Below are 112878 nucleotides of genomic sequence, written 5' to 3'. Positions count from 1 at the left end.
CCATTCGCCTGGCATTGCAAGAGGGCTTGTTCAGGTCAATTACCGATAACAGTCGTGCGGACCCAGCTCTGCGCGCTCGGGTCGATCACGTCATGCGGCGTTCCATACCGATCCTGACAAAGGTTGTGGTCGATGCGATCAGGGCTAGCATGCGCATATCGTCGGCCTGGAGGGATTACCGGGACGACAGCGGCAAGGAGCTCGCGCGCATCTCGGTGTCGTTGGCAGCAGCTGGGATTGCAGCAGGCATCGCTCCGCCAACAGCTGGTGTGTCGATTGGTCTGCTGATCGTCGCACTTGGGCGCGGGGTCGCCGATCTTTCTAAGAAGTTCTCTGAGTCCTATAGAACCGCGGACGAGAGCCGTCTCCGCGTTATCGCCGAAATCGAACGGCTTGCCCAAGCCTATGATCGCGGGAAAGCGGTCGGCCGACTATCGCAGATCGCTGGTGCGGCGGCGCATGCGTTGACGGTGGGTAAGATTGCCACGGTGGTAGGGAGCGACCCATTCCCCGGTTTCACCCGAATCAAGAGTGAGCTCAACGCCTACAAGGGCAAGCTCGGGCACTTGAACAGCCATGCCGAACGATTGGGATCACAGCTCTACCAGCTGCTCCAGGCGATCGAGGCGTACCGTGCGGACCATGGTATCACAGGGACCAACCAATCCGACCAGTCCGAGATCGGGAAGCTGGAGCGCAGCGTCGTTACGCTGCTCGGCGGCGAGATCGACGGCAAGTGGAAGGAGACGTCCGGGAGACGGCACGGCTTTCGCGGCACGACCACTATTTCTGGCGCCTGGAAGCGCTCTAGGGATGGCCTGAACCAGTTGCGTGACGTCGAGATAAGATTGGCGGCACTCAGGACACAGGAGGACAGGTCGGATTCGGTGCTGATCGCCGATCGCAGCATCACTCTGCTCCTAAATCTTGGCGTGGCGTTGGCCGGCTATAATGGCGCATTCTCGGTAGCTGGCGGGTCGCAGTCACAGGTCCAGACCGCTTTGCGCGTCAATCCTGCCGGACCGGCATGGCAAGGCGGCGCCGGTGCGCTCGCCCTCGCCTTCTTCCGGCAATTTCTGAGCGTTTTCAAGGACACGCATGCACTGGCCAAGGAATTGAACATCATCACCAAGAGGCCCGATGGATCCGAGGCCCTGCTCGATCATGTGAGTGTCCAGTTCGCGGGTGTGACTGCGACGCCAAGGCTTTCCGTACAAGGTCTCGATCTCATAAAGACGCTGGAAGCAGGTTTGAAACGTCCGACGCTGTCGTCCCCTGCGCTGATGCCGTCTCCGTTGCGACCTCCCAGGCCAACACGGGCTTTGCCGCCGCCGCCAAAGCCTACGCGTCCCGTGCCGCCGATCCCGTCTGGATGATGACAATAGTAACGGACCGAGCCCCCGCTTGAAATCAGGGCGAAGCGCGACAGCGGCTTATTGGGGGGGAAGGCATTCCGGCGGCTTTCGACAGCAAGGATGCAACATGACCCTTGAGGCGCGACGTCAGCATATGACGGCAGACACCCAGCAAGACTTAGGCGATATCGCCGGGACGATCGAGATCCTACGAAATCGGCTGCGCGCCGTTCCGGGCGACCAGCGTGCACGCATGTTCCTGTTTCAGATCCTGTGCGTCGAGGGCGCATGGGAGAAGGCGCGTGCTCAGCTCAAGATGCTCGCCGAGCTGTCGCCGGACGCCCGGATGCTTAGCCTTGCGTACAACCAGGCGATCGATGGCGAGGTCGCGCGCCGTGACGCATGCGGCGGCGGGGCATCTGCGCCGCTGTTGCGTGCGTCACCCGGTTGGGTGAGCGACCTAGCCGATGCGTTTGCCGCTGATGCGCACAGCGCGGCGGCAATGCGGGCACGCGCCTTCGATGCATCACCAGATGCGCCAGGCGACGTCGACGGCCGGCCGTTCGATTACATGTTCGACGGCGATGGCCGCTTTGGTCCGGCATTCGAGGCGATCATCGCGGGTCGTTGGGGACTGATGCCTTTCTGCGTGGTCGAGCAGATCAAGAGCGAGGGCCCCGTCGACCTGCGTGATACCGTGTGGCTGCCGGTCGAGATCAGGTTGCGGGACGGGGGGGCAGTCGCGGCGCTGCTGCCTGCACGCTATCCCGACACCGAGTTGCAGGACGACCTCGCTCTCCGTCTAGGGCGACGGACCGACTGGCATGGGACGGACCCCGTTCGCGGCCTCGGTCAACGCGTCTGGACGACCAGTACGGGGGAGGACATCGGCATCTTGTCCTTCCGCACCATTCGTTTCACGTCGCTTTCGTGAAGTCGCGGATCGGTCCGACAGTGTTCGACAAACTGGTCGCGGAAAACGGGCTGAGTGGATGGTCGGACGGCGACGCAGGTCGTGCCGCCGTGATCGGGGGCAGGCCGTCACGCGCGGTACCAAAGGCTGCGCGGCTTAACGAAGCGTCCTTGCGGACCACGCTGTTGCGCGAGCTTACCGCGCTTCTCAACACGACCAACCTTCACGCGGTGCAGGACCTGTCCAGCGTACCCGAAGTGATGACGTCGACATTGAATTACGGTCTCGGGGATCTGAGCGGAACGTTGCTGACCAGGAACGGGGTGCAGACCCGCGCGCGCGATATGCGTGAGGCGATCACCCGGTTCGAGCCGCGTATCGAGCGTGGCACGCTCGAAGTAGAGCCTGCCGAGGAGGCTTCTCGACCGAACAGCATCAGCTTCATCATCCGCGGTGACGTAGCCGCCGCGGTGCAGGCCATGCCGGTTGAAATCCGTACCGATGTCGACGTCGATACCGGCGCTGCGTTCTTCGAGGGCCAGTGATGGATCCCCGTCTGCTGCAAGCCTACAATGACGAACTCGTCCACTTGCGTGAAACGGCGCGTCAGTTCGGCGAGGAGCATCCGACCGTGGCAGGGCGCCTGGGCGTAGGCGCGCCGACGGATGTGGATCCGCACGTGGAACGCCTACTGGAAGGGGTCGCCTTCCTTGGCGCGCGGGTACAGCTTAAGCTCCACGATCAGTTTCCCGACTTTACGCAGCATCTGCTGAGTGCAATCCAGCCGCACTATCTCGCGCCGACGCCCTCCTTCTGCATCGTTGGCTTCGAGCCCAGGGATGGTGACAGCGGACTTGCCGCCGGCGTAGAAGTCCCGCGTGAGACGCGGTTGCACGCCGTTGCCGGCGACCGCGATACCACCTCGGTCGTGTTCCGTACCGGCCATCCCGTCACTCTCTGGCCGATCCGGGTCGACGAGGTCGAATATCTTCGTTCGCGGACTGCAGTGGCACCTTATGTGCAAAGTGCGCCCGCCGGGGAGACGGTCGAAGCCGGTTTACGTATCCGGCTCCGCACGACCGGCGGTGCGGGACTGGACGGCATCTCGATCGATTCCCTTCCTGTTTATCTCGACGGCGCTGGCGCCGTACCGGGCGAGCTCTACCGTCAGCTGATCGGCGATGCGGTCGCGGTCATGGCCGTTGCGCCGGGTGCGGCGGCCGCAAGTGGCGGCGTTCGGCTTCCGCTACCACAGCAGCACGGGTTCGCGGACGATTGCGCGCTGCTTCCCGCCGATCTCCGCTCTCATCGCGGCTATCGCATATTGGCCGAGTATTTTGCCTGCGCCGAACGCTTCCAGTTCATCAGGCTAGACGGACTCAAACGCGCGTTTGCCGGGTTGGACGCTGCGGACGCATGCGACATCATTATCCTGTTTCGCCGCGCCGTGCCTGCGCTTGCGGGCGCCGTGTCCTCCACAAACCTGCGCTTATTCGCCACCCCGGCCGTCAATCTGTTCGAAAAGCAGCTTGATCGGGTGCAGATCAGCACCTTCGACCACGAACGGCAGGTGATCGCCGATCGCGCACGGCCGCTGGACTTCGAAGTCTACCGGCTGCTCGACGTAAAGGCGCACGGCCGCCAGGTAAACGATGTCCGGCAGGTCGGTCCGCTCTACGACTATGCCGGGCAGTTTTACGATTGGAGCCAGGCGCTGTTCTTCGTTACCCGCATACGTCACCGGCGGATGTCGACCCGCGAACAGCGGATACGCCGTCGCAACGACTATATCGGCTCGGAGACGTGGATCAGCCTCACCTCGCCGGGGCAACCAGAGGAGCTGGAAGAAGTCTCCGAACTGTCGGTACGGGCGCTCGTCACGAACCGCGAACTCGCCGCGACGGTACGGACGGACGGTGCACCATTGGTTGCCGACGGTATCCCGGTAAGGGCGATCTCCCTGTTGCGCGCGCCTACCAGGCCACGACCGCCGCTTGGAATTGGTGATGCGGCATGGCGGGTGATCGCACATCTGACGCCTAACTATACTGGCTTTGCAAACGATCCGAACGGAAGTCCGGACGTCTTGCGCAATCATCTGGCACTGTACGGCCAGACCGACGATGCGGAACTGCAGCGGCAGGTTGACGGGATTCGTGCGATCCATTCGTCGACTGTTTCGCGGCGCGTCCCCGACCGCAGCCGACCGGCCTTCGTGCGGGGCACCCATCTGCGGATCGCGTTGGACGAAGCCAATTACGACAATGGCCGCATGTATCTCTTCAGCGCGGTCGTGGAGCGTTTCCTCTCGGAGTTCGCCGGGATCAACAGCTTCACCGAGACCAGCTTCGAAAGCCTCCAACAAGGGATCTTCGCCTCATGGCCTCCGCGCCTCGGCCAGCGTCCCACCATCTGAGTTACCTCCGGCGCGCGGCCGTAGCTGTCTCCAGCATCTCGCCGTTAGCGTTGCTGCGCGGTGCGGAGGCGCGTGCGCCGGAGCTGCCGCGGATCGGTAATGCGAAGCGACCGGACGATGATATCGCCGCGCTGGTTCACACCCCTTCGTTGGCCTTCCCCGCCGCAACGCTGAACGCAATCTCCATAGGCGATGCGCAGGCGACCATTGCGGGAAACTGGTTCGGGCTGACTGGGCCTATGGGACCGCTGCCGCTCCACCTCACCGAATATGCCTCTTCTGAGCAGAGGTATGGCCATCAGCAGCCGTTCGGGCGGTTCCTGGATGTGTTGTCAGCTCGGATGCTGCAACTCTTCTACCGGGCGTGGGCGAGCAGCGTGCCCGCCGCCAGTGCTGACAGGCCGGACGATGATGACTTTGGCGAGAAGGTCGCGGCGCTTACCGGCGCTCTGGACGGTGCCGCCATCGAGAATGCCTTTCGCGTCAAGGCCCGGCTTCGCTACGCAGCGTTGTTCGCCTCGCCGCGCAGTCCCAGCGGGATCGCCGACGCCCTGTCCGATCTGATACGGTCACCGGTCCGGATCGTCGAGCATGTGGAGCGGTGGCGCGACGTGGCGCCTCCCGACCGTAGTTGGCTAGGCACGCGTTTCGCCGGACTCGGTCGAGAGGCGCTCGCCGGCGGGCGTATCTGCACCGCAGATGAGGCGTTTAAGGTCGTGGTCTACGTCACCAGCGCGCGGGAGCTCGAGGAGCTTCTCCCCGGCGGTGCCCGCTACGTGCTGTTGGCCGAAGCTATCAACGCCTTCGCGCCGCCCCATCTTGAATGGGAAATCGAGCTTGCCGTCGCAGGTGCAGCGATTCGTCCCGCGCGACTTGGCGGATCTGCTCGGCTTGGTTGGACAAGCTGGAACGGACCCGTCGAACAAGAACGCATCCGATCAGACGTACGGCTCGGCGGGAATGCTCGCCGGCTTGCGCACAACATCATAACGGAGAGTGCAGCATGACCGATATCAGCCGGCCGGCCCTGTTTGGCCGCCTCAACCCGACCGCAATGAAGGCGATCGAGACCGCAACCGGCTTCTGCCGGATGCGCGGTAACCCTTATGTCGAGCTGGCGCACTGGCTTCATGTCCTGGTCCAGGATGCGGGCAACGACGTTGCCGCAATCCGTAGCGCCTTCAGCCTTAATGATGCGACCCTCGCGTTGGATCTGGTCGCGGCGCTCGATCGCCTGCCGCGGGGCGCAAGCGCGGTCAGCGATTTCTCGCCACAGATCGAGGAAGCGATCGAACGCGGTTGGATATACACATCGCTGTTGTTCGGCGCTGCGCGTGTTCGGTCAGGCCATCTGCTGTTCGCGATGCTCAAGACCCCTACGTTACGTGGCCTGCTTCTCCAGATTTCGGGGGAGTGGAGCAAGGTGTCCATCGACCGACTGGGCGCGGAGTTTTCCGCGATCACCGGAGCTTCCAACGAGAATACGGCGGATGCTGGTGTCGTAGCGTCGGAGCCGGAGGTTGGCGGTGCTGCACCTATGGTGACGAACGGCGATGCGCTTGCTCGTTATGCGATCGATCTCACGGCGCGCGCGCGCGCAGGCGAGATCGATCAGATCGTCGGCCGAGACGCCGAGATCCGGCAGGTAATAGATATCCTGCTGAGGCGGCGGCAGAACAATCCGATCCTGACCGGCGAAGCCGGCGTAGGCAAGACCGCCATCGTCGAGGGGCTTGCACGCAGGATCGCCGATGGTGACGTCCCGCCATCGCTTGCTGACGTCAGCATCCACGCGCTTGATATCGGCTTGCTACAGGCTGGCGCCGGTGTGCGGGGCGAGTTTGAGAAGCGGCTTCGACAGATCATCGACGAGGTCGAAAGCTCAACGCGCCCGATCATTCTTTTCATCGACGAGGCGCACACGCTGATCGGGGCGGGCGGTCAGGCCGGAACCGGTGACGCCGCCAACCTGCTCAAACCTGCTCTGGCACGTGGACGCGTCCGTACGATCGCAGCAACCACCTGGACAGAGTATCGCCAGTATTTCGAAAGGGATCCGGCGCTGACCCGGCGGTTCCAGCCGATCGCAGTCGAGGAACCTGACCTAGACCGCGCGACTGCCATGCTGCGCTCGCTCAAGGCCGCAGTGGAGAAGCATCACGATGTCGTCATTCTGGATGAAGCCGTGCAGGCAGCGGTGCGGCTGTCTCAGCGCTACATCCCGGCCCGCCAGCTACCCGACAAGGCGGTAAGCCTGCTGGATACTGCTGCTGCCCGTGTGTCCGTGTCCCAGCACGCGGCCCCGGCCGCGGTAGAGGATGCACGGCGCCGGATCGAGCTGCTTGAGGTGGAGCGTGAGGTCGCTGGGCGTGAGGCGGAGGGGCGCTATGCCACTTGGGGGCGGATCGCGCCGCTCGACGCGGCGCTTGCAGACGCAGCGGAGAAGCTGACGGCACTGGAGGCGAAATGGCATGCGGAACGCGACGCGGTGGCCGTGGTCGCGGCGATCCGTGGTACAAATGACGCCCCCGACGACGATCTGGATCGAGCCATCGCCGCGGCAACGCATGCGAGGGGCGAGACGCCGATGGTGTTCGGCGAAGTCGACGCCGATACCGTTGCTGCGGTGGTCGGGGACTGGACCGGGATCCCGGTTGGCCGGATGGTGAAGGACGAACTTGGGGCGGCGCTGGTGATACAGGACCGGCTCAAGCAGCGGGTGGTAGGTCAGGACCATGCCATGGACGCTATCGCCAAGCGGATCCGCACGTCGCGCGCCAAGCTCGACAATCCATCCAAGCCCGTCGGCGTCTTCCTGCTCTGCGGCCCTTCGGGCGTCGGCAAGACCGAGACCGCACATGCGCTGGCGGAGCTTCTCTATTCGGGTGAGGACAGCCTCATTACGATCAACATGAGCGAGTTCCAGGAGGCGCACACCGTCTCAACGCTCAAGGGCGCGCCGGCCGGCTATATCGGGTTCGGCCAAGGCGGCGTGTTGACCGAGGCGGTGAGACGGCGCCCATATTCGGTCGTGCTGCTGGACGAGGTCGAGAAGGCGCATCCCGACGTGCACGAGATGTTTTTCCAGGTATTCGACAAGGGATATATGGAGGATGCGGAAGGGCGCTACATCGACTTCCGCAATACCCTGATCCTGCTGACGTCAAACGTCGGGACCGATCTTATCACGGCCCTATGTGAGGACGACGAAGCAGTTTCCGCGGATGGTTTGGCCAGCGCGCTCCGCACGCCCTTGCTGGAGGTATTCCCGCCGGCGTTGCTTGGACGCCTCGTAGTGTTGCCATATCGGCCTTTGTCGCTGCCCGTGTTGCGTGACATCGTCGAGCTGCAACTGGGCCGGGTCGTGCGTCGCGTCTCCGAGAACTACGATGCAGTGCTTCGCTACGACGCCGCTGCCGTCGACCTGATCGTCGCTCGGTGCCAGGAGGTCGCTTCGGGTGGCCGAATGATCGACGCGATCCTGACCAATTCGATGTTGCCCGATTTGTCCGTTGCCCTGATCGAACGCCAGATCAGCGGCAGGCCGGTAGTGGCGATCCAGGTAAGCGCCGCGGCGGCGAGTTTTACCTATGCGTTCACCGAGCGTCCGTCCGAGGCCTGGGCCAACGTCGCGGTCCTGCCGGTCGTCGAGGCGGCAGCATCATGAGACTGCTTGCACGTCGGAATCTGCGGTGAGTGGTCCGGTGGAGCCTACCGGGATCGCCGACGGTGCGGGTCTGAACGCGGGCCGGCGCATGGGCCGCGACGCAAGCCTCGTGCCGGGCGATCTGCTCAACGGGATCTACAGGGTCGAGCGGTTCATCGCCCGTGGCGGCATGGGCGAAGTCTTCGAGGGTGTAAACGTCGAGACGGACGAGCGTGTCGCCATAAAGGCAATCCGCAACCATCTGGCCAGCGATCCGAAGGTGATCTCGCTGTTCCGCAAGGAGGCGCGCACGCTTACTCAGTTCGCGCATCCTGCGATCGTTCAGTATCGTGTATTCGCGCGGGACCCGTTGCTTGATCTCCATTATATCGTGACCGACTTCATCGATGGCGTGCCGATCGCCGCGCATCTCGAAGGTGCGCCTCACAGCATCCGCGATGTGGTGATCCTCGCGCGTCGTCTGGCTGCGGGGCTCGAGACCGCACATGACCATGGCGCGATCCACCGTGATATGTCGCCCGACAACGTGCTGTTGCCCGGCGGCAATCTTGATCGCGCGAAGATCATCGATTTCGGCATCGCAAAGAGCCTCGACGTCACGGTCGAAACGGTAGTGGGCGATGGTTTCGCTGGGAAACTGGGTTACGTCGCGCCGGAGCAATTCGGGGATTATGGGCGCCAGGTCGGGCCGTGGACCGACGTCTACAGCACCGGCCTGGTCCTGCTTGCCTACGCGCGGGGCAAGGCGCCAGCGATGGGAACTACGTTGTCCGAAGCGGTCGAGCGACGACGCACAGGTGCTGACGTCGTCGATCTGCCGCTGCCGCTGGCGCCGCTGATCGAGCGCATGCTCATACCCGATCCCGCACATCGCATCCGTTCCATGCATGAGGTACTGGCTGCACTCGAGACTATCCGGCTGCCGGACGTCTCGCCTGTCGTCTTGCAGGGCATCGGCAATCCGCCCTCAGTGCGGAAGCGGAAGGAGGGAGGGGGTCAGGCAGCGCCGGAGCCGGCCATCGAACAGGTGACGACGTTCCTGCCCGCAGTGGAGCCGCTTGCCGTGACGGGCGGCTCGCCAGCGGCGGCCGCCGCGCCGGTCCCGGTCCGTCCGAACGTGGGGCGCCGTGAGCAGTTTCGGGATCGTTGGACAAGCAAGAGCTGGCTCGTGATCGGGGTGCCGGCTACGGCCGCAGCGCTGCTGGCGGCCGTTCTGGTACCCGGGCAGAAGCCCAAACCGGCATTGCTCACACCCGTGAGCACTGGGCCTTCGGCTGCTGAAGCAGACGAACCAGTCTCCCGGCCGCAGTTGCCAAGCGCGGACAGATCTCGTCAGGTCTCGTCGCTGCTGACCCAGATGCCCTGCGCTTGGATCACCGCCCGCTCGACGACTGAGAACGGCACGGTCGTGCTCTCCGGCGGTAGTGGCGATCTCGGTGCGCTCGGTCGGCGGCTTGCCGGTGCGGCCGGTGCGCTTGGATCGGCGGACGTCAGCGACGTACACCCAGTAAACGTCACTCATTGCGGTGTTATCGACGCTTTGCGTCCATATCGTGCGGCAGGGACGGACCATGGTTCGGGATCGCTGCTTGTGTCATCGGATAAGGTTACGCTGGGGCAGGGCAATCCGACCTGTCGTGGTGGCGGCAGTCTTGACGTCACCACCGCAATTTACGGTGCTCGGCGCGACTTTGCACTGATCTCGCTTGAGCCGGATGGTCGGTTGCAACAGATCGCAGGGACGCGGCGCGAGCTTGAAAATCTCGGGGCACGCAATCCCGAGCGTTTCAGCATCGGTTCGGACGGTACTTACCATGTATCGGTCTGCTATAACGCTACGGGAACGGCGGCGCTCATCCTGATCGACAGCAACGCGTCAATCGATCTCGGCCTCAGCACCGGTCGAGCAGTCTATCCACCTGCCGACTTTGTCGACCGGCTTGCCGACCAAGAGGCACGACACGATCTGAACATCTCCGTAGAATGGGTGCGGATTGATCCGGTGGATCCTTCGTCCGCTATTCCCGCGCCGAAGCCGGTGGTTGTTAAATCCGCTTCATCTGCGACAGTGTCACTGCCGCGGTCTGCCTCGCTAGCCGTGGCCGGGCAGACCTATGCCGAGTCCGCGGTCGAGACCGCGGCTGCCAATCGGCAGCAGCTCGACAAGATCATGTCCGCAAAGTCCGCAGCGGCGGTAGGGCATTCTGCAAATTGCCAAGCGTTCGATACTCGTTGGAAGGCGATCGGGCATTTAGAACGCAACGAGTGCATAGCGCGGATCTTCAACGGACAATGCTCGATTAGTTTCGGCATGCACAAGAACCGACTGTATCGCCGACAGGGCGGCTATATCCAGAAACAGCAAGGAGCACGCTGGCAGAACCTCATTCGTGACCAAGGATGCTAATCGAAGCGTTCTTGACGCTAGAGCCGTCTCTGAGGATAGAACGAAGTAGGTATGCGGACCTCCGCAAGGTCTCGCGCGGGCAGTTCCAAGAGACGCCTGTGAGGTCCGCTGGATTAACGTCTTAACTGGTCGGTATGCGGTTGGCCGGATGTCACAACCACTTATAGGAAGATATTCCTTGAATGCAGATTGCGCCTACGGCTTGCGCATGAACTGCGTGACCTCTTCGAAGAATCGAGCAGGTGCTTCAATCCATGGAAAATGTCCCTTATTGGCGTAAAGGCTGAGCTGAGATCCCGTTATGGCGGCATTCAGCCGCTGCGCGACGGGATAGGGGCAGATCCAGTCGGCCGTGCCGTTGATGATCAGCGTCCGAGCGCGGATGTTCGGCAGGTCTTTGACCTGATCACGTGCGGCCTTGGCTTCGGCGTCGCCTTCGGCCTTGGCGGCGTAGGATGACAACTTCGCACCCTTCAACGATGCCGAAAGCGCTGCCACGTCGCGCGCCGGATCACCAATATAGAGCGGCACCATCCTCTCGACCGACCGTGCGAAGGCGTCGTCATCTGGAATGGTCGACCAGTCCTGTTCCCGCACTTCGCGGACCGCCGCGCTATATTGAGGATCGTTAGCCCATAATCTCAGCGTTGCCTCCGTCATCGATCGCTCACGATCGCCCTGCACGGCCGGTTCGATCAGGATCATTCGACGGACATGGGCGGGATGACGCTCGGCATATTCGATGGCGATGGTGCCGCCATCCGAATGGCCCAGCAAGTCTATCGTATTGATGCGGAGCAACTTTCGCAGGTCCTCAATATCATCCGCCATATCGGATTGCGACATGTTTGCGCGATCGGCAGGGCGGGAGGAGCCGCCGCTGCCGCGCATGTCGATATAGACGAGGGTGAATGTCGATTCCAGCGACTGGAGCCCCTTCTGAAGATAGTGGGAGCCTGGCCCCCAACCCGGTGAGGCGACGAGCAGAAGCGGTCCCGCTCCGCGCACGACATAGTGTAGTTTCACAGCGCCCAAATCCGCATAATGCGCGCCAGCCGACAGGAGCGGGGGGGCGGCACGTGCCACGGGTGAAACGCATGCCAGCGAAAAGCCAGAGAGAACCGTAAACCACTTACCGATCCGCATCGACGCGTCTCCCGCCTTGAATTCTGTTCCGGCTGTCCTGCGAAAGCTCAGAACTCCTGTTCGAGCGGCATGAAGATCATGGCGAGAGAAATCCAAGCGATTTGACCCAATATTACGGCTGCAACGCGATTGGGCAATATGACGGCTTGGCGGTATGACCTATCTAGTTATGGGGTTGGTTAGGTTTGTGTTTAAGTCGGTGTCAGAGATTGATTATGCCCGTAGCACAGCTGATTGACCTCGACCGGCGTGCGCAGATGGCCACCATCTTCGCATCGGCGTTCCAGGACGAGCCGGCACTGAGCTACATTATTCCAGACCCAACGGAGCGTGCGGTACGCCTCCCCAGTCTCTTTCACTTGCTGATTGAGAGCGACGATAAGTCCGGACTGCAGTATATGACCGAGGACGGTGCGGCGGCGGCACTGTGGCGTCGGCCGGGTCAAGCGCGGCTCGGATGGAAGGAGATGCTTTCGCAGGCTCGACCAATGGTGTCGGCTCTGGGGCCGCACTTGGTGCGGGCATTGCGCGTTTCGCACGCTATGGAGCAGCGCTTTCCAACGACGCCCTTCTGGTATCTTCATTATGTCGGATGCGAGCGAAGCCGGCAGCGGAGCGGACTAGGCGCGGAAGTAGTTCGGGCGGGCCTCGCCCACGTCGATGGATATCCGATTTATCTCGAGACTGCCGACCCGGACAATATTCCGTTCTACGAGCAACTCGGATTTTCGATCACGTCGCATTGGCGGACATTCCCAGGCGGCCCATCATTCTGGTCGTTGCTGTCGAATGATGCAGTAGGTCGCTTGTGACGCAGGGTCATCGTAATCTGACCTGTTTTGCCTAATTATTATACGTGATCCTCGTGCTATCCGGTTCCAAATCTAGCTTGGCATCTCGGCTTTCAGGGAGATGATAGTCAACCGTTGCAGCGCTGGCCCATCCAAGTGAAGCATCTGACCCTTTAGAGACGATCTGTTTGCCGGGCGAGGCAGGGATTGACGTTATGTCAGCGACAGGGCGCGGTCCCGGCGCAGCGTTGATGTGCTGAAACTGCATTATTGCACGCATTGGGACGGGATCCGACCGGGCTATCGTGGTCTCGTCGATGATATTCCGCTCAAGTTCCAGATTGGATTTCACCTACCCCCCCCGCTACGGGAGGGGGCGCTCGATCTTTGGTCCGTGATCGACGCCTACACGGGCAATAGGAACGCTCAGTTGTAGTGATCGGTAGTTCTACTACTGAGCTGATCGCGTGAGGGATTGCGTTTTGGCAAGGTGCTTCTACGGATGCTTGCCTTACTGTATCAGGAACTGCATATGACAAGGCCCGACACCGACCTGCTCGTCATCACCGCCGACATCGTCTCCGCTCATGTCGGAAACAATTCCGTGGGGACGGGGGAGGTCGCCAACCTCATCAAGTCTGTTTACGAAGCTCTCGGTAACCTCGGCGCGCCCGAGCCAGTCGAGACGGAAAATTATGAGCCTGCGACGACGGCTCGGAAATCACTTTCCAACCCAAATCACATCGTCTCAATGATCGACGGCAAGGCCTACACGATGCTGAAACGCCATCTGGCCCAGAACGGGCTGACGCCAGCCGCGTATCGTGAAAGATATAATTTGCCCGCAGACTACCCAATGACGGCGCAGGCCTACAGCGAGCGGCGTCGCGAACTCGCGCATTCGTTTGGACTTGGTCGCAAGAAGACTGAGGCTGCGGCAGAGCCCGTCACGGAAAAGAAGACCCGCAAGCCGCGTAAATCGGCTGTGGATCGTCTTCGTGATGCAAAGGCGGCAAGCCCGATGACGGAGACTAACAAGTCTGGCGACGCCTGAAACCTGACATTTCGGTGTCAAGTTGCGTTTCGGTTCGCCCCGGCAGGCGATTTTACGGGGTCGGATGTTTCTTAGAAAATTCGCATCGCTCGTGGAGGAAAACTCTGACGAGGGCCGAACCGGTCGCGCAAGTTGCAGTGAGGAAGCACAAGCTGGCAGGCTTCTTTGGGAGCATCGTTCTAGGCGAGGACAACATGAAATGGGGCCGCCGTATCGAGCCGTGACTTTCGAGTAAGGTCGAAAAATTGAAAAGCACGATGGTACGGTGGCACTCGTGCGATTCTCTATACCCTTTCCACAAATCTGATCGAGGGGTCTCTCTCGATCAGGCAAAAGGTGTCACCGTTAGCTGTAAGTTGAGCGCCATCGCGAAGCGTCGCGGGCTGGCGTGCATGGCGGTCATTGACAACGGCACCGAGGTCACCAGTATCGCCGTCCCCGCCTGGTGCCAGAATACTGGCGTCGAGTGGCCCTAGATCGCCCGGGCAAGTCGCAGCAGAATGAGTTTATGGAATGGTTCAATTGTCGCTCGCGCGGCGCGTGTTTGAACGAGCACCCATTCCCCTGGCTGTCTGCGGCAAACGGATTATCAAGGCTTGGCGGACGGACTACAACGCTGTGCATCCCCACAGAAGCGTAGACTGTTTGGCACTCGCCGAGTTTGCGAACCGCCCTCATCAGCGGCTCGAACAGCGAAGCTGAGTTGTCAGTGCCGGAAAGATGAAAAGCAGGTCACCGGATCGCCGCGCGAGACACGACCCCCTGGGGCAAATTGCGATGATTCCGAGAGCGTGAGTGCTGCTTCGGGCGCCAACGTCAATCGGATCATTGACGCTCATTTCGACCATCACGCACCGCTGTGTCAAAAAGCTTTGTAGCAATGAGCACTCTTACAACAATTATGGCTTCAGGATCAGCAGGCGATCGCTCGCTTTCCATTGGGCTATGAACCCGCAGAAAGTGTCTGTTACGTCAGTCAACCGCGATATCAGCGCGCTTGCTTCTCTCAATGAGGAGATAGCGAGTGTTCTGCGTTCGAACGACTGAACCATTGGCGATCCGGGACTTTGTAGTGCGGACAACCGAGGTTATCACACGCCGACCATCCGGGAATTTGCCACGCCGGTCCCCATGTATCAGCCCTACTAACCGGACTTCCACCCGGGTCGGATCGAATGCGGCGACCGACGTGATCAGCAACCAATCGGTCAGCGTCGCATCAAACCGCTGCCCACCATGCGGTGACTGATCGTTCTTCATCGTGGCTAAGCGAATTGAGTCGGAATTTGGACGACCGTTTGTCCCACACTCAAACGAGAGCCCGGCGGCAACTCAATCCTCGCGGAACTTTCGTGGAAGGTAACAAGCTCTTCGGCGTTGAGCCTTACGGTGATCATGTCACCGCTCTCATCGGAGACATGCTTCCTAACGCCATCCCCCCACGCGAAGAAGCTCAGCTGGATATCGCTGATCGTATGGATGCCGTGGCTAAGAAGGAAGTCCCTCAAAAGCGCGATGATTTTCTCGAAATCTTGAGGCCGAATACGGCCGAGGAGTTCAAAAATCATAAAATGGTCCTCCAACACATATTGGTTGGGGCGGACCGGCTCGAGCCGGGTGTTCGTAACCAGAGCTCTCGCCTCGGCGCCGTCACCTTTAGGCCAAGGCCTTGGACATGCGCGACGGCCACCCGGCCACAGTGATGTGACCGGCTGAGAGTTTTCGAGGTTACGACGCCCCACCACCGGGACATACCGCTGGCGTCGTTGACTTTGCAGATGCCGCGCGCTCGCGCAAGACGTCGTGCAAGGTGTCGGAGCAGCAAGTCGTTTTTTTATTATGTGCGCGTCGTCCGCTTCCTCGACGTCGCCTTCGTCATCGAGATCTGCTCGGCGGATGGGAGGTTGGCGGTCCAGCAGGACTGCCCATGCCAGCTTCGTCTCGAGTGCCTAAGAACACGGCTCCACCATCGCCGTCCGACCCATCATAGCGACCGTGGGTCGCGACACAGGTCGATTTAGAACACCAGGCGCATTGCCGCGGCCGGGATCGAACCGTCGGTCGGCAGTGTCAGAGGCAGCTACGGCAACGCTTTGGCCGAGCCGATCAACGGCATCGAGAAAGCCGAGGCTATCCACCGCTGCAGATCTTGGCGTAGCGTCAAGGCAATCGAGTACGCGGCGCTAGAGTGTTTGGAGTGGTTCAAACGTCGTCGGCTGCTGAAGCCCATCAGCGCAATCCCGCCGGTCGAGGCCGACGATCACATTATGCTGCCGCTACCGACAGCGATATGGCAGCATGACTCTTAAGTCCAAGGCTTCCCTAAGGTTCGGGGCGGTCAGACAAGTCCTAACAAGACCAAAGCTGAAGGTGCACATTGCTTGTGCTAAGAGAGGGTCCGCCTGCGGCGGTTGCGCACCAGTGGGTTTCACAAATCCATAGTGAACTCGCTTCGGCGCTCAGACGCGAGCTGAACGATAGGGATCGGTGGTGGGACAATAGAATGGAACCAACCCGCCGTGGACCAACCGTAGGTTTGGCTATTCCGCCCTCGTTTCTGAGAGTTGCGCGACTCGAAATCACATCGACCTTTAAGTGGATCGGGGAATGATACGAATACTGATAGCATGGCCGTGAACCTCCGGGACGATCCCGAGTGGCTTCAGATTCCGCTTGCTAAGCGGGAGGTCGCCCTCATGCGTTACAAGATATTACGGGCTTATGATCTGAAAAAGGAACCGACGACCGCGGATGCAACTGCCGCTGCGGCCGAACTCGGCATCCACCTACGCAGTTTTTACTTTATACTGCGCAGCTGGCGCAACGAAGAGCGGTCGATTTTCGCGCTGATACCGTATCGCACGAATAACAAGACACCTCGGCCCTCGAGACTCGACACAGCTGTCGCTGATCATTTGCGCGAAAGCGTCCGAGCTCTACTTGTGGAAGATCAATCGATTGCCCCTGCGAAGGCTGTGCGTTTTATCGAAGAGGCGTGGCCGGATAGGCTCCTACGGCCTAGCGGCATCACCATCAGGGTCTTCATGAACCGGATGATGGGGGTGATCCCGGCTGTGCCAGGTTCTCGCCGTCTTCGTTTTTCCTCGTCGGCGGGCGATGAAGTGCAGACGGCTTCTCGCTTTGGCGAAGTGATCATCATCGACCATACGGCACCTGCTCGCCTCCTGCTCGACGGCGAGCCCGCCACAACGCCGACGGTGACTCTCGTGATCGACCTCTTCACTGGAGTGCCGATCGGAGCGGCGGTCAGCAGAAAGGAGCCGGGTCCCGAAGCGGTACTCGACGCGCTTGCCGATGCGTCGGAACGCTTGGAGGAACTCGGCGGGGAGGGCGTCGTGCAGCCACGAATTATCTACGCCAGTGCGACGTCGCCTGAATGGACTTCGCTTCGCGAAGGTTTGAGGGCGGGCGGCTTGGACCTCGTTGAGCAGCGCGGCCACCGCTTGAGTTATGGGGCGGCGACGAAGCGTTTCATCGGAAACAAGCTTAGCAGCGTCATGCTGCAGGCGTCGAAGGCTGGGCAATCTGCTTCTGATCCCGTTGATACAAAGGAGAATGCCCTACTCACGGGAAAGCAAATGAAGTTCGTTATCGACAGCGCAATCAATCGCTTGATGAAGGATCGGCTGTCGGAACTTAATGGTGGTCACGGCGTAAAACTACTGCTTCCGGAATGGCTGTCTTCGCGAGGGGGGCTCAGATCCCGGACTAGGCCGCTGGTCGATCTGACGTGCAAGCGGCGAGAGCAGAGTCAGGAGAAGCCACCCGCCTCAACGGCACCGTCGCGGACAGGACTCAAACATGCGAGCCAATCCGTCGATCGGGAGTTCAGGCGCACCCTCTATAATGTTGTTGACGACGTTGTGGGGGGGCTGCTCGACCACGCAGAGGTGCATGAGCCAGCAACGATCTTACCGGGATGGCTGGTGCAGGTGGTGATAACGGACACCCGCTTCATCCCTGAGATTTGGCTGGGCTTGGCTCGCAAGGCGATCGAAATCGCCGAGATGCAGGGAAAGCGGGTGCGATTCGAGGTCAATGTCACTAGTAAGGGCTGAGGCGTCAGCCTGGTCGTGGAAGTGGTGCACCTGTCCGGCCGATTACGATGTTACGGCACTAAGGCTGGTTAGGGTTGTTAATGCGGCGGATCGCTAGAGAGTCATTTCTGATTGATATTCAACCAGACGAACTGGTGTACTCGGTTGTTGCGCGCCTATGCGAGGCTCGTCAGATTCAACCCACACAGTTCAACGAAAAGTATCTTGGCTCTCGAGTTACTAGCGTTAGCCACGACGTTCCTCCTCGAATCGCACAACTTGCAGCGCTAGTGCCAAACGCCGACGCCCGGTCGCTGATCGAAAACCACACCCTCCTGCCGTTCTTGGCTGCAACGATGCATCAGCAGCGCCGCCGCCAGGTTGTGGATGACATAGCCGAAGGCAAAGCATACTTTTTTTTCATGTCATTCTCGCGCACCACGCCGCGCGCAACACTACTCCGATACTGCCTGACCTGCGATTTTGAGAATCGCGAGCGTTACGGCTTTGCCTATTGGGACCGTCGCCACCAGTTGCCCACCAGCTTGGTATGTGGCCGACACCGTACGCCCCTGCTTATCAGTCCTATTTCTACAGGAACTAGACGCAAGGCAGGATATATGACGGCCGGCAACTGGGGAGGAGAACGGCCAACGCTTGTTCCTGACTGGCAAGGACCCAGATTGGACCGGTGCGTTCGTCTCGCTCAACTTGGCTATAAGATGCTGAATGCCACGTATGATGAGCCGCGGACAGTTGGAGCACTGCGAGAAATCGCGGTCCGCGCCGGCTATGGCATAGCTACTCGCAACACCATCGCCATGTCTCGACTTACCGAGGACCTAGAAAAGCGCGACGCCTTCCTCCACCGGCTATGGCCAAACCTCGGTCCGACGATGAGGATGCCCTTCAGCTGGGTCGCTCCACACCTGACGTCGTCCAGAGAACTGCATCACAAACCCGCTTTCACGTGGGCCGTGCTAAAAACCTTCTTTGAGACAAATCAGCAACGGGATCATTCCGATGTTGACGTCGAGGTGCCCTGGGATGGCGTAATGCTCGAGGAAGCCAATTTACACCTCGACGCTCGCCTGTCGGAGGACGACTTAGTCGCCAGGACCACTGAAGCCGCGGCAGCGATCAGGGAGAGAAGACCGGAGCAGCGTGTCACGCGCTCAGAAATTTATCGCCAAGCGCCAATTATCGGAAAGCGGCGGAGTCTTCCTGGCGTGGCCAACGCAATCGAGACAAGTAGCGAAACGGCGGAACAGTTTGAACGTAGGCGGATACAACGTGGCATCCAACAGCTGCTGCGCGAGGGCGGTAACCTGACAGTAAACGGCGTGCGAGTGATTACCAAGGCCTACAAAAAGGATCTGATCCGCCAGGAGATCGATGCCGTACTTCAGAACGGGCACGAACATCCTCAGGGTTAGCCAGAGACCGAAGCATCAAGGGCTACCGGGTGTCAGCACTTTCTAGCCTTCAGGCTCCTGGAGTGTCAGCACTTTCCGCTTCGCGGACACGATGCCATACTCAGTTGCGGCAGGAGATGACCGTGTCACTACACATTAAAGGATTACCACGGCGGCGGCGATCCGCCGACAGGATGGCCTTCAGGATCGCCTCCGAGCGTCGTTGTCCGTAGCCGCGGCCATAGGCGCTCGACGTGATCGCAACGACCATGTGGCGGCCCGGGACGACATAGATCTTGTTGCCGCCGTTGCCCGATGCGAACGAGACCGGGACCGGCGCGCCCGCGATCTGCAGCACTTTCGAATACCAGAAATAGCCGTAGCCGTCGGCATAAGGGTCGCTGTCGGAGATGGTGACCTTGGGCGCGAGGGCGTCCCGTATCCATCCCGCGCTCACGATCCGGCGCCCGCGGTACAGGCCGCCTCCCCGCACCAGCTCGCCGATCGTCGCGAAATCGCGGGTCGTCAGCGAGAGATTGCCCTGGCCCTTGGTATAGCCGGCGGCATCCGATGCCCAGGCCCAGCCGCGGATACCGAGCGGATCGAACAGCGACGTGCGGGCGAAATCGGCCATCGACCGCCCGGTCGCCTTCGCAACGACGACACCGGCGGCGTAGGCCGTCGCGGAGTTGTAGCGATATCGCGATCCCGGCGGGTCGTCGCGCGGGATCGAACGGAGGAATGCGAGTGGATCTGGCGCGGCATCGAGCTTGTCCTCGTTCCCCGGTGATGCGGCACCCTCATCGAACGCGGCGAGGCCGGATCGCATCGTCAGGACATCCCGGATGGCAACGTCGCCGATCGCGCTGCCCTTCGCCTCGGGCCAATAGGTCGCGACCGCGTCGGTCACGTTGTATATCGTACCGCGGTCGATCGCGATGCCGACGAGCAGTGCGGTGACGCTCTTTCCGGCGGAGCGGACGTCATGGAGGTTGCCGGCCGCTTCGCCGTTATAATAGCGTTCCGCGACGACCCGGCCATCGCGAAGCACGACGACCCCACGCAGATCGGGATGTTCGTCACGATCGAACGCAGCAAGAGCCCTGTCGAGAGCGGGATCGGCCGGCGGCGCGGGCGCCGCGGCGGACAATGCGACGGCGCAGAGCGCGATGATGACGGCTTTGACTGAGACCATTGGCCGGGTTCCTAGAAGGGTTCGGCGGGTCCCTGCCGCACATCCGCGCCCGCGTCTTGTATCCGCGCAACATGCCGCGATCGACGCCACTGGGCGGGCGTGATGTCGAGCCGCGAGCGGAACGCTCGGGTCAGGTGCGCTTGATCGGCAAAGCCGGCCGAATGGGCGACGTCGGCGAGCGAGGCGACACCCCGTCCGAGCATCGCGGCGGCCCGTTCCAGGCGCCGCCCGCGGAGATAGTCGCCGGGGGCGCAGCCGAGGAAGCGGCGGAACACGCGGGCCAGATGGACCGGATGCACGCCGACCTCGGCGGCGACCGACCCGACGGAGAGTTCGGGGAGGTCGCAGGTGAAGATCATCTCGACGGCGCGGGAGAGCCAGGCCGGCGGGTGCGCTGTCGTCCGCGCTTCGTCGGACGACAGCGGCAACGCGATGCCGTGGAGTTGCAGGGCGCGGGCCTCCAGCCCGAACGCTGTGGCCGCATCGATCCGGTCCGCGATGTCGCAGGCGAGGCGATAGGCGTATGGATCGCGCATGCAGCGCGCCGCGGCCTCGGCACCTGTCCCGCCGGAGATGGCCAGGAAACGACCCCTGCCGGCGTGGAACCGGTCCCGATGCGTCGTGCCGGGGGGATTGTAGATCAAGACGGGCGTATCGGACACCAGCGGCGCACCCGACGCGGAGGACATATAGCCCCCGGCGAGCACCAGGACGAAATGCGCCTCGTCATGCGTGTGTCGCCGGACTTCGTCCTCGGGGGCGTTCGCGGTGAGCACATGGAAGCTGAAGCCACCTGCCTGCCGGCCGTTCGGGCCGCTGCCCCAGAAATCCGTTCTTGCCCGTTTCAGAACCATGGCGCGCCCTTGCACCAACCGCGGTCGTCGCGCCATCCGGGGTTGGATTTGCACGAGCGGCCTCGCCTCGTCAGCCTTCGATGATATGGATCGACGTCGATCGGAAGGGCTGGAGCAGTGCGTCGGGCAGGCTGGATTCGGTCACGAGCGTCGTGATCTCCGCGAGCGGCAGGATGCGGTACGGGGAGGCGGCGCCGAGTTTCTCACGCGTCGCCAGGACGATCGTCTCGGCCGATTGGCGGGCGATCAGCCGCTTGACGGCGGCGTCCTCGCCATCGCCGGTGGTCGCGCCCGTTTCGGGATGGAGCCCCGTTACGCCCAGATAAAAGGCATCGATGCGGATCCGCGAGATCGCCTCCGCCGCCGCCGCGCCGACCGCGACCACCGAATGCTTGAACAGGTGCCCGCCGATCAACTCGACCGCGACCCGCGGGTGCCGCGCCAGTTCGACCGCGATGCTCGGGCTATGGGTGACAACGGTCGCGGTGAGGTCGTCGGGGAGCTGGCGGGCGAGCTGCACGTTCGTCGTGCCGCCGTCGAGGAAGATGATCTGCCCCGGCCGGATCAGGCGGGCCGCGGTGCGGGCGAGCGCGGCCTTGGCCGCCGATGCCGCCCCCTGGCGCACCGTGAAATCCGCTACGGCGGGGGACGCGGGCAGCGCCCCGCCGTGAACGCGTTGCAGGACGCCCTCGGCCGCAAGCTCGCGCAGGTCGCGGCGGATCGTGTCTTCCGACACGCCCATTTCCACGCTGAAGGCCTTGGCGACCAGCCGGCCATCGCGGCGGAGCACCTCCCGTATGCGGGCCTTGCGTTCGGTGGTCAGCATCGATGCGCCCTCATCTGCACGTTATTTCTTGACTCTGCACGGTATTGCACGAATTAAGCCGCACATTCGAGCGCGGCGTCGTCGTCGCTCATCGCCGCACGAGGTTCGACCATGGGTATCGCCCACCGCATCCGCGTAGAGGACGTCACGGTCCTTTCCAACGACTGGTACGTCCTGAAGAAGACGACCTTTTCGTTCCAGCGCAGCGACGGGAGCTGGCAACGGCAATCGCGTGAAACCTACGACCGGGGAAACGGTGCGACCATCCTGCTGTACGATCCGGACCGCCGCACGGTCATCCTGACCCGCCAGTTCCGCTATCCGACCTTCGTCAACGGGCATGACGACCTGCTGATCGAGGCGCCTGCAGGGTTGCTCGACCGGGCGGACCCCGAGACGCGCATTCGGGCGGAGACGGAGGAGGAGACCGGTTTCCGGCTGCACGACGTGCGCACGATCTTCGATGCGTTCATGAGCCCGGGGTCGGTCACCGAGCGGCTGCACTTCTTCGTCGCCGCGTATCGGCCCGACGACCGGATCTCCGCGGGTGGCGGGAACGCGGCCGAGGGCGAAGATATCGCGGTGCTCGAACTGGGCATCGACGAGGCGCTGGCGATGATCGCGTCCGGCGGGATCCGCGACGGCAAGACGATCATGCTGCTGCACTATGCGGCGCTGAACCTGTTCCCGGTGGCGCGCGCCGGCGACAATCCCGATCCGGTCGGGGATCAAGACCTGCAGAAACACAATCAGGAGCATCCATGACGTCTTCGAAAATCGCCGCCTTCCTGATCTGCGCAGCGAGCCTCTGTGTCGGCGGATGTGACGGGATCGCCCCGACCCGCGGTAACGGGCAGGGTAGCGCCACGTCCAGCGTCGCCGGCGATGCGGACCAGCTCGACGCCTATATCGGGGCGCATAACCGGCTGGTCGGGCCGTTCGGCTTCTACGAGCGGGCCAATTATTACCGCGAGGCCGATGTCGCGCATGCATCCACCGACAACCAGTTCATCGTCGGTGACGGTTCGATCGAGCGGGGCATCGAGCAGCTGACGGAGGCCCGCGCGATGTCCGGCGCACCCGCCGATCTCAACGCGGCCGCCGATGCGCTGATCAAGTCGATGACCAGGGTGCGGGCGCACTTGGCGGAACTCGAATCCTATTACACCAGCAAGGCGTATCTGGACGACAAGCTGGCCCGCGGGCGCAAGGAAGACCCGCAGATGCTCGCCGAGATCGAAGCGGCGGACGCGGATCTGACGCGGTTCAGCGACCTGATCGATCGCAACATGGACAAGCGTGAGGCGGCGATGCTCGAGACGCTGAAGGCCAAGGGGGCGTTGCTTGAGTATAACAGCCGGCTCGCGATGTCCCACGGCAGGGCGCTGATGACGTTGTTCAAGGGATCGGAGGGGCGTGACGCGTCGCTGTTCCCGCGTGCCGATGCGGAAGTCGCGATCATCCAGAAAGCGATCGCCGCCGCACATGCCGAGGCGGCCAAGGCGGGCGAAAAGGACCCGGCCGAACTGGACTCCCTCTCGTCGATGCTGGGCAGCTATCGGTCCTTCAAGCAGAACGGCCGGCCCGCCGACGCGCGGCAGATGCTGGAGAGTTACAACAACGCGGTGCAGAGCGCGAACCGCTGACCTGGCGCCGAGCGGGGGGCGTCCCGGCAGGGTGATCCCTGTGACGCATGTCGATTGGCGGCTCCCCCTTATGCCTTGCTTCCTGTAATGCCGGGCGACATGAGCGCGGTCCTGGCAGTTCTGGCAATCCTGGCGCTGGCGTGGTTCCTACAATCGCGGTCGAAGCGGCGGCGCAGGCGCGACGTCGATGGCGACGGCGGCGGTTGGGACTGGTGGTCCGGCGACGGGTCCGATGACGGATCGGGTGGTTCGGACGGGGGCGGGGACTGAGCCGCGCGTTGCGGTGGTGCTTGAAGTTGGGGACATGCGGATGTTGGTCGAGGGTGGGTGCCATTGCGGGCTGGTGCGGTTCGAGGCGTCGGTGCCGGACGCGGTCGAGGTGCTCGACTGCAACTGCTCGATCTGCGCGATGACCGGGTATCTCCACCTGATCGTGCCGGAGAGCAAGTTCCGGCTGGTCGACGGGCAGCGCGATACGACGACGTACCGGTTCGGATCGGGCAAGGCGCGGCACATCTTCTGCACGCAATGCGGGATCAAGAGCTTCTACCGCCCGCGGTCGCATCCGGACGCGATCAGCGTGAACCTGCGCTGCCTGGACGAGGACCATGGACTGTCCGTGACGACGGTGCCGTTCGACGGGCGCGATTGGGACAAGGCGCGGGCGAAGCTCGGATAACGATCGGTCCGGATGTTGCGGGCGTGATCGGGGCCACTGCCAAATCGGGATGGGCACGGACCACCGCGCGATGCAGACCGGCGCGGACGCCGGGAGGGTCGCGCCGTGATGACCATGCCTGGATTGCGACAGGGCGGCACGACCGCCGAGCGTGAGGCGCCCGCCACTCATTTCCCGGCGGTGCAGGCGATCCGTGGTCTCGCCGCGGTGATGGTGGTGCTGCACCACATGTTTGCGGGCGGGCATCTGAGTGCGCTTGGCGGGCAGTTACCGGCGTTCGTGCGGGTCGCGATCGGTTATGGCTGGGCCGGGGTACCGGTGTTTTTCGCGTTGAGCGGTTTCGTCATCGCGCATTCGCTGGAGGGCAAGCGGATCGACCTGCGGTTCGTCGGCACGTTCGTGTTGCGCCGGTCGATCCGGCTCGATCCGCCCTACTGGGCGTCGATCGCCCTGCTGTTGGCGCTCGGGGTCGTCGCCGCGCTGGCGACCGGGGGGGAGCCCGATCCGGTGTCGTGGTGGCAGCTGGTCACCCACCTGACCTACACGCAGCTGTTCGCGGGCGTGCCGCACCTGGGCGGGGTCTACTGGACGCTGACCTACGAGGTGCAGTTCTATCTGGTGCTCGTGCTGGCGATGCTGGGCATCCAGGCGCTGGCGCAGCGGCTGGGGGCGGGGGCCGCGACGGGGATCGGTTATGGGGTGATGTTGGGGGTGGCGCTCGTTTGGGGGGTCGAGGCGTTCGCGCCGCGCCTGCACCCGGCGCTGTTCACGACGTTCTGGGCGTCGTTCTTCGTGGGTGTGCTGAGCTGTCAGGCGCGCACGCGGGGCTGGGCGCGCGCGGCGCTGGCGGTTCTGGTCGTCGTGCTGCTGATCGGCGGATCGGCCCATGCGCGGTTCAGCGCGGTGACGGCGTTGCTGTTGCTCGCGGTGACGACGGGGGCGGGCGGGACGTGGCTTGCGCTGTCCGCGCTGCAACGGCTCGGTGCGGTGTCGTACAGCCTGTACCTGACGCACAATCCCGTGTCGGGGGCCGCGTTCTTCCTGTTGCGCAGGGCGATGCCGGGCGGGGCGGCGGTCGAGGCGGTGCATCTGATGATCGCGAGCCTCGCATGCCTGGCGGTGGCATGGCTGTTCTGGCGGTTGATCGAGGTGCCGGCGCAGGCCGTTGCGCGTGCGGTGCAAAGCCGGCCGTCGGCGGCGGCGACGCGGGCGCGCGACCGTCCACGGGCACCGGAACCGATCGCGGACGGCTGACGACCCGCTCCGGCGCGGCCGTTCAAAGCGCTTGCCCATCCGCACCTCCCGCCGCTATCAGCGGCGGGAATGAGCGTGCGGGCAATCGGTGTGGCGGGGATCGCCTTCTTCGCTTCGGTCGGACGGCTGGTGATGGCGTTGTTCGCGGGTGTCGGCCGCGTGGCGCGGTTCGGGTTCGAAACGATCGTCCGCGGGCTGACCCCGCCATATTATCCCGGCCGGCTGCTGGAGCAGATGCTGCACCTCGGCTGGTTCTCGCTGCCGGTGGTCGGGCTGACCGCGATCTTCACCGGCGCCGCGCTGGCGCAGCAGATCTATACCGCCGGTTCGCGGTTCAGCGCGCAGTCGACCGTGCCGGCCGTCGTGGTGATCGGCATGGTGCGCGAACTGGGTCCCGTGCTGGTCGGCCTGATGGTTGCGGGCCGCGTGTCCTCGTCGATGGCGGCCGAACTCGGCACGATGCGCGTGACCGAGCAGATGGACGCGATGACGACGCTGCGGACCGATCCGTACCGCTATCTGCTTGCCCCGCGGTTGTTCGCAGCAGTGATCACGATGCCGCTGCTGGTGCTGGTCGCCAACGCGATCGGGATCATGGGCGGCTATCTGCTGGCGGTCCACAAGCTGGGGTTCAACGCGGCGAACTACCTCACGATGACGCGCAAGTTCATCAGCGCGGACGATTTCCAGATGGCGCTGGCCAAGGCGGCGGTGTTCGGTTTCTTCATTGCATTGATGGGTTGTTACCATGGGTTCCGGACCGAGGGCGGGGCGGCCGGCGTGGGGCGCGCGACGACCGATGCGGTTGTGTCCGCGTTCATCCTGATCCTGTCGTCCAACCTGATCATCACCGTGATGGCATTCGGATGAGCGCCGGCCCGAAGATCGTCCTGGACCGCGTGACCAAGCGGTTCGGTGAGCGCGCCATCCTGAACGGTGTCGACCTGTCGATCGAGGCGGGCGAGTCGCTGGCGATCATCGGCCAGTCGGGCAGCGGCAAATCGGTGACGCTGAAGTGCATCCTGGGGCTGATCCAGCCCGATGCCGGATCGATCCTGGTCGACGGTGAGTCCGTGATCGGCCTGCGCGGCAAGGATCAGGAGCGGGTGCGCGCCAAGTTCGGCATGCTGTTCCAGGGATCGGCGCTGTTCGATTCACTACCGGTGTGGCGCAACGTGACGTTCGGGCTGACGCAGGGCCGGTCGCGCGACACGGCGCACATGAAGAAGGTGGCCGAGGAGAATCTCGAACGCGTCGGGCTGGACGGGAAGATCCTGAACCTGCGGCCGAACGAGTTGTCGGGCGGCATGCAGAAGCGCGTCGCGCTGGCCCGCGCGATCGCGCCGCGGCCGGAGATCATCTTCTTCGACGAACCGACGACGGGGCTCGACCCGATCCGCGCCGACGTGATCAACGACCTGATCGTCAGCCTGGTTGAGGATCTGGGCGTAACGGCGCTGACCATCACGCACGACATGGCGTCCGCGCGCAAGATCGCGCACCGCGTGGCGATGCTGTACGACGGGCGGATCATCTGGGAGGGGCCACAGGATCGGTTGTACGATTCCGGCAACCCCTATGTGGACCAGTTCGTGCAGGGCAGGGCGGACGGCCCGATCCGGTAACAACGGCGACCGGTTTCGCGTTGATCCAAGTGAATCGACGGAACATGCGCGCCGTTCAACCGCTCATCGTCCATATTCGACCGATTGGATGATGAAGATGGCCTCCAGACCACTGGTGGACGGCGGTGCGCGTGCGTCCCAATTCCTGACCGATAGTTTCCAGCGTGGGCTCGCGCACTGGAACCGAGAGCGACTCGAGCCTGCAATGCCGTCTGCCGACTGGCAGGAGACGCTCGACCGCGACACGCGCATGTTGCGCCTCGAAGGCGGGTTTATCGAGGAACTGCGCGCCGAGGTTGCGGCGGAAGCGGCGGCGGTGCCGACCGACGTCGAGGGCTTCATCGCGTGGTTCGAGGGTCTCGAGGCGACCGGTCCGGGGCAACATGATCCGCTGTTCGACTGGCTGGCCGAGACGGCGACGCGCGATGAACTGCGCTGGTTTTTCGAGCAGGAAGCGGCGGGTGAGGCCGGGTTCGACGATCTCGTTGCCTATACGCAGGTGAAGCTGCCCGCGCGGGCAAAGCTGGAACTGGCGCGGAACTACTGGGACGAGATGGGCCGCGGCAACCTGAAGGGCATGCATGGCCCAATGCTGGATGCGCTGGTCGAGACGCTGGCGGTCAACCCGGTGATCGAGACGACGATCTGGGAAAGCCTAGCGCTGGCCAACGCGATGACCGCTATGGCGACGACGCGGCGTTACGCCTGGCACAGCGTCGGCGCGCTGGGGGTGATCGAACTGACCGCACCGGCGCGGTCGGGTTTGACCGCCAAGGGTCTGCGCCGGATCGGATTGAACGACCGCGAGCGGCGGTATTTCGACCTGCATGCGGTGCTCGACATCAAGCACAGCGCGGACTGGAACCGCGAGGCGGTGCGTCCGCTGGTCAGCGAAGACCCGCGTCGTGCGACGGCGATGGCGGAAGGTGCATTGATGCGCCTGCGGTGCGGCGCGCGTTGCTTCGCGCGCTATCGCGAGACGCTTTGGGGTTGAGGGTCAGGCAGGGACCCCGGCCCATGGGTCGAATGGTTCCTGCCGGATCCAGCGGGTACAGAGCCATTTGACGCCAGCTTCGATCGGTAGCCCGGCGTGGATGGTGGCGGGATCCGGGCTCCCGTCGTCTGTCAGGTTACGGAACAGCAGCGCATCGCCCGGCCTTCCCTTCACTTTCAGGTCGAGGCGCGGGAACAGCGTTTCGCCGCCATGGTATTGATCGTTGAGATAGATCAGCATTGTCCAGCCGCGTTGGTTCAAGACGGCCGGGAGCGTATCGAGGTGCGGCTTGAATTGCTGGCCTTTGCCGTAGCGCAATATCGTCAGCGCTTCGCCTTGGGCGACGTCCGTGCCGCTGGCGGTTGCGATCCGACGATTGATCGCGCGAATGACGAGGTCTTCCCGGGTGGGGCCGATCACCGCTTCGTCCGCCACACGGATAGGGTTAGGAATGGTGCGACCGGTGCGCGGGTCGGCAACCAGCGCCGGTGCGAGCAGGTCCTGCGCCGCCAGAGCGATGTGACGGCATTCCGCAGCGGACAGGAAACTGGGAAACCGCCGGACGTCCGGTTTTTCGTAGAGAACTTCTGCGGACGGCGACGCGAGCGGCAAGCCAGACGGGTCAAGCTTCATTGCCTGAACCAGCCGCAGATGGTCAGCGGCGAGCGGATCGCCTGCCGCAGCCCGTTCCAGCAGCGCGAGGGCGGCCGGCCAATCGGCAGGCGCACCGCCGCCATTGGCCGTCAGCGCAACCTCCATCAGGGCGGCGTCGACATGGCCGATCGCCACCGCTGAAGTCAGGTAACGGCGAGCTGCCTGTAGGTTGCGCGGCAGCGGGTCGCCGATCAGATGCCAGGTCGCCAGCCGAAAATGCGCGGCCGCATCGCCAGCAGCGGCGGCCTGCCGAACGATGTCCACGGCGGCGTCCGGTTGCCCGCTGGTCAGCAGGGCATCGACGCGGTCGAGAGGAGATGTGTCCATTGCCGAAACTGAAACGAAAAGGGCCGGGGGATCAACCCCGGCCCTTCCGTTTAGGGTATCGTCGCGATCAGAACTTCGCGACGAAGCCTGTGTAGAGGTAACGCCCGCGGACGTCGTAGATGCCGGAACCGGCACCGACACCGGTCAGGCCGAACGGCGGCAGACGATCGGTGATGTTGTCGATACCGAGATAGACGTTGAACCGGTCGCTGACTTCCGCGTCGAAGCGAATGTCGTGGTAGAACACGTTGCCGTAGGAGCGGACGTCGGCATAATCCTCGTTCTCCGGCGGGCGGCCCTGCAGGGAATTCAGATCCTCGTAGGTGTTGAGCACCTGACGACCGATCCAGCGACCCTGATAGCCGAGCGTGAACGTGCCGACCTTCAGGCTGGTGTTGACGTTGATCCGGTTCTTCGGATCGTTCAACTGACCAAGGATCTGGTCCGCCCGGCCCGGATCGGCCGGATTCAGGAACTGATCGCGCTGCAGCGTATGCGTCCAGACGGCGCGGAAGCTGGCGGTGCCGAAGCCGAGATTACGACGATACGAAATCTCCGAGTCGATGCCGCGTGCCTTGAGCTTCGCGTAGTTGAGGACCGTCTGCTGAAGCGAACCCTGCAGGATCTGGTAGGGGACCTCGTCCTGCGGGCCGGCCCCGGTGCCGTTACGGGTGAACAGGCCGCAGAACTGGTTGTTGATGTCCGCAGCGTCGTAGCAGGCGTTCATGATCTGCTGCGCCGACGGCGCGGTGATCACGTCGTCCACCGTGATGTCGAAATAGTCGACGGAGATGGACAGGCCCGGAATGAAGCGCGGGGTGAGGACGCCGCCGACGGTGTAGTTGTCGGACTTCTCCTCGGTCAGCGCGGTGTTGCCGCCGGAAACGAGCTCGATCGACGATGTGTAGACGAAGTCGTAGTTGGCCGGGACCCCGGCCGCCGCGCAATTGGCCGCACGCGTGGTGGAACCCGTGCCGATGTTGCGCGCCGAGCAGGGATCGTTCGGTGCAGGCGCAAAGTTCTGGCTCTGCGCCGAATAGAGGTCGGACAGGTTCGGTGCGCGGACGGCGCGGTTATAGGATGCCCGGAACCGGATATCCTCGATCGGACGCCAGGACACTTCGCCGCTGTACGAGTAGGTGGTGCCGGTGGAGCCCTTGTAGTCCGAGATGCGACCCGATCCGGTCAGCGTCAGTTCCTGGAAGAACGGCACGTCCTTGAGGAGCGGGATCGAGATCTCGCCGAACGCTTCCTTCACTTCGAACGCCGGTGCGGTGAAGGTCGGGATGGCGTTGTAGAACGCGTAACCGGCCTGCGTCAGGTCATCGAGGTCATACTCGACACGCTCGCGACGATATTCGCCGCCGATCGAGAAACCGACCGGACCGCCGGGCAGGGTGAACAGCTTGCCGAGGTTGCCGGCGACGAAGCCGTTGGCGACGAACTGCTTGATCTTACCGTTGGCGCTCGAGTTGACGAGCAGATAGTTCTTCGCGGCCTGGGTGACGGAACCGTCGCCGAACGGGTTGAGCGGAACGCAGGCCGCGATGTCGGCGGCCAGGATCGCTGCGCCTTCGATGTACGGCACGGTTGCGGCAGGGTTCAGCTGCGACCGGCAGACGATGTTGCCGGCCGCGTTGCGGACCGAGTCGACCGCCAGCACGTAGCGCTGTACGTTCACGTTGGACTGGATCAGGTTCTTTTCACGATGCTCGCCGTAGTTGGCGGAGATTTCGTAGTTCCAGTCATCGTTGAAATCACCGCGGACGCCGACGACGGCACGGTAGGTTTCGCGGCGGATCTTCTCGTCGCGAATGCCAAGGTCGAGCCAGTTGCGGCGGACGCCGAAGCGGAACGAGCCGTTGGCGATCGCCGTACGCTGCGCCGCGAGCTGTGCCGGCGTGAGCGCGGCACCAGTGTTGGCGTTGACGGTTGTGGCGAGCAGCTGCGGCACCAACACGGCGCGAGCCTGGTCGGTCAGGTAGGGGTTGTCGAGGCGGATGCGCTCACGCCCGCCCGGATCGCCCACGGTTGCGCCCTGCGAGAAGAACGGACCGCTCTGCGACCCGAAGGCTTCCGAGCGGACATACTTCGCTTCAATGAAGGGAACGAAAGCGGGTGAGACCTCGAAATGGCCGATCACGTTCGCGGAGTAGCGGTCGAGCTGCGGCGTGAGCGTCAGCAGTTCGCCTTCGCGGCCGATATAGCCGTTCCCGCCGAGGAAGCTGCCGTTCGGACCGAGGCCGACGCGCGTACCGGTCTGTGCCTGAAGCGTGCCGTCCGGCTGGAACAGCGAGGTGCAGGTGAACGCAGCACCGAGGACGTCGCGACCGCATGCAGCGGAGGCCGCCGACTGGAAGATGCCAACCTGGCCGCCGGTCGAGATCGTGGTGGAGCGGATGTCACGCAGGAAGACGCGATCCGGGTTGCCGTCCGACCCGTTGACCGAACCGGCGGGATCGGTGTCGACCACGACGAATGCGTTGCTCTGGCGCAGGCCGCGACCGCCGGAACCGAAATACCGGTCCTGACGTGCATATTCCAGATTGACCGCGATGTTGCCGCGGCCGTCCGCGAAGTTCTTGCCAGCGAGCGCCGAGACATATTGGCTGCCCGCGTCGCCGCGGCTGGCGAGGCCGCCCTGGCCACGGATCTGGAAGCCCTCATAGTCCTGCTTCAGGACGAAGTTGACCACACCCGCGATCGCGTCCGACCCGTAGATCGACGAACCGCCGCCGGTGATCAGATCGACGCGTTCGATCAGGTCGGTTGGGAAAGTATTCGTGTCCGGCGAAACGGCATTGACGAGCACGTCGCCACCGACGTGACGACGACCGTTCACCAGCACCAGAGTCCGCTGCGTACCGAGGCCGCGCAGATCGAGCAGGTTGATACCGCGGGTGCCGAGGTTGACGGTCGAATTCTGTTGGCTGAACGAGTTGCGGAGCTGTGGAAGCTCGTTCAAGACGTCGCCGATCGAAACCTTACCGGTTTCGAAGAACTCGGTACCCGACACGGTCGTAATCGGCGCGTTCGATTCGAGGTTAGGGCGCCGAATACGGCTTCCCGTAACGATAATCGAATCGCTGGCCGGGGTTGTTTCTTCAGCGACCTGCTCGTTTGGTTCCGGAGTCGGGGCTGTAGTCGGTGCTGCAACGTCCTGCGCATATGCGGCAGCCGACGAGATCAACATAGAACCGGCTAGGGCGCTTGCCGCCAGCAGTCGAATCTTAACCATGATTTCCCCTGTTCATGACGCATACATGCATCGAATGGGGCCATCATGTCCGAACGACGCCAGCGGACAAACTGTTAATCGAGCGTTCAGCGGCGGAAAGACCGGATTGTGGCCCGGTGTCTCCAACTTGCAACAGAAGAGTCAGTAGGACGACACAAATGGTCGCATGCTGTTACATTCGTGTAATTATCAGCGCTCCACGCAAACCGCGATGCCCATGCCGCCGCCGATGCAGAGCGTGGCGAGGCCCTTCTTCGCGTCGCGGCGGCCCATTTCGTGGAGCAGCGTGGTGAGGACGCGTGCGCCGGATGCGCCGATCGGGTGGCCGAGCGCGATCGCGCCGCCGTTGACGTTGACGCGTTCCGGATCCCAGCCGAGTTCGCGGCCGACGGCGAGTGCCTGTGCGGCGAACGCCTCGTTCGCTTCGATCAGGTCGAGGTCGGCGATCTGCCAGCCGGCCTTTTCGAGGGCGCGGCGCGTGGCCGGGACCGGGCCGATGCCCATGATCGACGGATCGACGCCGGCCGACGCCCAACTGGCGAGGCGGGCGAGGATCGGCGCGCCGCGGCGTTCCGCCTCCTCGCGCGACATCAGGACGAGGGCCGCGGCACCGTCGTTCAGGCCGGATGCGTTGGCGGCGGTGACGGTGCCGTCCTTGCGGAAGGCGGGGCGGAGGCCGGCGATGCCCTCGATCGTGGCACCGGCGCGGATATACTCGTCTTGGTCGACGACGGTGTCGCCCTTGCGGCCCTTGATCGTGACGGGCGCGATCTCGTCGGCGAAGCGGCCGGCGCTGCGGGCGGCCTCGGCCAGGTTCTGCGAGCGGACGGCGAAGCGGTCCTGCTCCTCGCGCCCGAGCTGATACTGCTCGGCAAGATTCTCGGCGGTGATGCCCATGTGGTAGTGGTTGAACGCGTCGGTCAGGCCGTCCTTGATCATGGTGTCGACCAGTTCGACCGCGCCCATCTTCGTGCCGGCACGCAGGGCCTGCGCATGGTTGGCGAGCGACATGCTTTCCTGCCCACCCGCGACGACGATGCGGCTGTCACCGCAGGCGATCGCCTGCGCCGCGAGCGCGATGGCGCGGAGGCCCGAGCCGCAGACCTGATTGACGCCCCAGGCGGGGACTTCCTTCGGGCAGCCGGCGGCCATCGAGGCCTGGCGCGCGGGGTTCTGGCCTTGGGCAGCGGTCAGGACCTGACCGAGGATGACTTCGGACACTTCATCGGGCGCGACGCCGGCGGATTCGAGCGCGGCGACGATCGCGGTGCGGCCGAGTTCGTGCGCGGGGACCGCGGCGAAGGCGCCGAGGAAGCTGCCGACCGCGGTGCGGCGCGCGGCGGTGATCACGATATCGGACATGCATCTCTCCGTTCAGATTATTCCACGCCCGTCTATCAGCCGGCGGCCGGGTGTAAAAGCCAGTCGCGCAGCGGTTGCCAGAGCCGTTCGGGACCCTGGCGACCGACGACCATGCCGACATGGCCGAGATCGAGCGTCAGCCGGGCGGCGTGGGGCAGCCGGTTCGACAGCGCGGAGGCGGCGGGGACGATCCGGTCGCTGGTCGAGACGATGTCGAGGATCGGGCAGGCGATGCTGGCCGGATCGACGGGGCGGCCGGCGAGGGTCCAGAGCCCGCGGCCGGGCAGGTCGTCGCGGAACAGGGCCTCGAACAAATCTCGCCCGGCGGCGAGTGCGAGCGGCGGGCCGTCGTTCGCCCAGTCCTCCAGCCCGACATGCGCGGCGATGTCTGGGCGGGTCGCGAAATCGACGAACCGCGCGACGGTGCGGGCGGGATCGAGCTGCCAGAACACCGCCTGCAACAGCTCCATCGGCAGCAGGCCGAGCCGGCGGGTGGCGGGGGCAGCGTCGGTCCAGAGCCTGGCGAGGCCGGCGCGCGAGTCATCGGGGAAGCCGGCGAACGACCAGGGGGCGGCGAGCAGCGCGAGTGCCGACACCGGGCGCGCTGCGGCGGCGGCGATCGCCATCGTGCCGCCGAGGCAGTAGCCGACGAGTGCGGGCGGGGTGTTGCGCCTGTCCAGCGCGTGCGCCGCGTCCAGGAGCGGGAGGAGCATCCGTTCGACATGGGCGGCGATGGTCTGGTCCGCGTTCTCGGGAGTGGGCATGCCCCAGTCGACGAGCATCGGGCGGAGGCCTTGCGTTGCCAGCCAGCGGAGCAGCGAGCGGTCGGGCGCGAGATCGAGCACCGAGGGCGGATTGATGAGCGAGGGCACGAACACGACGGTCGGGGCGCCGGACGAGCCGCCATAGTCGCGCAGCACGGCGCGGCCGGCGCGGGCGATGATGGGGGCAGGGGGGCGCGCGGTGGGTCTCGGTGCCTGCTGGTAACGGCGGAGGCCGGCGAGTGCGGCGGTCAGCCGATCGGGGGCATCCGCCGTTTCGCGGCGCACCATTTCGAGGAACAACGGCAGGGGGCGGGGCCTGTGTTGCGACGCCGCATCTTTCGGTGCTACCGATGGGTTTTCGGGGGCGAAGGAAACGGGCATGGGCAAGTCTTCGGGTGGTTCGGGCGTCGTCATTATCAAGAAATACGCGAACCGGCGTCTCTATGACACCGACTCTTCCAGCTACATCACGCTGGAACATCTGGCGGTGATGACCCGGGCCGGTCGCGAGTTCAAGGTCATCGACGCCAAGTCCGAGGAAGACATCACCCACAACGTGCTGACCCAGATCATCATGGAGGAGGAGACCCGCGGGCAGACGATGCTGCCGGTCGGGTTCCTGCGCCAGTTGATCGGCCTGTACGGCGACAACATGCAGTCGATGGTGCCGCAATATCTGGAAGCGTCGATGGACGCGTTCAAGCGCAACCAGTTGCAGTTCCGGTCCGCGATGGAGGGCGCGTTTTCGGGCGGCCCGTTCGCGGAGATCGCCAAGCGCAACCTGGAGATGTTCGAGGCGGCGGCGAGTGCGTTCAAGCCGCCGCTGGTGCCGGGCGGGCCGTTGGGGACCGAACCGGCCGCATCGAACGGCGCCGATCCGGTCGTGCCGGCGGTGGTGAAGGACGAGATCGCGGCGCTGAAGGAACAGGTGGCGGCGTTGCAGGCACGGATCGACACGCACCGCGACTGATGCCGGGCCGGGGGGCCGATATTACAGGCGCCCGATTTGGAAGATCGGCGTTGTGCGCCTATATCCCGTGCCGGATGCGGTCGGCGTATCCGACAGAGCGTTTGGAGGCTCGGTGGAAACGATCATCATTCTGGCACTGGTCTTCTTCTTCGTCGGGTTGCGGCTGTACAGCGTGCTCGGCAAACGGACCGGGCATGAGCAGCCGATCGTGAAGCCGGTCGAAGCGAAACCCGCCGCGGCGTCGTTGCCGCGTACCGTCGTGGACGCAAAGCCGGAAGCGGTGGCCGAGCCGATGATCGAACCGCAGGCGCATAACGGCCTGCGCGCCGTGATCGCGGCGGACCCGCAGTTCGACGCCGCGTCGTTCCTGGACGGCGCGCGGTCGGCCTATCGAATGATCCTGGAGGCCTATTGGGCCGGTGACGAAGAGGCGCTGGGTCGGCTGGTCGATGCCGATGTGCGCGACGCATTCGTCGAAGCCATCGCCGATCGTCGCGAGGCGGGGCATGTGCTGGAGAACCGGCTGGTGTCGATCGAGCGGGCGACGATCGACGCCGCGCGGATGGACGGGCAGACCGCGCAGATCGTGGTTCGGTTCGATGCAGATATCGCGGCGGTGACGCGCGACGCCGAGGGCACGGTGATTGCAGGATCGGTGAGCGATGCGGTCGCGACACACGACGTGTGGACGTTCGCACGCAATGTTCGCGTGAACGATCCCAACTGGATCCTGATCGAAACAGACGAAGCGGTGTGATCCGGCAGCTTCGCGTCGGCGCGGCGGCGGCAGTTCTAGCGCTGGCGGGATGCGCCGCGCCGCAGTCGGGCAGTGTGCAGAGCGTGCCGGTGGCCCCCGAGGCTGCACCAGTTCGGTCATCCTCTGCGCCGCTGGCGACGCCGACGAGCCTGACGCCCGGTCCGAAGCGGATCGTGCCGCGCGCCGTCATGCCGCCGGCGATGCCGCCTTATCTTGCGCCCGAGGCCGATAGCGCGGTTGCATCTGGCGTGCGCGCCGGTCCTGCCTTTGCCGCGCTGGGTGCGACCGAGGCCGAGGCGCAGGCGGCGCTGGCGGCGTTCCGGACGAGTTGTCCTTCGCTGGTCAAGCGGACCGATCGCAGCGGGCTGACGCGTGGGGCGGACTGGGTGCCGGCCTGTACCGCGGCGGCCGGATGGGGGCGGGCGAACGCGCTCGATTTCTTCGCGCGCTATCTGGAGCCTGTCGTGGTGGGCAGCGGGCAGGCGTTCGCGACCGGATATTATGAGCCGGAGATCGCCGGGTCGCGCGTCCGGCAGTCGGGCTATGACGTGCCGATCTATGGCCGGCCGAGCGACCTGGTCGATGTCGACCTGGGGCAGTTCGCGGCGGACCTGAAGGGCCGCAAGATCCGTGGGCAGGTCAAGGGCACGACGCTCGGGCTGTATCCCGACCGCGCGGCGATCGAGAGCGGCGCAATCGGCGACCGCGCGCCGGTGGTGGCGTGGGGGAAGGATCCGATCGAGGTGTTCTTCCTGCAGGTCCAGGGGTCCGGTCTGTTGCGCCTGCCGGACGGCGGGATCATGCGGGTCGGCTATGCGACGCAGAACGGCCGCGAATATACCGGTATCGGCAAGTACATGAAGGACCGCGGGCTGTTCGCGCCGGGCCAGTCGACGTCGATGCAGGGCATCATCGCGCGGTTGCGGCAGGAGCCGGACGGCGGCGCGGCGATCATGAACGCGAACAAGAGCTATGTGTTCTTCCGCGAACTGGGCGGCGCGGGGCCGCTGGGCGCGATGGGCTATCCGGTGATGGGGCGCACGACGGTGGCGGCGGACCCGGCGTTTACCCCGCTCGGTGCGCCGTTGTTCCTGTCGATGGACCACGGTGAGGCGAGTGGCCTGTGGGTGGCGCAGGATACCGGCGGCGCGATCAAGGGCGCGAACCGGTTCGATACCTATTGGGGGTCGGGCGCGGAGGCGCGGACCGTGGCGGGCGGCATGTCGGCGCGCGGGCAGGCGTGGCTGCTGCTGCCGATCGGGACCGCGGCGCGGCTGAACGGCGGGGCGGGCGGTGCGACGGCGGCTCGGCCCTGACGAACAGGCGCTGTGGCGGCGGGTGACTGCCGATGTGCGCCCGCTCGATTCGTCCGTTCCGTTGCTGCCGGAGGCGGATGTGCTGGAAGCGGTCGCCGCGCCGCCGCCGGTTTCTTCTGGCAAGGTTACGAAGCGACTGGCGCCGCAAGTTCGCGTGGCGGCTCCGGTGCGTCCGCCCGTCGCTCGGCCAGCCGGGCCGGGCGAGACGCTGGACGGCGGCTGGGACCGGCGGCTGCGGCGTGGGATGGCGAGCCCGGACGTGACGATCGATCTGCACGGCTACACGCTGGTCCAGGCGCACGGCGTGCTGGAGATGGGGTTGCAGCGTGCGCTGGCCGACGGGGCGCGGCTGATGCTGCTGGTGACGGGCAAGCCACCCAAGGTCCGCGGCAGCGCGCTCGACCGGCCGGGGCGCGGCGCGATCCGCGCGGTCATCGGCGACTGGCTGATGGGGTCGTCGCATGCCTCCCGCATCGCGTCGGTCCGTAACGCGCACCCGCGGCATGGTGGCGCGGGGGCGCTGTACGTAATCCTGCGGCGGGTGCGGGAGTAGCGACGGTTCGGGCTGCCGGCCGGTCCGGGGGTTCCGAACCGGCCAGTTGCGAGCCGTGCTATCCGATCGTCACGCCCACGACACGCCAGCGCCCATCCTCGCGATCGAGCGTGACGGTTTCGATCGCCTCGGCCTGGTTGGCGAAGCGCGTGCGAAACTTCATCACTTCATAGCCGGCGGGGGGCGCGGGCAGATTTTCCTGGCTGAGGAAGGTGCGGGTGAGCATCTTCCCCAACGGCAGCCGCGCTTTCTCGGAGGCCGCCGCCCAGGCCTCGACAGTGTTCAGTTTCTGGAAGGCGGCACCGGTCGCGCGGTAACTCTCCGTCCAATTGGCCTGATCGAGCAGGCCGAGCCATTGGCGCGCGGTCTCCACCGCCTGCGCATCGGGGGCCTCGGCCGACGCAGGCTGCGTCGATGTCGGGGTGGACCCGCTCTGGGGGGTGACGGCAAGTAGCAACAGGCCGAGTGCGAACGTCATGAGAAAGCCTCCGATGATGATCCAGGGCCGGCGAAAGCGCCGACCCGCGCCGTCTGTCGGCGTGCTCTCCTGCTCGGCTGGGGAATGGGCGGTGTCTTCCCCGATTTCCGCGTCCCCCGATAAATCGGGGATCGGTCCGGCCGCGTCGATGCCGTCGGCCTGAAGCAGGATGCGTGCGGCCTCGCGACTGCTCGACACCGCCAGCTTGCGCCGCGCATCACGAAGCCGTTCGTTGATGGTGTGGACCGACAGCCCGAGGCTGCGCGCCGTCGATTTTGCGTCATGACCACGAACGATGAGACGAAGGGTCTGTTTCTCCTTCTCCGTGAGCGCCGAGAGGCCTTCTTTTGCCGGCATGTTCATGAGGCCGGGGTATGGCCCGTCCTTTGTGGTGGCTACCCCCAAAAAATTGGGTGGGCATAACCGGACGGCCCACCATGCTGTCGTATCGGTCGGCGATGTGTAGCGAGATCCGCAGTGCGGCCCGGCGACGGACTTTATGCTCTTCATAGGCTGGGCAAGGCAGTGGGACGGGCGGAACTGGCGCCGGTCGCAGTTCCGCGGGGTGGAGGGTCAGGGCAGCGTCGTCCGCAGGATTTCGGCGTAGATGTCGGTCAGGGCGTGGAGGTCGGCGGTGGCGACGGCTTCGTCCTGTTTGTGCATCGTGGCGTTGAGCAGGCCGAACTCGACCACCGGGCAGAGCCGCGACAGAAAGCGCGCGTCGGACGTGCCGCCGCCGGTCGACAGGACCGGATCGATACCGGCGGCCGTGCGGATCGCGGCGGCGACGCGGTCGACGAGCGGGCCGGGTTCGGTGAGGAATGCCTCGCCCGAGACCTTTGCGGTCAGCGTGCCGCCATGCGCGATGACGATGTCCCTGACGCGGGCGACGAGCGCGTCGCCGCGGTGGAGGTCGTTGAAGCGGATGTTGAGGCGTGCGGCGGCGTGCGCCGGGATGACGTTGGCGGCGGGGTTGCCGACGGTGATGTCGGTGACCTCCAGGTTGGACGGCTGGAACCAGTCGGTACCGTCGTCGAGCGCGAGCGCCTGGACCGCAGTCAGGATCGCGGTCAGGCGCGGGATCGGGTTGTCAGCGAGGTGCGGGTAGGCGACGTGGCCCTGCGTACCCGCGACGTCGATCCACATGTTGACCGAGCCGCGGCGGCCGATCTTGATGGTGTCGCCGAGTTGCCGTTCCGAAGTAGGTTCGCCGACGAGGCAGAGGTCGGGGCGGATCCCGCGGGCCGCCATCCAGTCGATCAGCGCGACGGTGCCGTGGGTGGCGGGGCCTTCCTCGTCGCCGGTGATGATCAGGCTGATCGTGCCGCGGTGGTCCGGCACGCGCGCGGCGGCGGCGGCGAAGGCGGCGATCGCGCCCTTCATGTCGACCGCGCCGCGGCCGTGGAGCAGCGCTCCGCGGATCGTGGGGATGAAGGCTTCAGGCGTCGCGGGTACGACGTCGGTGTGGCCGGCGAAGGCAAAGTGTGGCGCGCCTGTGCCGCGCGTGGCGAAGAGGTTGCGGATCGGGCCGTCGGGGGCCTCGCCGGACCAGAAGCTTTCGACCGCGAAGCCGATCGATTCGAGCGCGGTGCTGAGGACGTCGAGCGCGCCAGCGTCGCGCGGGGTGACGCTGGGGCAGGCGATCAGGTCTGCGGTGAGGGTGACGGGGTCGAGCATCTTGGGTTCCTGGTGGCGCACGCTTGTGGAGCGGTTGCGTCTAGGCCCCGGCCTGCGCCGGGGAACGTTCTAGGTGTGTGTCAGGCTCAGCGTTCGTAGCGATCGAGGACCCAGGGCTCTTCGTGCGCGGCGGCGATCCATTCGGCGACGTGGGGGTGCGCCAGGATCGCGTCGACATAGCGCGCGGCGATGTCGGGGAGCGGGATAGCGTAGGTGCGGAAGCGCGTGGCGACGGGGGCGAACATCAGGTCGGCGGCGCCATAGTCGCCGAACAGATAGTCGCCGCTGCCGCCGAAGCGGGTGCGGGCGAGCGTCCAGAGGGCGACGATGCGGTCGACGTCGGCCTGCGTCGCGGGGGTGAGCGGGGCGGGGGCGTAGGTGCGGCGGACGTTCATGCCGCAATCGCGGCGCAGGTCCGGGTAGCCGCTGTGCATTTCGGCGGCGATCGAGCGGGCGAGCGCGCGGGCGGCGGGGTCGGTCGGCCAGAAAAGGTCGCGCGCGGTCTGTTCGGCGAGATGCTCGACGATCGCCAGGCTGTCCCACAGCGTCACGTCGCCGTCGACGAGTGTCGGGACCTTGCCGGACAGCGCGAGCGGGCCGGTGGCGCGCGCCGTGTCCCATTCGGGCGACCACATCGGAAGGAGCGTTTCGGTGAAGGGCAGGCCGGAGAGCCGCACGGCGAGCCAGCCGCGCATCGACCAGCTGCTGTAGGCGCGGTTGCCGATGATGATGTCGAGCATGGCGTAAGGTCCCCCCGGGTTCGGGCGGCTTCTGCCCCGCGACGCCGCGCAGGGCAAGGTCCGCCGACGGGAGGTGCTTCAGCCGATCGCTTCGAGGACCGCGGCGCGCAATTCGGGGATGCCGAGGCCGGTTTCGCTGGAGGTCACCAGAATGTCGGGGTGCGCGGCGACATGCTTGCGCGCCTCCGCGATCGTGGCGGTGGTGACGGTGGCGAGGTCGCTCGCCTTGATCTTGTCAGCCTTGGTCAGGACGAGGCGGTAGGAGACGGCGGCCTTGTCGAGCATCGTCATGATCTCGCGGTCGACATCCTTGGTGCCGTGGCGGCTGTCGATCAGCACAAGCGCCCGTTTCAGCACGACGCGGCCGCGCAGATAGTCGTTCACGAGGAAGCGCCACTTTCGGACCATGTCCTTGGGCGCCTTGGCAAAGCCGTAGCCGGGCATGTCGACCAGCCGGAAGACGAGCGGGTCGCCGACGTCGAAGAAGTTCAGTTCCTGCGTCCGGCCCGGCGTGTTGGACGTGCGGGCGAGCGCGTTGCGGCCGGCGAGCGCGTTCAGCAGCGACGACTTGCCGACGTTGGAGCGGCCGGCGAATGTCACCTCCGGCACGTCGGGGCTGGGCAGATGTTCCAGGCCGGGGGCGGACTTGAGAAAGCCGATCGGTCCGGCGAACAGCTTGCGCGCGGGTTCGATCAAATGTTCGGCGGGGTTGAATTCTTCTTCGGTCATTTCGTCGGTCATGGCGCGTCCTGGCGGGTCTGTGGCGGGTTCTCGACAGGCTCGAACCGAACGGACGAGAGGAAACTGCCAGTGCCGTCATCCCGGTGTTGCCGGGATGACGGGGTTGATTACTTCTTCGGCGTCCGGGCCTGCTTGATCGGGGTCGCCGGGGTCGGGGTCGGTGCGGGGGTCGCCATCGCGGCCTTCATGCCGGGGTAGCGGCTGTAGAACCAAGTCTGCTGCGCGATCGTGATCAGGTTCTGCGTGATCCAGTAGAGCAGCAGGCCGACCGCGTAGGGCGCCATGATGAACATGAACACCCAGGGCATGATCGCGAAGATCTGCGCCTGCGTCGGATCGGCGGGGGCCGGGTTGAGCTTGAACTGGAAATACTGCGTGATGCCGAGCAGGATCGGAACGATGCCGATCGCGATCAGGTGCGGCGGCGTGAAATCGAGCAGGCCGAACAGGTTGACCGGGGTCAGCGGATCGGGCGCGGCAAGATCCTTGATCCAGAGCGCGAACGGCTGGTGCCGCATCTCGATCGTCAGCATCAGCACCTTGTAGAGCGCGTAGCCGATCGGGATCTGGATCAGGATCGGCAGGCAGCCGGACAACGGGCTGACCTTCTCGGTCTTGTACAGCTCGAGCATCTCGGACTGGAGCTTGGCCTTGTCGTCCTTGTAGCGTTCCTGAAGGATCTTCATCTTCGGCTGGATGACGCGCATGCCGGCCATCGACTTGAACTGCTTCTGCGCGATCGGGAACATCAGAATCTTGACCAGCACGGTCAGCAGGATGATCGCGACGCCGAAATTGCCGAGCGCCTCGAACAGCCAGTGGAGCACGTAGAAGACCGGCTTTTCCAGGACCTCGAAGTAGCCCCAGTCGATCGCGCGGCCGAAATGCGGGATGCCCAGCGACGATTCGTAGCCGTCGAGCGTGCTGACTTCCTTGGCGCCCGCGAAGAAATGCTGGACGGCGCTGGTCTGCTGACCGACCGGCACGACGCGCGAGCGGTTGGTGAGCTGCGCCTGGTAACGCTGGCCCTCACCGGCGCGGAAGGCGGCATCGATCGGGGCGCGCTGGTCGGGCGCGAGCGCGGTCAGCCAGTATTTGTCGCCGAAGCCGAGCCAGCCGCCGGTCGACTGGTAGTTGACCCCGGTGGCGCCGGCCTTGTCGAGTTCCGAGAAGTTCGGACCATAGTTGGTGCTGCCGTTGAGCGTCGAGATCGGGCCGGTGTGCATCGTCCAGCCGTCCGGGTCCTTCGACACGCCGTTGCGGCTGACCAGCGCATAGGGCCGAACCGCGACGGGGCCGGCACCGGCGTTGGCGACGGTCTGCGTCACGGTGAACATGTAGTTGGGATCGACCGCGAAGCGCAGCCGGTATATCTGGCCCTGGCCGTTCGCCCAGCTGAGCGTGACCGGGCTGTTCGGCGCGAGCAGCGCGCGGTCTGCGGTCCAGACGGTGTCGGCGCTCGGAATGGCGGCACCCTCGCCCGTCCAGCCGAAGCCGGCGAAATAGGCGTCGGCGGTGCCGGCGGGCGACAGCAGGCGGACAGGGGGCGCGTTCTTCGCGATGGTTTCGCCGTAGGCAGTGAGCGTCAGGTCGTCGATCCGGCCGCCGCGCAGGTTGATCGAGCCGCTGAGCTTCGGCGTCTTGATTTGGACGCGAGGAGCCTCGCCCAGCACCACGGCGCGGTCGCGGATGGCGACGGGCGTGTCGGGGGCGGCCTCGGGCTTGGGCAGGGCCACCTGCTTGCCGTCGACGATCTGCGTCGAGGGCGGTGCGGCGGTCGGCAGGAAGCGGTTGGAGATCGCGCTCCAGCCGAACAGCACGAGTGCGGACAGCACGATCGCGAGGATCAGGTTGCGATTATCGCTATTCAACGGAAATCACCCCAAAATCTCATGGAACGGGATCGGCACCGCACCCACCCCAGGGGTGGCAGCGCAGCAATCGACGGGCAGCCAGCCAGCCACCCTTTGCCGCCCCATAGCGCGACAATGCCTCGATCGCATAGGACGAACAGCTGGGCGAGTAGCGACAGGTGGGCGGAATGAGGCGGGACGGGCCGATCTGCCACAGGCGGGCGACCAGGATCAGCCCGCGGGCGATCACTTCTGGGCTGCTCGCGTGACCTTGTAAAGCGCCTTCTCCAGATCGCGCGTCATGTCGGCGAACGATCGTTCGATCCCGCCGCCGCGGCCAATCAGGACATGGTCCGCGCCCGCCACACCCGATTCGGGCAAGGCGGCACGCGCCAAGGCCCGCAGCCGCCGTTTCATGCGGTTGCGGACGACGGCGTTGCCGACTTTCTTGGTGACGGTGTAGCCCACGCGAATCGCCGGATCGGCGTCACCGCGCGGGCGGAGCTGAAGGATGAAGCCGGGCATCGGGGCCCGGATCCCACCATTGGCCGCGACGAAATCCGCGCGGCGGGTGAGCGTGGCGACCACCGGCCGCCCCGCCTTGTCCGTGTTTAGGCCGACAGGACCTTGCGACCGCGGGCGCGACGCGCTGCCAGGATCTTGCGGCCGCCCGGCGTCGCCGACCGCGTGCGGAAGCCGTGACGGCGGGCACGAACGAGGTTCGACGGCTGGAAAGTGCGCTTCATCGGTCATTCCTTGGGGCTTTAACGGCAAAAGGCCGCACGACGGGCGTGCGACCGGAATGGCGGTGCGATTAGGCAAAGGCCGCTACGGAGTCAAGGATGTCGCCGTCGTGGTCGGCCGGGGCGGATCATTTCCGCTACGTCATCCTTCGGTGAAGTCCAGCAACGAACGAGACATAATCGCGTGCGATAGGATGCGCATGACCACACAGACCAACACGCCATCCGAGACCAGGGAGCCAGCAGGCATGCGCGACACCGGATTAGCATGGGTGGATGCCGGGTTGCGCGTCGTCGCGTTCCTGTTGATCGCGGGCGCCGGGATCATGCAGGCGGATGCGACCGGCGGGACCGCGCTGGGCCGCGTCGGCGAGGCGGTGCCGCAGCTCGCCCAGATCGGCAGCGGTCTGAAGTCCGTGATCGCGACGCTCGTAGGCTAAGACTGCGGGAAACCGCTCGACTTCCCCGCGCGGCACCCCGATAGCCCGGGGCGGGGGAGAAGTGCATGGTCGCGCATGTTTCGACGGTGGCGTATCTCGGGCTGGAGGCGCGCGCGGTCGAGGTGCAGGTGCAGCTGGCACCGGGCCTGCCCGCCTTTGCCGTTGTGGGACTCGCCGACAAGGCCGTGGCGGAAAGCCGCGAGCGGGTTCGCGCCGCGCTGACGGCGATCGGGCTGGCGTTGCCGCCCAAGCGGATCACGGTGAACCTGTCGCCCGCCGACCTGCCCAAGGAGGGATCGCATTACGATCTGCCGATCGCACTGGGCCTGCTCGGTGCGATGGGGGTGATCGATGCGGAGACGCTGGCGTCCTATGTGGTCGTCGGCGAGCTTGGGCTGGACGGGCGCGTGTCGGGGACGCCGGGCGTGTTGCTGGCCGCGCTGCATGCATCGGAGCGTGGGCTTGGGCTGGTCTGTCCGGCTAGCCAAGGGCCGGAGGCGGCGTGGGCCGGGTCGATCGAGGTGGTCGGCGCGCCGGGGCTGCTCGCGCTGTTGAACCATTTCAAGGGCACCGCGCCGTTGCCCGCGCCGCTGCCGGGTGCGGTGGAGAGCGGCCATGACGGCCCCGACCTGCGCCAGGTGAAGGGGCAGGAGACCGCCAAGCGTGCGCTGGAGATCGCGGCGGCGGGCGGTCACAACATGATCATGGCGGGGCCGCCGGGGGCAGGAAAGTCACTGATGGCGGCATGTTTGCCGGGCATTTTGCCGGACCTGACGCCGTCGGAGGCGCTGGAGGTGTCAATGGTCGCATCGGTCGCCGGGCTGTTGCAGGACGGGCGGCTGATCCGCCGGCGGCCGTACCGTGCGCCGCATCATAGCGCGTCGATGGCGGCGCTGGTCGGTGGCGGGCTGAAGGTGCGGCCGGGCGAGGTGTCGCTGGCGCATCTCGGCGTCCTGTTCCTGGACGAGCTGCCCGAGTTTCAGCGGGCGGTGCTCGATTCGCTGCGCCAGCCGCTGGAGACGGGCAAAGTGTCTGTCGCGCGGGCCAATGCGCATGTGACGTTCCCGGCGCGGGTGCAGCTGGTCGCGGCGATGAACCCGTGCCGGTGCGGGCATCTGGGGGACCCGGCGCTGGCGTGTGCGCGGGCGCCGCGTTGTGCCGCTGACTATCAGTCTAAGCTGTCGGGCCCTCTGCTTGATCGGATCGATCTGCATGTGGAGGTCGGCGCGGTGACGGCGGCGGACCTCGTGCTGCCCCCGCCGGCCGAGGGGTCGGTTCAGGTCGCGGCGCGGGTGGCGGCGGCGCGCGACGTGCAGACCGCGCGCTATGCGGGCGAAGGTGTCAGGACCAATGCGGAGGCGGACGGCGCGCTGCTCGACCGCGTGGCGACGCCGGACGAGGCGGGCCGGCATCTGCTGGCGAAGGCGGCGGAGGCGATGCGGCTGTCGGCGCGCGGCTATCACCGCGTGCTGCGCGTGGCGCGGACGATCGCCGACCTGGGCGGGCATGAGGGGATCAGCCGGGTGCATATCGCGGAGGCGCTGAGTTATCGACGCAGGACGCCGGTGAATTGAGGCGATTACCGGGCGGCTGGCGCTTGCTCTGGGTCTCGCGGGCAAAAGCTCACGGCGCTTCATGCTAGTCGGGTGAGGATTTTTCCGAATGCAGATCTTGTCGCTTATCGGTGCGCTGTTGCTGCTTGGGGCGGCCGGAGAGGGTCCGCCCCCACCGGTCTCACGCTGGGTGCTGCAGGACGATCCGGCGCGGTGTGTGCTGGAACGGCGGAATGTCGCGCCGCCGGGCACGCTTTCCATCGAGACCGCGCCGGGCAGCGATACTTATCGCGTGGCCATCGCGGGGGAGAATGTCGACGGGCCGGCCTCGCTTGTCCGGGCGACGTTGAAGGTCGATCCGTCCATGAAATCCTTGCAGGGGTTGGTGAGGGTGGTGAGTTTGCCGGACAAGACGAAGGTCGTCGTGATGGGCGGTGTCGGGCCCGAACTGCTCGACTCGCTCGACGGTGCGACGCAGGTGACGCTAGCGACCGCATCCGGTGCCGGCGGCTCCGTACCGGTTGCCGGGACCTCCGGCGCAATCAAGGCTCTGCGTGGATGCATTGCCGCCCAGTTGATCGATTGGGGCGCCGATGCCACCCAGTTTGCGCCGGGCGGAACGACGCCGGTCGCGATCAGGGATCGGGACGAATGGATCGCGAACGCGGAACTGTTGAAGATCGCCAGCCAATCCAAACTGCCTGGACTCAACGCGCTGTTCCGGGTGACGGTATCGACCGACGGAACTATCGACGATTGTCGCGCAGCCGGCGAAGGCGTCGAAAAGGGTGTGGAGACGGTCGCCTGTGGGGCGGTCGTTGGGAAGCGGTTCTTCACCGCTGCGAAGAATGCCGGCGGCAGCCCGGTTAAGGGCGTTGCGACGTTTCAGGTTCTGCTGTCGCGCAGCCCGGCTCGAAACGGCAAAGATTGCCGATTTACGTGCTTAGGTCCGTGCTCAATCCCGTTGCGATCCAGGGACGGCTTTGTTAGGCAGCGTGCGCGTGCCCCTGTGGTGAAATTGGTAGACGCGCTCGACTCAAAATCGAGTTCCGCAAGGAGTGCTGGTTCGACCCCGGCCAGGGGCACCAATTTCCATGATGATCCCCGGCCGGAGCGGACCGCCGCTAGTCAGCGGCTGCCGTGGTTTGCCGGGTCGCCGTCCTTGAACGTGTCGGGCGCGTGGCGCTGCTCCAGATTCTGGCTGCCGTTGACGCTATCGTCGTCTGGGTCGCGCGGCATGTGCGCCTCGCCCGTGATCGATGCGCCGCCGTCGGCGCCCTTGGTGGCCGGTTCCTTGAGCGGATCCGGGGTCGGCTGGAGCGGGCTGGTCATGTTCGGTCTCCTAATTTGATACACCGGAAACGCCGGGCAGGGCGGTTCGGTCCACCCGCGTGCCCGTCGGTCGCGGCAAAGCCGCGCCCTATGGGCGCGCTCTGCAGCGCCGTCCGAACGTGTCGGCGTGCAGGATAGCTATCGCTATCCCGTCTCGCCGACTGCGCTCCCCCTGCGCGAGTGGACGAACCGTTCGGCGCATCGGTGCGTGACAGTCGGGCCTGCCTCCGCATAGGAGCGGATGGTCGGTGGAGACGAAGTTCGCATGAAGACGTGGCAGCTACTGGCGGATCGGACGGCGGTGCTGTTCCTGGGTGTGGCGGCGGGGACCGCGATCGGGTTCGCCTTTGCCGGCGGCCGCGAGCCTGCTCCCGTCGTGCCGCCACTGGTGCCCGAGGCATTGGCCCCGCCGCCGCCCGTGACCTCGGCCGGACCGGATGCGCGTCCGGTTGCTCCGCCGGTGCCGGGGATGGACCCCGTTTCGATCGCGCCCGATGCGCCGGCCGTGCCGGTCGCACCCGGTGTGCCGCCGGCGGTGGCGTCGGTGCCGGACAGTGCGGTCGCGGTGCCGCCATCGCTGGCGCGGACGGTGGCGGAGGGCCGGCCGGTGCGGGTCGGGGTGTATGGCGACAGTTTCGGCGACGGTGTGTGGTCCGGGCTGGCGCGCGAATTGCCGCAGAAGCGCGGGTACCGCGTGACGAAATACAGCCGGCAGGCGACGGGCTTCACGCGCTACAAGAGCCTGAACCTGGAAACCCATACTGCGCAGCAGGTAGCGAGCGATCCGGTTGATATCGCGGTCGTCAGCTACGGCGCGAACGATACGCAGGGTGTGATCGCCGACGGGCATCTGGCGAAATATATGTCGCCGGCGTGGCAGGGGTTGATCGCGAGGCGTGCGGCGGGACTGGTCCGCGAGCTGCGCGATAGTGGCGCGACGGTGTACTGGGTCGGCCTGCCGCGGATGCGCAAGCCGGCGTTCGATGCGGACATCACCGCGATGAACGCCTTCTATGCGCGGCTGATGTCGGATCTGGGCGTGCCGTTTATCGATACGCGGCCGATGTCGAGCGGGCCGGACGGGTTTGCGGCCTATCTGCCGGATTCGAGTGGGAAGCCGGTGCTGATGCGTGCGGACGACGGGGTGCATATGTCGATGAACGGATATGTCCGCATCACGCGCGGACTGGCGCAGCGGATCGACGCGCTGGTCGCGGCGGCGCGGGCGCGGGCGGGGCTGCCCCCGGCGGGGAGCGCGGTGTCGCCGCGTCCCGCGGAACCGGCGCGATTCGACATGGGGGCGCCGCGATGAGGATGCGGATCGCGATCGCCGTGGCGGGGATGCTCGTTTCGGCGCCCGCGCTGGCGGGACCGTGCAACGGCAATCTGTGCAATGCGGACGAGCTGGCCCCGGTATTCGCGAAGCTCGCGGCGAAGACACGTGGCACGCGGCCGGTGCATATCCTGCAGATCGGCGACAGCCATACGGCGGGCGATGCGATCACCGGTGCGTGGCGCGACCTGTTGCAGGCGCGGTACGGCGGCGGCGGACGCGGTGTGCTGGCGGCGGGGCGGCCTTATGCCGGGTATCTGACGCGCGGGGTGACCGCGACGATGTCGTCCGGCTGGCGGGTGAACGGAACGTTCGGGGCGGGATCCGCGCAGCCGCGACCGGCGATCGGCGTGGCGGGGTTCAGCATGACGAGCACGACGCCGGGCGCGTCGATGTCGCTGACGTCGGACGGGGCGCAGAGTTTCGACCGGTTCGTGCTGTGCGCGATCGCGCGGCCGGGGGCGGGTGCGCTGATGGTGCGGATCGGCGCGGCGGAGAGCCGGTTCGATCTCGATTCCAATACCGAGCGGCCGGAGTGCCGGACCTTCGCGCTCGATCGGCCGAACCCGTCCGTCACGGTGACCGCGGACGGCGCGCCGGTGACGATCACGTCGTGGGGCACGTTCCGCGACAATGGCGGCGTGGTGCTGTCCAACGTCGGCGTGGTGGGATCGCAGCTGATCCATTTCTCGCGCACCGACGATGCGGTGCTGAAGGAAGAATTCCGCAGTTACCGGCCGGACATGATCGTGCTGGCCTATGGCACGAACGAGGGGTTTTCGCCGAGCGTCAGCCCGTTCGGATATGAGACGACGTTGCGCAGCGCGATCGGGCGGTTGCGGCGGCTGGCGGGCAATGTGCCGATCCTGATGCTGGGTGCGCCCGACGCCGCCAGCCGCCAGCTGGCGCTGTTGAACAATGCGCCGGGCGGGGCGGTGTCGTGCAGTGTGCCGGCGGTGCGGGTGACGACCGCGGTGCCGGTGGTGGTGCCGGCGGTGGTGGCGCCGTCGGCGGCGGGGCAGGACATGGATGCGACGATCGCGGCGCTGGCCGCGCAGTCGGGCAGTAGCGCGCCGGTGGTGGTGCCGGTGGCCGCGACCACGACGACGACGGTGAAGCCGGCGGTGTCCGGGCTGTTCGTGCCGCCGGGGATGCGTGCGGTGCGCGATATCCAACGGCGGATCGCGGGGGAGCTGGGGCTGGCCTTCTGGGACTGGGGCGCACGGATGGGCGGGCCCTGTTCGTCGACGCAGTGGGTGCGCGGCACGCCGTCGCGGATGCGCGGGGATTATGTCCATTTCAACTCGCTTGGCGGGCGGGACATTGCCGGGCGGCTGCAGGCGGATCTGGATGCGGCGGGGATGCCGCGGTGAGTTCTGCGACGTCGGCGGATGCTGCGATCTGGCTTGAGGTTGCACCCACCCCCCAGCCCCCTCCCTTGAAAGGGAGGGGGAGCAGATAATGCTGTTTCCCACGCTCACATTCGGATTGTTCTTCCTCGTCACCTTCTGCGTGGTGTGGGGGGCATCGCGGTCGAACGAGTGGCGCAAGATCCTGCTGCTGCTGGCGAGCTGGGTGTTCTACGGCGCGTGGGACTGGCGGTTCGTGGCGCTGCTGATCCTGTCGGCGGTGCTGAACTGGGGGGCGGCGCGGCTGATATCGGACAGCGCGGATGCGGTGATGCGCAAGCGCGTGATGATCGCGGGGGTCGTCGGCAATCTGGCGATCCTGGGGTTCTTCAAATATTACGGGTTCTTCCTGGAACAGGTGCGCGACGTGCTGGCCGCGGCCGGCTTCGCGCGCGACCTGCCGCTGGTACAGATCATCCTGCCGGTCGGCGTGTCGTTCTTCACGTTCCAGGGGATGAGTTACCTGATCGACGTGTACAAGCGGCGCGTGCCGGCGGCGTCGCTGCTCGACATCACGTTCCTCATGTCGTTCTTCCCGCATCTGGTGGCGGGACCGATCGTGCGCGCGGCGGACCTGGTGCCGCAGTTGCAGACGACGCCGCGGCTGAACCGCGGGATGGTGGCCTCCGCGCTGCTGCTGATCGTGTGGGGGCTGTTCAAGAAAGCGGTGATCGCGTCCGAACTGGCGACGCAGTTCGTCGACCCGGTGTTTGCCGATATCGCGGGCCATTCGGGGATCGATCTGATGCTGGCGGCCTATGGTTATGCGGTGCAGATCTACTGCGACTTCTCGGCCTATTCCGACATGGCGATCGGGATCGCGGCGCTGTTCGGTTACCGGTTCCCGCGCAATTTCGACCAGCCGTACCGCGCGGCGTCGTTGCAGGAGTTCTGGCGGCGCTGGCACATCAGCCTGTCGAGCTGGCTGCGCGACTATCTCTATATCGATGCGCTGGGGGGCAATCGCGGCGGTGTCTGGTACATCTGCCGCAACCTGATGGTCACGATGCTGCTCGGCGGGTTGTGGCATGGGGCCAAGTGGACGTTCCTGATCTGGGGCGGGTTGCACGGCGGCGTGCTGGCGATCGAGCGGTTGTGGCGCGAGTTTCGCCCGGCGGGCTGGCCGGTGCTGCCGCGATGGGTCGGAGTGCTGATCACCTTCCATATCGTCGTGCTGGGCTGGATCTTCTTCCGCGCGCCGAGTTTCGGCGATGCGATCGCGTATCTGCACGGGATCGGCGCGAACGGGCTGGGTGGTTTCACCGCGACGCCGTTGCAGTTGGCGCTCATCCTGTTCGGGCTGGCGATCCATGCCGCGCCGCCGCGGCTGCTGCCGGGGATCGCGCTGCGCATCCGGACGTGGCCGGCGCCGGTGCTGGGGGTCGCGACCGGCCTGGCGATCCTACTGATCGATGCGATGCGTTTCGAAGGGGTCGCGCCCTTCATCTATTACCAGTTCTGACGGGAGCCATGATGTGAGCGAGCGGAACGGAAGCACGCGGGCGGAAGCGCCGTCGCCGGTCGATCTGGCCAGCGATGCGGAGGACGATGCGCGGCCGGCGCTGGGTTGGGCGGCGGGATCGATCCTGGTGGCGAGCCTGTTCCTGCTGCTGACCAACGCGCAGGCGCTGAACGGCTGGGCCGCGGAGCAGGAGCCGAGCGAGACGATGGTGCGGGTGACGGGTGCGACCGAGGGCTGGCTGGCGGCGACCGAGCGGATGCAGGTGGCGGCGCCGCGGGAGTGGCTGCACGGGGTGTGGAAGCGGGCGCAGGCGGTGCGATTTCCTGGGCAGGCGCCAGCTGAGGGGGATTGATTTAGGGGCCAGTCGATCTCGCCACGCTGTTGCGTCGGCGGTGCTGTCGCCCCCACCCCAACCCCTCCCCTAATGGAGAGGGGCTTAGAATAAATTACCGGTAGAAGACGTGGTCACCGAGCGAGGCGACGCGGGTGCGGCTCTTGAAGAAGTTGGTGGGGGCGGCGTAGGCGGCGCGGAAGAAGAGCGCGCCGGGGACGACGTCCTGTGCCTTGCCCGACATCGCTTCGTAGGCGACCGACACGGCGGCTTCCCACTGCGCGGTGCCGCGGTTCGGGTGGTAGCGGGTCGTGTCGAAATACTGGTTCCGCTGATGCACCACGCCGCAGACCGTGCGGGCGAAGCGACCGGAGTCCTTGCGGTTCAGGATGGTCTGCGCGACGGCGAGCTGCCCTTCGCGCGACTGGTTGCCGGCTTCGTGATGCACGACCTTGGCCATGCAGAGCGTTTCGGCGTCGAGGGTGGCGGTTTCTTCCGGCGTGTCCTGGTCCGCATTGTCGTCGTCGGCGGACAGGGTGCGGATCGGTTCGGCGAAGGTCTTGGCGGCGATCTGGCGGAAGCGGAGGACGTTCATCTGCGCTTGGCTGGGTGCGGCGGGAGCGAGCAGCACCGCGACGGCAGGCTGAGCCCAGGAGGCCGGTGTTTCCGCCGCGGACGTCATCGACGCGGGGATCAACACGGCGGCGGACAACAGCGCGAGGCTGGAAACCGCAAGCACCTGGGATCGACGAACAGAAACCACTCAACACTCCGGCAAATGCGTAAACGCTGCCCCGGACCCGAAACAAAAACGGGGGTCCGGCTGACGTTCACGTCTTGTCGTTGGAAACCGGCCGCGCGCGCACGCAGCAGTCCGGTACGACCGTTGGTTTCCCCATTCCCGTTCGGAACCTTTTCGTCAAAGGTGCAACGACGAGTTGTGGGAAGGACAGGCCAACCGGATTCGGGGCGTTTGGCGGCATGGAACCTTTCCGGTGGTCGATTCTTGGCTGTCCGAGCCGGGTCCTTGAAGATTTTGTGACGGTTGCGGCCGGGCGCGGGGAGGGAGACGGCGAGTGGACGCGAACGACGGACAGAGGCCGGACGGCCAGGCAGGCGCGGCAACCGCGGCAAGCGATTCGGTCGCGAGCGGAGCCGTACCGCCCGCGCTGCCGAGCGTCGTGCCGGTGACGGATGCCGACGGGACGCCGGTGTCCGATGCCGCGGTCGATTTCGTGGCGGAGGCGTTTCGGCGTGACCGGCTGCTCGCCGCGCTGACGCTGATCGCCGGGGCGGGGTTTGTGCTGGCGGTGCCGTTCGCGCTGATGGCGGGGGCGGAGTTCTTCCTGCCGATCACCGCCGCGCTGGTCATCGCGATCGCGCTGGTGCCGAGCCTCGAATGGCTGGAGCGGCGCGGCATGCCGTCTGCGGCGGCGGCGCTGACGTGCGTGCTGATGTTCCTGATCGTCGCCAACGTGGCGATCGCTTCGATCGTGGTGCCGGCGACGGGCTGGTTCTCGCTGCTGCCCGACCGGATCGGGCGGATCCGGCAGAATTTGAAACCGGTGATCGAACTCTATGCGAGCCTCGACAAGTTCATCGCGCAGACGATGAAGCTGGTGCAGCGCGCGCCGGCGACCGGCGGATCGCGGACGGTGGTGGCGCAGTCGCCGCCCAATTCGCTGCTCGACCTGCTGACCTCGTCCGCGCCGCATGCGCTGATCCAGATGTTCTTCGCGATCCTGGTGATCTTCTTCTTCCTGTCGGGCTGGACGAGTCTCCGCCGCCGGACGATCAGCAACCGCGGCAGTTTTTCGAGCGCGATGGCGACCGCGCGCGTGATTCAGGACATGGTGAACGCGACGTCGGCCTATCTCGGCACGATCACGATCATCAACGTCACGCTGGGGGCTGCGGTGGCGGTGGGCCTGTCGATCATCAGCATGCCGACGCCGCTGATGTGGGGCGGGCTTGTCGCGCTGTTGAACTACATTCCGTATCTCGGGCCGATCCTGGCGGCGCTGCTGCTGGCGGTGGGCGGGCTGATGACGTTTTCGGACGCGTGGTACGCGCTGCTGCCCGCGGCGATCTTCGTCGGCATGCATGTGGTGGAGGCCAACGCGATCACGCCGATGCTGGTGGGGCGCAAGCTGACGATCAATCCGCTGCTGATCCTGGTGGCGCTGAGTTTCTGGGGTTGGGTGTGGGGGACGGTGGGCGCGCTGCTGGCGGTGCCGCTGCTGATCATCCTGAAGACCATCCTGGATGCGGCGGGGAAACCCGACATCGCGGGTTTCCTGTTCGAGGAAGGGACGTTGACCGGCACTGCGCCGGAGTGAGGCGGGCGTGATCGCGCGACCGTCACGATAACGTCATGGGTCACGCGAATTGCGGTTGACGCATCCTGCGACCGCCGGTAGTTGCCCCCCCACGCTTCAAGCGGGTGTAGCTCAGTTGGTTAGAGTGCCGGCCTGTCACGCCGGAGGTCGCGGGTTCGAGCCCCGTCACTCGCGCCATTCCCTGACGGGAATGGCGCGTATCCTTTCCCCGGGTAGGGGGTTTCTTACATTGTTGGTTGAGCGCGGTGGCGGGTTTTTGCCTGGCTGCTGTTTGGCTTTGGCCTGTTCGACGGCTGGGATTCGGCGGCTGCGAATGGGGGGCTTGCGTAGCCACTGCGCCTTCGGGCCCGTCATCCCGGCGTAGGCCGGGATCTCCCTTGGGCTAGGGGTGGGCGCTTCACCGGAGGGAGATCCCGGCTTTCGCCGGGATGACGTGTGTGGGGCGGGGTGTGACATTCCGGTTGAGACCGGCTTCAGTCCTTCCGCCAGAACGAGCAGAGCGGGCGTCGACCCCTCACCCCAGCATCAGCGCCAGCGGGTGGTCTGCATCCAGCGGAGGATCGGTTTCACGGGGGTGAGCCAGATCCAGGCGAGGCCGGCGAGCGCGTAGTAGACGAGTTGCAGCGTCCAGTGGAGCGTCGCGACCGAATCGGAGAAGCTGGCGAACAGCGCGGTCCAGATGAGGACGACGGCGAGAATCATGAGCGCGCCGACCGGTTTGCGCCAGCTGGGCTCGTTCATGCGGCGATCCAGCCGCGTTCGGTGGCGATGCCGTGGAGCGGGACGTCCCAGTCGTCCAGCGGCAGGCGATCGACCCCCTGGACGGTCCAGGCCAGACCGATGCGGCGTGTCTGCGGAAGGGCAGCGAAGGCGCGGTCGTAGAAGCCGGCACCTTGGCCAAGCCGGTTGCAGGCGGCGTCGTAGCCGACCAGCGGTGCGACGATCAGGTCGGGTTCGACGATCTCGGCATCGGCGCGCGGTTGCAGCAGGCCGAGCGGGCCGGGGATCAGGTCGTCGCCGGGGAACCAGTGGTGGAAGACCATCGGCGAGGCGCGGTCGGTGATGCGCGGCAGGGCGACGATGCAGCCCTGATCGAGCGCGCGGAAGAGAAGCGGGAGCGGATCGACCTCTTCGCCGTCCGAGACATAGCCGGCGACGATGCGTGCGCCGGCGAGCTGGGGCGCGGCATGTTCGGCGACCTGGAGCGTGGCGACCAGCATGTGGGCGGCGACCGCCTCGTCCCGGACGAAGCCGGCGCGGGCGGCGCGGAGCGTGCGGCGGAGTTCGGACTTGTCCATGGTACCCAAGCCCAATCGATCGGTCGCATGCCGGTTGCCATGGGTGGCGGGACCGCCATGGCCGTTTGCCGGAATATCCTCTGACGCCTGTAACGTCAGGTGGGGACCATGTGCGTCGGACCAGGATCCGGGCAGGGACAGCCCCCGAAGGATGATGAATAGCCTCAGGGATTTTCCTTCGGCTCGTACCGGGCAGTGCCCGCCGCCTTCTATCTAGGCGGTCGGTGCGTCCGCCTCAAGGCCTTCCGCCAGCGTTTCGATGCGTGCGGCGAGCGCCGCGACGGCCTGCGCCATCAGCGGGTCGGGCAGGACGTCCGGCACGGGCGGCGTGGCGGCGGCGGCTTCGGCCGCGGTGCGCAGGTTACCGACCTCGTCCGCGAGCAGGAGCCCGGCGAACAGCAGCATGCGGACCTCCGTCAGCCCGCCGACCGATTGCGCGGCCTGGCCGGCTTTCTCGTTCAGGATGGCGGCGAGCCGTTCGAAGCGCGCTTCCTCCCCGTCGCGGCAGGTGAGTTCGTGGCTGTAGCCGGCGATCGTGAGCATGACCTTGGCCATCAGCCGCGTTCCGCCGCGATGAGCGTGTCGAGCTTGGCGACCGCCGCTTCGGTCCCGGCGCGCAGCTTGGCGTGGCGGGCGGGGAGGTCCGGATCGACGGGATCGGTCGATTCGGCGGCCGACGGTTCGGGCGGGGCGGGAGGACGGTTGGCGAACGCGGTTTCGGCGCGGGTCACGGCGGCGTCGAGGCGGAAGATCGCCTCTTCGAGTGTTTCGGGCATGTCATTGGGCATGGCCGCGCGATAGCACCCGGAACGGGCATGGCAAATCGCGTTCCGACAGTCCGTCCGCGGCTTGCGACCGGGCCGTTCGGGGCGGCCGGAGCGGGTACCGACAAGGTTGTCGGATCGGACGCGCGGTTGACGATTCCGGCCGCCGCCGCCAAAGCACGCCGGCACGGAGCGCAGGTTATGCGGCCCGCGAACGACAGGGGCCTGCCCGACCGATGACGACCCGCCTGCCGCCTGTCCGGACCGTCGCGCCGTCGACGATGGATGGCACGGACACGGGCCGTCCCCATATCCGGTCGCGACGCATTGTCGGGGGGCGCGGCGCCGTCCCCATCCGAGACACGACCGCGGCGCATAGGCGTGCCGCCACGACGCCAACCAAGGAGCAGAACGCATGACGAAGGTTGCCATCAACGGATTCGGCCGCATCGGCCGGCTGGTCGCGCGCGCGATCCTCTCGCGTCCCGACAGCGGGCTTGAACTGGTCGCGATCAACGACCTGGGCGATGCCAAGGCGAACGCGCTGCTGTTCAAGCGCGACAGCGTGCACGGCACTTGGGGCGGCGACGTGGCCGCGGACGGCGACCATCTGGTGATCGACGGCAAGCGCATCCGCGTGACGGCCGAGCGTGATCCGGCCAACCTGCCGCATGCCGAACTGGGCGTGGACATCGCGCTGGAATGCACGGGCTTCTTCACGGACCGCGAGTCGGCGGGCAAGCATTTGACCGCGGGTGCCAAGCGCGTGCTGATTTCGGCCCCGGGCAAGAATGTCGACCTGACCGTCGTGTACGGCGTGAACCACGACAAGATCACCGCGGACCACATGATCGTGTCGAACGCGTCGTGCACCACCAACTGCCTGGCGCCGGTCGCGAAGGTGCTGAACGATGCGATCGGCATCGAGCGCGGCCTGATGACGACGATCCACAGCTATACCAACGACCAGAAGATCCTCGACCAGATCCACCCCGACATGCGCCGAGCGCGTGCCGCGGCGATGTCGATGATCCCGACCACGACGGGGGCCGCGCGGGCCGTTGGGGAAGTGCTGCCTGAGTTGAAGGGCAAGCTGGACGGGTCCGCGGTGCGGGTGCCGACGCCGAACGTGTCGCTGATCGACCTGACCTTCACGCCGTCGCGCGACACGACGCTGGCCGAGGTGAACGGTGCGCTGAAGGCGGCATCGGAAAGCGGCCCGCTGAAGGGGATCCTGCAGTTCGTGACCGATCCGCTGGTGTCGACCGATTTCAACGGCGATCCGCACAGCTCGTCGGTCGACAGCCTGGAAACGGCGGTGCTCGAGGGCAAGCTGGTCCGCGTGCTGAGCTGGTACGACAATGAATGGGGTTTCTCGAACCGCATGATCGACACGGCGGGTGCGATCGCCAAGTTCCTGTAAGGCCAAGCCGGTTCAGGACTTCCTGCCCTTTGCGCCGGTCGCGGTCGGGTCCGATCCGGATCATGCCGCGGCCGGGCTGGGGACGTTGATCGGCCTGGCGCGGCGGCGCGTGCCGCGCGCGGCGATGGAGACGTTGTCGGACAGCGCGATCACGACGGCGCAGGGCGTGGTCGGCGATTACCGCGGCAAGGCCAAGCCGGACGGGCGCGTGACGCGGCGGCAGGTCTCGCTGCTTCGGCGCGAGGACTGGACGCTGGCGGAGGCGGAGCTGGCGTGCGCGCTGCAATGGACGCACCGGCGGGCGAACCTGTTCGTTGAGGGGCTGGACCTGCCGCGGGTGGCGGGCACGATCGTGGCGATCGGCGACGTCCGGCTGGCGGTGAGCGGGGAATGCGATCCGTGCCGACGGATGGACGAGCAGCATCCCGGCCTGTGGCCCGCGCTGGTGCCCGACTGGCGCGGCGGATATCTGATGACGGTCATTGCCGGGGGCCATGTTCGGCTCGGCGACGCGGTACGCACGCTATGAAGGATCGAGACATGACGGCTTTCAAGACGATGGACGATATCGGCGACGTCGCGGGCAAGCGCGTGCTGGTGCGCGAGGACCTGAACGTGCCGATGGACGGCGCGAAGGTGACCGACGACACCCGCCTGCGGGCCGCCGCGCCCACGATCGCCGAACTGTCCGACAAGGGTGCGATCGTGCTGGTGCTGGCACATTTCGGGCGGCCCAAGGGCGCGCGGAACCCGGACATGTCGCTGGCGCTGGTCGTGCGGCCGCTGTCCGACGTGCTGGGCCGCGAAGTGCGGTTCATCGACGATTGCCAGGGTGCCGACGCGGACAAGGCGATCGCTCAAATGCAGCCGGGCGACATCGCGGTGCTCGAGAATACGCGCTTCCATGCCGGTGAGGAGGCGAACGATGCCGGCCTGGCCGCGGCGATCGCGCAGCTGGGCGAGATCTACGTCAACGACGCTTTTTCCGCGGCACACCGCGCGCATGCTTCGACCGAGGGGCTGGCGCACCTGCTGCCGGCCTATGCCGGGCGGTCGATGGAGGCGGAGCTGAAGGCGCTCGAAAAGGCACTGGGCAAGCCGGAGCATCCGGTGGCCGCGGTTGTCGGCGGGGCGAAGGTTTCGACGAAGCTCGAGGTGCTGCGCCAGATGGTCGCGAAGGTCGATCACCTGATCATCGGCGGCGGGATGGCCAACACGTTCCTGGCGGCGCGCGGCGTGGATGTCGGCAAGTCGCTGTGCGAGCATGACCTGACCGATACCGCCAACGCGATCCTGGATGCGGCGGACGCGGCGGGCTGCACGGTCCACCTGCCGTACGACGTGGTGGTGGCGACCGAATTCCGCGCCGATCCGCCGACACGGACGGTGAACGTGCACGAGGTCGCGGCGGACGAGATGATCCTCGACGTCGGGCCGGCGGCGACCGAGTCGCTGGGCGACGTGCTTAAGAATTGCCGCACGCTGGTGTGGAACGGGCCGATGGGCGCGTTCGAGACGCCGCCGTTCGACACCGCGACGGTGGCGCTGGCCCGCACCGCGGCGGCGCTGACCGAGAGCGGGTCGCTGGTTTCAGTCGCGGGCGGCGGCGATACGGTCGCGGCGCTGAACCAGGCGGGAGTGGCGGACCGCTTTACCTTCGTATCGACCGCGGGCGGAGCGTTTCTGGAGTGGATGGAGGGCAAGCCATTGCCGGGGGTCCAGGCGCTGATGGGTTGACCCTGCCAGCGTCGCCGCCTATGTTAAACATGTTGAACGGAGGCGACGATGCTTGGGATACGATTGAACCCGGATCTGGAGGCAGACCTTACGGCCCTCGCGCGCCGCACCCATCGTACCAAGAGTGACGTCGCGCGAGAGGCCGTCCGTGAATATGTTGACCGCCACTCACTGGATGCAGAGTATCGGCGTCAGGTCGCGCTGGTGCATGAGGCGCAGCGAGGATCCGATATGGATTGGCTTGAAGCGATGGCGGCCGATCTGATGGCGGACGAGCCGGACTATGACTGGGGCGATCGTAAGCCGTGAAGCGCGGTGAGATTGTCGTTGCGAACGGTCGCGGGGAATTCACCGGGAAGGCGCGGCCGTTCCTGGTTGTTCAGGCAACTGAGCTCATGATGGGTGCGGAGATCGTGACGGTATGTCCAATCACGTCGACGCTTAGCTATGCGCCATTGGTCCGAGTGCCACTCCACGCAGGCGCCGAGACTGGCCTTCAGGTGCAAAGTGAGATCGAAGTGGACTTGATCTCGTCTATTCGCGCGCGTCGTATTTCACAGGTCATCGGACACGCGCCGGCCGCTACAATGGTCGCAGTCGATCAAGCCTTGCGTCGCTGGTTGGGCCTGTGAACCGGAATGACCACCGTTGTCATGGTTGCGTGCCATCGGCAGCGCTATATCGCACCGCACAAATTCACCGGAGGCAACAGCCATGACATTGAACCCGACGATCAAGGCGATCCTGGACAATTACGAGTCCGACAATCCGGGCACGAAGGCCAATCTGGCGCGCATCCTGACGGCCGGGCATCTGGGCGGGACGGGCAAGCTGGTGATCCTGCCGGTCGACCAGGGGTTCGAGCATGGCCCGGCGCGGTCGTTCGCGATCAACCCACCGGCCTACGATCCGCAGTATCATTATCAGTTGGCGATCGACGCCGGGCTGTCGGCCTATGCCGCACCGCTGGGCATGATCGAGGCGGGCGCCGACACGTTCGCCGGGCAGATCCCGACGATCCTGAAGGTCAACAGCTCGAACAGCTGGGCGACCAGCATTTCGCAGGCGATCACCGGGACGGTCGACGACGCGTTGCGCCTCGGGTGTTCCGCGATCGGTTTCACCATCTATCCCGGATCGGACGGCATCTTCGACGCCATGAACGAGATTCGCGAGATGTCGGCGGAGGCCAAGGCGGTCGGCATCGCGACGGTGATCTGGTCCTACCCGCGCGGCGGCGATATTTCGAAGAAGGGTGAGCTGTCGCTCGACGTCGGGGCCTATGCTGCGCACATGGCGGCGCTGCTCGGCGCGCACATCATCAAGGTGAAGCTGCCGACCGCCGATATCGAGCAGAAGGAAGCGGTAGAGGTCTACAAGAACGGCGACTGGTCGACCCAGGCCAAGCGCGTCGCGCATGTCCGGCAGGCGTGCTTTGCCGGGCGGCGGCTCGTGGTGTTCTCCGGCGGGGCGACCAAGGGGTCGGACGCGCTGTACCAGGATGCGCGCGACATTCGCGACGGCGGCGGCAACGGCTCGATCATCGGGCGGAACACGTTCCAGCGCCCGCGCGAGGAAGCGCTCGAGATGCTCGCCAAGATCATCCGCATCTACAAGAACGAGGAATAAGCCGTGGCGGGGGCGGGTGGCACGGTCGTCACCTTCCCCTGTCATCGGAGTATCGCGCCGATGCTTTGGGTGATGCTGGTGCTGTCGCTGATCGAGATGGGCGTGGTGCATGCGCTGGTCGCGATGTGGTGGCCGGCCTTCGCGGTCGGGTTGTCGCTGGTGAGTATGGCCGCGGTCGTGTGGATCGTGCGGCTGATCGTATCGCTCCGGACGCGGCTGCCGGAGGTTCGCGACGGCGTGCTGACGATGCGGGCCGGCGTTTTGGGCGTGGTGGCGATCCCGGTCGCGGCGATCGGCGGTCTGCGAGCGGACTGGTCGGCGGCGACGCTGCGGGCGCCGGGGGTGGTGAACCTCGCGCTGATGGCCTGGCCGAACATCGTGATCGATCTGGCCGAGCCCGTCGTGGGGCGGCGCGGGCGGGCGGTGCAGGCGGTGGCGCACAAGCTGGACGATCCGGATGCGTTTCGCGCGTGGATCGCGACGCTTCCGCAGGGCGCGGGGTTGCGGTAGGGGCGGGGGATGAACGACCTTCCCGAAATCGACGACGACGCGCTGAAACTGGATCCGGCCTTTGCCGATCAGTTCGAACCGCAGTTCCGGCCAGCGTGCCAGCTTTACCTGATCTCCCCGCCTGCGATCGACGACGGGTTCGCAGCCCAGCTCGAGGCGGCGCTGGATGCGGGGCCGGTGGCGGCGTTCCAGTTGCGGCTGAAGGGAATCGACGATCACCGGATCGCGGCGCTGGCTGGGCCGCTGGTGGAAATCTGCCGCGCGCGGGAGGTGGCGTTCATCGTCAACGACAGCATCGGCCTGGCCAAGCGGTTGGGGGCGGACGGCGTCCATCTGGGGCAGGACGACGGCGATCCGCGCGATGCGCGCGAACAGCTCGGCAAGGAGGCGCAGATCGGCGTGACCTGCCACGACAGCCGGCACCTGGCGATGGAGGCGGGTGAGCGCGGCGCGGACTATGTGGCGTTCGGGGCGTTTTTCCCGACCACGACCAAGACGGTTGAGCATGTCGCGGAGCCGGCGTTGCTTGGCTGGTGGACGACGGTGTTCGAGACGCCGTGCGTGGCGGTTGGCGGCATTACCGCTGACAATGCTGCGCCGCTGGTGGCGGCTGGGGCGGATTTTCTGGCGGTGAGCAGTGCCGTTTGGGGGCATCCGGATGGGCCCGCGGCTGGGGTTCGGGCTTTTGCCGGCGTGCTTGGGCAGGGGTGAGGTTCGCTGGGCCTCGAGCGGAGCGCTCGGGGTGGTGTGGGCTTCTCGACTGCGCTCGGGATGGGCGGTTTTTATCGATCCGTTCCCCGGCGGAGGCCGGGGCCCGGCCGCCGCCGTTTCACCTAGGCCCCGGCCTGCGCCGGGGAACTGTAGGTTGTTGGGGTAGGCGGTCCTACCAGGTGCGCAGCTGGCCCGTGTCGACGTGGACGAAACCGTCGCGGGGGTAGTAGCCGACGCCGCCGCGGCGCATCGAGTAGGCGGCGGCGCGGAGCGTGGCGAGTGGGACGCCGGGCATGGCGATGTCGCTGGCCTTGCCGAGCATGTGCTGGCTCTTGCTCGCGACGCCGCTGTGCGCGCCGCCGGCTTCCTTGAGGCGGCCGTTGGTTTCGGGCGAGCGGTAGCCGGAGATGAGATCGAACCCGCGACGCGGGGCGATGCCGAGCCGGTCGCGCAGGTCGCCGAGCAGGTCGAGCAAATCGCGGTCCATCGGGTGGGTCTGGCCGGTGCGCCAGTCGCGCAGGCCGTGGTTGATCTCGGCGATCCCCTGACGATCGAGCCCGGTCGGGCCGTAGTAGCGCGCATCGACGCGTTCGTTGGTGTGGACGTTGCGGAAGGCGAGGCGGCGTTCGCGGGTATCGGCTAGCGCCGGCGTGGCGACCAACGCACTGCCGCCGAGCGCGAGCAGACCACCGATCAGGCCGCGACGGCCGGTGTTGATGTGCATCATTATCCTGGCCACCCCGGAAAGATTTGCCGTATCCCTGCGTTTGATTCGGCCTCCGTTCACCATAAAGGCGTGCACGCATGAAGAAATCGTTGGTTGCCTTCGCTGGGCTCGGTCTGTGCACGGCCGGGCTGACATTTGCCCAAACCGGGGCGCAAACGCCGCCCGCGGCCGCGAATAAGCCCGCCGCCGGGATCGATATGACGGTGCTGCATGTGCAGGTCCTGCTCGACTATCTGGGCTTCGGACCGGGCGTGATCGACGGGAAGGGCGGCATGTCGTTCAAGAATGCGCTGTCCGGGTTCCAGGGCGCGCGCAACCTGCCGCGGACCGGCAAGGTCGACCAGGCGACTCTGAAGGCGCTGTACCCGTATCGCGCGGTGCGGCCGGTGCGCGTGCTGGCGCTGAGCCAGGCGGACGCTGCAGGGCCCTATCAGGGGCCGTTGCCGAAGGAGCCGGCCGATCAGGCGAAGCTGCCCGCGATGGGATATGCCAACGCGATGGAGAAGCTGGCCGAGAAGTTTCACACCACGCCGGCCACGCTGGCGGCGCTGAACCCGGGCGGGCGGATCGCGCCGGGGGCCAAGCTGCGCTTCCCGAACGTCCTGCCGTCGTCGCGCGATTATGATCCGAAGCTGAAGCCGGAATGGCGCCAGACGCTGTCCGACCTGAACGTCAGCGCGAACCAGCCGCAGGCCAAGCGGATCGTGGTCGACAAGTCGGAAGGCGTGCTCAAGGTCTACGGCGAGAACGACAAGCTGCTCGCGCAATTCCCGGCGACGATGGGGAGCGAGCATGACCCGTTGCCGCTGGGCGACTGGAAGGTGCAGGGTGCGGCGTACAATCCGCCGTTCCACTATAACCCGACTTTGTTCTGGGACGCGGACGACAGCGACAAGAAGGCGCTGCTGCCGCCCGGGCCGAACGGGCCGGTGGGCGTGATCTGGCTGGACCTGTCGAAGCCGCATTACGGGATCCACGGCACGCCGAGCCCGGAGACGATCGGGCGGGCGGAAAGCCATGGCTGTATCCGGCTGACCAACTGGGATGCGGCGCGGCTGTCGCTGATGGTGAAGCCAGGGACGCCGGCGCATTTCCAGGCTTGAGGGTGATGGGCCTGGGTGGTGAAGGTTCATCCAGGCCCCGGCCTTCGCCGGGGAACTGTGAGGGGAGTTGGTATTGAACAGGTTCGGTAAGGCGATCGTCGCCATTCTGGTGCTGGCGGTAATTGCGATCGTGTCGATGGTGCGGTTCGTGGATCGGCCGGCGGATACCCCTGCGCCGGCGACCGCCACGACCGACGATGCCGTGCAGGGCGAGATCACGATCGCGCCGACCGGGCTGGCGATCCCGGTGGCGGGCGTGCGGCCGGAGCAGCTGACCGATACGTTCGGCGATGCGCGCGAAGGGCATGCGCACGGCGCGCTCGACATCATGGCGCCGACAGGAACGCCGGTGGTCGCGGCGGCGGCGGGGCAGGTCGAGAAGATCTTCGAGAGCGCGGCGGGTGGCCACACCGTCTATATCCGGTCGCCGGACCGGCGCTGGATCTATTATTATGCGCACCTCGACGGCTATGCCCCCGGGCTGGCGGAGGGGCAGCGGCTGGCGCGCGGTTCGTCGATCGGGACGGTGGGTTTCTCGGGCAACGCCAGCCCGGCGGGGCCGCATCTGCATTTCGAGATCCGGCTGATGGGCGCGGACGAGCCGTGGCACGGCGGCCGACCAATCGATCCGTACCGCGTCCTGGCCAATCCGCCCGCGGCATGACCACGGCGCCGCTTGAGCGCGGGGCCAGGGTCGGCTAGACGCCGCGGCTGCTCTTTCCCATCATCAAGCGAGGCCCCCGTGAAGATCAGCGGCGTGGACATCCGTCCCGGCAACATCATCGAATATGACGGCGGGCTTTGGCGCGCGGTCAAGATCCAGCATACGCAGCCCGGCAAGGGCGGGGCTTATATGCAGGTCGAGCTGAAGAACCTGATCGACGGGCGCAAGAACAACGTGCGGTTCCGGTCGGCCGAAACGGTCGAGAAGGTCCGGCTCGACACCAAGGATTTCCAGTTCCTGTTCGCCGACGGCGACGCGCTGACGTTCATGGACAAGCTGAACTACGATCAGGTGCAGCTCGATCGCGGCATCCTGGGCGATGCGTCGGCGTTCCTGCAGGACGGCATGGACGTGGTAATGGAGTTGTATGACGAGCGGCCGATCTCGGTCCAGCTGCCCGACACGGTGGAGGCGATGATCGTTTCGGCCGACGCGGTGGTGAAGGGGCAGACGGCGTCGTCGTCCTACAAGCCCGCGGTGCTGGAGAACGGCGTGCGCGTGATGGTGCCGCCGCATATCGGCGCAGGCACGCGGATCGTGGTCGACGTGTACGAACAGACCTATGTGAAGCGCGCCGACTGATTTGGAGAGTAGGAGTGCGTCGCGACTGCGCGGCCACGACCTACCGAGCGCGTGTACCCACCCCCGACCCCTCCCTTGAAAGGGAGGGGGGAAAGTAGATTTATGGCAGCCCAGTCCGGCCTCATCACCGTCATGGAACGCGCGGCGCGCAAGGCGGCACCCCGTTTGCGTCGCGATTTCAACGAGACGCAGCAATTGCAGGTCAGCCGCAAGGGCCCGGCCGATTTCGTCAGCCAGGCCGACCGGCAGGCGGAACAGACGCTGTACGAGGAACTGAAGCGCGCGCGGCCCGACTGGGGTTTCCTGGGCGAGGAGGGCGGGGTCGTCGAGGGCGACCCGACCAAGCCGCGCTGGATCGTCGATCCGCTCGATGGGACGACGAACTTCCTCCACGGCCTGCCGCATTTCGCGATCTCGATCGCGGTTGAGGAGCCCAAGCCGGGCGGCCGGACCGAGATCACGCAGGGGCTGGTGTACCAGCCGCTGACCGACGAGAGTTTTTGGGCCGAGAAGGGCCGCGGCGCGTGGTTGCAGGACCGCCGGCTGCGCGTGTCGAGCCGGCGCGACCTGACCGAGTCGCTGATCGCGACGGGCATTCCGTTCGCGGGGCACGGCGATTTCGCGCAGTGGCGCAAGATCTACGATGCGGTCGGGCCGGAAGTGGCGGGCATCCGCCGGTTCGGTGCGGCGTCGCTCGATCTGGCATGGGTCGCGGCGGGGCGGTTCGACGCATTCTGGGAAAGCGACCTGCAGCCGTGGGACGTGGCGGCGGGCATCCTGCTCGTCCGCGAGGCGGGCGGGTTCGTGACCGATTTCCGCGGTGGCGAGCGGGTGATGGAGCGCAACGAGTATATCGCGGCAAGTGATGGTCTGCATTCGCGGCTGCACAAATTGATTGCCGGGGCTTTGCGGGTCTGAGGTTCTTTGGGGGGGTGCGCCAAGTCTTTGGCGTTGCTCCCCTCTCCCAACCCTCTCCCCGGAGGGGAGAGGGCCAAAGCAGTTCGTCGGGTCGAAATGCCCTAGCGGTTGCGAGTCATTCTCACCCGCCCCATCCTTGCCTACCGCACCTGCGAAGTTTAAGTGCTCACCCTGAAGATGGCTCGGTTCACGGGACGTCACCGGAGAAGTTTCATGGCGTCCGTCGCCGGCGGCTACTTGCCGATCCTGTTGTTCCTGGGCGTCGCGATGGCGCTGTCGACGGCATTCGTGCTGTTGCCGATGATCGTGGGGAAGTTCACGGGCGCGTCGAAACCCTATGCCGACAAGCTCGCCGAATATGAATGCGGCTTCCCCGCGTTCGAGGATAGCCGGTCGCAGTTCGACGTGCGGTTCTACCTGGTCGCGATCCTGTTCATCATCTTCGACCTGGAGGCGGCGTTCCTGTTCCCCTGGGCCGTGGCGCTGGGCGGTATCGGTTTTGCAGGCTGGGCGGCGATGATGATCTTCCTGGCCGAACTGGGGCTGGGCTATGCCTATGCCTGGAAGAAGGGAGCACTCGATTGGGAGTAGAACTCGCACGCACGATCCCCGCTCCCGGAACGGAGCCGGATCGCGCCTTCTTCGATGACATGTCCGCCGAAGTGCAGGACAAGGGTTTCCTGGTCACCTCCACCGAGGACCTGTTTACCTGGGCCCGGACGGGTTCGCTGTGGTGGATGACGTTCGGTCTCGCGTGCTGCGCGGTCGAGATGATCCACGTGAACATGCCGCGCTACGACCTGGAGCGGTTCGGTGCCGCACCGCGCGCGTCACCGCGCCAGTCGGACGTGATGATCGTGGCCGGCACGCTCTGCAACAAGATGGCCCCCGCGCTGCGCCGCGTCTACGATCAGATGTCGGAGCCGCGCTACGTCATCTCGATGGGCAGCTGTGCCAATGGCGGCGGCTATTATCATTACAGCTATTCCGTCGTGCGCGGATGCGACCGGATCGTGCCGGTCGACATCTATGTGCCCGGGTGCCCGCCGACCGCCGAAGCGCTGCTCTACGGCATCATGCAGTTGCAGCGTAAGATCCGGCGCGCCGGGACGATCGAACGATGAGCGGCCTCACCTATCCGCGCTACACCGCGAACGACGGCATCGCCGACGAGGCGCGGCTGGCGCTGGGTGACAAGCTGGTCCACGTTGTCGAGGCGGTCGGCGAGATCGCGCTGCACGTCCGGCGCGAGGCACTGGTCGATGTCATGCGGACGCTGCGCGGGCAGATGCAGTATCAGCAGCTGATGGAGATCGCCGGCGTCGACTATCCGGAGCGTGAAGAGCGGTTCGAGGTCGTCTATTGCCTGTTGTCGCTGACGCGCAACCACCGCATCCGCGTGCATGTCCAGACCGACGACCGCAAGCCGGTGCCGTCGCTGACCGGGTTGTGGCCCGTCGCCGGATGGCTGGAGCGCGAAGTGTTCGACCTGTACGGCGTGCTGTTCTCGGGCAATCCCGATCTGCGCCGGATCCTGACCGACTACGGGTTTCGCGGCCATCCGTTGCGCAAGGATTTCCCGCAGACCGGCTATGTCGAGCTGCGCTATTCCGAGGAAGAGAAGCGCGTCGTCTATGAGCCGGTGAAGCTGGCGCAGGACTTCCGCAGCTTCGATTTCACCAGCCCGTGGGAGGGCGGCTCCTATGTGCTGCCCGGTGACGAGAAGGTGCCCGAAGCCAAGGGTGCGCCGACGCCGTTGAAGGCCGACGAGGTGAAGAGATGATGGACCACATCGACATTCCGCACCGCGAAGAGACGCCCGAAACGCTGGCGGAATTGATCACCTCGGCCGACCCGAGCGTCGGCGACGTCGAGATCCAGAACTACACGATCAACTTCGGCCCGCAGCATCCGGCCGCGCACGGCGTGTTGCGCCTCGTGATGGAGCTGGACGGCGAGATCGTCGAGCGCGTCGATCCGCATGTCGGCCTGCTCCACCGCGGCACCGAGAAGTTGATCGAGTACAAGACCTATCTCCAGGCGCTGCCCTATTTCGACCGGCTCGACTACTGCTCGCCGATGTGCATGGAGCACAGCTATGTGCTCGCCGTCGAGAAGCTGCTCGGGCTCGAAGTGCCGCTGCGTGCGCAGTATCTGCGCGTGCTGTTCGCCGAGATCACGCGTGTCATGAATCACATGCTGAACCTTGGTTCGCATGTGATGGATGTCGGCGCGATGACGCCGAACCTGTGGCTGTTCGAGCTGCGCGAAGACACGATGGGCTTTTACGAGCGCGCGTCGGGCGCGCGCATGCACGCCGCGTTCTTCCGCCCCGGCGGCGTGCATCAGGACGTGCCGCTGAAGCTGCTGACCGACATCGGCGACTGGGTCGACGACCGTTTCCCCAAGCTGTTCGAGGACGCGATCAGCCTCGTCGCGGACAACCGCATCTTCAAGCAGCGCAACGTCGACATCGGCACCGTCAGCCGCGACGACGCGATCGCGTGGGGCTTTTCCGGGCCGATGATCCGTGCGGCGGGCATTCCGTGGGACCTGCGCAAGTCGCAGCCCTACGACGTGTACGACCGCATGGAATTCGACGTGCCGGTGGGCACGCGCGGCGATTGCTACGATCGGTTCATGGTGCGGGTCGAGGAAGTGCGGCAGTCGCTGCGCATCATCAAGCAGTGCCTGGCGCAGATGCCGGAGGGGCCGATCGCCTCGCTCGATCGCAAGGTCGTGCCGCCCAAGCGCGCCGACATGAAGCAGTCGATGGAAGCGATGATCCATCACTTCAAGCTCTATACCGAAGGTTTCCACGTGCCGGCGGGCGAGGTCTATGTCGCGACCGAGAGCCCGAAGGGCGAGTTCGGCGTGTATCTGGTCGCCGACGGGACGAACAAGCCCTACCGCTGCAAGATCCGGCCGACCGCGTTCAGCCATCTGCAGGCGATGGATTTCATGATGAAGGGGCATATGCTGGCGGACACCACCGCCGTGCTGGGTGCCGCCGACATCGTGTTCGGGGAGTGCGACCGGTGAGCATTCGAACGGGCATACCGATCTGGCTTTATGGTGTCGTTGCCACGGTCATCGCGGTAACGGCATTCGGCGTCGCGCAGGTGGTGTCCGGGGCCGGCATGCCGTTCGTGATGATCGCGACCCTCGGCTGGGTCGTCTTTTCCGTTTCCTATCAGCGTAAGTGGCATCAGAAGCATGGCTGACGCAGCCCATATCCCGGACGAAGTCGAGACGCGCGCCCGCTGGGGCGGCTTTGCGTGGACCGGAGAGAATGCCGCCAAGGCGCGCGAGATCATCGCGCGTTATCCCGCGGGGCGCGAGCATTCCGCGGTGATGCCGCTGCTTGACTTGGCGCAACGTCAGGTTGGGGCGGAGACGCAGACCCAGGGCTGGCTGCCCGTGCCGGTCATCGAGTATGTCGCGAAGAGCGTGAACATGCCATACATTCGCGCGTACGAGGTCGTGACCTTCTACACGATGTACAACATGGCGCCGGTCGGGCGTTTCCATGTGCAGGTGTGCGGGACGACGCCGTGCATGCTGCGCGGGTCGGACGACGTGCTCGCGGCGTGCAAGAACCGTGGTCTGTCCAAGGGGCACACGACGCCGGACGGCCTGTTCACGCTGACCGAGGTCGAGTGCATGGGCACGTGCGCCAACGCGCCGATGGTGCAGATCAACGACGATAATTTCGAGGACCTGACGTTCGACAGCATGTCGGCGATCCTGGAAGCGCTCGCCAATGGGGAGACGCCGAAGCCCGGATCGCAGATCGGCCGGATGGCGTCGGCCCCGGAGGGCGAGCGCACGACGCTGCACGTCTATCAGGGTGCGGACGCATGAGCGGAATGAAGGAGCACGACCGTGCTTGACGACAAGGACCGCATCTTCACCAACCTGTACGGGCAGCAGGACTGGGGCGTCGACGCCGCGATCAAACGCGGCGACTGGGACGATACCAAGGGCCTGATGGCGCGCGGGCAGGACGGGATCATCGACGCGATCAAGGCCTCGGGCCTGCGCGGACGCGGTGGTGCCGGTTTCCCGACCGGTATGAAATGGTCGTTCATGCCCAAGGAATCGAAGAACGGGAAACCGAGCTTCCTGGTCATCAACGCCGACGAGTCCGAGCCGGGTTCCTGCAAGGACCGCGAAATCCTGCGTCACGATCCGCACAAGCTGATCGAGGGCGCGCTGGTGGCCGGCTTCGCGATGCGGGCGCGGGCGGCGTATATCTACATTCGCGGCGAGTATATCCGCGAGGCCGAGACGCTGTTCGCAGCGGTGGCGCAGGCCTATGCGCGCGGGTTCATCGGCAAGAATGCGTGCGGGTCGGGCTACGACTTCGACGTGTTCGTGCACCGCGGGGCGGGCGCCTACATCTGCGGCGAAGAGACCGCGATGCTGGAAAGCATCGAAGGGAAGAAGGGCCAGCCGCGGCTGAAGCCGCCGTTCCCGGCGGGTGTCGGCCTCTATGGCTGCCCGACGACGGTCAACAATGTCGAGTCGATCGCGGTCGCGCCGACGATCCTGCGGCGCGGGCCGGAATGGTTCGCGGGCATCGGGCGCGACAAGAACCAAGGCACGAAGCTGTTCCAGATCAGCGGCCATGTGAACCGGCCGTGCGTGGTCGAGGACGCGATGGGCGTGTCGTTCCGCGAACTGATCGAGACGCATGCCGGCGGGATCCGCGGCGGGTGGGACAATCTGCTCGCGGTGATCCCGGGCGGATCGTCGGTGCCGCTGGTGCCGGCTGCGCAGATCATCGATGCACCGATGGACTTCGACGGGCTGCGTGACGTGGGGTCGGGGCTCGGCACCGCGGCGATCATCGTGATGGACAAGTCGACCGACATCGTCCGCGCGATCAGCCGGATCAGCTATTTCTACAAGCATGAGTCGTGCGGCCAGTGCACGCCGTGCCGCGAAGGCACCGGCTGGATGTGGCGCGTGATGGAGCGGCTGCGCGAAGGCAATGCCGAGATCGGCGAGATCGACATGCTGGAGGAAGTGACCCGGCAGATCGAGGGCCACACTATCTGTGCGCTGGGCGATGCCGCGGCATGGCCGATCCAGGGGCTGATCAAGCATTTCCGCCCCGAGATCGAGCGCCGGATCATCGAGAAGAACGGTGCCGCGCCTTACGCGGTCGCGGCGGAGTAACGACATGCCAATTCTGACCGTCGACGGGATCGAAGTGGAGGTGCCGGCCGGCGCCACCGTGCTCCAGGCCTGCGAAGCCGCGGGGAAGGAAATCCCGCGCTTCTGCTATCACGAGCGGCTGAGCATCGCCGGCAATTGCCGGATGTGCCTCGTCGAGGTGAAGCCGGGTCCGCCCAAGCCGCAGGCGTCGTGCGCGCTGCCGGCGGCGGACAAGATGGAGGTCTTCACCACCAGCGAGAAGGTGAAGAAGGCGCGCGAGGGGGTGATGGAGTTCCTGCTCATCAACCACCCGCTCGATTGCCCGATCTGCGACCAGGGGGGTGAGTGCGACCTGCAGGATCAGTCGCTGGCCTATGGCCGCGGGCACAGCCGCTATGACGAGAACAAGCGCGCGGTCACCGAGAAATATATGGGGCCGATCGTCAAGACGGTCATGACGCGCTGCATCCAGTGCACGCGCTGCGTCCGGTTTGCGCAGGAAGTGGCGGGCGTCGAGGAGATCGGCGCGATCGGCCGCGGCGAGAACATGCAGATCACGACGTATCTGGAGCATGCGGCGACGAGCGAGCTGTCGGGCAACGTGGTCGACCTTTGCCCGGTCGGTGCGCTGACGTCGAAGCCCTATGCGTTCGAGGCGCGGCCGTGGGAGCTGAAGAAGACCCACGCGATCGACGTGATGGATGCGGTCGGCACCAACATCCGGCTCGACAGCCGCGGGCGGCAGGTGCTGCGCGCATTGCCGCGGGTGAACGAGGACGTGAACGAGGAGTGGGCGTCGGACAAGACGCGCCACGCGGTCGACGGGCTCGTCCGCCGGCGGCTCGACAGTCCCTATGTGCGGCGTGACGGCAAGCTGGTGAAGGCGAGCTGGGCCGATGCGTTCACGGCGGTGAAGACGGCGGCGGATGCGGCCGGATCGTCGGTCGCGGCGATCGCAGGCGACCTGGTCGATGCCGAGACGATGTATGCGGCCAAGGCGCTGCTGCGCTCGCTCGGGTCCGACATGCTCGAAGGGCGCCAGACCGGGCTGGCGTACGACACGTCGCATGTCGCGGCGGTGAATTTCAACAGCACGATCGCCGGGATCGAGACGGCGGACGCGGTCCTGCTGATCGGCACGAACCCACGCTGGGAAGCGCCGCTGGTCAACACGCGGATCCGCAAGGCCGTGAAGCGCGGTGCGCGGGTGTTCGCGATCGGCGATCCGGTCGACCTGACCTATCCCGTGACGTGGCTCGGCAACGATGCCGGGCTGCTCGGGGATCTGCCGCAGGCGGTGACCGACCTGTTCGCAGGTGCGGAGCGGCCGGCGGTGATCGTCGGGGGCGGTGCGCTGAAGATCGACGGGTTGCAGGCGGCGACGCTGGGCCTGGTCGAGACGCTGGGTCTGATCAAGGGTGACTGGAACGGTTACAACGTGCTGCACATGGCGGCATCGCGGATGGCGGGGCTGATGCTCGGCTATGCGCAGGACGGCGGGATCGCGGCGGTTGCCGAGAAGGCGCCAAAGCTGGTCTTCCTGCTGGGTGCGGACGAGGTCGATTTCGCGCGGTTCGCGGGCAGCACGAAGGTTTATGTCGGGCATCACGGCGATCGTGGCGCGGCGACAGCGGACATCGTGCTGCCGGGTGCGGCCTATGCCGAGAAGGCCGGGACCTGGGTCAACCTGGAAGGGCGCGTGCAGCGCGGCGAGCGGGCGGTGTTCCCGCCGGGCGATGCGCGCGACGACTGGAGCATCTTCCGGGCGCTCTCCGAGACGATCGGCCACAAGCTGCCGTTCGATACGCTCGCGGCATTGCGCGCGGCGATGACGGCGGAAGTGCCGGCGCTCGGCGTGCAGGGGCTCGCGCCGTTCGCCTGGGGCGTACCGACCTTGCCGACGGTGCCGGTTTCGGGCGAGTTCGGGCTGCCGATCGCGGACTTCTACCTGACCAACGCGATCTGCCGGGCCAGCCCGACAATGCAGCGTTGCTCGGACGAGATCATCCACGGTCACGATTTTGCGGAGGCCGCGGAATGAGCGGTCTGGTTAATTCGCGCGCGACTTCGCGCCGCCACGGGGGCCTTGCGGCATGACCGGTTTCTTCGCCGACACGCTCGGCATGGGTTATAACGCGGGGTGGTTCACCGCGACGATCGTCGGCATCCTGCTGATCGCGTTGCCGTTGATGCTGTCCGTCGCGATGATCATCTATGCCGATCGCAAGATCTGGGCGGCGATGGCATTGCGTCGCGGGCCAAACGTGGTGGGGCCGTTCGGCCTTCTGCAGTCGTTTGCCGACGGGTTGAAGGTGTTCCTGAAGGAAACGATCATCCCGTCGTCCGCGAACCGCGGGCTGTTCCTGATCGCGCCGATCCTGACGTTCACGGTGGCGCTGGTCGCCTGGGCGGTGATCCCGTTCGGGCCGAACATGGTGCTGGCCGACATCAATGTCGGGCTGCTCTACATCCTCGCGGCATCGTCGCTCGGGGTGTACGGCATCATCATGGCGGGCTGGGCGTCCAACTCGAAATATCCGTTCTACTCGGCGCTGCGTGCGGCCGCGCAGATGGTCAGCTACGAAGTGTCGATCGGGTTCATCCTGATCTCGGTCGTGCTGTGGGCCGGCACGTTCAACATGGGCGGCATCATCGATGCGCAGCGCGGCAACATCTTCGGCGTGGTGAGCGCGTTCGGGCTCAACCCGCTACTGTTCCCGATGGCGGTGATGTTCCTGATCTCGTCGATGGCGGAGACGGCGCGCGCGCCGTTCGATCTGACCGAGGCGGAGAGCGAGCTCGTCGCCGGGTACCAGACCGAATATTCGTCGATGAGTTTCGCGCTGTTCTGGCTCGGCGAATATGGCAACGTGCTGCTGATGTGTGCGCTGAACGCCGTGCTGTTCTGGGGCGGCTGGCTGCCGCCGGTGGACTGGGCGCCGCTGTACATGGTGCCGGGCATCATCTGGCTGTTCGCCAAGATCCTGGTGTTCTTCTTCATTTTCAGCTGGGTGAAGGCGACGGTTCCGCGCTATCGCTACGACCAGCTGATGCGGCTGGGCTGGAAGATCTTCCTGCCGATCTCGCTGTTCTGGGTGTTCCTGGTGTCGGGATACCTCATGCTGACAAGGTATAGCTGATGGGTATCGCGTATCTCGTAAAGTCGTTCACGCTCTGGGAATTCCTCAAGGCGCACACGCTGACGCTGAAGTATTTCTTCAAGCCGAAAGCGACGATCAACTACCCGTACGAGAAGAACCCGCTGAGCCCGCGGTTCCGTGGCGAACATGTCCTGCGGCGCTATCCGAACGGCGAGGAACGCTGCATCGCGTGCAAGCTGTGCGAGGCGGTGTGTCCGGCGCAGGCGATCACGATCGAGGCGGAACCGCGCGACGACGGCAGCCGCCGTACGACACGTTACGATATCGACATGACCAAGTGCATCTTCTGTGGGCTATGCCAGGAAGCCTGCCCGGTCGACGCGGTCGTGGAAGGTCCGAACTTCGAATATTCGACCGAAACGCGCGAAGAGCTGATTTACGACAAGGCCAAGCTGCTCGCGAACGGCGATCGTTGGGAACGAGCGGTCGCTGCCAACCTTGCCGCCGACGCCCCCTACCGCTAAGGCCCGCCCGACTCCCGCGTTGCCTTCCGTCACGGAAGGCGGCGCAGGCCCGACGACCACCGGTTTGAGGACCGTTTCGCTTTGATCCAGACGATCGCCTTCTACCTGTTCGCCACGCTGGTCATCGCGTCCGGCGCGTTGACCATCCTCGCGCGCAACCCGGTCCATTCGGTGCTGTGGCTGATCCTGGCGTTCTTCAACGCCGCCGGCCTGATGGTGCTGGTGGGGGCGGAGTTCATCGCGATGCTCCTCGTCATCGTCTATGTCGGCGCGGTCGCGGTGCTGTTCCTGTTCGTGGTCATGATGCTCGACATCGACTTTTCCGAGATGCGCGCCGGCTTCGGGCGATATCTGCCGTTCGGCGTGCTGCTGGTCGTCGTGCTGGCGGCAGAGATCATCTTTGCGGTCGGTGCCTGGAGTGCGGGCGGCATCGGGCTTGGCGCTGCGACGTCGCCGACGCCGGAGGGGATGAGCAACATCCAGGCGCTCGGCACGCTGCTGTACACGCGCTATCTGTATATCTTCGAGGCGGCCGGGCTGGTGCTGCTGGTTGCAATGATCGGTGCGATCGTGCTGACCCACCGGACGCGCGGCGGTGTTCGTGCCCAGAACATCCGCCGTCAGAATCAGCGCCGGCCGCAGGACGCGGTCCGCAACGTGGTCGATCAGCCATCGGGTGAGGGAGTGACGCTGTGATCGGGATCCAGCATTTCCTGGTGGTCTCCGCCATCCTGTTCGCGATGGGGGTGTTCGGCATCTTCCTGAACCGCAAGAACATCATCATCATCCTGATGGCGATCGAGCTGATCCTGCTCAGCGTGAACATCAACCTCGTCGCCTTTTCCGCCTATCTCGGCGATCTGGTGGGGCAGGTGTTCGCGATGTTCGTGCTGACCGTGGCCGCCGGCGAGGCGGCGATCGGTCTGGCAATCCTGGTCATCTATTTCCGCGGGCGCGGCACGATCCTGGTTGATGACGTCAACCGGATGAAGGGGTAGTTCGAGCCGTGATTGCCGTCATCGTCTTCCTGCCGCTGCTGGCAGCCATCGTCGCGGGCCTGGGTCAGCGGATGATCGGCGCCGTGCCGTCGAAACTCATCACCACCGCGGGGCTGTTCGCGGCCTGCGCGCTCAGTTGGCCGATCTTTTTGAACTTCCTGCACGGCAGCGAGGTCGCGCATGTCGAGACCGTGCTGCCATTCATCCGGTCGGGCGATCTGGTCGTCGACTGGTCGCTGCGCGTCGACGCGCTGACTGCGGTCATGCTGGTCGTGATCACGTCGGTGTCCGCGCTCGTTCATTTGTATAGCTGGGGCTATATGTCGGAGGACCCGGATCAGCCGCGGTTCTTCGCTTATCTGTCGCTGTTCACCTTCGCGATGCTGATGCTGGTGACGTCGGACAATCTGATCCAGATGTTCTTCGGCTGGGAAGGCGTCGGGCTGGCGTCCTATCTGCTGATCGGTTTCTGGTACAAGAAGCCGAGCGCGAACGCGGCGGCGATCAAGGCGTTCGTCGTCAACCGCGTGGGCGATTTCGGGTTCTCGCTGGGCATTTTCGGGACGTTCCTGGTGTTCGGCACCGTGTCGATCCCGGCGATCCTGGCCGCTGCGCCGGGCCTGGCCGGATCGACGATCGGATTTATAGGCGGGCGGTTCGACACGATGACCGTGCTCTGCCTGCTGCTGTTCGTCGGGGCGATGGGCAAGTCGGCGCAGCTCGGGCTGCACACCTGGCTGCCTGACGCCATGGAGGGGCCGACGCCGGTCTCCGCGCTGATCCACGCGGCCACGATGGTGACCGCGGGCGTATTTATGGTGTGCCGCCTGTCGCCGATGTTCGAGGTGTCGCCCACCGCGCTGACGGTGGTGACATACGTTGGTGCCGCGACCGCGCTGTTCGCGGCGACGGTCGGGCTGGTCCAGACCGACATCAAGCGCGTGATCGCCTATTCGACCTGCTCGCAGCTCGGCTACATGTTCTTCGCAGCGGGCGTCGGGGCGTATGGCGCCGCGATGTTCCACCTGTTCACGCACGCCTTCTTCAAGGCGCTGCTGTTCCTGGGCGCCGGTTCGGTGATCCATGCGATGCATCACGAGCAGGACATGCGCTTCTATGGCGGCCTGCGGAAATCGATCCCGGTGACGTTCTGGGCGATGATGGCCGGCACGCTGGCGATCACCGGTGTCGGTGTTGCCGAGGTGTTCGGGTTCGCGGGCTTTTATTCCAAGGATGCGATCATCGAGGCGACCTATGCCGCTGGCACCGACGCCGGTCAGGTCGCGTTCGGCGTGGGTGTGGTCGCGGCGCTGCTGACGAGCTTCTATTCGTGGCGGCTGATGTTCCTGACCTTCTTCGGCAAGCCGCGCTGGGCCGGGTCCGAGCATATCCAGCATGCGGTGCATGACGCGCATGGCCATCATGACGATCACGCGCATGGTGATCCGGCGGCGGATGAGGATGCAGGCCATGCGCCGAACGCGCACGATGCAGGCGCCAACGAGGTCGTAACCGGGACCGCCGGCTATCATCCGCACGAGAGCCCCTGGCCGATGCTGGTGCCGCTCGGCGTGCTGACGCTGGGCGCGGTGTTTGCGGGCTTCGTCTTCCACGAGCCGTTCATCGGGGCGGAGCACGGTGGCGAGTTCTGGAAGGGCAGTCTCGCGTTCAACGAGCATCTGATGCACGCGATGCACGGCGTGCCGGAGTGGGTGAAGCTGTCCGCGACCGTCGCGATGGCGATCGGCTTCCTGCTCGCGCTGTGGGCCTATGTGATCAACACGAGCATTCCGGCGAAGGTCGCGGCGACGTTCAGCGGGCTCTACGCTTTCCTCTTGAACAAGTGGTATTTTGACGAGCTTTACGCCTTCCTGTTCGTGCGACCTGCGTTCGCGCTGGGGCGGATGTTGTGGCGACGCGGTGACCAGGGGACGATCGACCGGTTCGGCCCCAACGGGATCGCGCAGCTGATCGTCGGTGGCGGCGTGCTGACCCGGCGGTTGCAGTCGGGCTATCTCTACACCTATGCGCTCGTCATGCTGCTGGGCCTCGCGGCTGCGGCAACCTGGGCGATGACGCGGTGATGTCGGTGCGGGCCGTCCGCGGCGAGACTGAAATGGCGACGCGCGCCTCGGGCATGGCCCGGGCCACGGCGGGGGTGAAGTGAACGTGCTCGGTTTTCCCATCCTATCGATCATGATCGCGGTACCCGCGGTGGCGGCAGTGCTCTGCCTGCTGATGCCGGGTGCGCCCGAGCAGAAGGCGGCGACCGCACGCTGGCTGGCGCTGGCCGCGACGCTGATCGATTTCGCGCTGGGCGTGGTGCTCTGGACGTCGTTCGATATCGGCGGCGCCCAGTGGCAGTTCCAGGAATATGCGCCGGTGTTCGGGCGGTTCGCCTGGGCGATGGGGATCGACGGCATCGCGCTGATGCTGATCATGCTGTCGGTGTTCCTGATGCCGATCTGCATCGGGGCGAGCTGGGTCGCGATCACCAAGCGCGTGCCGGAATATATGGCGGCGTTCCTGCTGATGGAGACGCTGATGATCGGCGTGTTCGCGGCGCAGGACCTGTTCCTGTTCTACATTTTCTTCGAAGCCGGGCTGATCCCGATGTACCTGATCATCGGGATCTGGGGCGGCGCCGAGCGGATCTACGCGAGCTATAAGTTCTTCCTCTACACGCTGCTCGGTTCCGTCCTTATGCTGGTCGCGATGCTGTGGATGGCGCGCGAGGCGGGGACGACGTCGGTGCCGGCGTTGATGGCGTACGACTTCCCGGCGGGTGCGCAGACATGGCTCTTTCTGGCATTCTTCGCGTCGTTCGCGGTCAAGATGCCGATGTGGCCGGTCCATACATGGTTGCCGGATGCGCACGTGCAGGCGCCGACCGCGGGTTCGGTGATCCTGGCGGGCGTGCTGCTGAAGATGGGTGGCTACGGCTTCATCCGCTATTCGCTGCCGATGTTCCCGGAGGCGTCCGCGCAGCTCGTCTGGCTGGTGCTGGGGCTGAGCATGGTGGCGATCGTCTACACGTCGCTCGTCGCGCTGGTGCAGAACGACATGAAGAAGCTGATCGCCTACTCGTCGGTCGCGCACATGGCATTCGTGACGTTCGGGCTGTTTGCATTCAACCGTCAGGGGCTCGAGGGCAGCCTGATGGTCATGCTGAGCCATGGTCTGGTGTCGGGTGCGTTGTTCCTGTGCGTCGGCGTGGTCTACGACCGGCTGCACACGCGTGAGATCGACCGCTACGGGGGCGTCGCGCAGAACATGCCGGGCTATGCGATGCTGTTCCTGCTGTTCACCATGGCCTCGGTCGGCTTGCCGGGCACGTCCGGGTTCGTCGGTGAGTTCCTGGCGATGATGGGCGTGTACCAGACGAGCAGTATTGCGGGCTTCGTCGCGGTCACCGGGATCATCCTGGGCGCGGCGTACATGCTCTATCTCTACCGTCGGGTGGTTTACGGTAAGCTCGATAAGCCGGACGTCGCGGCGATGCTCGACCTGAGTAAGCGCGAATATGCGCTGCTCGTGCCGATCGCGGCTGTCGTCTTGTGGATGGGTGTCTATCCGCAGAGCTTCATGCAGCCGATGGCCAAGGATGTCGGCTTCGTGCTCGCCCGGCTCGATCCGACCCGGCCGGTCAGCGACGCACAGCCCACCGCCGGGCGTGCTGTCGCCCCCGCCCACGCAGCCGAACATGGCGGAGCGCACTGATGTCGACCTTGTCCTCAATCGCGCTGACTGCGCCGGAACTGCTGCTGTCGGTGGGGTCCATCGCGCTGTTGATGTGGTGTGCCTGGGGCGGTGATGCCGCCACCCGGACGATCAGCATTGTCGCGGTCGCGCTGCTGACCGGTGCGGCGTTTCTGTTGCTGGGGCCTGCGGGCTATGGCGGCACCGGGTTTGGCGGGCTGTATCATGCCGACGCGTTCGGCGCGTTCGCCAAACTGCTGATCTACATCGCGTCGGCCGTGTCGATCATCGTCGCACCGCGCTTCTTTGCCGATACCGGGTCAATGCGCGCCGAGTATCCGGTGTTGATCCTGCTGTCCGCGGTCGGCATGGGGATGATGGTGTCGGCGGGTGATCTGCTGACGCTGTATGTCGGGCTGGAACTGCAGAGCCTGGCCGCCTATGTGCTGGCGTCGTTCATGCGGCGCGATACGCGCTCGGCGGAAGCGGGCTTGAAGTATTTCGTGCTGGGCGCGCTGGCGTCGGGTATCCTGCTTTACGGGATCTCGCTGGTCTACGGGTTCACCGGGACGACCGATTTCGGCGGTATCGCCGCGGTGTTCGGGACCCCGGCGGAAGAGCCGGTCCGGTTGGGCCGTCTGTTCGGGCTGGTATTCGTGTTCGCCGGGCTGGCGTTCAAGATCGCGGCGGTGCCGTTCCATATGTGGACGCCTGACGTATACGAGGGCGCGCCGACGCCGGTGACGACGTTCTTCGCGTCGGCCCCCAAGGTTGCCGCGATGGCGCTGCTGCTGCGGGTCGCGATCGAGGCGATGGGCCCGGCGACTGAAGAGTGGCGTCAGATCGTGATCTTCTGCGCGCTGGCGTCGACAATCCTGGGTGGTGTCGCGGCGATCGGTCAGACGAACATCAAGCGGCTGCTCGCCTATTCGTCGATCAACAATGTCGGGTTCGCGCTGTTTGGGCTCGTGCCTGGGACCGCGCTCGGCGTGTCGGCGGTGCTGACCTATCTGGCGGTGTATATCGCGATGACGCTGGGGTCGTTCCTGGTCGTGTTGCAGATGCGCGATGCGCGCGGGGAGCCGATCGAGACGATCGCGAGCCTGTCGGGTCTGTCGCGGACGCGGCCGGCGCTGGCGGCGGCAATGGCGATGTTCATGTTCTCGCTGGCCGGCATTCCGCCGCTGTTCGGGTTCTGGCCGAAGTTCCTGGTGTTCGACGCCGTCGTCGACATCGGGCTGTGGCCACTGGCGATGATCGGCATCGCGACATCGGTGATCGGCGCCTATTATTATCTGCGGATCATCAAGACGATGTACTTCGACGAGCCGGCCGAGGCGTATGCGCCGTCGGGTAGCAAGGTTGAGGGTGGGCTGATCGCGCTGGCCGCGGTGGTGGTGTCGCCGCTTGGGTACCTGATGATCGGGCCGCTTGGCCTGCTCTCGCTCAACGCGGCGAAGGCGCTCTTCTGAGGCCGCAAATCGAGACGGTCGCGGAGACCGGATCGACCAACGACGATATGATGATGCGCGCCCGGGCCGGCGCAGCGGAGGGTTTGTGGCTTCGGGCGGAGCGCCAGACCAGCGGGCGCGGGCGGCAGGGACGGGTCTGGACGTCCGACCCCGGAAATCTGTCGGCATCCACCCTGGTGCGGTTGCGAGCCGGTGATCCGCCGGCGCCGACCCTGGCGCTGGTCGCAGCGGTGGCGTTGCACGAGGCGTTGGCGGTTGCGGTGCCGGGGTTGGCCGTGCGGATCAAATGGCCGAACGACCTGATGGTGGGCGACGCGAAGTTGTCCGGTATTTTGCTGGAGCGTCAGGCTGATGCGGTCGTCGTGGGGTTCGGTGTCAATCTACGCACCGCGCCGAATTTGCCCGACCGGCCCACGGTAGCGGTCACGGGCCTGATCGGGGCGGCGCCGGAGCCGGGGGCGTTTGTCGATATTCTGGCTGAGCTGTTCGCCGCATGGGTCGCAACCTGGCGTTCGGCCGGGCTGCGACCCGTCCGGGAGCGCTGGCTGATGCATGCACATCCGGTCGGGACCGGGGTCCGGGTACGTTTGGGTGATGGGTTCATCGACGGACTGTTCGACGGGCTCTCACCGGATGGCAGTTTGCTGTTGCGCACCAATGTGGGTGTTCGGGCCGTGCACGCGGGTGACGTGTCGCTGCTCTGAGTGACGCGGCGCGTCCTGGTGCTTACTGCGTTGGAAGCTCCGCCGACGACCAATGGTGGCAGCATGTTAACGACTGGGGTGGGGCGGACGCGGTGAACGCAAACCATGGTCGTGTCGCACTGCTCGCTTTCGAACCTCTGATATCGCGAGCGCGGTATTACGACAGAGACGTCGCGATCGTTGCGACCTTGCCGTTCAGTCCTACGGTTCCGGAGTCCGGTCATGGGCGACGCATTGGAGTGATCGGGCTCGGTGACGCGCGGCAACGGCGTTACGGCGTTTGCCCGTCAAGGATGCTGTGGCGGGCTGTGGGGATAGGCGGAGACTGGACGCCCTGAGGTCTTGAGCTGAGGTTGCCGACCGATCTGTCTGACGCGGATCTTTCGCAACTTTTTTGTGGGGTTCTCGTTCGGCGCGATCCAAGTGGAACAGCCCAGCTGACCGATACGGAGTTATGCTCTGGGGATTGCGCGGTTGTCTGTCCCGCGGGATGCGGGATGCGGGATCCAGGTCCGGGATGGGCGAGGCCCTGGCCTTCCTCTGGGGCGGAAGGTCGGTACCAAGTTTTCCGCGTGCCCCTTTGCTGTACCGGTGCGAAGGGAAGGAACGATCGTCCATGGTCATGATCGGGTCCGGTGACGTGCGGCTTCGTGAGCACTCGTTTGGTCAGTTCGTTTAGACGAGTTGTCTTCTTGGCTGCGCTAAAAGGGGCTCTCGACCTCGCTCGGAATCGATCGTTTCGGCGGAGTCGGTCCCACGGATCAAGCCGGAGTCTGCACGGCTTTTGGCGAACTCCGGCGATCTTGCGCGCCGTCCCACAACATGGCCGCACGTCCGGAGAAGCTTGGCGATTGAGTGCCGATCCATGGACTTTACACGGCTGTAACGAACGGTTCCCACCGGTGCGAGCGTGGCGGAGCGCTCCTGATCAAAGCGGTACACCTGGCGTGCGAGATAGGCTAAGGTGGAGATCATGCTGCTTGCGATCGATGCCGGGAATACCAATGTCGTGTTCGCGCTGCTCGATGGGCGGCGGATCGTTACGCGTTGGCGGATCGCGACCGACCCGCGGCGGACCGCAGACGAATATGCGGTGTGGCTGCACCAGCTGCTGACCATGGAGGGGCATAGCCGCGCCGACGTGGAGGCGGTGATCCTGTGTACGGTGGTGCCGCGGGCGCTTCATAACCTTCAGGTTCTGGCGCAGAAGTATTTCGCGACGACGGCTTTGGTAGCGGGGCGTGCGCCGGTGGAGTGGGGCATCGCGCTCGACGTTGACGAGCCGCGGTCGGTCGGTGGCGATCGCGCGGTGAATACCATCGCCGCGCATGCGCTGCATCCGGGCGATGCGATCGTGATCGATTTTGGCACGGCGACGACGCTGGACGTCGTCGACTATGCCGGAGCTTACAAGGGCGGGATCATCGCGCCGGGGATCAACCTGTCGCTCGATGCGCTGGTCGCGGCGGCGGCGCGGTTGCCGCGGATCGCCATCGCGGCGCCGGCGACGGACAGCCTGATCGGTCGCAATACCGAGGACCAGATGCTTATCGGCATCTACTGGGGCTATATCGCGATGATCGAAGGGCTGGTCGCCCGCATGCGGACCGAGATCGGGCGACCGGTCAAGGTGATCGCAACCGGCGGCCTTGCCACTTTGTTCGACACACATACATCGGTGTTCGATGCGATCGAACCCGACCTGACGATCCAGGGCCTAGGCCTGATGTACGAGCGGCTGCGCTGCGACTGACCGCCGTTCCCCATGCCGCCGTTCCGTGACGGGAACGGCGGCCGAGAACGCGCATATTGAAGAGAGAGAAAAGACGCGTGACGAAACCCGGTAATGAGTTGTTGTTCCTGGCCCTCGGTGGGTCGGGCGAGATCGGCATGAACGTGAACCTGTACGGGTCGCAGGGTAAGTGGCTGATGGTCGACCTCGGCCTGACCTTCGCCGATCCGCAGTTCCCCGGCATCGACGTGATCCTGCCGGACCTCGATTTCATCGAGAAGCGCGCGAAGGATCTGGTCGGGCTGGTCATCACCCACGGGCATGAGGACCATATCGGGGCGATCCCGTATCTGGCCGCCGACTTGGGCGTGCCGATCTATGCCACGCCGTTCACCGCCGGGCTGATCCGCGGGAAGCTGGAGGAGGAGGGGCTGTCGCGCAAGGTTGCGCTGCATGTCATCCCGGTCGGCGGATCGATGCAGCTCGGGCCGTTCGGCGTGCAGTTCGTGCCGCTGGCCCACTCGATCCCCGAAGCGAACGGCCTGTTCATCCAGACCAAGTTCGGTAACGTGTTCCACAGCGGTGACTGGAAGCTCGATCCGCGCCCGCTGGTCGGGCAGCCGGCCAACCCGGACCTGATCCGCTCGATCGGCGACAAGGGCATCACCGCGCTCGTCTGCGATTCGACCAACGTGTTCAACGAACAGGCCTCGGGGTCCGAGGCGGACGTGCGCGAGGGCCTGATGGAGGCGGTCGGCAAGGCCAAGGGCCGCGTGATGGTCACCAGCTTCGCATCGAACGCGGCGCGCGTGCAGACGCTGGGCGAGGTTGCGGTGGCGACCGGGCGTCAGGTGTGCGTCGCCGGGCGCTCGCTCGACCGCATCCTGAAGGTCGCGCGCGCGACCGGGTACATGAAGGGCTTTCCCGAGACGCTCGATTTCGATTCGGCGATGCGCGTGCCGCCGAAGGAATTGCTGATCATCGCCACGGGTGGCCAGGGCGAGGACCGCGCCGCGCTGGCGCGGGTGGCGAGCAACAGCCACCAGATCAAGCTGTCGCAGGGCGACACGGTGATCTTCTCGTCGCGGCAGATCCCCGGCAACGAGGTGGCGGTCGGCCGCATCCAGAATCGGCTGGCGCAGAAGGGCGTTCACCTGGTCACCGATCGCGAGGCGTTCGTGCACGTGTCGGGTCATCCGGGTCGGCCGGAGCTGCGCCAGATGTACGAGTGGATCCGGCCGGAGATCATGGTGCCGGTGCATGGCGAGATGCGCCATCTGGCCGAACATGCGCGTTTCGCGGTCGATAACGGGATCGCCAAGGCGGTTGTGCAGACCAATGGCACGATGCTGCGGCTCGCGCCGAATGGGCCTGCGCTGGTCGGGCATGAGAAGGTCGGTCGCCTGATCCTGGACGGCGACGTGATCCTGCCGGCGGACGGTGCGGCGCTGAACGAGCGTCGCCGGATCGCGCAGAACGGCATCATCACGATCGCGATCGCGATGAACAAACAGGGCGCGATCGTCGGCGAGCCGGGCGTGACCATCCAGGGGATGCCGGTGGAGGAAGACCGCGACGACTTCATCGTCGAGATGCGCGGTGCGGTGCAGGAAGCTGCGCGCAATGGCCAGCGCGATGCGGCGCGGTTGAACGAGAAGATCCGTCTGTCGGTGCGGCGTGCGGCGTCGGATTGGACGGGGAAGAAGCCCGTGGTGGATGTGTCTGTTATTCGGGTTTGATGGGGGGGGCGTGGCGCCTGAGGGCGCTGCGCTTCCAGCTGTACAGTAAGATGCCCGCCCGTCTGACGTCGTTCCGGAATTAATCCGAGGTCCGCGCTACAAACTACAGCTTCTAAATCGCTGGATGCCGTATCGGGTCTGGGATGACGTGCGTGTCTGATGCACCGCGGGCTTATTTACTGTTGCTAAAACCGTTTCCTAAACCCGTTTATCCCGAGCGAAGTCGAGGGACTCTTCGAGCGCAGTCGAGAAGCCGAAAGCGCCTCTCGACTGCGCTCGGGGAAGAGCGTGCCTCGACTTCGCTCGGCATGGATGGAGGGTTGGGGAGTTTGGATTTGACTGCCGCGTTGAGCGCGCCTGCTGACGGCAGGCCCCCACCCGTTTGGTTCGAGCCTGTCGAGAACTCTGCGCAGGGTTCTCGACAGGCTCGAACCAAGCGGCGTTGGGGCGTCTTAAGCTGAGACGGGCGCCTCGTAATCAATGTGTTCTCGACGAACTCGAACGGAATGGGGTTAGGGCGCTCTCGTGCGGCGTAAGATCCTCATTGAGGCGCGGGTTCTCGACAGGCTCGAACCGAACGGGTTGGGGGGTGGGTCCCGCCGCTGACCCCAGCGTGTGTCTCATCACTACAGTGAGTTCGACCCGCGCGTTTCCCCCAACTGCCCGCAAAGTTTGACGGCACCGCCGCGCTCGGCGCAAAGCGATCTTCTCGCGCCGGTGGCGTTCTGGTTCAGGGTTGCTGCATGCGTTTCACCTCGATCCTGGCGATCTATTCGCTGTTCTGGTCGCTGAGTTTCTTCTTCGTGCTGCCGTTCCGGTTGCGGACGGGGAGCGAGCCGGATCCGCTGGTGGCGGGGCAGGCGGAAAGTGCGCCGCCGCGGTTCGCGTTCGGGCGGACGTGCCTGTGGACGACGATCGTGTCGGCCGTGCTGTTCGGGCTCTATTACGCCAATTATGTGCAAGGCTGGATCGGGACGGACGACCTGGATTTTTTCACGCGGTACCGCACCCGCTAGCCGTCAAGCGCGCAGCCGTTCGATCGCCTGCGCGAGTGCGACGTAGAGCTTGCCCATGTCGGACGACAGCAGGGTGACGCCCATCGGCGTGCCGTCACGGCTGGCGAGCACGCGGCGCAGCATTGCCTCGAAATCATGGACGTAGCGGTTGACGAGGTCGTGGAACGCCGGGTCGTCGCCATAATGGCTTGCGACGACCTTCGCGTCGCCGTGATCGAGCAGCCGGACGGCGCGGCGGGTGAACACGCCGCGGTCGCCGCGGAGGTAGGACGCCCAGGCATCGTCGGCGACGTCGGTCGACAGGATGCGCGTGACGTCGATCGCGGTGGAGTTCAGCGCCTCGATCAACAGCGCGACGCGCGGGGCGAAGTCGGTGTGGTCGGCCTCCTCGGTTTCCTGGCGGGCGGCGGCGATGCGCGCCTCGACCGCGGCGGCGGTGTCGGCGATCGTGGCGAGTTGCCGGACGAGATGGTCGGACGCGGCGGACGCGGCCTCGGTCGCGCGGGCAGCGGCGGCGGTGAGCGATTCGAGTTGCTTGTCGGCGGCGGCGGCGACCGTTGTGTCGACGATCGTGGTGGTCGCGGCGGCGAGATCGGCGCTGGCCTCGGGGCCGATCGCGGCGAAGGCGGCGCGGATATGGTCGGCGGCCTCACCCGCCGCGGTGCGGACGCGGGCGAGCGAATCGATTAGCGCAGGGGTCGCCGCGTCGGCCAGCGCCTGGGTGTCGGCGTCGGTGCGGGCGAGGGCGGCGGTGAGATCGTCGAGCGCGGCGCGGTTGCGGTCGATCGCCTCGCCCGATCGGTCGAGCGCGTCCCCGGCGTGGCCGGCGATGTCGGCGAACCCGGAGAGCGCGGGCAGGCTCTTGTCCACGCGCGTGACGATGCGGGTGGAGGCGAGGTCGGCGCCGTGGAGGGCGGTGCCGACGAGCTCCATCGCGCGGGTCAGCCGGTCGGCGCGCTGGACCAGCCGGTCGATCGCGGTGCCGCCCGCGTCGATCGCGGTGGTGGCGGCATCGGCGCGGGCGCGGGCGTGGTCGAGGCTTTCGACGATCGCGAGGGTCGCTGAACCACCGTCCTGGCTGAGCTGCTCGAAACGGTTGCCGGCGCGATCGAGATCGTCGGTGAGGGCGGTCGCGAGTGCGGCGACGGCCGCGCCTTCGCGTGCAACCTGCGTGCCGAAGCCAGTCAGGCGGGTTTCGAGCAGATCGACCTGTTCGCGGGCGGCGGCAAGTGCGTCGGCCCCGGCCCCGCCGATCAGCGCGTGCGACTCGGTGACGATCGCGGTCAGCGTCGCTTGTTCGGCGGCGAGTGCCGTGCGGAGTTGGTCCAGCACGGACGCGGCGCGGTCCAGCGTGCGGTCTGCGGTGTCGGCCATGTGCGTGCCGCTGGCGTCGATCCGTTGGGCGGCGACGTTCGCTACGCCCTCGATCCGCGCGAGGACATCGGCGAGATGCTGGGCCGCGGTGCCGGCGACCTGGTCGGCATCGCGCGCGTGATCGGCGATCGCGGCGAGGCGCGTGTCGAGCGTGTTTGCCTGGTCATGCGCGGACAGGCCGGTGTCGCGCAGCCGATCGGACAGGCCGCTGAGCTGGGCGTCGATGCGGGGGAGGTCCGCCATCATGACGCCCATGTCGACCCGCGCGGCGTCGGTGGCGCGCGCGAGCGCCGCGCCCTGTTCGGTAAAGGCGGCGCCGTCCTCGGCAAAACCGGTGCGGATCGCGGCGATCCGGGCGGCGGCGTCTTCGCCCAACGTCAGCAGCTGGTGCGCCTGTTCGGCGAGCAGGCGGTTCTGGTCTGCGATGCGGTCGGCCATGCGGGCGAGTGCGGCTTCGTGTTCCGCGGTGGCCTGGCGTGTGCGGGCGGCCAGGGTTCGGAACCGGCGCGCTTCGCCGTAACCGCCGCGGGCGATCACGATGTAAAGCAGCAGTGCGACCGCGACGGGGGCGAGCGCCGTCAGGAGCAGCATAGCGGTCGCGGCGGGGAGCGGCGGCAGGACGCCGGATGTCGTCAGAACAAGGTAGAGCAGCCAGGCGCCGGCCAGCGCGATCGGGAGAAACGCGAGCCATGGGCGCGGGCCGGCGTCCAGCGCGTCGTCCGGGTCCGGTTCGATCCAGGGGTCGGCGAACATCGTCGGGGGTTCGACCGCCTCGGCCGCGATGGCCGTTTCGGTCTCCGTGTCGTCCGCCACGATGTCGTCATCGTGGGGCGCACCCCATCTTGCCCCCATACCCATGCAGCCGGTCTATCAGATTTCGTTACGGGGGGAAGGCGGCGGTAACGGTTGCTTAACCCGCCTGCCGCTACCCATGACCGCATGGTCTATGATCCCGGAGCTATGGAAGCCGCCCTGTCCGCCGCGGTCGGTGACGATCCGGCGTTGGCCGGCGAGTTGCAGGCGGCGTTCTTCGACAGTGCGGCGACGATGATCGCGGCACTGGCGAAAGCGGCGGCGCCGGCCGAGTGGGAGCGGGCCGCGTGGCGGCTGAAGGGGCTGGCCGCCAGTTTCGGCGCGATCGAGCTGATGATCGCCGCCGATGCCGCCGGGCGGGCCGCGCCGGGAGACGAGGCCGTGATCGACGCGGTGCGCGCCGCGATCGACTGATCCCGTCCGCTTCGTAGGCGGCGGCATCATGCCGGGTTGGCAAGCCGTGGCCGATCCGCCTATCGCACGGGAGACGCGGGGGACGATCCCGTGACCCGGGAAGGACGACGGCTTGGCGCTGGCTGCGCTCATCATCGCGATCGAAACGACGACCGGCGACGCAGGCACGGGCGGCGACGGGCTGCGCGCGACGTTGCCGCTGCTCGGCCGGACGGTGGTGGAGCATCAGGCGCGGCAGGCGGTGGGCGCGGGTGCGACGCATCTGGTGTTGCTGGTCGAACGGATGCCGGCGGCGCTGACCGCGGCGCTCGACCGGTTGCGGCGCGACGGCGTGTCGATCGAGGTCGCGCGTACGATCGGTGACGCGGCGGACCGGTTCCACCCCGACGAACGACTGCTGCTGATCGCCGACGGCTGCGTCGCGGACCCGGCGATGTTCGGTGCGCTGACCCGGTTGCCGCCACCCGTGCTCATGACGGTGCCGGACCAAGCCGACACCGCGGAATATGAGCGGATCGACGGGCAGAGCCGTTGGGCGGGGCTGGGCCTGCTCGACGGGGCGGCGGTGCGATCGACCGCGGCGATGCTGGGCGACTGGGATGCGCAGTCGACGCTGCTGCGCCGCGCGGTGCAGGCCGGGGCGAGCCGGGTGGAGTGTGCGCCCGCCGCGGACGGCCGGCCGCGGATCGCGATCCGGCCGCAGGCGCTCGATGGACTCGACCGGCATCTGTTGCGCGGATCGCGCGTGCCGTCGGATCGCTGGCCGCGGCGCTGGGTGTTTTCGGTGGTGGACGGGCCGGTCGCCGGCTGGCTGGCGCGGCAGGCGATCGATCCGCTGCCGGTTGCGGCGGCCGGCGCCGGTTTGGCCGGGCTGGGCGTGGTAGCGGCGCTGGCCGGCTGGGTGGCGACGGGGTTCGGACTGGCGCTGCTGTCCGGGCCGGTCGCGGCGGTTGCGGCCCGGCTGGCCCGGCTGCGGCTGGCGACGATCCGCCATGGGGATCGGATCGAACGGGCGCGGACCGTGATGCTGGCGGCGGGGCTGGGCGCGCTCGGATGGTCGCTGAGTGCGGACCTGTGGTTGCTGACGGCGGTGATGGCAGTTGCGGTGATGGTGGCGGGCGCGTCGGCACGGCAGGGGCTGGCCGCGCTGTCGAGCGAGAGTGGGCCGACCTGGGTGGCCGATCCGGACGGGCTGGCGTGGGGGATGCTGCCGGTGGCGCTGGCCGGCGGCTGGAAGGCGGCTGTGGCGGCTGCTCTGGTCTATGCGCTGCTTTCCTTTGCGCGAATGCAGACGCAGTTCGTGGCGGCGGCGCAGGACAGCACACCTGACGCAAACGCCCCGATTTAAACCGAATTAACGATGACGGGCTAAGGCGGGGCATGGCTTCGTCCGAATCATCTTCCGGCGCTGGATCGGACGGCACCGCCGTGGCGGTCGTGGCGGGGGCTGCGCGGGCGACGCGGGCGGGGCGCGTGCGGCTGGAGGGGCTGGCGCGCGACCTGTTCGGTGATGACGGCGTGCGGATTGACGAGGCGCGGCGGACGCGGATCCGCGCGGTGCTGGCCGACCTGATCCAGACGATCGAGGGGCGGATGCGGCGCGACCTGCTGTTGCGGCTGGCGGCGGACGTGCCGGCGGACGTGCTGATGATGCTGGGCAACATGACGGTGGCGGTCGCGCAGCCACTGCTGGATGGGGAAGGTGACAGGCGTGTGGATCATGCGCTGGTCGCGGTGCTGGCGCGGCGGGTGGATGAGCATCGGCTGGTCGTGCAGGCGCGCACCGCGATGGCGCAGGATCCGGATCTGGTGGAGCGGCCGTTGCTGGCCGGGCTGGCGGGGCATGACGATCGCGGGGTGGCGGCGGCGGCGCGGGCGATGATCGAGTGTGAGGCGGGGCGGCAGGCACGGTTCGACGAGCCGGTGCTGCCGCTGGAGGATTTGCCGGCGGCGGTGCGTGCGCGGCTGACCTGGCGGGTCGCGGCGGCGGTTCGACGCTGGATCGCGCGGCAGCATGTGCCGGCGGCGGCGGTGATCGACCGGGCGGTGGCGGCGGTTGCGGGCGGTTTGCTGGCGACGGCGGCGGAGGTGCCGGATCATGATGCGGTCGCGATCGGGCTGGCGCGCGCGATGTTGCGCACGGGGCTGGCGGACGATGCCGGGACGGTTGCGTTCGCGGTGGAGGGCCATGTCGCGGCGGCGGTCGCGGGGCTCGCGTTGCGGGCCGGCATCGGCATGGATGCGGCTTGGGACATGGTGCTGGACCCGGACGGTGCGCGGTTGCTGGTGTTGCTGCGCGCGGCGGGGATCGACCGGGCGGCGGCGGCGGCGCTGATCCTGCGCTGGCCGGACGGGGCGGCGTCGTTCGATGCGATCGGTGACCGGATGGCGGCGTATGACGCGCTGTCGGTCGGCGCGGCGCAGGATGCGATCGATTTGTACCGGCTCGACCCGGCCTATGTCGCCGCATTGGAGGCGGCGGCGCGGTGATGCGGACGCCGATCCATGGGCTGGTCGATCGCGACGGGCGGCTGGTGTCCGCGGACACGCCGCTGGCGACGCTGAACGTTCGGGCCGGCGGGACGACGGGCGGCATGCTGGTCGTGCCGCAGCTGGCCGGGCTGGCGCGGCTGGTGCGGCGGCTGGGCGTCACGGTGTCGCGCGGGGTGAGCACCGCGGACGGCGACCGCGACCTTGACCTGTGGGTGCGGGCATCGCCGCAGGGCGAGGGGGTGGCGCTGGCCATCGTGGGCTGGACCGAGACGCTGTCGCGGCAGCCGTTCGCCGCACCGGCCGGCGACCGCGAGCGTGATTTCCGGCGCGGGGCGGCGGAGTGGCGCTGGGCGGTGGATGCGCATCTGCGGCTGACCCGGCTCGACCCGACGCGCGACGGGGCGGTCGGGCAGCCGATTGCGAGGACGTTCGTGCTTCGGCCCGGGCCGGACGGGACGGTGCCGATGGTCGAGGCGATGGCGGCGGGTACCGCGTTCGGCGGGCAGCCGGCGCATCCGGTGGGGGAACCCGAGCGGACGCTGCGGCTGTCGGGGTGGCCGCTGACCGGCGACGATGGCGCGTTTGCCGGGTTCGAGGGGGTTGCCGGGTATGTCGTGGAGGATGAGGCGGACAGTGACGCCGCGCCGGACGCGGGGGACAGCGGGTTCGGGGTCCGGCTGGGGGCGGCACTGCGTGCACCGATCGATCGGATCATCACGCAGGCGGATGCGATCCGTGCGGCTGACGACGCCGTCCGGCCGGACTATATCGAATATGCCGGCGATATCGCCAATGCCGGGCGGCACCTGCTCGATCTGGTCGACGACCTCGTCGATCTGCAGGCGATCGAGCGGAGCGATTTCCGCGCGCGGAGCGAGCCGATCGACCTGGCCGATATCGCGCGGCGGGCGGCGGGTTTGCTTGCGGTACGCGCGGCGCGGGCGGATGTGTGGATCGATGCGCCGGCGCTGGAGGATCGTTTGCCGGCGCGCGGCGAGTTCGGGCGCGGGTTGCAGATCATGGTTAACCTGATCGGCAATGCGGTGCGCTATTCCCCACCGGGCGGGACGATCTGGATCCGCGGGGAGCAGGATGGGGCGGTCGCGCGGATCGTCGTGGCGGACCAGGGCAAGGGCATCGCGGCGCAGGACCAGGACCGGGTGTTCGAGAAATTCGAGCGGGTCGATCCGAGCGAGCCGGGCGGGACCGGGCTGGGGCTCTACATCTCGCGGCGGCTGGCGCGCGCGATGGGCGGGGATATCCTGCTGGATTCGAGCGCCGGGGGTGGGGCGCGGTTCATGCTGGTTTTGCCGGCGGAGTGAGGTGGGGACCGCGGTTCGAGCGGTCCCCTCTCCCTCCCATCGCAAAGGCGATGGGCCCCCCTCTCCCGCCAAGCGGGAGAGGGGTTAGAACGCCTACTTAGCGGCTGGCGACGGGGGTGTAGTCGCGCTGCGTGGCACCCGTGTAGAGCTGGCGCGGGCGGCCGATCTTCTGCTCTGGATCGGCGATCATCTCGTTCCACTGCGCCACCCAGCCGGTGGTGCGGGCGAGCGCGAACAGCACGGTGAACATCGTGGTCGGGAAGCCGATCGCCGACAGGATCACGCCCGAATAGAAATCGACGTTCGGGTAGAGCTTCTTGTCGATGAAGTACGGATCCTCGAGCGCGATCCGCTCCAGTTCGCGCGCCGTGTCGAGCACCGGATCGTTGCGGCCGAGCTTCTCCAGAACCTCGCCCGCGGCCTTGGACAGCACCTTCGCGCGCGGATCGAAATTCTTGTACACGCGGTGGCCGAAGCCCATCAGGCGGAACGGATCGTCCTTGTTCTTGGCGCGGGCGATATATTCCGGGATGCGGTCGGGCGTGCCGATTTCGCGCAGCATGTTGAGTGCCGCCTCGTTCGCGCCGCCATGCGCCGGGCCCCAGAGGCAGGCGATGCCCGCCGCGATGCAGGCGAACGGATTGGCGCCCGACGAACCGGCGAGCCGGACGGTCGAGGTCGACGCATTCTGTTCGTGGTCGGCGTGCAGGATGAAGATCTTGTCCATCGCCGCTTCGACGACCGGATCGACCTCATATTCCTCGGCCGGGACCGAGAAGGTCATGCGCAGGAAGTTGGCGGTGTAGCTCAGGTCGTTGCGCGGATAGACGAAGGGCTGACCCACCGAATATTTGTAGGCCATCGCCGCGATCGTCGGCATCTTGGCGATCAACCGGTGGCTGGCGATCATGCGCTGCTGCGGATCGGTGATGTCGGTCGAGTCGTGGTAGAAGGCGCTGAGCGCACCCACGACGCCACACAGGATGGCCATTGGATGGGCATCGCGGCGGAACCCGCGGAAGAAGGTCGCGAGCTGCTCGTTCACCATCGTGTGACGCGTGATGGTGGTCTTGAACTCCTCCAGCGTCGTGCCGTCGGGCAGTTCGCCGTTCAGCAGGAGGTACGCGACCTCCATGAAGGTCGACTGTTCGGCCAGCTGATCGATCGGGTAGCCGCGGTGGAGCAGGATGCCGGCGTCACCGTCGATATAGGTGATCTTCGATTCGCAGCTGGCGGTGGAGGTGAAGCCGGGATCGTAGGTGAACGCGCCCGTCTGCGCATACAGCTTGCGGATGTCGACGACGTCCGGGCCGGTCGAACCGTTCAGGACGGGATATTCGAAACCCTTCGGCCCAAGTTCAAATTTTGCGGTCTCAGCCATACGCTAGTTCCTCCTGTTCAATCTCATGCAGCGGTCGCGGTGCGATCGCCGATGCGGGCCAGAGTTTCGTCGCGGCCCAACAGCGCCACTACGTCGAAGATACCGGGCGAGGTCGTCCGGCCGGTCAGCGCCGCACGCAGCGGCTGCGCGACCTTGCCGAGACCAAGTCCTGCCCGTTCGGCGACGACACGCAATGCCGCCTCCACACCGGCGACGTCCCATGTCTCCACGCCCGCCAGTTCGCCCGCGATCGTCGCGAGCAGGACCGGCGCATCGCCCTGGAGCAGCCCTGCGGCCTTGTCATCCAGCGCAAGTGGGCGCGTCCGGTAGAGGAACAATGCGCCATCGGCCAGATCGTTCAAATCCCGCGCCCGGGGCTTCAATTCCGGCATGGCGCGGAGCAGGAGCGCGTGGTCGTCCGAGGTGAGCGGGCGGTCGATCAGCGCCGCGACGCGCGGGGCGACGAGATCGGTCAGGCGCGCATCGTCCGCCTCGCGGATATAATGGCCGTTCAGGTTCTCGAGCTTCTTCGCGTCGGTGCGCGAGGGCGAGCGGCCGACGTCGGCCAGATCGAACAGCGCGGTCGCCGCGGTGCGATCGATGATATCGGTGTCGCCGTGGCCCCAGCCGAGCCGGAGCAGATAATTGTCGAGCGCCTCGGGCAGGATGCCGAGTTCGTCGCGATACGCCTCGACGCCGAGCGCGCCGTGGCGCTTGGACAGCTTCGCGCCGTCCGGGCCGTGGATCAGCGGGATGTGCGCGTAGACCGGTTCGGCCCAGCCCATCGCGCGGACGATGCCGAGCTGGCGGAACGCGTTGTTCAGATGGTCGTCGCCGCGCACCACGTGGGTCACGCCCATGTCGTGATCGTCGACCACGACGGCGAGCATGTAGGTCGGCGTGCCATCCGAGCGGAGCAGGACCATGTCGTCCAGCTCGGCATTCTGGACGGTCACGTCGCCCTGCACCTGGTCGTGGATCGTGGTGGCGCCGGTGGTTTCGGCGCGCAGGCGGACAACGAACGGCGCGCGGGCGGGAGCTTCGGAGGGGTCGCGATCGCGCCAGCGGCCGTCGTAGCGTAGCGGCTGCTTGCGGGCGCGCTGGTCGGCGCGCATCGCCTCCAGCTCTTCCGCGGTGGCGAAGCATCTATAGGCGTGGCCGCTGTCGAGCATCGCCTGCGCGACCTCGGCATGGCGGGCGGCGCGCTGGAACTGGAACACCGGTTCGCCGTCCCAGTCCAGACCGAGCCAGCGCATGCCATCGAGGATCGCGTCGATCGCCGGCTGCGTCGAACGCGCGCGGTCGGTGTCCTCGATCCGGAGCAGGAAGCGGCCCCCCGCGCGGCGGGCGAGCAGCCAGTTGAACAGGGCCGTGCGTGCGCCGCCGATATGGAGGAACCCGGTCGGCGACGGGGCGAACCGCGTGACGACTTCGGTGTTCGAGGCAGTATCGGCACTTGCGTCCATGCGCGCTTTCTCCAAGATCGGCGCATGGCCAGTCGGTTCGGCCACGCCCCTAGCATGCGGGGGTGGCGGCTCAAAGAGGGGGGAAGCGGTGCGGCGGGTCGGGTCGGCGCGCGCATCGTCATGTCCGTCGAAATCTGGCTGGAGGCGGAGCGCGATCAACTGGTGCTGTGGGTGCCGGTGGCGCTGGCGTGCGGGATCACGGCGTGGCTGCTGCTGGCCGATGTGGCGGCGTGGACGGTGTTCCTGCTGCTGGCGGGCGGGACGGCGCTGGCCGGGCTGGCGATGCCGGGCGGCGGGCGGGCGGCGCGCGCGGTAGCGGTGTTCGCGGGGCTGGCGGCGCTGGGTTGCGGGCTGATCTGGGCGCGGGCGGAGCGGGTGGCGGCACCGGTGCTGGCGCGCACGACGGTGGCGACGTTCGAGGCGCGGGTGGTCAAGGTCGATCCGTTGCCGGCGCGGGCGCTGGTGCGGGTCGTGCTGGTGCCGGATGCTGGGACGGGTGCGACATTGCCGCCGCGGATCCGGGTGAACATTGCCGATGCGGATGTGCCGGCCAGGCTGGCGCCGGGGGCGCGGATTGCGTTGCGGGCGCGGCTGATGCCGCCGGCCGATGCGGCGGTGCCGGGCGGGTACAGCTTTGCGCGGACGGCGTGGTTCCAGGGGCTGGGCGCGACAGGGAAGGCGTTACCGGGGATTCGCGTGGTGCAGGCCGCGCCGGTGACGCGCGACGGGCTGGCCGGAGTGCGGGCGCGGATGTCGGCCCATATCCAGGCGCGGTTGCCGGGCGCGGCGGGCGGTTTCGCGACCGCGCTGGCGACGGGCGACCAGGGCGCGCTGCCGCTGGAGGACGCGGAGGCGATGCGGCGGAGCGGGCTGGCGCATCTGCTGTCGGTCAGCGGGCTGCACGTCACCGCGGTGGTGGCCGCGACGATGCTGATCGTGCTGCGGCTGCTGGCGCTGAGCCCCTGGGCGGCGCTGCGGCTGCCCCTTCCGCTGATCGCCGCGGCGGGCGGGGCGGGGATGGGAGTTGCTTATACGCTGCTGACCGGGGCGGAGGTGCCGACGATCCGGTCGTGCGTCGCGGCGATGCTGGTGCTGGCGGGGATCGCGATCGGGCGGGAGGCGGTGACGTTGCGGTTGGTGGCGGCTGGCGCGCTGTTCGTGCTGCTGCTGTGGCCGGAGGCGGTGGCGGGGGCGAGTTTCCAGCTGAGCTTTGCGGCGGTCGCGTCGATCGTGGCGTTTGCGGAGTGGCCGGTGGCGCGGCGGCTGTCCGCGCCGAGCGAGGCTGGGCTTGGCTGGCGGTGGGGGCGGGCGCTGCTGATGCTGCTGGCGACCGGGATCGTGGTCGAGATCGCGCTGATGCCGATCGCATTGTATCATTTTCACAAGGCCGGGCTGTACGGCGCGGCGGCCAATATCGTCGCGATCCCGCTGACGACGTTCGTCATCATGCCGGCCGAGGCGGTGGCGCTGGTGCTCGATGCGGTCGGGCTGGGGCGGCCGGTGTGGTGGATCGCCGGTCTGGCGACCGATGCGCTGCTGTGGCTGGCGCGCGCGGTGGCGGCGGCGCCCGGGTCGGTGCAGGCGCTGCCCGCGATGCCGGACGGGGCCTATGCGGCGATGGTGGCGGGTGGGCTGTGGATCGCGCTGTGGCGGACATGGGTGCGGCGGTTGGGGCTGGTGCCGCTGGTGCTGGGGGCGGTGTGGGCGCTGGCGACGCCGGCGCCGGACCTGCTGGTCACCGGCGACGGGCGGCATCTGGCGCTGCGTGGGGACGACGTGTCGCTCGCGCTGCTGCGGCCGCGGGCGGGGGATTATGTGCGCAGCCTGCTCGGTGAGAATGCCGGGGTGAGCGACGAGGCGATCGAGTTCGAGAGCGTGGCGGGCGGGGCGTGCAGCGCGGACCTGTGCGTGGCGGACATCGTGCGCGGTGGGCGGACTTGGCGGCTGCTCGCGACGCGGAGTGCGTATCTGGTCGAGATCGGGGAGATGAACCGGGCGTGTGGGGCGGCCGATATCGTGGTGAGCGATCGGTATCTGCCGCGGACGTGTCGGCCGCGCTGGCTGCGCGCGGATCGCGGGTTGCTGGCGCGGACCGGGGGGCTGGCGATCGACCTGGAGCGTGGGGCGGTGCGGACCGTACGGCAGGCGGGGGATGCGCATCCCTGGGTGCCGGCGGTGGTGGTGCGGAAGCGTTATGGGCGGCGGGGTGCTGGCCGGTTTGGGCAGAGAGCTGCGGTTTGGTCGGGTGGAACCGCGCGACCTCGCGATTCGGAGCGGCGGTCGGGTCGGGTGATCAGTAACGATGTTGAGAGGCCAGGGCGGTGATCGGTTTGGCGTCATGATACTGGATGCTTGGCTCCGCGAGCTAAGCACGGCTCCGCGACTCTACCCGTTTGTCCTGAGTAGGGACTGAGCGCAGTCGAAGGCCCATATCGAAGGATCTGCCCTGCGTTTGGGACCATGCTTCGATGCGAGGCCTCGATACGCGCCGTGGGCGCTACTCGGTCTCTACTCAGCACGAACGGGTTTTGGCGGGGTCAGCGAGGCTAAGCCGGTCGGTTGCCCTGCCCTTTCCGCATCACAACAATCGTACGCGCCTTTGTGGGCTTCGAGCCCGACCGGCCTATCGTTTCCTGCAAGCGTTGTGCCGGAGGTACCGTTGGCTTCTCGACTGCGCTCGACGGGGCCCCTCGACTTCGCTCGGGATGGACGGGGTTGGGGGCGGCGGGTGGCAGGGGGCGTGGGGAGCGGTGCCGCTTCGGTAGGTCGCGTATCTCGTGTGCACAGGGTTCTCGACAGGCTCGAACCGAACGGGAGGCGGTTGGCGCGCCCTCCCGGCCTGCCGCCCTCGCAAGACTTATCAGCCGCGGTTCGCGCCTTCTGCCCGACCCACCGTTAGCTTCAGTAGCGCCGCAGCAGGCCCGCAAGGCGGCCCTGGACGCGGACTTCGTCGGGGGCGTAGCGTTGAGGGTCGTAGGCGCGGTTGGCGGGGTCGAGGCGGACCATGCCGCCTTCGTGGCGCCAATATTTGAGGGTGGCTTCGTGTTCGTGGACGAGCGCCACGACGATGTCGCCTTCGTGCGCCTGTTCCTGGCGGCGGACGAGTGCGTAGTCGCCGTCGAGGATGCCGGCTTCGACCATCGAATCGCCCGAGACCTCCAGCGCATAATGTTCGCCGGGGCCGAGCAAGGCGGCGGGGACGGAGAGCATGGTCTGGCCCTCGATCGCCTCGATGGGCACGCCGGCGGCGATGCGGCCGTGGAGCGGGATTTCGAGCACGTCGTTGGCGGCGGCCAGCACCGGCATCGGTGCGCGCGGTGCGGCCGGCGCGGCGGCGGCGGGGCGCGGCGTGGGGGCGAGCGACTTCATGCCTTCGGGCAGGCGCATCACCTCCAGCGCGCGAGCGCGGTTGGGGAGGCGGCGGATGAAGTTGCGTTCCTCGAGCGCGCTGACCAGCCGGTGGACGCCGGACTTGGATTTCAGGTCGAGCGCCTCCTTCATCTCCTCGAACGAGGGGGATACGCCGGTTTCACCAAGACGGTCGCTGATGAAACTGAGCAACTCGTGCTGCTTGCGCGTGAGCATCGCAGGACCCCTTCGAAGGAACGAACGGGGAACGTGTAGGAACAGTATACGGTGCTGTCAAGCGATGCGAATCGTTGTGACAACGGTGCCGGCGTCCACGGGCGAACTCTGCGCCTCGCGCAGGATAAGCAGGTCCGCCTCGGGCAGACGGCGGAGGGCGGCGCTGTCCTGGCCCAGGATGGGATGCGCTTGCCCGTCGCGCGTGAAGGCGCGGACATAGTCGCGGCGCGGGCCGGTGGCGGGGAGGGGGGCGGCGAGCCGCATGTCGTGCGGTTGTGGCAGCAGATGTTCCGCACCCGCGCAGCGCGCCGCGAGCGGCAGCAGGAACAGGAGCGCGGTGACATAGGCGGATCCGGGATTGCCGGGGAGGCCGAGCGCGATGGTCTTGCCGATGTGACCGGCGAGCAGCGGCTTGCCGGGGCGGAGCGCGATCCGCCAGAAGTCGATCTCCGCCCCCGCGGCGATCAGCGCCGGGCGGACGAGATCGTGATCGCCGACCGAGGCACCGCCGGTGGTGACGATGATGTCGGCGGTCCGGGCGGCGTCGCGGAAGGCGTCGGTGATTGTGGCGAGATCGTCGCGCACGATGCCGCGATCCTCGACGTCGACGGGCAGGCGCGCCAGCAGCGCGGCGAGCATCGGGGCGTTGGAGGAGGGCAGCTGGACGCCGGTGACGGGCTGGCCGGGCAGGACCAGTTCGTTGCCGGTGGACAGGATGATGATGCGCGGGCGGCGCGGGACGGGTAGCGTCGCATGGCCGGCGGCGGCGGCGAGCGCGATGACGGCGGCGGTGACGACGGTGCCGGCGGGGATCAGTTGCTCGCCCGCGGAGAAATCATAGCCCTTGCGGCGGATGTGCGCGCCGGGGGCGGGGGGACCTTCGCCGTTGAGGGTCAGGCGGTCGCCGTCGCGCGCGGCTTCCTCCTGGACCAGGATGACGTCGGCGCCTTGCGGAACGGCGGCGCCGGTGAAGATCCGGGCGGCTTGGCCCGGATGGATGGCGAAGGGGGCGGCGCCGGCAGAGGCCTCGCCCACCACGGTCAGCGGCTGGCCGAGTTCGGCGAAGCGGAGTGCGTAGCCGTCCATCGCGGACAGATCGGCCGCGGGCTGGGTGCGGACCGCGTGGATCGGGGCGGTGAGCGTGCGGCCGAGTGCCGCGAGCAGCGGGGCCTGTTCGGTCTCAGGCGCGGGGGCGAGGGCGAGCAGGCGGGCGAGGGCCTCGGGTACGGGGAGGAGGGTCATGCTTGGGCAGCCCCGTGACGTGACACGCCGTTTGGTTCGAGCCTGTCGAGAACTTCGCGCAGGGTTCTCGGCAGGCTCGAACCAAACGGCGCGGTGGGTGGTGACCCGTTCTCGACAAGCTCGAACCGAACGGGGGGGATGGGAGGCGTGTGGCTTTGGGTGTCGTTAACGCCGGGCTCAAACCGAACGGAGCCTTGGCGACGCGCAATCATTCCGCATGCCAGTCGCCGGAGCGGCCGCCGGATTTGGCGAGGAGGCGGACGTTGCCGATGGTCATGCCGCGGTCGAGGGCCTTGGCCATGTCGTAGATGGTCAGGAGCGCGACCGAGACGGCGGTCATGGCTTCCATCTCCACGCCGGTGCCGTGCGTGGTCACGACGGTAGCGGTGACGGTTATGCCCCCCTCCGCCAGTGCAAGGTCGACCGTGACGCCGCCGATCGGGAGCGGGTGGCAGAGCGGGATGAGGTCGGAGGCGCGCTTGGCGGCCATGATGCCGGCGATGCGCGCGACGGCCAGAACGTCGCCCTTCGCCACCGCGCCGTCGCGGATCGCGGCCAGCGCGGGCGCGGCGATCGCGATGTGGCCGCTGGCGGTGGCGGAGCGGCGGGTGTCGGGCTTTGCGGTGACGTCGACCATGCGGGCGGCGCCGCGGTCGTCGAGATGGGTGAGCGTGGTCATGGGGTCAGCAACGCGCGGGTCGCCGATTCGACGTCGGCATGGCGCATGAGCGTTTCGCCGACGAGGAAACAGCGGACGCCGTGCGCGGCGAGGCGGGTGATATCCGCCGGGCCGGTGATGCCGCTTTCGGCGACCAAAGTGGTGCCGGCGGGGACGTGAGCGGCCAGTTCCTCGGTGCGCGCCAGATCGACCGAGAAGTCGCGCAGGTCGCGGTTGTTGACGCCGATCAGCCGGCTGCGCAGCACCAGCGCGCGATCGAGTTCGGTGCGGTCGTGAACCTCGACCAGCACGTCCATGCCGTGGTCGATCGCGGCGGACTCGATTTCGGCCATTTGTGCGTCGTCGAGCGCGGCGACGATGATGAGGATGGCGTCGGCCCCGAGCGCGCGGGCTTCGGCGACCTGCCACGGGTCGACCATGAAATCCTTGCGCAGCGCCGGGATCGTCACGGCGGCGCGGGCGGCGACGAGATAGGCGTCGTCGCCCTGGAAATAGGGCCGGTCGGTCAGGACCGAGAGGCAGGCGGCCCCGCCTGCGGCATAGGCGCGGGCGTGGGCCGGGGGATCGAAATCGGCGCGGATGAGCCCCTTGGAGGGGGAGGCCTTCTTGATCTCCGCGATCAGGCCGTAGCCGCCGGCCGCGACCTTTGCATCGAGTGCGGCGCGGAAGCCGCGCGCAGGCGTGGCGGCGGAGATGCGGGCGTCCAGTTCGGAGGGCGGCAGCGCGGTCTTCATCGCGGCGACATGGGTGCGGGTGGTGGCGCAGATTTCGCGGAGGCGGTCGGACATCAGGCGGCGATCCATTGCGAGAGCAAAGTTGCGGCGCGACCGGAATCGATCGCGTCGGCCGCCAGTGCCACGCCGTCGGTCCAGTCCGATACGGCATCCGCGACGATCAGCGCGCCGGCCGCGTTGAGCAGCACCGCGTCGCGATAGGCGCCGGGCGCGCCGGCCAGCAGCGCGGTGAGGGCCGCGGCGTTGTAGGCCGGATCGCCGCCGCGCAGGTCGTCGAGGCCGTAGGTCGGCAGGCCCGCGTCGGCGGGGGTGATGCGTTCGGTCCGGTCGCCGCAGGCACCGATCCGGATCGCGGTGGAGGGCGCGCAGACCGACAGCTCGTCGAGCGGTTCGTCACCCGCGACGATCATCGCGCTGTCCACGCCGATCAGGCGGAGCGCGGTGGCATAGGTCGGCAGGAAGTCGGGCCGTGCGACGCCGATCAGCTGGCGCCGGACGCGCGCCGGGTTAGCGATCGGGCCGATGAGGTTGAAGATCGTGCGGCGGCCGATCGCGCGGCGGACGGGGGCGAGCCGGCCGAGCGCGGGGTGATGTTTCTGCGCGAACAGGAAGGCGATGCCGATCGTGCCGAGCGTATCCTCCGCGATCGCCGAGGCGCGGTCGAGATCGAGGCCGAGTGCCTCCAGCGTGTCGGCGGCGCCCGCGCTGGACGAGGCGGCGCGGTTGCCATGCTTGGCGACGGGGATGCCGCAGGCCGCGACGACGATCGCGACCGCGGTGGACACGTTGAGGCTGTGGCTGCCGTCGCCGCCGGTGCCGCAGACGTCGATCGCGTTGGCGGGTGCCTGGACCGGGATCATGCGCTCCCGCAGCGCTTGTGCGGCGGCGGCGATCTCGATCGCGGTTTCCTCGCGCACCGTCAGGCCGGTGAGGAAGGCGGCGGCCTCCGCATCGGGCACGCGGCCGTCGAGCAGGTCGCCGAATGCTGCGAGTGCGGTGGCGTGGTCGAGCGGGCTGTCCGTGTCGGGAAGCAGACGGAGCGTCGTCATGACCGCTCGCGAACGGGCAGGCCGGCGATCGTCATGAAGTTGGCGAGCATGGCGTGGCCATGTTCGGTGGCGATGCTTTCGGGGTGGAACTGCACGCTGTGGATCGGGAGTGTGGGGTGGGCGAACCCCATCACGACGCCGTCCGCCGTGCGGGCGTTGACGGTGAGCGTGTCGGGCACGTCCTCCACCACCAGCGAATGGTAGCGCGTCGCCACGAAGGGGGTGGGGAGGCCGTTGAACAGCCCGCTGCCGTCATGGTCGATCGGCGAGGTCTTGCCGTGCATCAGTTGCCCCGCGCGGACGACGCGGCCACCAAAATACTGGCCGATCGCCTGGTGGCCGAGGCAGACGCCGAGCAAGGGCTTGCCCGCGTCGGCGGCAGCGGCGACCAGATCGAGCGAGACGCCAGCCTCGTTCGGGGTGCACGGGCCGGGCGAAATCAGGAACGCGTCCGCGCCGGTGCCGATCGCCTGGCCAGCGCCGATCGCGTCGTTGCGGACCACCTCCACCTCCGCCCCCAGTTCCTGGAGATAGTGGACGAGGTTCCAGGTGAAACTGTCGTAGTTGTCGATGACGAGGATCATGCGCGCGGACCTACCAATGTTGCAGCGATGCGTCACCCCGCCTGCGCAGCGGTTTTTTGCATCTACCCGCTATTGATCTTCATTCGCAACAAGGGCAGGTGGCGGGAATGAACACCCGCCTTGCCCGAACCGCCCTGATCCTGCTCACGACCGCGATCGCTGCTCCGTCCTGGGCGCAGGCGGGCGATCCGGAGAACGTGCCGGACAGCGTCGTGGTGATCGCGCCCGATTTCGTGCCGGCGACGACGAGTGTCGGGACCAAGACAAGCGCGCCGTTGATCGAGGTACCGCAATCGGTGTCGGTCGTGACGCGCGACCAGATCGACCTGCTGAACTTCATCGATGTGCAGCAGGCGGTGCGGTACACCGCTGGCATCACGGGCGAGAATTACGGGCCGGACCTGCGCTACGATTTCCTGACGGTGCGCGGGTTCGTGCCCGTGCAGTATATCGACGGGCTGCAGGCGCCGGTGAGCGCGTCGATCAGCAATGTCGGGATCGACCTGTACGGGTTCCAGTCGCTGGAGGTGCTGAAAGGTCCGGCGTCGGTGCTGTACGGCACGAACCCGCCGGGTGGGCTGTACAACCTGACCAGCCGGCGGCCGGACGCGAGGTTCGGCGGCGAGTTGCAGGTCAAGTACGGGAACGACGATTTCAAGCAGGCGGCGGGCACGGTGACAGGCGCGCTGACCGATGGCGTGCGGGCGCGGGTGACGGGGCTGTACCGCGACCGCGACAGCCAGACCGATTTCGTCCACGCCAAGCGCGCGTATATCGCGCCGGCGCTGGCGGTGGATATCGGGCCGGACACGGTGCTGACCGGGCTGGGCCATTATCAGCACGACCGGATCGACGGCGATACCAACGGGTTCCTGCCGGTGCTGGGCGTGCTGCGCGACAACCCGGTGGGGGAGGTGCCGCGCAGCGTGAACCTGGGCGAGCCGGACTATAACAGTTACCGCCGCAACCAGTTTTCGGCCGGGTACGAGCTGGTCCATGATTTCGGGGCGGACACGCGGTTCACGCAGAATGCGCGCTGGTCGGAATATCATGAGGACCAGCGGACGATCTATGCCAGCGGGCTGGGCGCCGACAATCGCACCGTGACGCGGTCGAACTTCCCGTATCAGGACGATGTCGCGCAGTTCGCAGTGGACAGCCGGCTGGAGGCGACGCGCTGGACCGGGCCGGTGCAGCACAGCCTGCTGGTGGGTGTCGACTACCGCAATTACCGCGAGGCGTCGGCGTTCGGGTTCGGGCCGGCCTCGTCGATCGACCTGTTCGCGCCGGTGTATGGCCAGGGGACGATCGTGACGCCGGCGCTGACGCCGTCGACCGACCAGCGGCTGCGCCAGACCGGGGTCTATGTGCAGGACCAGCTGAAATATAACCAGTTCGTGCTGACGCTGTCGGGGCGGCAGGACTGGACGCGGACGACGAACTACGCCGGTGCGGTGCCGTCGACCGCGAAGCAGGACAAGTTCAGTTACCGTGTGGGCGGGTCCTACATCGCGGACTCGGGTGTGGCGCCGTATGTCAGCTACGCCACGTCGTTCCAGCCGGTCGTGGGTCAGGGGCTCGACGGGCGGGCGTTCGATCCGACGAGCGGGAAGCAGTGGGAAGCGGGCGTGAAGTACGACGCGCGCGGGCTGCCGTCCGACGTGAAGCTGTTCGCGACGGCGGCGGTCTACCGCCTGCGGCAGGACAATGTCGTGACGCCGGACCCGACCAACGTGGTGTTCAACGTCCAGACGGGGCAGGCGACGATCAAGGGAGTCGAGCTGGAGGCGGTGACGCGGATCCGCGACCGGCTGAGCATCAACGCGTCCTATACCTATGCCTATGCGAAGGTGACGCGGAGCAACGTCGCGGGGCAGGTCGGTGCGGGTCTGTTCGGGCAGCCGAAGCACAAGGCTTCGGCGTTCGTCGACTATTCGTTCCGCGACGGGGCGCTGAGTGGGTTCGGGCTCGGCGGCGGCGTGCGGTATCTGTCGAACAGTCCGGGCGCGTTGCCGGGGCCGTTCGTGTCGACGGTGTACAATACGGGACGGTCGACCTTGTTCGATGCGGTGCTGCGTTACGATCTGGGCGACTGGCGGGTGGCGGTGAACGGGACGAACCTGCTCGACAAACGCTACGCGGGCCGGTGTACGGGCGATGTGGGCTGCTTCTTCGGGCAATCGCGGCAGGTGATTGCGACGCTGACGCGGCGGTTCTGAGGCAAGTGACGCTCGCATGAGTCGTGGCGGTCCCGGTGTGCGCGGCGCGTTCGTGCGGGTGCACCGCTATGTCGGGCTGGCGCTGGCGTTGTGGCTCTTCCTGCTGGGCTTGACCGGCAGCGTGCTGGTGTTCGAGCGGGAACTGGACGCGTGGCTGAACCCCGCGCTGTGGCATGCGACGCCGGGGGCGGCGCTGCCGCCTCAGGCGATCGCGGACCGGGTGGCGGCGGCGGACCCGCGGGTGGAAGCGCGCTGGATCCCAATCGGGACGGTGGGCGCGCTGGACGTCTGGGTCGACTGGAAGCCCGACCCGGTGACGGGGGCCGCGGCGGTGCGCGAGTATGACCAGATGTTCGTCGATCCGGCGACGGGGGCGATCAACGGGCGGCGGCGTTACGGGGCGCTGATGCTCGATCGGGCAACGGTGCTGCCGTTCGTCCATACGCTGCACAGTTCGCTGTTCATGCCGGGGCGGGTGGGGCTGATCCTGCTCGGCGGCGTGGCGCTGGCGTGGCTGGTGCACAGCGTGACCGGCTTCGTGCTGACGTTGCCGCGCGACGGGATCTGGGCGCACTGGCGGCGGGCGTGGCGCGTGAAGCGGCACGTTCGGGCGGAGCGCCGGACCTACGACCTGCACCGCGCGGGCGGGCTGTGGGCGTGGGGGCTGATGATCCTGATGGCGGTGAGCGGCGTCGCCTTGACCCTGCCGGCGGAGGTGTTCGAGCCGGTGGTGACGACGGTCTCGCCGATTTCGCCGCATCCGTGGGAGGGGCGGACGGCGGCCGCGGCGAAGGCGCCGTCGGTGTCGTTCGACCGCGCGTTGGCGGCGGCGACGGGTGCTGCGCGGGCGGCGGGGATCGGGGCTGCGTCGTCCGGGCTGTTCCTGGGGCCGGAGATCGGGCTGTACGGCGTATCGTTCGGGCAGCAGGACGATGCCGGGGCGGGGCAGGGCTGGGTCTATGTCGACCGCGCGACCGCGGCGGTGGTGTCGGTGCAGGGGTCTTTGAACGGGACGGCCGGGGATGTGGTGGAGCGGGTGCAGCTGCCGATCCATGCTGGGCGTGTGGGCGGGCTGGCGACGCGGGTGCTGGCGGTGGTGCTGGGGCTGGCGACGGCGATGCTGTCGGTCACCGGCGTGATGGTGTGGTGGTACAAGCGGCGTGCGCGGCAGGTGGCGGCGGGGATGCACCGGGGGCGGTGAGGGTTCTCCGCGCGTCCGTCCATCCCGAGCGAAGTCGAGGGACCGACCGAGCGGAACCGAGGTCTCCTGCCTCAACGCTTCTCGGCTACGCTCGAAGGGGTCCCTCGACTGCGCTCGGGATGGACGGGTTTTGGGGGCAGTCCTTAACCTGAACCCCATCCCCCACTCCGTTTGGTCCGAGCCTGTCGAAAACTCAGCGCGGAGTTCTCGACAGGCTCGAACCAAACGGGAGTTGGGGAGCGCGAGGGCGTGATTATGAGAGGTCGCGCTCGAGGAAGCTCGCCACCGCGCCATAGACCGCATCCAAGTCGGCATCGTCGATGCAGTAGGGCGGCATGACGTAAACCGTGTCGCCGAGCGGGCGGAGCAGGACGTCGCGGGTGCCGGCGTAGGCCATGAGCGCGGGGCCGATCGCGGACAGATAGCCTTCCGTGTCGCGCGCGAGGGCGATCTCGAACGCGGCGATCGTGCCGAGGCGGCGGGGGGTGCGGACCAGCGGGTGGGCGGCGATGCGGTCGAGTTTTGCTTGCTGGCGGGTGCCGAGGTCGGCGATGCGGGCCCGGACCGGTTCGTCGCGCCAGATGGCGAGGTTCGCCACGGCGGCGGCGCAGGCGATCGGGTTGGCGGTGTAGCTCGACGAGTGGAAGAACATCCGGGCGCGGTCGTTCGACAGGTGCGCGTTGAAGATCGCGCGGGTTGCCATCGTGACGGCGAGCGGGACCGCGCCGCCGGTCAGCCCCTTGGACAGGCAGAGGATGTCGGGGACGATGCCGGCCTGTTCGCAGGCGAGCAGCGTGCCGGTGCGGCCCCAGCCGGTCATCACCTCGTCCGCGATGAACAATGTGCCGTTGCGCGCGCAGATGCTGCGCATTTCGGCGAGGAGGGCGGGCGGATACATCTTCATGCCGCCAGCGCCGAGCACGAGCGGTTCGACGATGAACGCGGCGGCCGGGTCCGCGCCGCCGCAGAGCGTCTCGAGTGCGTCGAGCGTCGCCTGTTCGTGGCCGGGTTTGGGGAAGGGCACGGTGCCGACGTCGAACAGCAGCGGCGCATAGGGGCGGTTGAACACGCCGCGCGCGCCGACCGACATCGTGCCGATCGTGTCGCCATGATAGCTGTGTTCGAGCATCAGGATGCGGTGGCGGGGGGCACCGATGTTGGCCCAGTAGCCGAGCGCCATCTTCAGCGCGACCTCGACCGCGGTCGATCCGCTGTCGCTGTAGAAGACGTGGGTGAGTTCGGGCGGCATGATCGCGACGAGGTCGCGGGCGAGCTGCTCCGCGGGTTCGTGGGTCCAGCCAGCGAAGATGATCTGGTCCATGGTGGCGGCCTGTTCGGCGATCGCGGCCATGATGCGCGGGTGGCTGTGGCCGTGCGTGGTGACCCACCAGGACGAGATCGCATCGACTACGCGCCGCCCGTCCGCGGTGTGGAGCGCGGCGCCCTCGGTGCGGACGACCTTCGGGATCGGTGCGCCGAGACCGTGCTGCGTGAACGGGTGCCAGACGGGGGAGGTCATTGTGGGTGGTCCTTGGGGGCGGTTTCGTACGGCATCGTTGGGGCGAGGGCCGGTATCCGTCGTTGCTACAGTGCCGGTTTAGGCGCGCCCATATCAAACAGAAGCATTCACATTCCCGTTTGGTTCGAGCCTGTCGAGAACTCTGCGCGGGGTTCTCGACAGGCTCGAACCAAACGGGAAGGGGTTGGTCGGATGACCTGATGCGGTCGCGCTTATCCGGCCGGAGCGAGAGTGAACCCTGACGTCTGTCAGGATGGCGGGGAGAGGTTGGGGCCTTCGGTTTCAAAGTCGGCGATGGCGAAGCTCTCAGCGAACGCCTTCGCGAGCGTTTCTCGATCGAGGGCCGGGAGGATCGGCAGTCGGCCTAGTCGGCGCACCTGGCCAATTCCGCAGATCGTGGCCTCGCTGTCGGTATTGCCCTCGCCGACGAACGCGATACCGAGCAACGGAACGCCGCGGGCGCGCAACGCCTCGATCGACAGGAGGCTGTGGTTGATCGTGCCCAGTTCGGTCCGCGCGACGAGGATAACGGGGGCCGCCCAGCGCGCGAACATATCGGCATAGAGAAGCGTCCGGGTCAGCGGGACGAGCACGCCGCCGGCACCTTCGACCACCAGCGGGCCGGCAACCGTCGGCAAGCTCAGCCGATCCGGGTCGATCTCGATACCATCCAGTTCCGCGGCACGGTGGGGCGAGCAGGGGGTGTTCAGCCGGTACGCTTCGGGCAGGATCCGGTCAGCTGGCAGGCCGGAGAGCGTGGCGACGGTGGCGCTGTCGCCGGCTTCGTCGAGACCGGCCTGGACCGGTTTCCAGTAATGGGCGCCGAGCGCGCCGGCGAGGGCGGCGGCAAACACGGTCTTGCCGATGCCGGTGTCGGTGCCGGTGACGACGATCGCGTTCATGTCAGTGCCTCCGGAAGTGCGGCGGCCAGTGCGACCAGATCGTCCGCATCGATATTGGCGGTGATCGACAGGCGGAGCCGTGCGGTACCGGCCGGGATGGTCGGCGGGCGGATGCCGCGGACGTCGAACCCGGCGGCCTGGAGCCGGCCCGCGACCTGCATCGTGCGGACATCGTCGCCGAGGACGAGCGGCAGGATCTGCGACCCGGTGACCGTCGCGCCGAACGGTTCGAGCAGCCGGCCCGCCTCCGCCACCAGCGCGGCGAGCCGGACGCGGCGTTCGGGCTCGGCCGCCAACAGGCGGAGCGCGGCGCGCGCGGCGGCGGCCATCAGCGGGGAGGGCGCGGTGGAAAAGATGAAACCGCGCGCGCGGTTGACGAGGAAGTCGCAGACGATCGCGGGTGCGCAGATGAGCGCGCCTTCGCAGCCGAGCGCTTTCCCGCAGGTCCGCAGCACGACGACATTGTCGCGCCCGTCGAGCCCGTCCGCCAGTCCGCGGCCGTCGCGCCCGAACACGCCGGTGGCGTGCGCCTCGTCGATCAGCAGGAAGGCGTCGTGACGGTCGGCGAGTTCGAGAAGGTCGGTCAGCGGGGCGCGGTCGCCGTCCATGCTGTAGAGGCTTTCGACCGCGATCCAGACGCGGCCGGTGCCGCCCGCGCTGCGCCAGGCGGCGATGGTGTCGGCGACTGCGGCGACGTCGTTATGCGCGGCGGCTCGGACTTCGGCCCGGCCGAGCCGCATGCCTTCGTGGGCGCTGGCGTGGATCAGCGCATCGTAGACGACGAGGTCGCCACGTTGCGGCAGCGTGGCGAACAGCGCGACGTTGGCGGTGTAACCGCTCGACAGATAGAGCGCGCATTCCGATCCGAATAAGGCGGCCGCTTCGGCTTCGAGCGCCTCATGTTCGGGGTGGTTGCCGCGCAGCAGCCGCGATCCGCCGGAGCCGACCGGCACGCCGCGGGCGAGGGCCTCGGCGACGGCTCGGGTCAGGACGGGCGATGCGGCGAGGCCGAGATAGTCGTTGGACGACAGGTCTATGCCGGCCCGCGCGATCAGCCGGCGGGCGCGTCCGCGGTCGGTGAGGGCGGCAAGATCGGCGGCGTGTGTGGCGAGGATCGACATGGTCGGCCGGGCAATAGGATATTGCGGGCCGGACCGGAAGCTGGTCAGGCGATCCGTCCGGGCACCGCGTCGGCATCCGCGGCGAGGCTGGTCTGCGGCGCGACCGCTTCCCACGGGAAGACGAACCAGTCCTTGTTCGTCGCCCGGTCGATCCGGCGGTGGCGGTAGTCGACTGAGGCTCGCGAGCCGATATTGTCGATCAGCACGGCGAAGCGGACATTCTCGGTCAAGCCGCCGGCCGCCGCGAGCCGGTCGCGCAGGCTCGCGATCGTGGCGCCGCTGTCGTTGATGTCGTCGACGAACAACAGGCGGGCGCCGGCCGCCGACATTGTCGCCAGCTCGTCGAGCAGCGCCTCACCAAACGCCTTAACGCCCGAGGACAGGTCGATGCTCAGCAACGGGATGCCCGTGGCGTGCGACAGGAACGTTGCCGGCACGAGCCCGCCGCGGCCGATGCCGACGAGATGGTCGGGGCGCCAGTCGTCCGCCGCGATCATGTCGGTCAGCGTAGCGATCGCGCCAAGGAAGTCGTCCTGCGAGACGGCGGAGAATGTCGGCATGATCGGGTCCCCGCTGCGGTCAGGGGTGCGCGGCGGCATAGGCGTCGATCGCGGCCAGATGGCGCGCGACGTCTGCATCGGGCAGGAAAGAGCCAAGGAAGCTGTTGCGCGCCAGCGTGACGAAATCGTCGCGCGTCAGCCGGCCGGATGCTGCCACCGCACTGTAATTGTCGTTCACATAACCGCCGAAATAGGCGGGATCATCGGAGTTGATCGTGGCGCGCAGGCCGAGCCGCAGCATCCGGTCGATCGGATGCGCATCGATATCGGGCACGACGCAGAGCTTCAGGTTGGACAGCGGACAGACGGTCAGCGTCATCCCCGACCGCGCGAGCCGCGCCACGAGCAGCGGATCCTCGAGCGAGCGATTGCCGTGGTCGAGACGGTCCACCTTCAACAGGTCGAGCGCCTCGGTGACATAGGCGGGAGGACCCTCCTCGCCGGCGTGCGCGACGCGCTTGAGCCCGAACTCGGCGGCGGCGGCGAAGACCCGTTCGAACTTCGACGGGGGATGGCCTTGTTCCGATGAATCGAGTCCAACGCCGGCAATCCGGTCGAGCCAGGGACGCGCGGCCTCCAGCGTGGCGAACGCGTCCGCCTCGTCCAGATGACGCAGGAAACAGAGGATGAGGCTCGAGGAGATGCCGTGCTCGGCCTGCGCATCGGCCATCCCGGCGAGCAGGCCCTCGATCACGGTGCCGATCGGGATGCCGCGCGCCGTGTGCGTCTGGGGGTCGAAGAAGATTTCGGTATGGACGACATGGTCTGCGGCACAGCGCGCGAAATAGGCGGCGGCGAGCTCGCGGAAGTCCGCCTCGGTGCGCAGCACGTCCGCGCCGGCATAGTAGATGTCGAGGAAGTCCTGGAGATTGTTGAACGCATAGGCGGCGCGCACCGCTTCCACGTCGGGATAGGGGATCGCGACGGCGTTGCGCCTGGCGAACGCGAACATCTGCTCGGGTTCGAGCGAGCCCTCGATGTGGAGATGCAGTTCGGCCTTAGGAAGGCCGGCCGCGAAGGTGGCGAGATCAATCATGAGGAGAAGGATACGCGATCTGGGTGCGGTTTGCAGCCCTGCCTCCACCTTATCGGTTCCCCGGCGCAGGCCGGGGCCTAGGTGGAGCTGTTGCGTCGAGGCCGCGGCGTATGCCGGGAAGCAGAGCTGCGGGGCCGGTATGCGACTCACACCTACACGCGATTCGCCTACCTCCAAGACCAACCCCTAGCCCTCGACGACCCTCGCAAACCTCCGGAAACAGGCCATTCAGGCCACTTCCGT

General features: G+C 66.7%; 108 protein-coding genes and 2 tRNA genes (1 of these 110 only partly in view). 71 read left to right on the top strand and 39 right to left on the bottom strand.

Annotated features, from left to right (window positions below; translation table 11 throughout):
• The 7 genes from ACFSGX_RS12020 to ACFSGX_RS11990 form a co-directional block, all read left to right on the top strand.
• A protein-coding gene (locus tag ACFSGX_RS12020) for a hypothetical protein (protein WP_380930200.1) crosses the window boundary here: on the top strand, positions 1-1376 show its 3' portion. The gene continues 196 nt to the left of window position 1, outside the view; 1376 of the gene's 1572 nt are visible here — the last part of the coding sequence; the start codon falls outside the window, past its left edge; the stop codon is at positions 1374-1376.
• A 106-nt stretch (positions 1377-1482) separates the two neighbouring features.
• Positions 1483-2289: a type VI secretion system accessory protein TagJ gene (locus ACFSGX_RS12015; RefSeq protein WP_380930199.1), complete on the top strand. Its 807-nt coding sequence runs from the start codon at positions 1483-1485 to the stop codon at positions 2287-2289.
• Positions 2290-2309: 20 nt separating this feature from the next.
• Positions 2310-2813 (top strand): type VI secretion system baseplate subunit TssE, encoded by a 504-nt coding sequence (tssE, locus tag ACFSGX_RS12010; RefSeq protein WP_380930197.1) that lies wholly within the window; start codon positions 2310-2312, stop codon positions 2811-2813.
• Positions 2813-4684 carry a type VI secretion system baseplate subunit TssF gene (tssF, locus tag ACFSGX_RS12005; protein WP_380930195.1) on the top strand — a complete coding sequence of 624 codons (1872 nt, stop codon included), beginning with the start codon at positions 2813-2815 and terminating at the stop codon, positions 4682-4684. Before tssE ends, tssF begins: the two co-directional genes overlap by 1 nt.
• Entirely contained in the window at positions 4648-5691 is a 1044-nt protein-coding gene (tssG, locus tag ACFSGX_RS12000) for a type VI secretion system baseplate subunit TssG (RefSeq protein WP_380930193.1), read from the top strand. The genes tssF and tssG overlap by 37 nt, the downstream gene beginning before the upstream one ends.
• Positions 5688-8351, top strand: coding sequence for a type VI secretion system ATPase TssH (gene tssH, locus ACFSGX_RS11995; RefSeq protein WP_380930191.1), 2664 nt, complete (start codon positions 5688-5690; stop codon positions 8349-8351). The genes tssG and tssH overlap by 4 nt, the downstream gene beginning before the upstream one ends.
• A gap of 88 nt (positions 8352-8439) precedes the next feature.
• A complete protein-coding gene (locus ACFSGX_RS11990) occupies positions 8440-10758 on the top strand; it encodes a serine/threonine-protein kinase (RefSeq protein ID WP_380930190.1) in 2319 nt (772 codons plus the stop codon).
• Between the two features lie 195 nt (positions 10759-10953).
• Here ACFSGX_RS11990 and ACFSGX_RS11985 read toward each other — a convergent pair whose 3' ends face one another.
• Positions 10954-11904, bottom strand: coding sequence for an alpha/beta fold hydrolase (locus tag ACFSGX_RS11985; RefSeq protein ID WP_380930188.1), 951 nt, complete (start codon positions 11902-11904; stop codon positions 10954-10956).
• A 257-nt stretch (positions 11905-12161) separates the two neighbouring features.
• Between ACFSGX_RS11985 and ACFSGX_RS11980 the strand changes: the two genes are divergently transcribed.
• Both ACFSGX_RS11980 and ACFSGX_RS11975 read left to right on the top strand, forming a co-directional pair.
• Positions 12162-12716 carry a GNAT family N-acetyltransferase gene (locus ACFSGX_RS11980; protein WP_380930186.1) on the top strand — a complete coding sequence of 185 codons (555 nt, stop codon included), beginning with the start codon at positions 12162-12164 and terminating at the stop codon, positions 12714-12716.
• A gap of 481 nt (positions 12717-13197) precedes the next feature.
• Positions 13198-13749, top strand: coding sequence for a Ros/MucR family transcriptional regulator (locus tag ACFSGX_RS11975; protein ID WP_380930184.1), 552 nt, complete (start codon positions 13198-13200; stop codon positions 13747-13749).
• Between the two features lie 1265 nt (positions 13750-15014).
• On the opposite strand, the gene ACFSGX_RS11970 is transcribed toward ACFSGX_RS11975, so the two are convergent.
• On the bottom strand, positions 15015-15317 hold the full coding sequence (locus tag ACFSGX_RS11970) for a hypothetical protein (protein WP_380930183.1): 303 nt from the start codon (positions 15315-15317) through the stop codon (positions 15015-15017).
• Positions 15318-15842: 525 nt separating this feature from the next.
• On the opposite strand from ACFSGX_RS11970, the gene ACFSGX_RS11965 reads away from it, so the two are divergent.
• The 3 genes from ACFSGX_RS11965 (at position 15843) to ACFSGX_RS11955 (ending at position 19243) form a co-directional block, all read left to right on the top strand.
• Positions 15843-16058, top strand: coding sequence for a hypothetical protein (locus ACFSGX_RS11965; RefSeq protein WP_380930182.1), 216 nt, complete (start codon positions 15843-15845; stop codon positions 16056-16058).
• Between the two features lie 318 nt (positions 16059-16376).
• Positions 16377-17828 (top strand): hypothetical protein, encoded by a 1452-nt coding sequence (locus tag ACFSGX_RS11960; RefSeq protein ID WP_380930181.1) that lies wholly within the window; start codon positions 16377-16379, stop codon positions 17826-17828.
• Positions 17829-17908: 80 nt separating this feature from the next.
• Positions 17909-19243 (top strand): TniQ family protein, encoded by a 1335-nt coding sequence (locus ACFSGX_RS11955; RefSeq protein ID WP_380930180.1) that lies wholly within the window; start codon positions 17909-17911, stop codon positions 19241-19243.
• 100 nt (positions 19244-19343) lie between these two features.
• Here the strand turns inward: ACFSGX_RS11955 and ACFSGX_RS11950 are convergent, their stop codons facing one another.
• The 3 genes from ACFSGX_RS11950 to ACFSGX_RS11940 form a co-directional block, all read right to left on the bottom strand.
• Entirely contained in the window at positions 19344-20417 is a 1074-nt protein-coding gene (locus ACFSGX_RS11950; RefSeq protein ID WP_380930179.1) for a serine hydrolase domain-containing protein, read from the bottom strand.
• 11 nt (positions 20418-20428) lie between these two features.
• Positions 20429-21271, bottom strand: a complete 843-nt coding sequence (locus ACFSGX_RS11945) for a helix-turn-helix transcriptional regulator (RefSeq protein ID WP_380930178.1) — start codon at positions 21269-21271, stop codon at positions 20429-20431.
• A 70-nt stretch (positions 21272-21341) separates the two neighbouring features.
• Positions 21342-22097: a DeoR/GlpR family DNA-binding transcription regulator gene (locus tag ACFSGX_RS11940; protein ID WP_380930177.1), complete on the bottom strand. Its 756-nt coding sequence runs from the start codon at positions 22095-22097 to the stop codon at positions 21342-21344.
• Between the two features lie 111 nt (positions 22098-22208).
• On the opposite strand from ACFSGX_RS11940, the gene ACFSGX_RS11935 reads away from it, so the two are divergent.
• The 8 genes from ACFSGX_RS11935 (at position 22209) to ACFSGX_RS11900 (ending at position 28295) form a co-directional block, all read left to right on the top strand.
• Complete coding sequence (locus ACFSGX_RS11935; protein ID WP_380930175.1) at positions 22209-22862, top strand: NUDIX domain-containing protein; 654 nt, start codon at positions 22209-22211, stop codon at positions 22860-22862.
• Positions 22859-23743, top strand: a complete 885-nt coding sequence (locus ACFSGX_RS11930; RefSeq protein ID WP_380930174.1) for a DUF3829 domain-containing protein — start codon at positions 22859-22861, stop codon at positions 23741-23743. Before ACFSGX_RS11935 ends, ACFSGX_RS11930 begins: the two co-directional genes overlap by 4 nt.
• A gap of 99 nt (positions 23744-23842) precedes the next feature.
• A complete protein-coding gene (locus ACFSGX_RS11925) occupies positions 23843-24013 on the top strand; it encodes a hypothetical protein (RefSeq protein WP_380930173.1) in 171 nt (56 codons plus the stop codon).
• A gap of 34 nt (positions 24014-24047) precedes the next feature.
• A complete protein-coding gene (locus tag ACFSGX_RS11920) occupies positions 24048-24422 on the top strand; it encodes a GFA family protein (protein WP_380930172.1) in 375 nt (124 codons plus the stop codon).
• Between the two features lie 108 nt (positions 24423-24530).
• Positions 24531-25676, top strand: a complete 1146-nt coding sequence (locus ACFSGX_RS11915) for an acyltransferase family protein (protein WP_380930171.1) — start codon at positions 24531-24533, stop codon at positions 25674-25676.
• Positions 25677-25745: 69 nt separating this feature from the next.
• On the top strand, positions 25746-26546 hold the full coding sequence (locus tag ACFSGX_RS11910) for an MlaE family ABC transporter permease (protein WP_380930170.1): 801 nt from the start codon (positions 25746-25748) through the stop codon (positions 26544-26546).
• Positions 26543-27301: an ABC transporter ATP-binding protein gene (locus ACFSGX_RS11905; RefSeq protein ID WP_157176419.1), complete on the top strand. Its 759-nt coding sequence runs from the start codon at positions 26543-26545 to the stop codon at positions 27299-27301. Before ACFSGX_RS11910 ends, ACFSGX_RS11905 begins: the two co-directional genes overlap by 4 nt.
• Positions 27302-27398: 97 nt before the next feature.
• Positions 27399-28295, top strand: coding sequence for an iron-containing redox enzyme family protein (locus ACFSGX_RS11900; protein ID WP_380930169.1), 897 nt, complete (start codon positions 27399-27401; stop codon positions 28293-28295).
• A gap of 3 nt (positions 28296-28298) precedes the next feature.
• Here ACFSGX_RS11900 and ACFSGX_RS11895 read toward each other — a convergent pair whose 3' ends face one another.
• The 4 genes from ACFSGX_RS11895 to ACFSGX_RS11880 all read right to left on the bottom strand — a co-directional run bounded on the left by ACFSGX_RS11895 (position 28299) and on the right by ACFSGX_RS11880 (position 34928).
• Complete coding sequence (locus tag ACFSGX_RS11895; protein WP_380930167.1) at positions 28299-29276, bottom strand: 2OG-Fe(II) oxygenase; 978 nt, start codon at positions 29274-29276, stop codon at positions 28299-28301.
• Between the two features lie 67 nt (positions 29277-29343).
• On the bottom strand, positions 29344-32469 hold the full coding sequence (locus tag ACFSGX_RS11890; protein ID WP_380930771.1) for a TonB-dependent receptor domain-containing protein: 3126 nt from the start codon (positions 32467-32469) through the stop codon (positions 29344-29346).
• Between the two features lie 234 nt (positions 32470-32703).
• On the bottom strand, positions 32704-33876 hold the full coding sequence (locus ACFSGX_RS11885) for an acetyl-CoA C-acetyltransferase (RefSeq protein ID WP_380930165.1): 1173 nt from the start codon (positions 33874-33876) through the stop codon (positions 32704-32706).
• A gap of 35 nt (positions 33877-33911) precedes the next feature.
• Entirely contained in the window at positions 33912-34928 is a 1017-nt protein-coding gene (locus ACFSGX_RS11880; protein ID WP_380930164.1) for an alpha/beta hydrolase, read from the bottom strand.
• A gap of 91 nt (positions 34929-35019) precedes the next feature.
• Between ACFSGX_RS11880 and phaR the strand changes: the two genes are divergently transcribed.
• From phaR to ACFSGX_RS11860, 4 genes are all read left to right on the top strand, one after another.
• Positions 35020-35610 carry a polyhydroxyalkanoate synthesis repressor PhaR gene (phaR, locus tag ACFSGX_RS11875; RefSeq protein ID WP_380930162.1) on the top strand — a complete coding sequence of 197 codons (591 nt, stop codon included), beginning with the start codon at positions 35020-35022 and terminating at the stop codon, positions 35608-35610.
• A gap of 112 nt (positions 35611-35722) precedes the next feature.
• Positions 35723-36367 carry a Tim44/TimA family putative adaptor protein gene (locus ACFSGX_RS11870; RefSeq protein WP_380930160.1) on the top strand — a complete coding sequence of 215 codons (645 nt, stop codon included), beginning with the start codon at positions 35723-35725 and terminating at the stop codon, positions 36365-36367.
• Entirely contained in the window at positions 36364-37683 is a 1320-nt protein-coding gene (gene mltA, locus ACFSGX_RS11865; RefSeq protein ID WP_380930159.1) for a murein transglycosylase A, read from the top strand. The genes ACFSGX_RS11870 and mltA overlap by 4 nt, the downstream gene beginning before the upstream one ends.
• On the top strand, positions 37661-38236 hold the full coding sequence (locus ACFSGX_RS11860) for a Smr/MutS family protein (RefSeq protein ID WP_380930157.1): 576 nt from the start codon (positions 37661-37663) through the stop codon (positions 38234-38236). The genes mltA and ACFSGX_RS11860 overlap by 23 nt, the downstream gene beginning before the upstream one ends.
• Before the next feature lie 58 nt (positions 38237-38294).
• Here ACFSGX_RS11860 and ACFSGX_RS11855 read toward each other — a convergent pair whose 3' ends face one another.
• The 8 genes from ACFSGX_RS11855 to rpmH form a co-directional block, all read right to left on the bottom strand.
• Entirely contained in the window at positions 38295-39077 is a 783-nt protein-coding gene (locus ACFSGX_RS11855; protein ID WP_380930155.1) for a DUF4019 domain-containing protein, read from the bottom strand.
• Positions 39078-39287: 210 nt separating this feature from the next.
• Positions 39288-40391: a succinyl-diaminopimelate desuccinylase gene (gene dapE / locus ACFSGX_RS11850; RefSeq protein WP_380930153.1), complete on the bottom strand. Its 1104-nt coding sequence runs from the start codon at positions 40389-40391 to the stop codon at positions 39288-39290.
• Positions 40392-40477: 86 nt separating this feature from the next.
• The gene (locus tag ACFSGX_RS11845) at positions 40478-41131 is read right to left on the bottom strand and encodes a glutathione S-transferase (protein WP_380930152.1); all 654 of its coding nucleotides are present in this window, start codon (positions 41129-41131) and stop codon (positions 40478-40480) included.
• A 78-nt stretch (positions 41132-41209) separates the two neighbouring features.
• Positions 41210-41872, bottom strand: a complete 663-nt coding sequence (gene yihA, locus ACFSGX_RS11840; RefSeq protein ID WP_380930151.1) for a ribosome biogenesis GTP-binding protein YihA/YsxC — start codon at positions 41870-41872, stop codon at positions 41210-41212.
• Between the two features lie 107 nt (positions 41873-41979).
• Positions 41980-43743 carry a membrane protein insertase YidC gene (yidC, locus tag ACFSGX_RS11835; protein WP_380930149.1) on the bottom strand — a complete coding sequence of 588 codons (1764 nt, stop codon included), beginning with the start codon at positions 43741-43743 and terminating at the stop codon, positions 41980-41982.
• A gap of 19 nt (positions 43744-43762) precedes the next feature.
• Positions 43763-43975 (bottom strand): membrane protein insertion efficiency factor YidD, encoded by a 213-nt coding sequence (yidD, locus tag ACFSGX_RS11830; RefSeq protein ID WP_157176432.1) that lies wholly within the window; start codon positions 43973-43975, stop codon positions 43763-43765.
• On the bottom strand, positions 43972-44313 hold the full coding sequence (rnpA, locus tag ACFSGX_RS11825) for a ribonuclease P protein component (protein WP_380930147.1): 342 nt from the start codon (positions 44311-44313) through the stop codon (positions 43972-43974). Before rnpA ends, yidD begins: the two co-directional genes overlap by 4 nt.
• 23 nt (positions 44314-44336) lie before the next feature.
• Positions 44337-44471, bottom strand: coding sequence for a 50S ribosomal protein L34 (rpmH, locus tag ACFSGX_RS11820; RefSeq protein ID WP_076071284.1), 135 nt, complete (start codon positions 44469-44471; stop codon positions 44337-44339).
• Positions 44472-44716: 245 nt separating this feature from the next.
• Here rpmH and ACFSGX_RS11815 point away from each other — a divergent pair, with 245 nt between their 5' ends.
• On the top strand, positions 44717-44908 hold the full coding sequence (locus ACFSGX_RS11815) for a hypothetical protein (RefSeq protein ID WP_380930145.1): 192 nt from the start codon (positions 44717-44719) through the stop codon (positions 44906-44908).
• A gap of 65 nt (positions 44909-44973) precedes the next feature.
• Positions 44974-46482, top strand: coding sequence for a YifB family Mg chelatase-like AAA ATPase (locus ACFSGX_RS11810; RefSeq protein ID WP_380930143.1), 1509 nt, complete (start codon positions 44974-44976; stop codon positions 46480-46482).
• 264 nt (positions 46483-46746) lie between these two features.
• Here the strand turns inward: ACFSGX_RS11810 and ACFSGX_RS11805 are convergent, their stop codons facing one another.
• Positions 46747-47298 (bottom strand): hypothetical protein, encoded by a 552-nt coding sequence (locus ACFSGX_RS11805; RefSeq protein ID WP_380930142.1) that lies wholly within the window; start codon positions 47296-47298, stop codon positions 46747-46749.
• A 166-nt stretch (positions 47299-47464) separates the two neighbouring features.
• Here ACFSGX_RS11805 and ACFSGX_RS11800 point away from each other — a divergent pair.
• Positions 47465-47549: transfer RNA gene (locus ACFSGX_RS11800), tRNA-Leu, on the top strand.
• 40 nt (positions 47550-47589) lie between these two features.
• On the opposite strand, the gene ACFSGX_RS11795 is transcribed toward ACFSGX_RS11800, so the two are convergent.
• Positions 47590-47793, bottom strand: a complete 204-nt coding sequence (locus ACFSGX_RS11795) for a hypothetical protein (RefSeq protein WP_380930141.1) — start codon at positions 47791-47793, stop codon at positions 47590-47592.
• A 265-nt stretch (positions 47794-48058) separates the two neighbouring features.
• Here ACFSGX_RS11795 and ACFSGX_RS11790 point away from each other — a divergent pair, with 265 nt between their 5' ends.
• From ACFSGX_RS11790 to ACFSGX_RS11775, 4 genes are all read left to right on the top strand, one after another.
• Positions 48059-49105 carry a DUF459 domain-containing protein gene (locus ACFSGX_RS11790; protein WP_380930139.1) on the top strand — a complete coding sequence of 349 codons (1047 nt, stop codon included), beginning with the start codon at positions 48059-48061 and terminating at the stop codon, positions 49103-49105.
• Complete coding sequence (locus ACFSGX_RS11785) at positions 49102-50499, top strand: SGNH/GDSL hydrolase family protein (protein WP_380930138.1); 1398 nt, start codon at positions 49102-49104, stop codon at positions 50497-50499. The genes ACFSGX_RS11790 and ACFSGX_RS11785 overlap by 4 nt, the downstream gene beginning before the upstream one ends.
• Positions 50500-50587: 88 nt before the next feature.
• Positions 50588-51997: an MBOAT family O-acyltransferase gene (locus tag ACFSGX_RS11780; RefSeq protein WP_380930136.1), complete on the top strand. Its 1410-nt coding sequence runs from the start codon at positions 50588-50590 to the stop codon at positions 51995-51997.
• A gap of 13 nt (positions 51998-52010) precedes the next feature.
• The gene (locus ACFSGX_RS11775) at positions 52011-52349 is read left to right on the top strand and encodes a hypothetical protein (protein ID WP_380930135.1); all 339 of its coding nucleotides are present in this window, start codon (positions 52011-52013) and stop codon (positions 52347-52349) included.
• 94 nt (positions 52350-52443) lie between these two features.
• Here the strand turns inward: ACFSGX_RS11775 and ACFSGX_RS11770 are convergent, their stop codons facing one another.
• Positions 52444-53067 (bottom strand): cell wall hydrolase, encoded by a 624-nt coding sequence (locus ACFSGX_RS11770; RefSeq protein ID WP_380930133.1) that lies wholly within the window; start codon positions 53065-53067, stop codon positions 52444-52446.
• Positions 53068-53539: 472 nt separating this feature from the next.
• Between ACFSGX_RS11770 and ACFSGX_RS11765 the strand changes: the two genes are divergently transcribed.
• Positions 53540-54667: an AI-2E family transporter gene (locus ACFSGX_RS11765; RefSeq protein ID WP_380930769.1), complete on the top strand. Its 1128-nt coding sequence runs from the start codon at positions 53540-53542 to the stop codon at positions 54665-54667.
• 100 nt (positions 54668-54767) lie between these two features.
• Positions 54768-54844: transfer RNA gene (locus ACFSGX_RS11760), tRNA-Asp, on the top strand.
• Positions 54845-55192: 348 nt separating this feature from the next.
• Here ACFSGX_RS11760 and ACFSGX_RS11755 read toward each other — a convergent pair.
• From ACFSGX_RS11755 to ACFSGX_RS11740, 4 genes are all read right to left on the bottom strand, one after another.
• Positions 55193-55408 carry a DUF2842 domain-containing protein gene (locus ACFSGX_RS11755; RefSeq protein WP_380930131.1) on the bottom strand — a complete coding sequence of 72 codons (216 nt, stop codon included), beginning with the start codon at positions 55406-55408 and terminating at the stop codon, positions 55193-55195.
• Positions 55405-55965, bottom strand: a complete 561-nt coding sequence (locus ACFSGX_RS11750) for a 5-formyltetrahydrofolate cyclo-ligase (protein WP_380930767.1) — start codon at positions 55963-55965, stop codon at positions 55405-55407. The genes ACFSGX_RS11755 and ACFSGX_RS11750 overlap by 4 nt, the downstream gene beginning before the upstream one ends.
• Positions 55966-56178: 213 nt before the next feature.
• Complete coding sequence (locus ACFSGX_RS11745) at positions 56179-56520, bottom strand: cell division protein ZapA (RefSeq protein ID WP_380930129.1); 342 nt, start codon at positions 56518-56520, stop codon at positions 56179-56181.
• Positions 56520-56753, bottom strand: coding sequence for a hypothetical protein (locus ACFSGX_RS11740; protein ID WP_380930127.1), 234 nt, complete (start codon positions 56751-56753; stop codon positions 56520-56522). Before ACFSGX_RS11740 ends, ACFSGX_RS11745 begins: the two co-directional genes overlap by 1 nt.
• A gap of 391 nt (positions 56754-57144) precedes the next feature.
• Between ACFSGX_RS11740 and gap the strand changes: the two genes are divergently transcribed.
• The 8 genes from gap to thiE all read left to right on the top strand — a co-directional run bounded on the left by gap (position 57145) and on the right by thiE (position 62739).
• Complete coding sequence (gene gap / locus ACFSGX_RS11735; RefSeq protein ID WP_380930126.1) at positions 57145-58152, top strand: type I glyceraldehyde-3-phosphate dehydrogenase; 1008 nt, start codon at positions 57145-57147, stop codon at positions 58150-58152.
• The gene (locus tag ACFSGX_RS11730; protein ID WP_380930124.1) at positions 58130-58681 is read left to right on the top strand and encodes an MOSC domain-containing protein; all 552 of its coding nucleotides are present in this window, start codon (positions 58130-58132) and stop codon (positions 58679-58681) included. The genes gap and ACFSGX_RS11730 overlap by 23 nt, the downstream gene beginning before the upstream one ends.
• 11 nt (positions 58682-58692) lie before the next feature.
• Positions 58693-59889, top strand: a complete 1197-nt coding sequence (locus ACFSGX_RS11725; protein WP_380930122.1) for a phosphoglycerate kinase — start codon at positions 58693-58695, stop codon at positions 59887-59889.
• Between the two features lie 48 nt (positions 59890-59937).
• Entirely contained in the window at positions 59938-60198 is a 261-nt protein-coding gene (locus ACFSGX_RS11720; protein WP_380930120.1) for a ribbon-helix-helix protein, CopG family, read from the top strand.
• Complete coding sequence (locus ACFSGX_RS11715) at positions 60195-60521, top strand: type II toxin-antitoxin system PemK/MazF family toxin (RefSeq protein ID WP_380930118.1); 327 nt, start codon at positions 60195-60197, stop codon at positions 60519-60521. The genes ACFSGX_RS11720 and ACFSGX_RS11715 overlap by 4 nt, the downstream gene beginning before the upstream one ends.
• A gap of 82 nt (positions 60522-60603) precedes the next feature.
• On the top strand, positions 60604-61518 hold the full coding sequence (locus ACFSGX_RS11710; protein ID WP_380930116.1) for a class I fructose-bisphosphate aldolase: 915 nt from the start codon (positions 60604-60606) through the stop codon (positions 61516-61518).
• Between the two features lie 60 nt (positions 61519-61578).
• Positions 61579-62028: a hypothetical protein gene (locus ACFSGX_RS11705; RefSeq protein WP_380930114.1), complete on the top strand. Its 450-nt coding sequence runs from the start codon at positions 61579-61581 to the stop codon at positions 62026-62028.
• Positions 62029-62037: 9 nt separating this feature from the next.
• Entirely contained in the window at positions 62038-62739 is a 702-nt protein-coding gene (gene thiE / locus ACFSGX_RS11700) for a thiamine phosphate synthase (protein WP_380930113.1), read from the top strand.
• A 172-nt stretch (positions 62740-62911) separates the two neighbouring features.
• On the opposite strand, the gene ACFSGX_RS11695 is transcribed toward thiE, so the two are convergent.
• Positions 62912-63463, bottom strand: coding sequence for a peptidoglycan L,D-endopeptidase MepK (locus ACFSGX_RS11695; RefSeq protein ID WP_380930765.1), 552 nt, complete (start codon positions 63461-63463; stop codon positions 62912-62914).
• Positions 63464-63663: 200 nt separating this feature from the next.
• Here ACFSGX_RS11695 and ACFSGX_RS11690 point away from each other — a divergent pair, with 200 nt between their 5' ends.
• From ACFSGX_RS11690 to ACFSGX_RS11580, 23 genes are all read left to right on the top strand, one after another.
• Positions 63664-64569 (top strand): L,D-transpeptidase family protein, encoded by a 906-nt coding sequence (locus ACFSGX_RS11690; RefSeq protein WP_380930112.1) that lies wholly within the window; start codon positions 63664-63666, stop codon positions 64567-64569.
• Between the two features lie 136 nt (positions 64570-64705).
• A complete protein-coding gene (locus ACFSGX_RS11685; RefSeq protein WP_380930763.1) occupies positions 64706-65233 on the top strand; it encodes a M23 family metallopeptidase in 528 nt (175 codons plus the stop codon).
• A 78-nt stretch (positions 65234-65311) separates the two neighbouring features.
• The gene (gene efp, locus ACFSGX_RS11680; protein ID WP_380930110.1) at positions 65312-65875 is read left to right on the top strand and encodes an elongation factor P; all 564 of its coding nucleotides are present in this window, start codon (positions 65312-65314) and stop codon (positions 65873-65875) included.
• Positions 65876-65977: 102 nt separating this feature from the next.
• Positions 65978-66793 carry an inositol monophosphatase family protein gene (locus ACFSGX_RS11675; protein ID WP_157176454.1) on the top strand — a complete coding sequence of 272 codons (816 nt, stop codon included), beginning with the start codon at positions 65978-65980 and terminating at the stop codon, positions 66791-66793.
• Between the two features lie 213 nt (positions 66794-67006).
• Complete coding sequence (gene ndhC, locus ACFSGX_RS11670) at positions 67007-67384, top strand: NADH-quinone oxidoreductase subunit A (protein WP_380930109.1); 378 nt, start codon at positions 67007-67009, stop codon at positions 67382-67384.
• Complete coding sequence (locus ACFSGX_RS11665; protein ID WP_076071103.1) at positions 67375-67917, top strand: NuoB/complex I 20 kDa subunit family protein; 543 nt, start codon at positions 67375-67377, stop codon at positions 67915-67917. Before ndhC ends, ACFSGX_RS11665 begins: the two co-directional genes overlap by 10 nt.
• The gene (locus ACFSGX_RS11660) at positions 67914-68576 is read left to right on the top strand and encodes an NADH-quinone oxidoreductase subunit C (RefSeq protein ID WP_380930106.1); all 663 of its coding nucleotides are present in this window, start codon (positions 67914-67916) and stop codon (positions 68574-68576) included. Before ACFSGX_RS11665 ends, ACFSGX_RS11660 begins: the two co-directional genes overlap by 4 nt.
• Positions 68573-69835, top strand: a complete 1263-nt coding sequence (locus ACFSGX_RS11655) for an NADH-quinone oxidoreductase subunit D (protein ID WP_380930104.1) — start codon at positions 68573-68575, stop codon at positions 69833-69835. Before ACFSGX_RS11660 ends, ACFSGX_RS11655 begins: the two co-directional genes overlap by 4 nt.
• Positions 69832-70017: a hypothetical protein gene (locus ACFSGX_RS11650; RefSeq protein WP_380930103.1), complete on the top strand. Its 186-nt coding sequence runs from the start codon at positions 69832-69834 to the stop codon at positions 70015-70017. Before ACFSGX_RS11655 ends, ACFSGX_RS11650 begins: the two co-directional genes overlap by 4 nt.
• A complete protein-coding gene (locus tag ACFSGX_RS11645) occupies positions 70010-70657 on the top strand; it encodes a complex I 24 kDa subunit family protein (RefSeq protein WP_380930101.1) in 648 nt (215 codons plus the stop codon). Before ACFSGX_RS11650 ends, ACFSGX_RS11645 begins: the two co-directional genes overlap by 8 nt.
• A 21-nt stretch (positions 70658-70678) precedes the next feature.
• Positions 70679-71977 (top strand): NADH-quinone oxidoreductase subunit NuoF, encoded by a 1299-nt coding sequence (gene nuoF / locus ACFSGX_RS11640; protein ID WP_380930100.1) that lies wholly within the window; start codon positions 70679-70681, stop codon positions 71975-71977.
• 4 nt (positions 71978-71981) lie between these two features.
• Positions 71982-73997 carry an NADH-quinone oxidoreductase subunit NuoG gene (gene nuoG, locus ACFSGX_RS11635; RefSeq protein ID WP_380930098.1) on the top strand — a complete coding sequence of 672 codons (2016 nt, stop codon included), beginning with the start codon at positions 71982-71984 and terminating at the stop codon, positions 73995-73997.
• Positions 73998-74049: 52 nt separating this feature from the next.
• On the top strand, positions 74050-75096 hold the full coding sequence (gene nuoH, locus ACFSGX_RS11630; RefSeq protein WP_184075260.1) for an NADH-quinone oxidoreductase subunit NuoH: 1047 nt from the start codon (positions 74050-74052) through the stop codon (positions 75094-75096).
• Positions 75096-75581 carry an NADH-quinone oxidoreductase subunit NuoI gene (nuoI, locus tag ACFSGX_RS11625; RefSeq protein ID WP_157176461.1) on the top strand — a complete coding sequence of 162 codons (486 nt, stop codon included), beginning with the start codon at positions 75096-75098 and terminating at the stop codon, positions 75579-75581. Before nuoH ends, nuoI begins: the two co-directional genes overlap by 1 nt.
• Positions 75582-75662: 81 nt before the next feature.
• Positions 75663-76277, top strand: a complete 615-nt coding sequence (locus ACFSGX_RS11620) for an NADH-quinone oxidoreductase subunit J (protein WP_157176462.1) — start codon at positions 75663-75665, stop codon at positions 76275-76277.
• Positions 76274-76579 (top strand): NADH-quinone oxidoreductase subunit NuoK, encoded by a 306-nt coding sequence (gene nuoK / locus ACFSGX_RS11615; RefSeq protein ID WP_157176463.1) that lies wholly within the window; start codon positions 76274-76276, stop codon positions 76577-76579. The genes ACFSGX_RS11620 and nuoK overlap by 4 nt, the downstream gene beginning before the upstream one ends.
• An 8-nt stretch (positions 76580-76587) precedes the next feature.
• Positions 76588-78663, top strand: coding sequence for an NADH-quinone oxidoreductase subunit L (nuoL, locus tag ACFSGX_RS11610; protein WP_380930095.1), 2076 nt, complete (start codon positions 76588-76590; stop codon positions 78661-78663).
• 85 nt (positions 78664-78748) lie between these two features.
• Positions 78749-80299, top strand: a complete 1551-nt coding sequence (locus ACFSGX_RS11605; protein WP_380930093.1) for an NADH-quinone oxidoreductase subunit M — start codon at positions 78749-78751, stop codon at positions 80297-80299.
• The gene (gene nuoN, locus ACFSGX_RS11600) at positions 80299-81750 is read left to right on the top strand and encodes an NADH-quinone oxidoreductase subunit NuoN (RefSeq protein ID WP_380930091.1); all 1452 of its coding nucleotides are present in this window, start codon (positions 80299-80301) and stop codon (positions 81748-81750) included. The genes ACFSGX_RS11605 and nuoN overlap by 1 nt, the downstream gene beginning before the upstream one ends.
• Positions 81747-82454 (top strand): biotin--[acetyl-CoA-carboxylase] ligase, encoded by a 708-nt coding sequence (locus ACFSGX_RS11595; RefSeq protein ID WP_380930761.1) that lies wholly within the window; start codon positions 81747-81749, stop codon positions 82452-82454. The genes nuoN and ACFSGX_RS11595 overlap by 4 nt, the downstream gene beginning before the upstream one ends.
• 973 nt (positions 82455-83427) lie before the next feature.
• A complete protein-coding gene (locus ACFSGX_RS11590; RefSeq protein ID WP_380930089.1) occupies positions 83428-84207 on the top strand; it encodes a type III pantothenate kinase in 780 nt (259 codons plus the stop codon).
• A 77-nt stretch (positions 84208-84284) separates the two neighbouring features.
• Positions 84285-85925, top strand: a complete 1641-nt coding sequence (locus ACFSGX_RS11585) for a ribonuclease J (RefSeq protein WP_157176468.1) — start codon at positions 84285-84287, stop codon at positions 85923-85925.
• Between the two features lie 743 nt (positions 85926-86668).
• Entirely contained in the window at positions 86669-86941 is a 273-nt protein-coding gene (locus ACFSGX_RS11580) for a DUF1467 family protein (protein WP_380930086.1), read from the top strand.
• Between the two features lie 3 nt (positions 86942-86944).
• Here the strand turns inward: ACFSGX_RS11580 and ACFSGX_RS11575 are convergent, their stop codons facing one another.
• Complete coding sequence (locus ACFSGX_RS11575) at positions 86945-89128, bottom strand: hypothetical protein (RefSeq protein WP_380930084.1); 2184 nt, start codon at positions 89126-89128, stop codon at positions 86945-86947.
• A 126-nt stretch (positions 89129-89254) separates the two neighbouring features.
• Between ACFSGX_RS11575 and ACFSGX_RS11570 the strand changes: the two genes are divergently transcribed.
• The 4 genes from ACFSGX_RS11570 to ACFSGX_RS11555 all read left to right on the top strand — a co-directional run bounded on the left by ACFSGX_RS11570 (position 89255) and on the right by ACFSGX_RS11555 (position 93357).
• A complete protein-coding gene (locus ACFSGX_RS11570) occupies positions 89255-89542 on the top strand; it encodes an Hpt domain-containing protein (protein ID WP_380930082.1) in 288 nt (95 codons plus the stop codon).
• Positions 89543-89654: 112 nt separating this feature from the next.
• Positions 89655-90890, top strand: a complete 1236-nt coding sequence (locus ACFSGX_RS11565) for a glycosyltransferase family protein (protein WP_380930080.1) — start codon at positions 89655-89657, stop codon at positions 90888-90890.
• A 32-nt stretch (positions 90891-90922) separates the two neighbouring features.
• On the top strand, positions 90923-92032 hold the full coding sequence (locus ACFSGX_RS11560) for a DUF2336 domain-containing protein (protein ID WP_380930078.1): 1110 nt from the start codon (positions 90923-90925) through the stop codon (positions 92030-92032).
• Positions 92032-93357, top strand: a complete 1326-nt coding sequence (locus ACFSGX_RS11555) for a sensor histidine kinase (RefSeq protein ID WP_380930076.1) — start codon at positions 92032-92034, stop codon at positions 93355-93357. Before ACFSGX_RS11560 ends, ACFSGX_RS11555 begins: the two co-directional genes overlap by 1 nt.
• A gap of 97 nt (positions 93358-93454) precedes the next feature.
• Here ACFSGX_RS11555 and ACFSGX_RS11550 read toward each other — a convergent pair whose 3' ends face one another.
• Together ACFSGX_RS11550 and gltX are read right to left on the bottom strand one after the other, a co-directional pair.
• A complete protein-coding gene (locus tag ACFSGX_RS11550) occupies positions 93455-94738 on the bottom strand; it encodes a citrate synthase (RefSeq protein ID WP_380930074.1) in 1284 nt (427 codons plus the stop codon).
• Between the two features lie 23 nt (positions 94739-94761).
• Entirely contained in the window at positions 94762-96204 is a 1443-nt protein-coding gene (gene gltX / locus ACFSGX_RS11545) for a glutamate--tRNA ligase (protein WP_380930072.1), read from the bottom strand.
• Positions 96205-96324: 120 nt separating this feature from the next.
• Between gltX and ACFSGX_RS11540 the strand changes: the two genes are divergently transcribed.
• A complete protein-coding gene (locus tag ACFSGX_RS11540; protein WP_380930070.1) occupies positions 96325-98529 on the top strand; it encodes a ComEC/Rec2 family competence protein in 2205 nt (734 codons plus the stop codon).
• 576 nt (positions 98530-99105) lie between these two features.
• Here the strand turns inward: ACFSGX_RS11540 and lexA are convergent.
• The 6 genes from lexA to ACFSGX_RS11510 form a co-directional block, all read right to left on the bottom strand.
• The gene (gene lexA / locus ACFSGX_RS11535) at positions 99106-99789 is read right to left on the bottom strand and encodes a transcriptional repressor LexA (RefSeq protein WP_380930068.1); all 684 of its coding nucleotides are present in this window, start codon (positions 99787-99789) and stop codon (positions 99106-99108) included.
• A gap of 57 nt (positions 99790-99846) precedes the next feature.
• Positions 99847-101031, bottom strand: coding sequence for a molybdopterin molybdotransferase MoeA (locus tag ACFSGX_RS11530; RefSeq protein WP_380930066.1), 1185 nt, complete (start codon positions 101029-101031; stop codon positions 99847-99849).
• Between the two features lie 208 nt (positions 101032-101239).
• A complete protein-coding gene (gene moaC, locus ACFSGX_RS11525; protein WP_380930064.1) occupies positions 101240-101710 on the bottom strand; it encodes a cyclic pyranopterin monophosphate synthase MoaC in 471 nt (156 codons plus the stop codon).
• Positions 101707-102498 carry an indole-3-glycerol phosphate synthase TrpC gene (gene trpC / locus ACFSGX_RS11520; RefSeq protein WP_380930062.1) on the bottom strand — a complete coding sequence of 264 codons (792 nt, stop codon included), beginning with the start codon at positions 102496-102498 and terminating at the stop codon, positions 101707-101709. The genes moaC and trpC overlap by 4 nt, the downstream gene beginning before the upstream one ends.
• The gene (trpD, locus tag ACFSGX_RS11515) at positions 102498-103493 is read right to left on the bottom strand and encodes an anthranilate phosphoribosyltransferase (RefSeq protein WP_380930060.1); all 996 of its coding nucleotides are present in this window, start codon (positions 103491-103493) and stop codon (positions 102498-102500) included. The genes trpC and trpD overlap by 1 nt, the downstream gene beginning before the upstream one ends.
• Entirely contained in the window at positions 103490-104077 is a 588-nt protein-coding gene (locus tag ACFSGX_RS11510; protein ID WP_380930059.1) for an anthranilate synthase component II, read from the bottom strand. The genes trpD and ACFSGX_RS11510 overlap by 4 nt, the downstream gene beginning before the upstream one ends.
• 107 nt (positions 104078-104184) lie before the next feature.
• On the opposite strand from ACFSGX_RS11510, the gene ACFSGX_RS11505 reads away from it, so the two are divergent.
• Together ACFSGX_RS11505 and ACFSGX_RS11500 are read left to right on the top strand one after the other, a co-directional pair.
• Positions 104185-106296, top strand: a complete 2112-nt coding sequence (locus ACFSGX_RS11505; RefSeq protein WP_380930057.1) for a TonB-dependent siderophore receptor — start codon at positions 104185-104187, stop codon at positions 106294-106296.
• Positions 106297-106312: 16 nt separating this feature from the next.
• Entirely contained in the window at positions 106313-107497 is a 1185-nt protein-coding gene (locus tag ACFSGX_RS11500; RefSeq protein WP_380930056.1) for a PepSY-associated TM helix domain-containing protein, read from the top strand.
• A gap of 253 nt (positions 107498-107750) precedes the next feature.
• Here ACFSGX_RS11500 and ACFSGX_RS11495 read toward each other — a convergent pair whose 3' ends face one another.
• The 5 genes from ACFSGX_RS11495 to ACFSGX_RS11475 form a co-directional block, all read right to left on the bottom strand.
• Complete coding sequence (locus ACFSGX_RS11495) at positions 107751-109016, bottom strand: adenosylmethionine--8-amino-7-oxononanoate transaminase (RefSeq protein WP_380930055.1); 1266 nt, start codon at positions 109014-109016, stop codon at positions 107751-107753.
• 248 nt (positions 109017-109264) lie between these two features.
• Positions 109265-109918: a dethiobiotin synthase gene (gene bioD, locus ACFSGX_RS11490; RefSeq protein WP_380930054.1), complete on the bottom strand. Its 654-nt coding sequence runs from the start codon at positions 109916-109918 to the stop codon at positions 109265-109267.
• Positions 109915-111039: an 8-amino-7-oxononanoate synthase gene (locus ACFSGX_RS11485; protein ID WP_380930052.1), complete on the bottom strand. Its 1125-nt coding sequence runs from the start codon at positions 111037-111039 to the stop codon at positions 109915-109917. The genes bioD and ACFSGX_RS11485 overlap by 4 nt, the downstream gene beginning before the upstream one ends.
• A gap of 44 nt (positions 111040-111083) precedes the next feature.
• Entirely contained in the window at positions 111084-111599 is a 516-nt protein-coding gene (locus tag ACFSGX_RS11480; protein ID WP_380930050.1) for a phosphoribosyltransferase, read from the bottom strand.
• A gap of 19 nt (positions 111600-111618) precedes the next feature.
• Positions 111619-112635 carry an adenosine deaminase gene (locus ACFSGX_RS11475; protein ID WP_380930048.1) on the bottom strand — a complete coding sequence of 339 codons (1017 nt, stop codon included), beginning with the start codon at positions 112633-112635 and terminating at the stop codon, positions 111619-111621.
• Between the last annotated feature and the right edge of the window lie 243 nt (positions 112636-112878).

The sequence above is a fragment of the Sphingomonas arantia genome (genome assembly GCF_042682045.1).
GTDB classification, from domain to species: domain Bacteria; phylum Pseudomonadota; class Alphaproteobacteria; order Sphingomonadales; family Sphingomonadaceae; genus Sphingomonas_R; species Sphingomonas_R arantia.
This window is presented reverse-complemented; position numbering and strand designations above follow the sequence as displayed.

Coding starts and splice junctions, on each gene's coding strand:
- ACFSGX_RS12015 (WP_380930199.1), top strand. CDS start 1,483: ATGACCCTTGAGGCGCGACGTCAGCATATGACGGCAGACACCCAGCAA.
- tssF (WP_380930195.1), top strand. CDS start 2,813: ATGGATCCCCGTCTGCTGCAAGCCTACAATGACGAACTCGTCCACTTG.
- tssG (WP_380930193.1), top strand. CDS start 4,648: ATGGCCTCCGCGCCTCGGCCAGCGTCCCACCATCTGAGTTACCTCCGG.
- tssH (WP_380930191.1), top strand. CDS start 5,688: ATGACCGATATCAGCCGGCCGGCCCTGTTTGGCCGCCTCAACCCGACC.
- ACFSGX_RS11990 (WP_380930190.1), top strand. CDS start 8,440: ATGGGCCGCGACGCAAGCCTCGTGCCGGGCGATCTGCTCAACGGGATC.
- ACFSGX_RS11985 (WP_380930188.1), bottom strand. CDS start 11,904: ATGCGGATCGGTAAGTGGTTTACGGTTCTCTCTGGCTTTTCGCTGGCA.
- ACFSGX_RS11980 (WP_380930186.1), top strand. CDS start 12,162: ATGGCCACCATCTTCGCATCGGCGTTCCAGGACGAGCCGGCACTGAGC.
- ACFSGX_RS11975 (WP_380930184.1), top strand. CDS start 13,198: ATGCTTGCCTTACTGTATCAGGAACTGCATATGACAAGGCCCGACACC.
- ACFSGX_RS11970 (WP_380930183.1), bottom strand. CDS start 15,317: ATGATTTTTGAACTCCTCGGCCGTATTCGGCCTCAAGATTTCGAGAAA.
- ACFSGX_RS11960 (WP_380930181.1), top strand. CDS start 16,377: ATGGCCGTGAACCTCCGGGACGATCCCGAGTGGCTTCAGATTCCGCTT.
- ACFSGX_RS11955 (WP_380930180.1), top strand. CDS start 17,909: ATGCGGCGGATCGCTAGAGAGTCATTTCTGATTGATATTCAACCAGAC.
- ACFSGX_RS11950 (WP_380930179.1), bottom strand. CDS start 20,417: ATGGTCTCAGTCAAAGCCGTCATCATCGCGCTCTGCGCCGTCGCATTG.
- ACFSGX_RS11945 (WP_380930178.1), bottom strand. CDS start 21,271: ATGGTTCTGAAACGGGCAAGAACGGATTTCTGGGGCAGCGGCCCGAAC.
- ACFSGX_RS11940 (WP_380930177.1), bottom strand. CDS start 22,097: ATGCTGACCACCGAACGCAAGGCCCGCATACGGGAGGTGCTCCGCCGC.
- ACFSGX_RS11935 (WP_380930175.1), top strand. CDS start 22,209: ATGGGTATCGCCCACCGCATCCGCGTAGAGGACGTCACGGTCCTTTCC.
- ACFSGX_RS11930 (WP_380930174.1), top strand. CDS start 22,859: ATGACGTCTTCGAAAATCGCCGCCTTCCTGATCTGCGCAGCGAGCCTC.
- ACFSGX_RS11925 (WP_380930173.1), top strand. CDS start 23,843: ATGAGCGCGGTCCTGGCAGTTCTGGCAATCCTGGCGCTGGCGTGGTTC.
- ACFSGX_RS11920 (WP_380930172.1), top strand. CDS start 24,048: ATGCGGATGTTGGTCGAGGGTGGGTGCCATTGCGGGCTGGTGCGGTTC.
- ACFSGX_RS11915 (WP_380930171.1), top strand. CDS start 24,531: ATGACCATGCCTGGATTGCGACAGGGCGGCACGACCGCCGAGCGTGAG.
- ACFSGX_RS11910 (WP_380930170.1), top strand. CDS start 25,746: ATGAGCGTGCGGGCAATCGGTGTGGCGGGGATCGCCTTCTTCGCTTCG.
- ACFSGX_RS11905 (WP_157176419.1), top strand. CDS start 26,543: ATGAGCGCCGGCCCGAAGATCGTCCTGGACCGCGTGACCAAGCGGTTC.
- ACFSGX_RS11900 (WP_380930169.1), top strand. CDS start 27,399: ATGGCCTCCAGACCACTGGTGGACGGCGGTGCGCGTGCGTCCCAATTC.
- ACFSGX_RS11895 (WP_380930167.1), bottom strand. CDS start 29,276: ATGGACACATCTCCTCTCGACCGCGTCGATGCCCTGCTGACCAGCGGG.
- ACFSGX_RS11890 (WP_380930771.1), bottom strand. CDS start 32,469: ATGTTGATCTCGTCGGCTGCCGCATATGCGCAGGACGTTGCAGCACCG.
- ACFSGX_RS11885 (WP_380930165.1), bottom strand. CDS start 33,876: ATGTCCGATATCGTGATCACCGCCGCGCGCCGCACCGCGGTCGGCAGC.
- ACFSGX_RS11880 (WP_380930164.1), bottom strand. CDS start 34,928: ATGGTGCGCCGCGAAACGGCGGATGCCCCCGATCGGCTGACCGCCGCA.
- phaR (WP_380930162.1), top strand. CDS start 35,020: ATGGGCAAGTCTTCGGGTGGTTCGGGCGTCGTCATTATCAAGAAATAC.
- ACFSGX_RS11855 (WP_380930155.1), bottom strand. CDS start 39,077: ATGAACATGCCGGCAAAAGAAGGCCTCTCGGCGCTCACGGAGAAGGAG.
- dapE (WP_380930153.1), bottom strand. CDS start 40,391: ATGCTCGACCCCGTCACCCTCACCGCAGACCTGATCGCCTGCCCCAGC.
- ACFSGX_RS11845 (WP_380930152.1), bottom strand. CDS start 41,131: ATGCTCGACATCATCATCGGCAACCGCGCCTACAGCAGCTGGTCGATG.
- yihA (WP_380930151.1), bottom strand. CDS start 41,872: ATGACCGACGAAATGACCGAAGAAGAATTCAACCCCGCCGAACATTTG.
- rpmH (WP_076071284.1), bottom strand. CDS start 44,471: ATGAAGCGCACTTTCCAGCCGTCGAACCTCGTTCGTGCCCGCCGTCAC.
- ACFSGX_RS11815 (WP_380930145.1), top strand. CDS start 44,717: ATGCGCGACACCGGATTAGCATGGGTGGATGCCGGGTTGCGCGTCGTC.
- ACFSGX_RS11810 (WP_380930143.1), top strand. CDS start 44,974: ATGGTCGCGCATGTTTCGACGGTGGCGTATCTCGGGCTGGAGGCGCGC.
- ACFSGX_RS11795 (WP_380930141.1), bottom strand. CDS start 47,793: ATGACCAGCCCGCTCCAGCCGACCCCGGATCCGCTCAAGGAACCGGCC.
- ACFSGX_RS11790 (WP_380930139.1), top strand. CDS start 48,059: ATGAAGACGTGGCAGCTACTGGCGGATCGGACGGCGGTGCTGTTCCTG.
- ACFSGX_RS11785 (WP_380930138.1), top strand. CDS start 49,102: ATGAGGATGCGGATCGCGATCGCCGTGGCGGGGATGCTCGTTTCGGCG.
- ACFSGX_RS11780 (WP_380930136.1), top strand. CDS start 50,588: ATGCTGTTTCCCACGCTCACATTCGGATTGTTCTTCCTCGTCACCTTC.
- ACFSGX_RS11755 (WP_380930131.1), bottom strand. CDS start 55,408: ATGAACGAGCCCAGCTGGCGCAAACCGGTCGGCGCGCTCATGATTCTC.
- ACFSGX_RS11750 (WP_380930767.1), bottom strand. CDS start 55,965: ATGGACAAGTCCGAACTCCGCCGCACGCTCCGCGCCGCCCGCGCCGGC.
- ACFSGX_RS11745 (WP_380930129.1), bottom strand. CDS start 56,520: ATGGCCAAGGTCATGCTCACGATCGCCGGCTACAGCCACGAACTCACC.
- ACFSGX_RS11740 (WP_380930127.1), bottom strand. CDS start 56,753: ATGCCCAATGACATGCCCGAAACACTCGAAGAGGCGATCTTCCGCCTC.
- gap (WP_380930126.1), top strand. CDS start 57,145: ATGACGAAGGTTGCCATCAACGGATTCGGCCGCATCGGCCGGCTGGTC.
- ACFSGX_RS11725 (WP_380930122.1), top strand. CDS start 58,693: ATGACGGCTTTCAAGACGATGGACGATATCGGCGACGTCGCGGGCAAG.
- ACFSGX_RS11720 (WP_380930120.1), top strand. CDS start 59,938: ATGCTTGGGATACGATTGAACCCGGATCTGGAGGCAGACCTTACGGCC.
- ACFSGX_RS11710 (WP_380930116.1), top strand. CDS start 60,604: ATGACATTGAACCCGACGATCAAGGCGATCCTGGACAATTACGAGTCC.
- ACFSGX_RS11705 (WP_380930114.1), top strand. CDS start 61,579: ATGCTTTGGGTGATGCTGGTGCTGTCGCTGATCGAGATGGGCGTGGTG.
- thiE (WP_380930113.1), top strand. CDS start 62,038: ATGAACGACCTTCCCGAAATCGACGACGACGCGCTGAAACTGGATCCG.
- ACFSGX_RS11695 (WP_380930765.1), bottom strand. CDS start 63,463: ATGCACATCAACACCGGCCGTCGCGGCCTGATCGGTGGTCTGCTCGCG.
- ACFSGX_RS11690 (WP_380930112.1), top strand. CDS start 63,664: ATGACGGTGCTGCATGTGCAGGTCCTGCTCGACTATCTGGGCTTCGGA.
- ACFSGX_RS11685 (WP_380930763.1), top strand. CDS start 64,706: ATGGTGCGGTTCGTGGATCGGCCGGCGGATACCCCTGCGCCGGCGACC.
- ACFSGX_RS11675 (WP_157176454.1), top strand. CDS start 65,978: ATGGCAGCCCAGTCCGGCCTCATCACCGTCATGGAACGCGCGGCGCGC.
- ndhC (WP_380930109.1), top strand. CDS start 67,007: ATGGCGTCCGTCGCCGGCGGCTACTTGCCGATCCTGTTGTTCCTGGGC.
- ACFSGX_RS11660 (WP_380930106.1), top strand. CDS start 67,914: ATGAGCGGCCTCACCTATCCGCGCTACACCGCGAACGACGGCATCGCC.
- ACFSGX_RS11655 (WP_380930104.1), top strand. CDS start 68,573: ATGATGGACCACATCGACATTCCGCACCGCGAAGAGACGCCCGAAACG.
- ACFSGX_RS11645 (WP_380930101.1), top strand. CDS start 70,010: ATGGCTGACGCAGCCCATATCCCGGACGAAGTCGAGACGCGCGCCCGC.
- nuoG (WP_380930098.1), top strand. CDS start 71,982: ATGCCAATTCTGACCGTCGACGGGATCGAAGTGGAGGTGCCGGCCGGC.
- nuoH (WP_184075260.1), top strand. CDS start 74,050: ATGACCGGTTTCTTCGCCGACACGCTCGGCATGGGTTATAACGCGGGG.
- nuoI (WP_157176461.1), top strand. CDS start 75,096: ATGGGTATCGCGTATCTCGTAAAGTCGTTCACGCTCTGGGAATTCCTC.
- nuoN (WP_380930091.1), top strand. CDS start 80,299: ATGTCGACCTTGTCCTCAATCGCGCTGACTGCGCCGGAACTGCTGCTG.
- ACFSGX_RS11590 (WP_380930089.1), top strand. CDS start 83,428: ATGCTGCTTGCGATCGATGCCGGGAATACCAATGTCGTGTTCGCGCTG.
- ACFSGX_RS11580 (WP_380930086.1), top strand. CDS start 86,669: ATGCGTTTCACCTCGATCCTGGCGATCTATTCGCTGTTCTGGTCGCTG.
- ACFSGX_RS11570 (WP_380930082.1), top strand. CDS start 89,255: ATGGTCTATGATCCCGGAGCTATGGAAGCCGCCCTGTCCGCCGCGGTC.
- ACFSGX_RS11560 (WP_380930078.1), top strand. CDS start 90,923: ATGGCTTCGTCCGAATCATCTTCCGGCGCTGGATCGGACGGCACCGCC.
- ACFSGX_RS11555 (WP_380930076.1), top strand. CDS start 92,032: ATGCGGACGCCGATCCATGGGCTGGTCGATCGCGACGGGCGGCTGGTG.
- ACFSGX_RS11550 (WP_380930074.1), bottom strand. CDS start 94,738: ATGGCTGAGACCGCAAAATTTGAACTTGGGCCGAAGGGTTTCGAATAT.
- gltX (WP_380930072.1), bottom strand. CDS start 96,204: ATGGACGCAAGTGCCGATACTGCCTCGAACACCGAAGTCGTCACGCGG.
- ACFSGX_RS11540 (WP_380930070.1), top strand. CDS start 96,325: ATGTCCGTCGAAATCTGGCTGGAGGCGGAGCGCGATCAACTGGTGCTG.
- lexA (WP_380930068.1), bottom strand. CDS start 99,789: ATGCTCACGCGCAAGCAGCACGAGTTGCTCAGTTTCATCAGCGACCGT.
- ACFSGX_RS11530 (WP_380930066.1), bottom strand. CDS start 101,031: ATGACCCTCCTCCCCGTACCCGAGGCCCTCGCCCGCCTGCTCGCCCTC.
- moaC (WP_380930064.1), bottom strand. CDS start 101,710: ATGACCACGCTCACCCATCTCGACGACCGCGGCGCCGCCCGCATGGTC.
- trpC (WP_380930062.1), bottom strand. CDS start 102,498: ATGTCCGACCGCCTCCGCGAAATCTGCGCCACCACCCGCACCCATGTC.
- trpD (WP_380930060.1), bottom strand. CDS start 103,493: ATGACGACGCTCCGTCTGCTTCCCGACACGGACAGCCCGCTCGACCAC.
- ACFSGX_RS11510 (WP_380930059.1), bottom strand. CDS start 104,077: ATGATCCTCGTCATCGACAACTACGACAGTTTCACCTGGAACCTCGTC.
- ACFSGX_RS11505 (WP_380930057.1), top strand. CDS start 104,185: ATGAACACCCGCCTTGCCCGAACCGCCCTGATCCTGCTCACGACCGCG.
- ACFSGX_RS11500 (WP_380930056.1), top strand. CDS start 106,313: ATGAGTCGTGGCGGTCCCGGTGTGCGCGGCGCGTTCGTGCGGGTGCAC.
- ACFSGX_RS11495 (WP_380930055.1), bottom strand. CDS start 109,016: ATGACCTCCCCCGTCTGGCACCCGTTCACGCAGCACGGTCTCGGCGCA.
- bioD (WP_380930054.1), bottom strand. CDS start 109,918: ATGAACGCGATCGTCGTCACCGGCACCGACACCGGCATCGGCAAGACC.
- ACFSGX_RS11485 (WP_380930052.1), bottom strand. CDS start 111,039: ATGTCGATCCTCGCCACACACGCCGCCGATCTTGCCGCCCTCACCGAC.
- ACFSGX_RS11480 (WP_380930050.1), bottom strand. CDS start 111,599: ATGCCGACATTCTCCGCCGTCTCGCAGGACGACTTCCTTGGCGCGATC.
- ACFSGX_RS11475 (WP_380930048.1), bottom strand. CDS start 112,635: ATGATTGATCTCGCCACCTTCGCGGCCGGCCTTCCTAAGGCCGAACTG.